Genomic DNA, 115,343 nt, shown 5'->3' on the forward strand with positions numbered 1-115,343 from the left:
AATGGCCCAGGCCTTCACAAAAACTATGGCGCGGAACATCTTTTACGGTGGTTCTGCGTTTTTCTTCCTCCTTTTCCTGGCTCTGACCTTTGATTCAGTTGGCCAACTGCCCAATCGCGACAATCGTGCCGCACTTGAAGGGGCTGTCGGCGAACAGGTAGCCAAAGGCAAGATACTCTGGGAAGAGAATAACTGTATCGGCTGTCACACGCTGCTCGGTGAGGGTGCCTACTTCGCACCGGAACTGGGCAATGTCTACAAACGCTTCGGCAATTCCAAAGACGGCATCATCGGCTTTATCAAGAGCCGTCCTGCCAACGGCATTCCCGGTCGCCGCAGCATGCCTCAGTTCAACTTCTCCGATGACGAGCTCGACGCCATCGCGGAGTTCCTGAAGTATGTCTCCGAGATCAATGCCGCCAACTGGCCGCCAAACATTCAGGGTTAAGGGGGAGTTTTAACCATGACATATCAATCTCAATCGGTCGCCAAGCTGTACTTTACGGCTGCCATCGCCCTGTTTGCCGCGCAGATCCTGTTTGGTCTGATCATCGGCTTGCAGTATGTGATCGGGGACTTCCTGTTCCCCTATATCCCGTTCAACGTGGCCCGCATGGTCCACACCAACGCCCTGATCGTCTGGCTGCTGATGGCCTTTATGGGCGCCGCCTACTATCTGATCCCGGAAGAGGCCGAGACGGAGCTGTTCAGCCCCATGCTCGCCACCCTGATGTTCTGGGTCTTCCTGGTGGCCGCGGCCCTGACGGTTGCCGGCTACCTGCTGGTGCCCTACTCCACCCTGGCCGCGCTGACCGGTAACGAGTTGTTGCCCACCATGGGACGCGAGTTCCTGGAGCAGCCGACCATTACCAAGCTCGGTATCGTGGTGGTGGCCCTGGTCTTCCTGTTCAATATCGGCATGACCATCCTCAAGGGTCGCAAGACCGTGATCAACCTGGTGCTGCTGCTGGGGCTGGTCGGTCTCGCCGTGTTCTTCCTGTTCGCCTTCTACAATCCCGTCAACGTGGTGCTGGACAAGATGTTCTGGTGGTGGACGGTGCATCTGTGGGTAGAGGGTGTTTGGGAGCTGATCATGGCCTCCATCCTGGCCTTCGTGCTGATCAAGGTGACCGGCGTGGACCGGGAGGTGATCGAGAAGTGGCTCTATATCATTATCGCCATGGCCCTGATCACCGGTCTGATCGGTACCGGCCATCACTACTTCTGGATCGGTACCCCCGAGTACTGGCAGTGGTGGGGTTCGGTGTTCTCCGCCCTGGAGCCGATTCCGTTCTTCATGATGACGGTGTTTGCCTTCAACATGGTCAACAAGCGGCGCCGCAACCACCCCAACAAGGTCGCCACCTTGTGGGCACTGGGTACCGCAGTGATGGCATTCCTGGGTGCCGGCGTGTGGGGCTTCCTGCACACCCTCGCCCCGGTGAACTACTTCACCCACGGTTCCCAGATCACCGCGGCGCATGGTCACATGGCCTTCTACGGTGCCTACGTGATGATCAGCCTGACCATCATCTCCTATGCCATGCCGCTGCTGCGCGGTCGCTCCGCGGCCAACAGCAACAAGCAGCAGGTGCTGGAGATGTGGGCATTCTGGTTGATGACCGTGGCGATTGTCTTCATCACCCTGTTCCTTACCGGCGCCGGTATCCTGCAGGTCTACCTGCAGCGGGTGGCGGAGAATGCGCAGCCGTTCATGGCGGTGCAGGATCAGATCTCGCTCTTCTACTGGTTGCGTGAGGTGGCCGGCCTGATGTTCTTCACCGGTCTGGTGGTCTATATCGCCAGCTTCTTCATCGGCCAGGATGAGCCCGAGGCGGTTGTCGCCGACGCTTAACCAACATCCTCCGGAGGGGTTCCCCCTCCCCCCTTAAGGCCGGCTCCTGGAGCCGGCCTTTTTTTTGTCCAGGGATGGAGGAGGTAGAGCGAAGCAGGAGCCTGGGCCGAGTGATGGCCGAGAGCGGATTTGTCCAGGGATGGATTTATACCGCGAGGGGTGGTGTCGCATCGCTTTTGGCAACAGCTTCTCAGCCCAAATAATGCATATTGACTGGACACCATCGCTTACTTGAGTAAAATAGTCGGATATTTTTTATCTTATTTAACATTTGTCAATTCGCCCCCCACTATCTTTCTGGTAACTTATTCGACGAATCGTATTAACTACCTGATTTAAAAGGTCTATTGAATATTTATTCAAACGATTGACAAATTACCCGCCGCTCCCGGCCAGCCTTGGCCTTCGCGGCATCAGTCCATCCCTGGACACAATGGAGCTTAACTGATGACACAGGCAGTAGATGCACTCGATCCTGATCAAGGAACATTCGATCCTGATCAGGCAAATCGCTATCCTCCCGGGGATCTGGCGATCTGGATATTCATCCTCGCCGAGCTTTTGGTATTCGCGGTCTTTTTTGGCGCGTATGCCTTCACCCGAATGGACAATGTCGAGCTGTTCAACGAATTCCAGCTTCACCTGGATCGCCAGGCAGCCTTGATCAATACCCTCGCCTTGATTACCAGCTCCTATTTTGTGGTGCGCGCGGTCTCGGCAATCAAGCAAAACCACAGCGCAGCCTGTACCCGCTGGCTGATTGCCGCGATGGGCATGGGAGCGGTCTTCCTTGCCGTCAAGACCGGTGAGTACAGTCACCATATAGAACAGGGCATCAATCTCAGCACCAACACCTTCTATATGTTTTACCTGTCTCTCACGTTCTTCCATTACATGCACGTGATCATGGGAATGGTGATACTCGCCGCAGTCGCTATCAAGGCAAAGAAAGGCGGCTACACCGCACAGGAGCATACCGGCGTCGAGACCGGCGCCTCCTACTGGCACATGGTGGACCTGGTGTGGCTGATCCTGTTTCCACTCGTTTACGTAATGCGCTGAGGTGATCCATGAGTAATAAACCTTTTCTCGGCATACTCCCCAGTACCTGGGTATACGGAATCCTGATTGCGTTGACCTTCGTTACCTACTCGATCGGTGAAGAGGGATTGGGCGGTCTTGAATTGTCCCTGCTTGTGCTTGGCATCGCCATAATCAAGGGCCACTTGGTGGGCGCCTATTTCATGGGCCTGGGCAAACTGCGTGGACCGTGGCGCTGGCCTGTGTCAGTCTGGCTGATTATCCCGGGCGGACTGATCGCCACGGCCTTTATTTTCTCCAACTGAACATTCATTGATAACGGAACTAACGGCATGAGCAACGCGCCCCAGACCGCGGAACAGACCGTGGCACTCGACACCCCTTTCTACAAGCCACAGGGTAATGAGGTGGAGCTGTTCCAGCACGCCTACAAACACCAGCTGCCGATGCTGATCAAGGGTCCGACCGGTTGCGGCAAAACCCGTTTTATCAACTACATGGCCGCCCGTCTGGGGAGGCCGGTATACACCGTCGCCTGCCATGACGATCTGACAGCCGCCGATCTGGTGGGCCGGCACCTGATCGGTGACAGCGGCACTTATTGGAGCGATGGCCCCCTGACCCGGGCCGTCCGGGAAGGCGCCATCTGTTATCTGGACGAGGTGGTTGAAGCACGTAAGGACACCACGGTGGTGTTGCATCCGTTGACCGATGACCGGCGCATCCTGCCAATCGAACGTACTGGCGAGACCCTGCATGCCCCCCCTGAGTTCATGCTGGTAGTCTCCTACAACCCGGGTTATCAGAACCTGCTCAAGGGCATGAAGCCAAGTACCCGGCAGCGCTTTGTTGCGGCACGCTTCGATTTTCCCAACGCCGAACTGGAGCAGGAGGTAATTATTGGCGAGACGGGGATCGATGCCATGATGGCCAGGCGGCTGGTCAACCTGGCCAACAGTCTGCGCGCCCTCAAGGACCATGACCTGGAAGAGGCCGCATCAACCCGTCTGCTGGTCTACACGGCAACACTTATTCTTGGTGGCTACGATCCCGTTGAGGCCTGTCGGGCGGCCATGGTGGAACCATTGACCGATGACGAAGAAACCACCCGGGCATTGATGGAAGTAGTCGATATCGCTTTCGGGAACTGATTTTTATGGATCTGGTCAAGAGCGCAACCAAGCAGCAAAAGAACCGGTTCTGGTTTCAGGCCGGATTCTTCACCCTGTTTGTGCTGGCCCCACCCCTGGATCTGTTCCGCTTTGACCTGACCCAGAACCATTTCTTCTTTCTGGGCCAACATTGGACATTGGGTCTGGACGCCTTCATCGCAGGCGAAATTGGCCCCGGACAAGCGGCCTTTAATCTGATCTTCCGTGGCTTCTTACCCATCGCCATGGTTGGCGGCGGCCTGATCTGGGCGGCCTGGCGCTTTGGCAGGCTCTATTGCGGCTGGCTCTGCCCCCACTTTTCGGTAGTCGAGACGATCAATAAACTGATGTATCGCGCCAGTGGCAAGCCGAGCATCTGGGAGAAGAATCCGTTACCGGAACTGCAACCCAACGGCTCGGTACAAAAACCGGACAGGCGCTTCTGGCCGGTAACGGTGCTGGCGGCACTGTTTTTCGCCTTTCTCTGGGCGTTGTCACTGCTGACTTATCTGTTGCCGCCATTTGAGATCTATCACAACCTGATCACCGCCTCCCTGACGCCCAATCAGATGCGCTTCCTCGGCATTGGCACGCTGCTACTGTTCATTGAGTTCATGTTTGCCCGCCACCTGTTCTGTCGTTTCGGCTGCGCGGTGGGCCTGTTCCAAAGCCTGGCCTGGATGGCCAACGACAAGGGCATGGTAGTGGGCTTTGACCGCAAGCGGGCCAACCTCTGTTCCGATTGTAATAACGCCTGTGACAACGCCTGTCCCATGCGGCTGAAGCCGCGCTCGATCAAGCGAAAAATGTTCACCTGCACCGAATGTGCCCAGTGCATATCGGCCTGCAACCAGGTGCAGGCACAGCAGACACGCCCCGGGCTGCTCAAATGGGTGGCCGATCTGGAAGCACTGCCGGTGGTCACGGGACGCGAGGCCAGTGGCAAAAAAGCATCACCGCCCACATCGATACCAGACAAACCACAGCACCAGGCCGATATTACAACAGGGTTCCAGGAACAGTAGGCATGGAAGAGAAAGTCGGCGAGCTCTGGCACCGCATGATTACCCGGATAGCCGATACCCGCTATCCGGAAGCCGCCGTTCACCTGGAGGAGATGGAACTAACCGTCGGTATCATGTTCCGTGCCCTGGGTGGAGATGGTGGCCTGGAGGTTTCCGCAGCCAATGCCACGGAACATGGTGCACGACGTGGTCTGTTGCAGCGTATCGCCGGCAGCAACAAACGGATCGAACTGGCCTGGCGGGATGAACAATCGCTACGGCTTCCCGCATCCATCGACTACTTTCCGGAAAAACAACTCAATCACTATCTCTATACCTGGCTGGCCGCCCTGGCCGTCGGGGATCACCAGGAGGAAGAGGCCTGGCTGACCAAGAACCAGCGCCTGACCGTAAAAACCCTGCATGATTACCCCGGGATAACCAGGCGCTACAAACTGCTGGTTGAAGCTCACCTGGCGGAACGCATGCCGGTGGACCAGCTACCCCCATCGGAGGCAGCCCAGGAATCCGCCATCCGTCAGGCCTTGCTGCATCCCGGCAGTATCGACCGTCTGCCGGTGGCTAAACGACCACCACAACCGGTCCCGCTCTGGCTGCACCCCTTCCCGCCGATTGCCACCCCCTCCTCCGGCAACGCGGGAGACCAAGAGGGTGAACGCGGTAGTGGCGAAACCAAGGAGATCGATGACCAACAGCGACACAAGGCGGAGCGAGCCAAAAAACCCGAGAAGGAGGACCAGGGCCTGATCACCATCCGCATGGAGAATATCTTTACCTGGGGTGAGTTCATGAATCTGGACCGCGGCTCCGAGGAGAACGAAGACCTGGACAGCGCCGCGGATGCCCTGAAGGATATGGATAATCTCAGCGTCAGTCGTGATGCCAAGGCATCGGCCGGCAAACTGCGCTTTGATCTGGATCTGCCCTCAGAAGCCAACGACGATCTGGTCCTCGGCGTAGGCATCCTGCTGCCGGAGTGGGACTTCAAGAAGCAGAAACTGATCCCGGATCACTGTCGCGTACTGCCGATGATGGCAGCCGATGCCCAGCCGCGGGACCTGCCTGACAGCCTGCGCAAGACCGCAAAAAAACTGCGCGCCCAGTTTCAGCACCTGACACCGGCCCGTATCTGGCACCGGGGCCAGCAGGATGGCTGCGAGATCGATCTCGATGCCTATCTGCGCTATGCCAGCGACCGCGCGGCCGGCCATACTTCCGCCAGTGACGGCCTGTACAAGGACTTGCGCGTAGGTGCCCGCGATCTTGCCTGCCTGCTATTGGCCGACCTTTCGCTATCTACCGATACCTGGGTAAACAACCACACCCGGGTTATCGATGTTATCCGTGACTCACTGTTCCTGTTTGCCGAGAGTCTCTCTGCCACGGGTGATCAGTTCGCCATGTATGGATTCTCTTCCCGCAAGCGGGATCCGGTACGGGTGCACCAGCTGAAAACCTTCGATGAACACTATTCCGGGACCGTCCGGGGTCGCATCGATGCCATCAAGCCTGGCTACTACACCCGTATGGGGGCGGCTATCAGACACTCCAGCGACCTCCTCAAGGAGCAGCCGGCCGGCCGCCGACTGCTATTGATCCTTACCGATGGCAAACCTAACGACCTGGATAAATATGAAGGACGCTATGGCATCGAGGATACCCGCCGTGCCATCCATGAAGCGCGTCAACTGGGACTACAACCCTTCTGTGTCACCATCGATGCACAGGCTAATGACTACCTCCCCCACCTGTTTGGTACCGGTAGCTACGTGGTTATCCACAAACCCTCACAGCTACCGCGCGAACTGCCACTGCTCTATGCCAAACTCACCGCCTGAGATACAGGCTGCCAGCCGAAAAACCTCCATTCAATTTTCTGATTGAAGCACAGCAAATATCAATACCCCATAAACTCCCAATATATCACTCAATAATCACCTGTTAAATCAATAAGATAACAATATTTTTACTGGTTTCCCCCAACTATCGAAAGCGACTTAGATCATATAGTGGAAAACCACCAGCTGCTTTGCAAAAACCCCGAATATCCCGTACCATCATTGTGAATAATAAAGAGAAATTCTGTGTTTAGAGGGGCATAAGAAGCGGGGATCAGGCACTAATCAGCGAGGCTTGGGGTATTTTCGTTAAATATTATTATCCTTCCCTGCCGCCCTTTTCCCAATATTCACGCAAAACCCACGCCTAAGTTCATGGATATATTTGAGGGTTGTGTATGACAGGCAGTTCCAACGGTGGAAACACCTCAAGGAAAAAATTCATCGTCATCCTTGTATTGGTATTTTCAGCGGGAATACTCTTTACCGGGCTATTCAATATAGGCCTCTCCTCGACTAATGAAATGGAGTTCTGCACGTCATGTCACTCCATGAAGGTCAACTTTGAGGAGTACAAGGAGACTGTTCATTACCTCAACACCTCAGGTGTCCGGGCGACTTGTTCTGATTGTCATGTTCCCAAGGAGTTTGGGCCCAAGATTGTGGCCAAAGTGCTGGCCTATAAAGACGTAGTGCATGAAATTCTGGGCACTATCGACACTAAAGAGAAATATGAAGCCCATCGCTGGAATATGGCCAGTCGGGTATGGGCCAAGATGAAGGCAACAGATTCGCGCGAATGCCGCAGCTGCCACAATTTTAATCAGATGGACCTTAGCACACAGAGCCGGATGGCCCGCAAACGGCATTCTGGCGCAGTCGATGAGGGTTTGACCTGTATTGACTGCCACAAGGGCATAGCCCACATGGAACCCGATGAACCTGAAGAGAATACAGATAACAAGGGTTGATCATTATTCACGGTTCAAATAAGGGAGACGGTTAAGATCATGAAGCAGAACTGGATCTTCGCCATACTGTTACACTTGGTTATTGTCGCTCCCGCTCTTGCGGGAGACAGTGCCAAAGAGGCTGAATATCGACTGGCCGCGAGTATCGGGGATATCGACACGGTAACGCGTCTCTTGAATGAGGGTGTGGATGTAAACAGTGGCAATCAGTTTGGCGTTACCGCCCTGATGATGGCCATACAGAATGACAATTTTGAGACTACGGCCTATCTATTAACCCGTGGTGCCGATGTCAACGCCGTAGCATCCGCTGGCTGTACCGCGCTCACCTTTGCCGCGGAGAATGGACATTCGGCCCTCACCGCCATGCTGCTGGAGCGCGGTGCCGACCTTAATGCACGAACCCGTGCCGGATGGGATTCACTCAGTATAGCGGCACGTTACGGCCTGACGGATATGGTCGAACAGTTGCTGTACAAGGGCGCAAACCCCAATCAGGGCGACAATGACGGACGCACTGCTCTGATGCATGCGGCGGAGAAAGGGCATACGGAAACCGCCACCAAGCTCATTGAACGGGGCGCCGACCCCGAAGCCCGTGACGCACATGGCAGTTCGGCACTGATTATTGCGGCTGACAAAGGACACCTGGAAGTGATGGAAGCACTTTTGGAAAAGGGCGCCAATGTGAACGCCAGGGACCATGACGGTGCCACTGCATTGATCTGGGCAGTCGGCCGGGGCCGACTGGAGGCCGTTGAACTGCTACTTCGGCGCAAGGCGGATGTGAATAGCGCCGACAATGACGGTGTCACCGCACTGATGGAGGCGGCCACCCTGCGGGACGAGCAGCTGGTCAAGCTACTGCTGATCAACGGCGCGGATACCGCCCTGACGGACAAAAGTGGACGTACCGCTGCCGATATTGCTAAAAAGAAACGGAATAAAAAAGTGATTTCACTGCTGGCCGGTGAATCCTGAACAAACAGGAAACGATAATAGATTTGTATCCGGCATGCCGGTACATCCGGACATGAAAACGCTATATTCATGTCGTAACAAGTGGTGCAAGAGAAGCCAGGTAACTGGTATATCATGCATTGTATAAAAGAGGCTCCTAAACCCTCTTGCCAAAGAAAAGCCTGAAAACCAAAGGAGGTATCATGGCGTATAAAACCTTAACTAGGGCCGCACTGGTCGCTGGTCTCGCGGTTGGCGCCGCGTTCTCAGCTACTGCAGCCGATGAGCCAAAAACAATGATGGGCGCGGATGCCGCCATGCTGTCCAACACCTGCGCCGGTTGCCACGGAACCAATGGCAACAGCATGGGACCCGCAGCACCCAGCATCGCCGGACTCTCTCCCACTTATTTTGAAGAGACCATGGTTGGCTTTGCCAGCGGTGATATCCCTTCAACCATCATGACCCGCATCGCCAAGGGTTACACCGAAGATGAAATCAAGGCCATGGCCAAGTTCTACGCCGGCCAATCTTTCGTCAAGGCAAAACAGTCCTTCGATGCCAACCTGGCTTCGAAAGGTGCCAAACTGCACGACAAGTATTGTGAAAAATGCCATGCCGATGGTGGACAGTCGGCTGAAGACGACGCGGGCGTTCTCGCTGGCCAGTGGACACCCTATGTAAACTGGACCCTCGCCGACTACAAGGCGGGCGATCGTGAAGCCACTAAGAAGATGAAGAAAAAACTATCAGAATTGCTGGAAAGAGAGGGCAGCGACGGTGTTATCGCCCTGCTCAACTTCTACGCAAGCCAGCAGAAATAAGATAGGGGACATATGAACATGAAGATTACACGTCGAGGATTTATTCAAACTGCTGGCGCGGCAACCGCTGCAGGTCTGATCGGTGTGCCCTATATCGCACTGGGCGCGTCAAAAAAAGTGGTTGTGGTCGGTGGTGGTACCGCCGGTGCCACCGCTGCAAAATATATTCGCATGGCGGACCCCAGCGCGGATGTCACCCTGATCGAGGCCAACAGCAACTACTACACCTGCTATATGAGTAACGAGGTGCTGGGTGGCGATCGTTCCCTGGACTCCATCAAGTTCGGCTACAGCGGCCTGGGCAAACATGGCGTCAAAGTGGTACACGCCAAGGTCACCGGTATCGATGCCAAGGCCCGTGTCGTCAAGGCTTCCGATGGCAACACTTATAACTATGATCGCTGCGTGGTCGCACCCGGTATTGATTTCCAGTGGGACAAGATAGAAGGATACGACGAAAAAGTCGCCGAAAAAATCCCCCACGCCTGGAAGGCCGGCCCGCAGACCGCCATGCTGCGTCAGCAGCTTGAGGCCATGAAGGATGGTGGCACCGTGGTCATCGCTGCGCCGCCGAACCCGTTCCGCTGTCCGCCGGGACCCTACGAACGCGCCAGCCAGATCGCCATGTATCTGAAGCAGCACAAGCCGAAATCAAAGGTAATGATCTTTGACCCGAAGCCGAAGTTCTCCAAACAGGGCCTGTTTGTCGGCGCCTGGAAAAAGATGTACGGCTACGAGAGCGACAATGCCATGATCGAGTGGCACGGCCAGCAGGAAGAGGCCGGTGTTGTGAAGGTGAACGCGGCCAACAATTCGGTCGTGACCGCCTTTGGTGACGAGATCAAAGCTGATGTACTGAACGTCATCCCGCCGCAGAAGGCAGGCGCCATCGCCTTTGCAGCCGGATTGACCAACGACAGCGGCTGGTGTCCGATTGACCTTGGAACCTTCGAATCAACAATTCACCCGAACATCCATGTCATCGGTGATGCCAGCATCGCCAGCAGCATGCCGAAATCAGGCTACTCCGCCAACTCCCAGGCCAAGGTCTGCGCCGCTGCCATCGTGGCCATGCTGAATGGCCAGGAGCCCGGCACTCCTTCCTATATCAACACCTGCTACTCCATTGCCGGTAAAGACTATGCCTTCTCCGTGGCAGCCGTCTACCGCCTGACGGAAGATCGCTCGAAGATCGCTTCGGTCTCCGGCGGGTTGACTCCAGGCGATGCCAGCCCAGAGGTGTTCAAGCGGGAGGTGGCCTACGCCCACAGTTGGTTCAACAACATCACGCACGACATCTTTGGCTGACATTCAGCTTGACGCATAAAAGAAACGGGGCCGATTGGCCCCGTTTCTTTTTCCTCAACCTGCCCCCTTGACTAGCGCGCCATCTGATATGCCGGCAAAGTCTGCCAGGGGTGGCGGGCATAATCGGGGAAATCGGGATTCTGCCATCCGGGCTGTGCCAGCTTATTCTCCGGCGGCCTGATTCTGGAAACGTAGTCCAGCACGGAATACTCTTCACGCGGAGTGAAACGCTGAATCTGCTTGACCATTTTTGAGTCCGCATTGCGACGCTTGCCGGAGCGTATCCAGTCAAACTGACGAATCAGATAGAAGTAGTTCTGCCCCTGGATCAGGGGAATATGGTCCTTCTTGTCACCCTCACCTGCGGGACCATGGCACTCGGCACACTCATCCTTATACAGGCGCTCACCCAGCTCAAGATCAAATCCGGGGCCAACCATATTGTTGGGATTCATCGGAAGGGCAGAAATATAAGCCGCCACATCAGCAATCTCCTGTGCCCCGCCCAGCAGCCGTGGTGAAGTGAAAGGCAACATGGTCGGATTATCACGGTTTCGCGCCCGAATATCCGCCAGTTGCTTGATCAGCACACTGGCCTGTTGGCCGGCAATCTGCGGATACATACCATCCGGGCTGGCCCAGCCTTCAGGACGATGACAGACGGTACAGACCATATATACCTTTCTGCCGTTTTCCGCATCGGGGGTCAAATGCAGCGCTTCCTCCACCTCCCTGGCAGCCTCTTCCAGCCCCTGGGCAGAAACCCCGGACGAAAGCAGCGCAAACACAACTCCTACTCCACCTCGTTTTAACATCATTACAGCCTCCCAGTCGGATTCCCTTCAGTACCGCTTAATATTGTTATTACCCAGCCTTGATGGGGTCAAGGTGGCCTTGCAGGGTAACTGGATAAAAGTTATCACTTCAATTGGGTATTTCCCTTAACAGGGGTTTCGATCTCAGGATCAATTAAGCTTATTAGTTCGCCAGAATCACCGGCTTCAAGCGCTTCTGTTGTACACTGTGACCTGGCTGACAAGGACCCGATATTCCCACACCATGAACATCCGTTGGAAGCTTTTCACCACGATCAGCACCGCGCTCGTCATCAACCTGGCGGTAGGCTATTACGCCTTCATGAGTCTCAGGCAGGCCACTGTTGATAGCAACAGGATAACCGAGCATACATTCAACGTTGTCACCCAGAGCCTCACTACCCAGGTCCATTTCAAAAAGCAGGTTCAGGAGTGGAAAAACATCCTGATTCGGGGACACCAGGCTGAACTTTATGCGCAGTACCTTGATCAGTTTCAGCGCGCAGAACAACTGACTCAGCAGAGCATCAACAATCTGCTCGAACTGCTGGAACCGGGAACAGTCTCCTGGAAAGCCGCCCGCGATTTTCAGCAGGCACACGAAACTCTCGGCGGGCAATACCGGAACGCGCTGAACACAAACCGCAATATCACCGGGGGCACCTATATCGATATTGACCGGGATGTAAGGGGCATTGATCGCCAGCCGACAAAACTGATGGATCAGGTGGTGGACGCCACTCTCGACTACAAGACGGCCAGACTGGAGCAGATTGCCCAACAACAGTCGGAGGTTGAACAGGGCATTCTGTTTGCGGTGATCGGACTCCTGACACTCACGGTGATAACGCTGGTCTGGTTTGCCGATCGCTTGATCGCCCGGCCCATCGCTGAGGCCACCCAAGTGGCCCGACGTATATCCCGGGGGGATCTCAATGGCGTCATACCGGCACGGGGAGACGATGAGGCCGGTGAACTGCTGCAGGCGCTGAAGTCCATGCAAGAGAGTGTTGCCATATCTCAGGGCAGACTCAAACAGGAGCAATCACGTCTGGCTGAGCGCGTGGAACGGCGCACCCGGGCACTCAACATTGCCAATGCGGAACTGGCACGCGCGGCCAAGACCAAGGACATGTTTCTGGCCACCATGAGTCATGAGTTGCGCACTCCGCTGACGACCATCATGGGACTGACAGAAATGTTGCAGGACCAACTCTACGGTCCAATAAATAGTGGACAGGGCCGTTCCCTGGCCACTATCCAGGAGAGCTCCCGCCACCTGCTCACCCTGATCAACGATATCCTGGATGTCGCCAAGGTGGAATCGGGAAAAATGGTGCTTAAATGGGACTATCTACCGGTCGACCAGCTCGCCGAAGCCAGCCTGCGAATGGTCCGGCAACCCGCTATCAGCAAAAAACACCACCTGATACAGCAGATCGACCCGGCGGTGAAACTGATCCACGGCGATGGCCGTCGACTGAAACAGCTCCTGGTCAACCTGCTTGGAAATGCGATCAAGTTCACCCCTGAAGGAGGAACGATCGGTCTTGAGATCACCACAGCTGGAGACAATGCCGGCATTGAATTAGCCGTCTGGGACAACGGTATCGGCATCGAGAAGGAACAGCAGCAGCACCTGTTTGAGCCCTTCGTGCAGCTGGACAATGACTCAACCAGGCGTTACAGCGGCACCGGACTCGGCCTGACCCTGGTCAAACGAATGGCAGAACTGCATGGTGGTGAGGTCAAGGTGGAGAGTACGCCCGGCACAGGTAGCCGGTTTACCGTAAGACTACCCTGGTGCAGCGATGACAACACGGCGCATCATCACAAGTTATCCCAGGAACATACCGATGAGTCCCCCATACAACCGCAATCGCTACAGGAAACCAAGCTTCTGTTAGTCGAAGACAACCCGGCCAATAGCGCCATGCTAAGTGATTTTCTGCGGCTGCAGGACTTCAATGTACTGAGCGCCAGTAGCGGTATGGACGCTCTCAGACTGGCCTATGAGCATCTGCCCGACATCATACTCATGGATATTCAGCTCAGTGACATGGATGGGCTGGAGGTGACACGACAACTGCGCAAACACCCGGTGCTGGCCAAGACGCCTATCATCGCACTGACCGCACTCGCCATGCCTGGTGATCGGGAGCGCTGCCTGGAAGCCGGCATGGATGACTACCTGAGCAAACCGGCCGGGTTGAAGGAGATCTACCAGCTGCTGGCGAACTACCTCTGACCGAATACCCGCCATCCAAAAAAAGCGCCGGCTGATGCCGGCGCTTTTTCTGTCCAACAAGCCTGCAGGTCTAGAAGCTGTAATTGACCCCGGCATACAGGGAACGTCCCATGCCCGGTACTGCAATACCCCAGGGCACACCGGTCCCGGACATGGTCTTGCCCTGGCCCACATAGGCGCCAGCCAGGGGATGGTTGTAGAACTTGTCGAACAGGTTCTCCACGCCCAGGTCCAGGCGCAGCTGTTTCCACTCGTAGCTGCTACGCAGATGCAGTAGAGCGTAGGAGTCGGTTTCCAGCTCGTTCCGGACACTGGAGACATCGGACTTGTTATCCACCAGTTCAGCCTCCAGGGAGTTGGTCCAGCCGCCATACTGCTGCTCAACCGCCAGCTTGAGATTCAACGGCATCATATTATAGAGATTGTCACCGGTATCCCGGTTTTCACCACGCACGTAGCTCAACGCACCGCGGGCAGTAAACCGGCCAAACCGGGTGCCCTTGGCAAGTGGATAGTGCCCGGAGATATCGAGACCGTACAACCTGGCCGACTGGTTAACAAACTGCAGGTAGACAAAGGCATCCGTCGCCGTCTGGTTGGCTGCTCCGCAGTTCGAATTGGCCGAGCTACAACGCTTCGCGTCAATATAGTCATCAACATAGGTGAAGTAGGGGGTCAGTTTCAGGCCCCAGTCCTCACCATCGGCTGCATGCCAGTCAAAGGTTGCACTCAGGGTGTGCGCTATCTCAGGTTCCAGGTCAAGATTGCCTACATAGCCATTGCCGTCACCAGCCATGTTGATCATGCGCATCGCCATACCACCGGTCGACCAGGCGTAGCGTTCATACAGGTTGGGTGAGCGGGTCTTGCGGGCATAACCGAATTCGATGGAGCGATTCCGGTCCGGTGTAAAGCGGGCAAGCGCCGTCAGGTCCAGGTTATTGTCGGTCTTGTCACGATCGGCCGTATTGAACGCTGCGGCTTCAGCAGCGTAGGTCGCGTTGTACCCCTGAACCTCACCGGTATCCATGCTCACCCGCTCTCCCCGCACGCCAAACTGGGTCAGCCACTGCGGATCCCACTGGGCCTCCCATTCTGCGAACAGTGCCAGGCGATCGCGTTGGCCATCGTTGATATTCAGGAAGGTATCGGGCCACATGCCCTTGCCGGAAGGTTCCCACCAGTCATCCAGTCGGTAACGTTGTACCTCACCACCGACCCGCAGCATATCCCGTAACGACAGGGCAATGTCCGTCTTTATAGTCAGCCCTCTGTTATCACCCTCGGTATCCATCGGCATACCAGCAGCGCAACCATTCATCCCTGGACTCGGCGTGCAGGGCACGCCATCGGGATTGGGGGCACCTGCATTGGATCCGTACCAGAAGAGTTTATCGTCACCAAACTGCATCTTGTGCCGGGTATGCTCGCGGTAGGCACGTGCATCAAGACTACCCCAGTCAAACTCCCCTTTGTAACCTAGATTAATCTGGGTACTGTCGTTGCCGGTCATATCCATGCGTTGATTGGGATATCCCTGGTCGGAGATATCCTGCAGACCCAGTGTCAGCTCAAACAGGTGATTTCCATTCCGAAGCCCAAGATCCAGCGCATGGTTGGTGGAGTCGTAGTAAGTAGAGCCGACCTCATCGGCATCCAGCCAGTCCCGGCCAGCCGCCGCGGGACCAGCCGGCTTGAAGGCGCCACCTGCCTTGTAGTCATCTGCCTTGATGGTGGAACCACGGTAAGTGAGGCTGATGCTCTCATTGGCCAGGGTGGCCTTCACATTGCCGCCCCGCACATTCCCGTTGCTGCGGAAGGTGGCACCCACCTCCCCTTTCTGCAGCAGGCCAGCCCCTGGTTGGGCAAATTCCGGTTCCGGTGAGTCGACCAGGATCGCACCACCGATACTGTCACCACCCACACTGACCGGAGTGATACCGGCAAATACCTGGGCATTGTTGACGCTGGTTGGATCGATATAGGAGAGCGGCGGGTTCATGTGGTTACCACAGGCCGAGATCAGATCCATACCGTCCACCTTGATACGCAGACGATCATCCGCCAGACCGTGGATCACCGGAAGACTGGAGACACCACCCGCGCCGTAGGTCGTCACACCGGGAACATTTTCCAACAGGCTGGCGGTATCGCTGGTGGCGGCTCGCGAGCGTTTCACCACGGCGGCATCAACAGCTGTTCGGTCGGGAGCTTCACCGTCCACAATGGGTTCCGCAGTGACCGTAATGCTTGGAGCTTCCGACTTTTCCTCAGCCAGGGCCCCACCCTGGATCAGACAGGCTGTTACTAGGACCAGTAAGCGTTTGGTATAGGGCGGAGCGTGAAGTATCCCGTGATTGTTGTTCATCCTGCTTATTCTCCCGATTCCGGTTTTTGTACAGCACCCTCATCGCCTGGCACTGCATTGATAGTTACGCGTGCGGCAGTTTATCGACTTCGATAATGGAGAGGTTGATGAATATCAACTTCAATCAGCCCATATATCAAAAACAAAATATGAACACCTCGAGTGTGCCATATGACATAGAGCTTCGAGTGATTTGCAGTATTTGGATGGGGATCAATCAGGCATCTAATATTGCCAAAAAGGATTCAGGCAGGCTCAACACAATCGACCACGACAAGTTGGACAAGAACCCTTGGCTCAGGGCTCGCATTTAGTTCCAATATTGATATGGTCCTACCCTGGTACTGATGCGGGTAAGGGGGGGCTACACCTTCAGCTTGACCTTCCAACAAGCGTGCCCCGTTCCGGGTGATGAAGATGCTCCGGGGTGGAGGTTATACCAAAGCCGTACAAATAAGCGGCAGCTAGCATTGCTGTATTGAAATACACTTGCCGACCCGTTCACTGTGCCGATTTGGTGGTGAGATACTCGGCCACCAGTTCTGTCAGCCCAATCACTTCAACATCCATTTCACGATCTTCGATCCCTTCCTCGAGTACGATTCGACAGTTCGCGCAGGCGGTGACCATAGTCTTGACGCCCAGCTCTTCAAGCTGTTTGCGTTTGCGATCAAACACCTTGAGGCGCAACTCCTCGGCACGCTCATTGGCGCTGACGCCGCCACCGCCTCCACAGCACCAGTTCATCGTCCCGTGGTCGGCCATCTCGACAAAACCGCTGGCGACCTTGCCCAGCAGATCCCTGGGTGGTCCGACCACGCCGCCACGCCGCACGATCTGGCAAGGATCATGGAAGGTCAGCGGGGTATCCGTGTGACCGGAGAGTTGCAGACGCCCATCCTTTTGCAACTGGTCCAGCAGCTCCAGGATATGAATTATCTCGAATTTATAGGGCCGCCCGATCAGGTTCGGCCCCTCCCAGCGAATCGCACTGTACGCATGCCCGCACTCGGGACTGATCACAAATTTCACACCCAGTGATTCGGCCGCGTTCACCACCCGGCTGACCAACTCCCCGGCCGCCTCGTGGCTACCAATCTGTATGCCGCTGTTGGTGGCCTCAAACGCCTCGCTGCTAATCGTCCAGGAGACACCGGCGGCATCAAAGATACGTGCCACACTCTCGATGTACTCCGGGAAGTTGACGATCTCCATGGACGAAAACAGGGTCATGTAGTCCGCACCCTGTTGATCCATCGGTATCTTCAGGCCGGTATCCTTCTCGACGTGGGCCAGTGCCGCCTTCAGCGTCTTCAGCGTCACGCCCATCGGGCTACCGATAGTCAGGGCGCGATGGGTCGCCTCCTGCATACCGACTGGCGAGTAGCCAGCCGTGGAGAAACCCTCCCGCTCCTTGCGAATCATGTAGGCGATATCGTTACCGACCGGACAGACCATGGAACAACGGCCACACATGGTGCAGCTGTCATACACCAGCTCCTCCCAGTCGGCGAAGTCCTGTTCGGTCAATGGCTTGCTCAAGCCCAGCTTGACGGCAAACTTGCCCCAGAAGGTGTGCTGCTCCTTCCACAGCCGGCGCATCGGCTCCAGCTTGTAGATCGGTGTGTAACGCGGGTCTCCGGTCTCGGTATAGAACAGGCACGCCTCGGCACAGAGTCCGCAGTGAACGCAGGAAGAGAAGTAGGAGGCAATTCTCGAATCGATCTGGCGACCCAGCTCTTCCACCCCTTTTGCAAAGTCATGTTCCATGATCTCTCCCGCTCTCAGGCGTTGACGCCCTTGCGTCCCATGATGGCGCCGGTATAACCGCGGCTGAACACAAAGGTGAAGGTGTGCATCAGGCTGCTGAACGGGAAATAGATCAACAGAAGTTCAGCCAGAAACAGGTGTAGCAGACGCAACGGTTCAAAAGATTGCGCCAGGGCCAGGCAACCGGTCAGCATGACCAGGAATACCAGGCCGGTACCAATGTGGTCATCGGCTGTTGAGAGCAACCGGGTTACCGGATGCAACAAACGGTGCAGCCAGAGCAGCAGCAGACCGATGAAGGCAATTTCCGCACTGATGATAAAGGCCCAGTAAGGCAGCGCCGGCCAGTCAAAGCCGGTAATCCGTTCGGCATAGAAATCCACATGGGGCCGGGCGAAAAACAGCAGCGCAAACAACCCCAGGTGAAACAGATAACCGGCAACCAGGGTCAGCCGGCCGCGCGTCGCCACATCCCGCCGGGGAACAAAGCGGGTGAACAGGTTACGCAGGGCGCCGGCCGCCCCACCTGCGCGGGGTATGGCGAGATCCGGCTTCAGACCGGCCCGCAGGATGGTGAAAAAACGAAATAACACACCCAGGCAGAACACCGCCAGGGAGAAGTACCAGAGCGGTCCGTCAATCAGCTGTCCGATCATTGCCCGGACTCCTGTGCCCCAGCCGGCGGGATATGACCGCCGGACGACTCTCCACGTAACCGGGATACCTCGGCCTCTGATACCACCTGTCCCTCCTGCTCACAGCGCTCGGCCCACTGGGCATGATGTTCACGCGCCCAGTTCAGATCACAATATCCGGTGGTCATGCCATCCAGTGCCCCTTCCATCCCCACCGAACCGATATAGATATGCCCCATGATCACCAGGATCATCAGCAGCGTGGTGATGGCATGGGAGAGATGAGCCAGTTCCATGGTCACTCGTGTCTGGCCAAAGAGCGGGAACACCAGTATCAGCCCGGAACCGATGATCACGATACCCAACAGCACCAGCAGCCAGAACATGCTCTTCTCACCCATGTTGAAGAAATTGGACGGCACGTGACCCTTGCCGATGATGCCACCGCCTTTCAGCAGCCAGGTGAGATCACCCCTCTGATAGATATTGCGCCGGACAAAGCGGATAAAGATCAGCAGCAGCGCCACCACGAATACCGGACCGAACAGGTTGTGCCCCTCCTTGCTGGCGGAGGCGAGCAGAGAGAACAGCTCCTGCCCCACCCAGGGAATCAGTAGTGAACGGCCGAACAGCAGTATCAGACCGGTCAGGGCGAGAAACAGGAACACCGAGGCGATGAACCAGTGGATCATCCGTTCATAGAGGCTGTAACGAAACAGCTTCTTGTCACTCATCCCGGCATTCACCTTCACCTTGCCCCGGATGGCGAAGAACAGCAATAACAGCAGCAGCATCCCCACCAGCAGATAACCGCTATAGGGGATCAGTTGCTGCATGCGGAAATTACGCCAGGTTTCACCATAAGGGTTGATCAGGGCCCCGCTGTCCACACCCGCCACCTGAGTCTTGCCCACCACGATTCCATCACGCTGGCGCACTTCCCGCCACAGATCGGCACTTGGATTGGGGACCGGTATGGCTTGTGCCTGTTCGGCTGTTTCCGCGCCTATGGCGGCGGTGGACGTCACAAGCAGCAATAACATCAACACGCAGAGCAGAAACAACCATCCGCCCTTCATTGCATCTGCCACATTTTGCGGGAACAAGACCCTGCCCATTATTCTCTCCTGCTGTCATGCTCCGGAACACCACGGAGTGATGCCGTGGTGGATGCGCTGTCACTTATCCCGATCTGACCTGGCTTGAAGAGCCCACCCGCAGGAGCGGCTTCAACTGCGAATTTCGCGGCTGGTGCCACTCCTGCGAAAAACACTCCAATGCGGCAGGTAATCTGGGATATAGCCTATTTTTTCATGCTGCTCTTGCCCTCCATGCCGCGTGAAGCTCGGAATGCGGCATTCTGGTAGGAAACCCCACGGTTCAGCACGCTGGCTCCCCGGTTGATGACCCGTTCGCGGTAAATATCCGCGATCACATTCGCATCACCGGCCAGCAGGGCCTTGGTGGAACACATCTCGGCACACAGCGGCAGCTTACCCTCGGCCAGTCGGTTGGAGCCATACTTGCGCCGCTCCTCGGCACTGAGGTCTTCCTCGGGACCACCGGCACAGAAGGTGCATTTATCCATTTTGCCACGCGACCCAAAGGCCCCTTCCTGGGGAAACTGCGGTGCCCCGAAGGGGCAGGCGTAGAAGCAGTAACCACAACCGATACAGATGTCCTTGTTATGCAGCACCACGCCGTCGAGGGTATCGTAGATACAATCCACCGGGCAGACCGCGATACAGGGCGCATCGGAGCAGTGCATGCAGGCGACGGAGAGCGAACGCTCACCCGGCTCGCCATCCTTGATAGTCACCACGCGGCGGCGATTCACCCCCCAGGGCACCTCGTTCTCGTTTTTACAGGCGGTGACACAGGCGTTGCACTCGATGCAGCGTTCAGCGTCACAATAGAATTTCATTCGAGCCATCGTCTTATCCTCTTGTCTACGCTTTGCTGATCTTGCACAGGCTACACTTGGTCTCCTGCATCTGGGTCACCGAGTCATAGCCGTAGGTCATGGCCGTGTTACATGCCTCACCCAACACATAGGGATCGGCACCCTCGGGATATTTCGAACGCAGATCCTTGCCTTCGAAATGTCCGCCGAAGTGGAATGGCATAAAGGCCACTCCGGAGGCGACGCGACGGGTAACCTGGGCCTTCACCTTCAGCCGGGCACCCTCGGCACCCTCCAGCCAGACGTCATCACCATCCTTGATCCCCGCGTTATTGGCATCGCGCGGATTGATCTCCACAAACATCTCCTGCTGCAACTCCGCCAGCCATGGATTGGAGCGGGTCTCATCGCCACCGCCCTCATACTCCACCAGACGGCCCGAGGTGAGAATCAGGGGATAATCCTTGGAATAATCCTTCGCCTGAATCGAAGCATAGCGAGTGGGCAGCCTGAAGAACGATTTGCGATCCTCGTAGGTGGGATACTTCTCCACCAGATCACGCCGACTGGTGTAGAGCGGCTCGCGGTGAATCGGCACCGGGTCGGGGAAGGTCCAGACCACGGTACGCGCCTTGGCATTACCGAACGGCGAACAGCCATGCTTGATGGCAACCCGCTGAATGCCTCCGGACAGGTCGGTCTTCCAGTTTTTGCCTTCCGCCTGTTTCTGCTCCTCCGGCGTCAGGTCATTCCACCAGCCCAGCTTCTGCAACAGTTCATCGGTAAACTCGGGATAACCGTCCTTGATTTCCGAGCCCTTGGAGTAGGAACCATTGGCCAGCAGGCTCTCGCCATTACGCTCCACGCCAAAGCGGGCGCGGAAGGTCAGTCCGCCCTCCGCCACCGTCTTGCTGGTGTCGTAGAGGTTCGGCGTTCCCGGGTGTCCCATCTCGGCAGTTCCCCAGCAAGGCCAGGGCAGCCCGTAATGTTCACCGTCGCAGGGGCCACCCTCTGCCAGCAGCGTATCGTAATCAAAAGTACCCCAGTTCTGCTGCTGTTTTTTCATCCGTTCCGGGCTCTGACCGGTATAGCCGATCGTCCACATGCCCCGGTTGTATTCACGGGTAATGTCCTCGATCAGTGGCTCTTCGCCATTGAGCTGGATGTTTTTCACCAACTGTTCGCCAAAACCGAGTTTTTTGGCGAACTTGTACATGATGGTCTGATCGGGCAGCGACTCGAACATGGGTTCAATCACCTTGTCCCGCCACTGCAGTGAACGGTTGGATGCGGTGACCGAGCCGGATGTCTCGAACTGGGTTGAGGCCGGCAACAGATAGACCCCATCCGTGCGGTCGTGCATCACTGCGGAAACCGTGGGATAGGGATCGACAATCACCAGCATGTCCAGTTTCTCCATGGCACTCTTCATCTCCTTGCCACGAGTCTGGCTGTTGGGAGCATGCCCCCAGAGCACCATCGCCTTCACGTTGTCTTTCTGTGCGATGTTCGCCTTGTCCTCCAGCACGCCGTCAATCCAGCGTGAAACCGGGATGCCGGCCGCGTTCATTTGACTCACTTCCTTGCCATTGCCCTGCGCATAAGTGCCGTCATCAAAGCGCCCCTTCAACCACTCGAAATCGAGATCCCAGACGCCGGCCCAGTGTTTCCAGGCACCCTCGGAGAGTCCGTAATAACCCGGCAGGGTATCCATAAGGACACCCAGATCGGTCGCCCCCTGCACATTGTCATGACCGCGGAAAATATTGGTGCCGCCACCGGCAACACCGACATTGCCCAATGCCAGCTGAAGGATGCAGTAGGCACGGGTGTTGTTGTTACCAATGCTGTGCTGAGTCCCTCCCATGCACCAGATCAGGGTTCCGGGTCGGTTATCCGCCATGGTCTTGATGGCGGCAAACACCTGGTGTTCCGGTATACCGGTCACCCGCTCCACCTCATCCGGCGTCCACTTGGCGACCTCTTTCCTCACCTCATCCAGGCCGTAGACACGCTGACTGATGTACTCCTTGTCTTCCCAGCCGTTCTGGAAGATGTGCCAGAGCATGCCCCAGATCAGCGGCACGTCCGTGCCGGGACGCAGCCGCAAATATTGATCGGCATGGGCGGCGGTGCGGGTGAACCGCGGATCAACCACGATCAGCGGCGCATTGTTGCGCTCTTTTGCCCGGAAGATGTGCTGTAACGAGACCGGGTGGGCCTCGGCCGGATTACCACCGATCAGCAGGATGGACCGGGAAAAATGGATGTCATTGTAAGAGTTGGTCATGGCCCCGTAGCCCCAGGTATTGGCGACGCCGGCTACGGTGGTGGAGTGACAGATTCTGGCCTGGTGGTCCACGTTGTTGGTACCCCACAGGGCGGCAAACTTGCGGAACAGGTAGGCCTGTTCATTGTTGTGCTTGGCGGAGCCGAGCCAGTAGACCGAGTCCGGCCCTGAACTCTCGCGGATCTGCAGCATCTTGTCGCCGACCTCGTTGATCGCCTCATCCCAACTGATGCGTTTCCACTTGCCATCCACCAGCTTGGTGGGATACTTCAAGCGCCGTTCGCCATGGCCATGCTCCCGTACCGAGGCGCCCTTGGCACAGTGGGCACCGTGACTGAAGGGATGATCAAAGGCCGGTTCCTGGCCGGTCCAGACGCCATTCTCGACTTCCGCGATAATGCCGCAGCCGACCGAGCAGTGGGTGCAGATGGTCTTTATCTGTTGCACCTCTCCGGCAGTTGCCGATTCGGCGGCCTGTACCCGCTTGATCATGCTGGGCGTGTAGCTACTGGCCAGTACCGCACCACCGGCCATCAGGCCGGAGTTGCGCAGGAATGCGCGACGACTGATGGCACTCCTGCCGGACGCCATACCGCTATTGCTGTCGTTGCCCGGCTGCGCGGGTATCTGGTCGGATCTCTTTGTCAGTTTCATTGCATTCCCCCTGCTGGGCGTTGGGTGCCGATCAGCTTGCCGTGGTTTTGTAGTATTCAAGGATATGCGGGGTCAGGCGATAGCCCTTCTGCTCCTTTGGCTGACCGGGAGAATCCTCTTCAGTCGCCACCACCACACCCGGCAACACCGTAGCGGTTGCCACGCCCACACCGGTCACCAGCGAACCCTTGATGAATTTCCGTCGTTCACTATCAAGGTGCTTTTTCTGATCCTGTTTCATTGCAACTCCTCCCGCAGGGGACAAAAAGATTAAGGGCTCCATCAGACCTGCATGGACAGGTAACGCCGCTCTACCTCCATGAAGGCAATACCGAAGCGGCCCACCGCGCGATAAAACACGGCGGATCGCGCCTCACTCAGATCAATAAAAAAACGCTTACACCAATCGGCCATATGGGTATTGAAGAAATCTGCCTGACGGTCGTGTGGTACGGCATCGCTGATCAGCAACTGCATCACCTCACACAAGGCCGCCGCATGATCTTCCGGCTCGTGTACCCCGGGATCGCGCTGAAATCCCAATGCCGCCAGGTCATCCCGCAGGCGTCCCAGTGGCCGCTCCATCAGAAACCCGGTGAGATACCAGGAGCCATAAGGCACCAGCTCGCCCCGGCCCAGGCCGATAAACAGCGCGTGATATTCATCATCAATGGCTTCGGGTCGACAGGTTGTGGCCGCCAGTCCCAGCATGGACATGGCCAGGGCCATCTCATCGCCGGTTTGTTCGACCGGGGCAAAACCGGACACCCAATCCAGCCGCTCCTGATCCGGTGGGCGGCTCAAGAGTGAAGCCAGCAATCCATAGGCACCGGCACGATAGCGCTGCTCCGGAGATTGCTCATTGTCACCCGCTGAGATCGTGGCGGTATTGGTTTGTGATTGTTGTTCCAATAACTCTGTCCGCATAGCTTCGACCTGATTCGCCATCACATCTTCCTCGTAGTAGCTATGAGCAATGGACGGGCCAACAGGCCCGGTAAAAAAGTGACCGATAAGGCGTAAAACAACCAAACCCGACCGCTCACTGGAGTGTTTCGCCCTTTACTCCCTGGGCCATGGCCTGGGGATCCTGCACGATATCCACCACGCGGCAATCCTCACACAGGGTCAGCCGGTGGCGAGCCTTGCTGTCCTGGAACATCCAGTGACCCTCCAGCTTCTTTAACATGTTTTCAATAACCGACCGGGTGGCAAAGGGCTTGCCGCATTCGCTGCAGCAGAAAGGGGGCTCCCGGTGCAGCAGGCGTATCCGGTTGCGTTCCTCCCGATCGAACAGCAGTCTTGGGGTGATCCAGATGGCATCCTCGGGACAGGTCCGGGTACAGATACCGCACTGCAGACAGTTGGCCTCGATAAAACGCAATTGAGGTTCATCCTCCCCCGCCAGCAGCGCCCTGCCGGGGCAGGCACCGACGCAGGCAAGACAGAGTGTGCAGGCATCCGCCTCCACCTGGGCGGTACCGAAGGGTGCACCCACCGTCAGATTGACCATCGGACGGGCCCGTGTGGACTGCTCGAACAGATGATCGATGGCCATGTAGGCGACCTGTCGTTTCCCGCCATTGGCAGAAAAATTGGCCGGAGTGATCGCTACCTGTGCGTTCTCGACATCAGCCGACAGACTCTGCTCATCGACCAGCCGAACAGCGCTGCCCGGATAACCCAGGGCCGCCAGTATCTCTCCAGCGCTCCCAATCTGCTGTTTAACCGCTTCCCCCACGCGCTCCGGCATCGCCCCCCGATCAAGCAGCAGCACCGATTCGGCGCCATAGGCCAACGCACTCAGCCAGGTCTCCAGTCCGACGCTGGCCAACTCCTCGACCTCAAGCGGGATCAGGTGGGGTTCAAGTGGCGGCGGCGCGCCGTCGGTATCCGCGCTGATCACCAGGACCGGATTCAGTCCACCCGCCTGCCGATAGGTCTTGAGTAACAGACGGACCTGCTCCAGGGTGTCCCTGGGTTGCGGGTAACTGTAGCGGATGGCGCCACTGGGACAGACGGTGGCGCAAACACCACCCCCCTGACAGCGATGAACATCCACGGTGACCTTTTCGATCAGCGAGCTGATCGCCTCGGCCGGACAGGCGTCAATACAGCGGGTACAGGCGATCTGCCCGGAACGCCCGTGGGCACAGATCGAGGCGTCGTAATTGAAGTAGCGTGGCTTGTCGAAAGTACCCACCAGGTCCCTGAGCTGTTCAGCCGCCTGCTCCAGACTGGGCTCATCGGTACCGCTGCAGAGATAACCCGGCGGCTTCATCGGCATGTCCAGCTGCGGTTCGGTTTCCAGATCCAGGATCAGATCCGCCGTGAGTAATTCGGCATTGGGTTTGCCCGGCTCGCCCAACTGTAGCCGGAACGCCCCCAGATGCCCGTCAATGCGCAATGTCCGCCCTGCCTGCGGGATTACCGGTACGCCGGGCAGCTCTTCACCTTCGGTCAACAGCACCTGCGCCCGTAACGGCGGTTGCAACCGGCTGGCAAACTCCAGCGCCTCGTTTCCGCCGATGATCACCACCCTGCCCCGGGACTGAAACTCGATCAGGTCGGTGGCCTCGACCTTGACGCCGGCAAGTGCGGCCAGGGCCGCTGCGCGGGCTCGCTCGTTGCGCACCCGGATGGTATCGGTTATCTGCTCACTCATGATGCCGTTCCATCGTCCGTTGTTAAGCCAGGTTGGCCATTGGCCGCAGAAATCGAATCATTCGCCCCGCTGCCACGGGGATGGGTATCGTCATGGGTCATGGCAGTCTGCCCCCTGGCCTCGGGTTCCGATTCCTGATCCGGGACCGGTGGCCGCTCTTCAGCAGCGGCAGTTGTCGGATCTGTCTGGTCCGACTCCATAGCCGCTTTCAGTCGCTCCTCCGCCATGGCCAGCTGATGCCGCATGTCCGCGGTGATGACGTCTCCCAGTTTGGTAAAACTGGTGTAATCGTCATCGTAATCATCCAGGCCGTCCCGGACATTGAAGGCCGCCTGATGAAACAGCTTACGCAACGCCTGCCGGCGCAACGATTCGCTCACCTTTTCCGACAGGAAACCGGTGTAATCGGATGTCTCGTCCAGAGATTCCAGGGGCGGCATATCCGCATCCGTGAGTGGCTGCTCCGAAACTTCCTCGGGAAGCGACGCCTCAGAGGACTCCGCGACCGCCTGGGGCGGTGATGCAGCAGCCCGCTTCAGGCGGGACCAGCGGGAAATAAAACCGCCGGGTGATTGACTATCCACGGCATCCTTCTCGCGTCCACTCATAACGCCGCACTCCCGCCAGTCTCCTTGCGCCAATCCGTCAAACGGCGCTTTTGCCTTTTTTCCGGCACAAAGTGATTCAGCACAAACAGCTCGCACCAGCGATAAAGCTCCGGCGGCATGGCAACCGCGTAGACGGTTTCGTCAACCTCCTCGCAGGCATTGGCCTGATCGAAACTGAGGCTGAGCAGAAAAGGGACCGGTGTGCCCTCCCCGTTCTCCCGGGCCATCACAAAACAGCGGGGCGTGGGGGAACAGAGGTTGTGGTAATAGCTCTCACACTCATCGGCATGCAGCTGCAGGCGGAATCCACTGTACAGGTAGTGGCATATTTCACCCTGCTGGTGCACCAGGCTTACCGCCTGCGGTGCCGCCTCCCACGGGGCGGCGGTGACGCCGACTGCCTCCCACAGATATGTTTGCCAGGGACTTGTCGCGGGTGATCGCTGCATCACTACCGACAGTGAGAAATCGGTTGGCGCCGGCCCATTCAGATCATCGACAGGTTTTTCGGACATCACACATCGCCTCGTATCCACTCTCCGTCAGAACTCCAACGCAAAGAACATACCAGCCGCTCTGCTAGCGCTCTTAATCAAGGACAGGTGGAACTGCCAGACCAGCCAAAGAACTAAATGCAATGAAAATTGCGGCAAAATGTCACAGCTAAACCTGGACATTGGGACAAATGGCACCAGTTGTCCCACCGGACAAACAAGCACCACCGGGACAACTTGACCGGCGGCCGCATGGAGCAATAACCCTAGTAATTAGGTATGGTATTTGCTCGGAGCTGACTCTACACTTTGTCTTGAGGAGTGGTTATGGATGAGTCAGAGTACATCAGCAGCAGTGCTACGACAGAGCGTCAGGGCCTGATCGACCGATTTGGCAGGGAGATTAAGTATCTGCGTATCTCGGTTACCGACCGGTGTGACCTGCGCTGTGTCTACTGTATGTCGGAGGAGATGCAGTTTGTACCCCGCTCCCAGCTGCTGACCCTGGAAGAACTCTACCGTATCGGCAAAACATTCGTCGAACTGGGGGTCAACAAGATCCGCATCACCGGTGGCGAACCCTTGACCCGCCGGAACATCATTCATCTGTTTCAGTCGCTGGGCCAACTGGATGGCCTGAACGATTTCACCCTTACCACCAACGGCACCCAGCTGCCGAAATATGCCAAAGCACTCAAGGCGGCCGGTGTCACCCGGATCAATATCAGCCTGGATACCCTGCAACCGGACCGTTTCCACGCCATCACCCGCACCGGTGAGCTGCAACGCACCCTGGATGGTATCGATGCCGCGCTGGATGCCGGTTTCGGGCGCATCAAGATCAATTCGGTTATTCTGAAACACCGTAATCACGACGAGGTGGTGGATCTGGTGCAGTTCTGCCAGGCGCGCGGCATGGATATAAGCTTCATCGAGGAGATGCCCCTGGGGATAATCAGCGAGCATGATCGCGCCGAGGCCTACTACTCCAGCGACCAGATTCTGCAGGATCTGCAACAGGTGTACTCCCTGCTGCCCACGACGGAAACCACTGGCGGTCCCTCACGCTACTACCGGATCAGCGACAGCGAGACCCGGGTGGGCTTTATCTCTCCCCACAGCCACAACTTCTGCGACAGTTGCAACCGGGTACGTATGACAGCCGAAGGCCGATTGCTGCTCTGCCTCGGTCAGGAACACTCCATGGATCTGCGCCGTGTACTGCGTGCACATCCGCTGGATGATGCACCGTTGCGCGCCGCCATACGAGAATCCATGAATATAAAACCCAAAGGTCACGATTTCGATCTCACCAGTCAACCTGTGCTATTCAGACACATGAACGCCACCGGCGGCTGATCGTAAAATCTGGTGATGTGAATCAACACACGTTCCTCCGTAACGTGCCATAGTTACACGTGAGAGTATCCAACCGGAGGAATCAACCCATGCTGACTTTTGAAGACTGTCTCGGCCTCTGTGAACTGGATGAAGATGAAATCATGGCCATTGCCGAGCATGAACATGTTCCGGAAATCGTCGCACTGGAGATGGCCCAGTATCTTATCCAACTACCGGACGGAACGGTGACCATCAAGCGCATGATAGTGGAGGATATCCAGCACGCCAGGGAGAACAACAACCTGGCCCATGCGGAACTGCTGCAAAGTGCGCTGAAGCATTTTATCGCCACTCACCCCGAGTTTGACGCATACCGCCGCTGATCCGTGCGCCCTGCTGACGAACGTCATTCCGGCGCTGGGACTGTTGCATGCTGAAATCTGAATCCCGCCTCATTTCATCGGATTTTGCCGGCCACAGGTTGAAGAAGGCCGGCGGAGTCTGTACTGGTTGTTACATATAGATCCTCTGTTGCTCTCCCGGATCAGCGAATAACGGTGCCTGAGGGTGCAACCCCGCACCCTTCAGGGGTATGGCACGAATTACGAAACGGCCCGTGCCTCCCGGCAACAGTGCATCAAAGGGGTAACAGGTGATCAGCGTGAGCAGGGATTGACCCTGATCCAGCAGCCAGAGATCGCCCTGGTCATGCACTTCCGCACTGACAACCGCATACATCAGCCTGGCACCACTTGCCGGTATCAGTTCAATCAGGTCACCCGGTTGCAGATCCCGGAGAAACCGGAAATGGGTGTCCCGGTGACCACTGAGCACACTGTTGCCATCCATACCGGGAGTGGCGGTTCCCGCAATATGTCCTGGTCCGAAAGCCAGAGTCCGGCCGCTGGCACCTGACAGGACAACTTGATCAACACCGAGCCGTGGCACCCTCAGCCGGGCCACCGGCCAGGTATCGGCCCAGGGCCAGGGGCGCACCCGCGCCTCACCCGCCTGGGTGGTCTCCCAGGCCGACTGCAGCAGATACTGGGCCAGCCAGGCTTTTGCCTTGATATATCCGCCCTCAGCAATCTGCCAGATACCGGCCAGTATCATCCCGACGACCAGCCAATGCATCAGGCGATCCCGGGACCGGTTCATAGAACATTCCCCCCATGCACCTTACCATCACTCACCGGTCCCACCCGCACCCCGAAGCCGACACCCGGCCAGCGGGAAAAGAGCACTCCGCAGGCCAGCAGCAACAGACCAACCAGGAGGTTCCATTCCGACGTCGTTGCCGTTTGCGGCAGGCTGCCGAACACCCTGGCCGCACTCCAGCCTTGCGGCAGGTTGGTCGGCACCGCCTTGTTTTCCAGCCCCTGATCCGCCGGTCGGGACGGCGTCTTGTCCACGGCCACCAGGCTGGTATAGCGACTCACCAGCCGGTGGGTCAAGGCAACGTCCAGCACCGCCTTGCGCACCTCGGGCTCGGCAACACCCTGCGCCCGCTGGTCCATCAGATCGGCGATCTTGCGACGGGCCCAGAGCTGATGCACCCCGGACCGTGCCGCCCCGCCCCGCAGGGTGACCTGCTGTTGCCAGGGGACGCCGGCGGCATCCCCCGTGAGGGTCAGCGGCAGGTTCGGTTGTTGCAGCTTCAGCGCCACCAGAACCGGCTCTCCCAGATAGAGATCGGGTATCCGCGCCGGCCACATCTCCACTGGCTGATCTTGCGGCCAGTGGATCTCGATATCGGTAAGTCGCGGCGTCTCCAGCTTGCTGAACAGGGCCGCCATCTTCTCACCCACTTCCGCCACCTTGCCGATGTAGGTGAAGGTGCCCCGACCAAACTGCGCCGCCCGGGTCATGAAAAAGCTGTTCGGTGCCGAGCCGATTCCCACGGTGAACAGACGACTGTCACCAAGTTGCTGATGAATCAGGCTGAACAGCGCCTGCTCGTTACCCACGCTGCCATCGGTGAGAAAGATAATCTGGCGCAACACCCCCTGCTCCGGCTGCTGGCCCAGGGCCAGTTGCAGCGCCGGCAACATCTCGGTCCCGCCATCCGCCACCAGTCGATCGACGTAAGAAAGGGCCCGCTGCAGGTTGTCCGCAGTAGCCGCCACGGCCCGGGAAAACAGCGCCGAGGTTTGATGATTGAACTGGATGACATTGAATCGATCGGCCGTTGTCAGCCGCTCCAGTGCCAGTTTGAGTGCGGCGCGGGCCTGGATGATGGAATCGCCATGCATCGACCCCGATGTGTCGATCACATAGATGACCTCCCTCGGCACACGCAGTGCCGTGGCCCCTGCCGGTGCCGGTGCTGGCGGCATCAACATCAGCAACGCATACTCATCACCCTGCCACTGTTCATTGAACAGTGCCGCCTGGGGCGCATTCCCTGGCGCGGGCACCCAGAGCAGCTCAAAATCCCGATTCGCCGGCACCTGCGCATCCTGCAGTGTCAACTGATAGATTCCCTGGGCATTTTTTTCTGTATTCACCGCATGATAGACGCTCTCCAGATGTGCCAGCGGCATACCCGGATCCAGCCGAATATGCATCGACACCGGATTGACCGGAGCTTCTGTCGGCGCCACCACCGGTGGCGTGATACGCGAGGCATCGGGCACTTCAGGGGTATCCCGCGCCCAGCCATTGCCCTGAAATGCCGTCACCTCAGGACTCCCCGATGGATATCCCGGAATATAGCGGGGTGCCACCACCAGTGGAAAACGGAGTCTGAACTGCCCCTGGCTGTAGGGAATCGCCTGCTGATACTCGATCTCCACCTGCACCGTCTCACCGGGTGCGATATTGGCCACGGCGGTGGTAAAGATATTCGGGCGCTCCTGGTCCAGCAGGCTGGCCTTTTTCCCTTCCCGCCTGGCCGCTTCGTAGGCTTTTCGCGCCTCGCCCTTTTCGCGGATCTCGCCCTCAATCAGGCGTTCACCGATACGCAACCGCATCCGGTCAACCGCCGCCTCCTCGGGCAGGGGAAACACGTAGCTGCCCTCCACCCATTCAGCGGCGGGATTCCTGAAGCGCTGACGCACCGTCACCCGCGCCAGCATGCCGCTGATATTCATCGCTACATCGGTATGCAGCACCGGCGCTTCCACGACCACACCGCCACTGGCCTGTTTCAGCAGCAGCGAACCACGCTGTACCAGGTCAGGCCGAATCCGTTCTGACTGCAGTGAGCCGACGTTGTCAGCCGCCTCCACCGGCCTGATGAAGATGAACACCAGTAACCCGAGCAACAGCGATGTAACAACACCCGCCAGCAGGGACGCCAGGGAGGTGAACCACATATCCCGTCCCAGATGATTAACCGGTTTTTGCTTTGGCATGACGATCCCCTTGGGTTTTTTTCGGTTTTTGGCTGAACCCGGCCCGCGGAGGCGGGGACAATCGGTAAAGTTCCCGGTTCATCGTCTCCGGGGAACAGTAGAGAAAGTGCTCACTCAGCGGTTGGATGAGCCGACTCATGAGGTGGCCCCCGACAGGAACCGGATCACCACCTGGCGGTCGTAGCCCAACCCCTCGCGGTCCTCGGCCGGATAACGCGCATCCGCCTCGCCATGCGCCTGCCGGACAATGCGCTCCGGGTCCACGCCATGCAGGATCAACTGCCGGCTGACCGCCTCCGCTCGCGCCACACTCAGATTCTGGTTGCCCCCCTCCCTGCCACGACGGTCTGCATGGGCATGAATCACTATCCGCAGCTCGCCGATAGTCCGCAGCGCCACTGCCAGATGTGTCAGCTCACGCAGATCATCCGGTTCCATGACGTTTTGCCCGGTTCGAAAATGGATGCGGTGGACAAAGCCGTTGGCTATGGCATCCAACTGCTGTTGATAGCTCGATTTTGCCGACTCCAGCCGTTGTGTCAGTTGCTGCACCTGCGATAGCTGTTGCTGTTCAAGCTGCTCCACCTCCTGCCGGGCACTGCGCAGATCGGATTCGAGCCCCGCACTTCTGCCTGCCAGCACACCCCCGGCGGCACCCAGGATAAGTCCCGGTGGACCAGCCAGGAGCGCACCGGCGATGGCACCGATTCCGGCACCTTGCCACTCACCCGCATAGTGAACGTAACCAGCCATCTGGTCGTCTTCACCAGCCTGCCACTGTTCCAACCCCAACGCCGTTCCCTGCCCCCGGGTCTGATAAGCATTGGCATTGCCAGCCAACATCACACCGACGATCAGGGAATTAACTACCAGTCTATTCATCACACGCTCCCGATTGGTCCAGCGCACCATCCCTGGTGAAGCAGTCATCCTGACTTGCGCCGGTTGCTTGTTATGTTGCGGACATTAAAAGGGAGTGGGATGGCAGGTGGATTTCCTTCTCCGGGCAATCTGCTGACGGATTCGGGCAAAATTGTGGCAATTTGTCCAAGCCGGCCAGCAGCATTGGTACAAATCTGACCACATTCGGGGAGCCGGTTTCGACAAACAGGCGGAAAAACCGACTAACTATCGGGAGAACGGATATAAAACCATCGCGGTATGAAATTTGCCTGAAGTATCAGGGCACATTCGAGCAAGACTAGAGAATCCACTGATGGCGGCCTTAATGTCACCCCACAGCGATGCGTTCATGAGTGTCAAGCAGGTGGCCGAATACCTCCACCTGAACGAAAAGAAAATCTACGCACTGGTCAATGAGGGCGGCATTCCGGCCACCAAGGTTACCGGCAAATGGATGTTTCCACGTGAGTTGGTTAACCGCTGGATGCTGGACTCGACTCACGGTGGCCTGCTGAGCGATCGGCTGGTGATCTCCGGCGGGGAAGACCCGCTGCTCTATCATCTGGTCCAGGAATTTGCCCGGGCGACGGGGGCGCATGCCCTGATCAGTTATACCCCTACCAGCACCCGTCTGGGGCTGGACCTACTGCAATCCAACCGGGTGGACACCTGCGGCATTCACTGGGGACCGGATACTGAAAGCCACATCCGTCACCCGGCACTGTTGAGCCAGTATCCCCAGCATCGTCAGTGGGTGCTGATTCGCGCCTTCAAACGGGAACAGGGACTGGTAATCACTCCGGCGATTACCGGGCGGGTCAAAGAGCCACAACCACTGTTTGATCCCCGGTATCGCTGGGTACTGCGGCAGACCGGATCGGGGGCACAGCGATTCCTGCTGGAGCTGCTGAGTCACTACGGCATCGACAAGGACCAATTAAACTGTTGCATCACCGCGCTGTCCGAACGGGAGGCAGCCGCCGCCATCGCCATGCAGCGGGCCGATATCGCACCCGGCACCCGAGCCACGGCAACCGCGTATGGCTTAGGTTTTATACCCTGTGGCTGGGTCTCATTCGATCTCGCCCTACCCCGGGCGATCTGGTTCAGAAAACTGTTTCAGGAACTCCTGACACGATTGAAATCCCAACCGTGCCAGGCAATGGCTGACCTGTTTACCGGCTACAACCTGGATGGTGCCGGAGAGTTGGTTTGGGGGGATGAATAACGGATGGAAACCCCGGCAGGCTCCTAGTCGAGATTTTTCAGACCTTTCAGGGCAATATCCAGCCGCTCTCCCTCCAGATACTGGAAGCAGCGGGCACTCCACTCATCGGGCGTCATACCGCCATCGGCAAGCATCGCCGAGACCACCTGCCCCCACTGGATCAGGTAGGCATTCGTTTCCAGCAGTTTGGTGTGCTGCTCGAGAATTTCCCGGCGTCTTTTATCCAGCTTCTCAAGCTCTCTTTCAACAAATAACCCATGCTCATCGGTCATGACAGTACCTTTAATTAATCGATCAATATCTTTGCGGTATTTGCATGGATAGTATCCTGACACCACAGCCTGCCTCAACTGACAGTCCATATAACTTTCGGAACCTGCAGCCGCAACGTCGACGGAATAACTTATTGATCACAGCCGACCAAAAACAGATTTCTGAACGGAAACACCAACAGCAAGAAAAAATCAACCGGGATACTCAGTCACCCCGTTTGCCGCGCTGCCCACTCATTTCCCAGGCCTGAACTTTTCTCTCCAGCGTCTTGCGCGATATACCCAACAGTCGCGCCGCGGCGGATTTGTTGCCCCCTTCGCGCTCCAGTACTCTGAGAATATGCCGCTTTTCCACACCTTCCAGCTGCAGATCGGCATCGCTATCCCGCGCTACAACTGCCACATCTGCGCTACTTGGCCGGGCCAGGCATTGACTGGGACTACTGTTGAGCAGCAGGCATCGTTCAATTACATTTTTTAGTTCGCGCACATTACCCGGCCAGTTGTAACTACTCAGGCAGGCCAGATCGCCAGCAGAAAATTCCGGCGGCTCAACCCCCAGTTCCGACGCCAGCGACTTGCTGAAGTAGTCGGTCAACACCGGAATATCGTCCAATCGTTCCCGCAACGAAGGCATACGGATGGAGAGTACATTCAAGCGGTAAAAGAGATCCTCACGAAACTCCCCGGAGCTCACCAGCTCACCCAGATCCTGGTTGGTTGCGGCGATAATCCGTACCACTACGGGAACCTCCTTGTTGGAACCGACCGGCCGCACCGTTCGATCCTCCAGCACGCGCAACAGATGAGCCTGCATGGAGAGCGGCATCTCGCCAATCTCATCCAGGAAAAGAGTCCCCTCATTGGCATAGGTAAACAACCCTTCACGCGCCTGATGGGCTCCGGTAAAGGCGCCCTTGATATGACCGAACAGCTCACTTTCCAGCAACTCGGCAGAAATAGCGCCGCAATTCACCGGCACAAAACTGCCGGAACGGCCACTCCACTGATGAATCGCCCGGGCGGCCAGCTCTTTCCCCGTGCCGGACTCGCCTTCAATCAGTACGGTCGAGGGCATGGGCGCAACCCGTTTGATCACCTGGCAGAGGCTTCGGATCAGCTCGCACTCCCCCACCATTCCCGACTTGTCAAAAATGTGCTCCACTTGGCGGCGTAGCACGAAATTCTCCCGCTGCATCTTTTGGCGATCCATGTAACGTTTCACCGAAGCCAGCATCTGCTCCATGCGAAAAGGTTTCATGATGAAATCCTCCGCACCGGCACGAAGTGCGGCGACGGCAGTCTCCAGATCGGCATAGGCGGTCATGAAAATCACCCCGGTTGCGGCTCCCTGCCCGCGCAATGCATTCACCCATTCAACGCCGGTGCGTCCCGGCAACCGGATATCCGCAATGATCAGGTCAAAATAGCAGCGATCATTCAGTACCTCGGCGGCGGCGGCACTGTCGGCAGTCTCCACCAAACCGAAATACTTCTGCAGCCCTCGCTGCAGAAAGCTGCGTATTTCCGGCTCGTGATCCACAATCAGTACCGAGGTCATGCGAGTGTTCGACTCAACCCGGTCTGGGTCCACTAGATGTTCTCCCACTATCATCACCTTGCTTCTGGAATCTGAGAATTAAAAAGCACAAGGAACCACGCGTCCCTGGGGACATATTGTTATTCTGATGCAAAAGGGTGACCGATCAGCCCATGCCTATCCGGACAGAAGGGTAAAATCTGCCCCTGCGCTCTCCAAGTATGGGACATTTTGTCACAATTGCCAGCAAGCACTCTTGGACAGTCTGACCTTACAGCGGGGGCATCTATCCCCCAGCCCGGGCGCAGAATAGCCAAACGGGTCCACCCACTCCGATAAACAGCCCGTTTTGTTGATTTTATTCTGACCAGCCAGAGGGAATACCAGGCAAGGTTGCATCAAATCCGACACTCTCGCCAATTGGCATTTTTATTGCTAAAACGTATAACAGACGATCAGTCTGAACACACTCTCGCGCCCTGAAGCCTGCCCAGGAGGCAAGACGTATGATTGAATTCCCGCTCCCGATCCTGGGATTCAGCGCCTTCAGTGGCACCGGAAAAACCACGTTATTAACCCGATTACTGCCGATACTGACAACGCAGGGCCTGCGTATCGGTGCGATCAAACATGCCCATCACCTGTTCGAGGTGGAGCATCAAAAAAAGGACAGTTATCAATTGCGCCAAACGGGAGCGGACCAGATGCTGGTGACGTCGCGTAACCGGATGGCCCTGATTACCGAACTGCAGACACGGCACCCGGAACCGACCCTGGCCGAACTGCTCAACGCCCTGAACCTCTCCACGCTGGATCTGGTACTGGTGGAGGGATTCAAAAAAGAGCGTTTTCCAAAGATTGAACTGCACCGACCCAGTCTGGGCAAGCGACTGCTGTATCCGGATGACCCCGATATCATCGCCATCGCGACTGATGGGCATCTCAGTACCCGGCCGTGCCATATTCCGGTGCTGAATCTCAATCAGCCTGACGAAATCGCCGGTTTTCTCCTCGACTACTGTTTTCAGCAACCGGGACAGCCATCTCATTTGCCGCCGCTGCTTGGGCAACGGCGACTGTAGCGATCTCCCGCATAGACTATACCGGCGCATCGTCCAAAACAGGGCGGAGCGTGCCGGCAGCCATAACCCCGGCACCCACGGGTGCCCAAACACTCATAAGTTGCAAACAGGCCGGCCAGGCCAATCTTTCGTGCCAGCTCGGCCACTTATTGCCGACCCGGATATGGTGTAGAGTGAGCGGCAAAAGCCACACACCGAGACTATGAAAAAACTGATTGCCATCGTTGAAGACGAACCCGCCATTCGGGAAAACTATGCCGACCTGCTGCGTCGCCACGGCTACGAGGTGCGGGGTTACGCCTCACGCCAGGAGGCCGATGAAGCTTTTCGCGAACGACTGCCCGATCTGGCGATTCTGGATATCGGACTGAATGACGAGATGGAGGGGGGCTTTACCCTGTGTCGTGAGTTGCGCGCCCGCTCCACCACCCTGCCGATCATTTTCCTCACCGCCCGGGACAGCGAGCTGGACACCGTCTCCGGCCTGCGTCTTGGAGCTGACGACTACCTGACCAAGGACATCAGCCTGGCCCACCTGGCGGCGCGTATCTCTGCCCTGTTCCGGCGTATGGAGGCGCTGCGCCAGCCGGTCCAGGAGGAGAAGGTGATGCTGCGTGGCCCATTGCGACTGGACCTGGACCGGCTGCAGGTGAGCTGGAACGACACCCCCATCGACCTGACCCTGACCGAGTTCTGGTTTGTACACGCCCTCTGCCAACGCCCCGGCCACGTGCGCAGCCGGGACCAGCTGATGGATGCCGCCAACATCCTGGTGGACGCCACCAGCATCAGCACCCACATCAAACGCATCCGGCGAAAATTCGAGGAGTGTGACAGTCAATTCAACGCCATCGAGACCGTTTACGGCATCGGCTATCGCTGGAACAACACCTCGCCCCCTGCCCCGGAATGACCCGCAAACGGCGTTTTTTTCAGAGCATTCGCTTCAAGCTGCTGCTGGTCTCCCTCGCACTGCTGGCTATTCCCTGGGCTGGCTACCGCTACCTGCAGGAGACCGAGCGGTTTTTGCGCCAGACCCAGGAGACCATGCTGCTGGGTACGGCACAGGCAGTGGCTGCCATCCTCCACAACAGTCCGGCCATGATCAACCCTACCCGACACACGACGGGGGACCTGTCCGGCGATCCGCTACAGTATGTCAATCAACTGGAGCGACCGATCCAGTTGGACGGTTACACCGAGGACTGGCTGCCCTATATGGGAAACCTGCAGCGTTTTCCAGAGCAGGGTGAATGGCTGTTCGACAGTATCCTGGGCGAGTACGGTGGTTATCTCTACCTGCTGCTGCGGGTGAATGACCGGCGGGTTCTGTATCACCCCCCAGGCAGCACCCGGCTGGACCAGGGGGATTACATCGACCTCAGGCTGGAATCACCCGATGGAAAGATTACCCGCTACCGTATCGCCACCACCTCACCCGGCTGGGTCAGCGCCCGCGAGATGCCGGACAGGTCTGAAAACCCAATGCCGATTGGCCGTGAAGACAGGATTCAGGGTGAATGGCAGACCTCGGAGAATGGTTACACCCTGGAACTGAGGATTCCCCGCTACCTGATCGGGGAGCGCATCGCAGTTACCGTGGCGGACCTGGATGATACGGCCGGAGCGCTGACCCGTCACCTGGTAAGTTCCACCGGAAACGGCCAACCCGCCCCGCTGGGACGTATCGTACGACCGGACCCGGAGATCGGCCGTCTGATCGGCGGACTGGAACATGAGAATGCCCGCATCTGGGTAGTGAACAACCAGCGACTGGTGCTGGCCAGACGCGGCCGTCTGCAACCACCGGAGACGGTAATCGAAAACGATGAGCCGGTTCAATTCTCCCCACTGCAACCGCTGATGCGACTGATCCTGGACCAGCCCAGCGCGCATTTCCAGGATGACTTCTCCCGCAGCGCCCGTCTGGGAGGTCGCGAGATCGATGCCGCCCTGGCAGGTCAACCGCAGTCGCGCCGCCGCAGCACGACCGATGGGCGGGCAGTGATCCTCTCTGCCGCGTGGCCGATCCAGTCATCCAGTGGCGTGGCCGGAGCCGTGCTGGTAGAGCAGACCACCAACCGGATTCTCAGTCTGCAAAACCAGGCACTGGAACAGATCACCGGCATTACCCTGGCACTGTTTCTGTTCATCGGACTGGCGATTCTTGGTTTTGCCAGTCTGCTGACAGCGCGCATCCGCCGGCTCAGCCAGCGCATTGAAAAGGCGGTAACCACCGATGGCCGGATTCTCGGTCCGCTGACGGCAGACAGATCCAATGATGAAATTGGCGATCTGAGCCACAGCTTCTCGGGCGTACTGAATCGACTCGCGGAGTACAACCGCTATCTGGAGGCGATGGCCTCGCGTCTCGCCCATGAGTTCCGAACCCCGTTGACCATTGTCCGCTCCTCCCTGGAAAATCTCCAGACTGACACCGCGGACGGGGATCAACAGCGCTACATCCTGCGGGCCCAGGAAGGGATCGAACGGCTCGGACTGATCCTGCATCGTATGCGCGAGGCGACCCGGCTGGAACAGCAGCTGGCGCAGACCGAGATGCTGTCGTTCGATCTCGGTGCGCTACTGGATATGGCCCTGGAAGGATATGGCAGCGCCTTCCCGCAGGTGATGTTCCAGCTCGATCGGTGCGAAAGCCCGGTTATGATCCATGGCGCCCCCGATCTGATCAGTCAGGCGCTGGATAAATTGATCAGCAACGCCGTCGACTTCCATCAGCCCGGCACCGCTATTCAACTGATATTGAAAAGAACCGACCGGCATCATGTCCGGCTAAGCGTCCGCAACAGCGGCCCGCCACTCCCGCAGGGCATGGAGCAGGAGCTGTTTTCATCCATGGTTTCCATCCGCAAAAACAGCGGCAACGAACCGCACCTGGGACTGGGACTCTATCTGGTGCGACTGATCAGCGAGTTTCACGGCGGGCGTGCCGAGGCGGATACCCTGGAATCACCGTCAGCCGTCGAGTTCAGCCTGCTGCTACCGGTCATTCCGCAATCCCGCTAAAAACCCGGGAGCCTGTCGGACTGTCAATTCTTGATACCGATGCCCCGGTTGAGCAGATAGAGACTGAAGCCGGTAAGCGCCACGATAAACAGGACGACAATGCCCAGCGCCACACCCATGGGAATATCCGACACACCGAGCAGGCCATAGCGGAAGGCGTTGACCATATAGAGTATGGGATTGGCCAATGAGACCTGCTGCCAGAACTCCGGCAGCATACTGATGGAGTAGAAGACGCCGCCCAGGTAGGTCAACGGGGTGAGAATAAAGGTCGGTACAATGGAAATGTCATCAAAGCTGTTGGCATAGACCGCATTGATGAAACCGGCGAGGGAGAAGAGGATCGCGGTGAGAATGAACACCGTCAGGGTCCAGCCATAGCTCTGCACCTGGATGTCGGTAAAAAACAGCGACACACTGGTGACGGCGATGCCCACCATCACGCCACGCGCCACGCCACCCGCCACGTAGCCGGCCAGGATCACCCAGTTGGGTACCGGCGATATGATCAACTCCTCCACATGGCGCTGGAACTTGCTGCTGAAGAATGACGAGACCACGTTGGAATAGGAATTGGTGATCACCGCCATCAGGATCAGTCCGGGTACGATGAAATCGATATAGCTGAAGCCATCCATTTCGCCGATACGCGAGCCTATCAGATTACCGAAAATAATGTAGTAGAGCACCGTGGTGATCACCGGCGGCAGGATGGTCTGCAGCCAGATGCGGGTAAAGCGCAGCAACTCCTTGGTGAAAATGGTCTGGAAGGCGGTCAGGTAGCGACTATAACGGGTCATTGCGCCGCTCCATTCCTGGCGCTCTCCACCATGTTCATGAACAGTTGCTCCAGGCGGTTCTGCTTATTGCGTAACGAGGTGACACCGATTTCGTGCAATGAGAGTTGCTCGAAGAGCTGGTTGATGCTCTGTTCGCTGTTGACCGCTACCTCGACCCGCTGTCCATCCAGCCGTTTCAGTTCAAAGCCCTGCAGCGACGGTAGTTCATTCAACGGATCCCGCAGATTCAGCACAAAGGTTTCGGTGTGCAACTGATGCAGCAACCGATCCATGCGCGAATGCTCCACAATGCGCCCCTGGTTGATAATGGCGATATTGCGGCAGAGACTCTCCGCCTCTTCCAGATAATGGGTGGTGAGGATAATGGTGGTCCCCTGACGGTTCAGCTCACTCATGAACTCCCACATGGAACGGCGGATCTCGATATCCACCCCGGCCGTCGGCTCATCCAGGATCAGCAGCTTCGGCCGGTGTACCAGCGCCCGGGCGATCATTAACCGACGCTTCATACCACCCGACAGGGTACGCGACATCTGCTGGCGTTTGTCCCACAAATCCAGCTGTCTCAGACTCGCCTCGGCGCGCCGCCACGCCTCTTTCCGGGGTATACCGTAGAAGCCGGCCTGATTGACCACAATCTCGCCGATCGGCTCCCACATGTTGAAATTGAACTCCTGCGGCACCAATCCGATGCAGGATTTGACCCCTTCGGGGTCGTTATCCAGATCGTGGCCGAACACCTCCACGTGACCAGAGGTTTTATTGACCAGAGAACTGATAATACCGATAGCCGTCGACTTGCCGGCCCCGTTGGGTCCCAGCAGGGCGAAGAAGTCGCCCTGCTGTACGGTGATATCCACCCCCTTGAGGGCCTCAAAACCGTTCTTGTAGACCTTTCTCAGGTCCCTGATATTCAGTGCATTCATGGGGTAACGATAAATCCGGATAACCGATCTGGGATGCAGGCGCACAATAGTTGAACTGTATCACCGGATCAACCACCCGGATGGATCCCGCACCTACTCTCAAGGCCATCCAGCCTATATGGTGTCGCCACCGGTGAAATCAACCGTGGGCAAAGCATACAACCCGAGCAATGTCGGGGAGACGATCCAGGCAAAACCGATATAATGGGGCAAAGCGTTTGGGACATCTCCCGGCCATAACAATATCCTTGAGGTATAGGCATGAACAGAATCACCCTCGTCGGGGCCGGCTTCGCGGCACTGACCGCCGTGCAGAAACTGCGCGCCGCCGATCCGACCGCCGAGATCACCCTGGTCGCACCGGCAGCCGAATTCACCTACCTTCCCGGCACCATCTGGATCCCGTCCGGACTGCGTCAGCCTGAGGATCTGAAGATCGATCTGGGCAACTTCTTCCGCCGCATGCGCGTGAACTACCATCAGGGATCGGCTAGCGGGCTCAAGGCAGGGGGGCGCATCCTGGTAACCGACCAGGGCGAGATCGAAAACGACGGGCTGATCATCTGTTCCGGCGGACGCTTCATCAAAAAACTTCCCGGTATCGAACACGCCATTACCCCCTGCGAGGGCATCCCGGCGGCAGTAAAAATAAAAGACCGGCTGCGGGCGTTGCAGGGCGGCACCATCGCCGTAGGTTTCTCGGGCAATCCGAAAGAGCCCTCGGCCATGCGCGGTGGCCCGATGTTTGAATTTCTCTTCGGTATCGACCGGCAACTGCGCCGCGAGGGCCGTCGGGACCGCTTCAAGCTGGTGTTCTTCACCCCGGCACCGGAACCGGGCAAGCGTCTCGGTCCCAAGGCGGTCGCGGGCCTGCTTCGGGAGATGCAAAAGCGCGGCATCGAGACCCATCTGGGGCACAAGATGAAACAGTTCACCGACAGCAAGGTGATTACCGAGGGAGGGGAGTTCGCCGCCGACCTGATCCTGTTCATGCCCGGAATGACCGGAAACCAGTGGTTTGATAACACGGATCTTCCCAGGTCGGAGGGCGGCCTGATCAGGGCGGATGCCCAGTGCCGGGTGGAGGGGATGGAGCGGGTTTATGTGGCGGGCGATTCCGGCAGCTATCCCGGCCCCGACTGGATGCCGAAACAGGCCCACATGGCCGACCTGCAGGCGGAGGCCGCGGCGGCCAACCTGCTGGCCGAGCTGAACGGCGAGCAGCCGACCCGGACCTTCAAGGTGGAGCTGTTCTGTATTGTTGACAGCCAGACCACCGGCAGCCTGGTGGCACGTACGCCGAAGTACAACATTGCACTACCACAGATGCGGGCATTCCACTGGATGAAGCGGTTGTTCGAGTGGTGGTATCTGCGGCAGTACCGCTAACCCCACTGCCTGTGGGAGGCTCGCCCTCGAGCCGATTGGTCGCAACACCGCTGCAGGGTCAAACATCGCGGCGGGGGCGCCGCTCCTACCGGTTCGGCGGCTATTTACCCGGACGTACCAGCCCGCCCAGGCCCATCTCATCGAGGGATTTCTCCATCAGTTCACGCACCTGACGCGCATCGGTCATGCGCAATGCCGCCTGCAGCAGGCTCTTCGCCCGGGCCCGGCTGTAGCTGCGGATCACCCACTTGATCTTGAGCAGGCTGCCGGCACTCATACTGAGACTATCCACCCCCATGCCGAGCAGCAGTACCGCGGCCAGCGGGTTGCCCGCCAGTTCGCCACAGACACTCACCGGCCGGCGATAGATCGCTGCCCCCTCGACTATCTGCACCAATGCCCGCAGCACGGCGGGATGCATATCATCAAAAATGGCGGCAACACGGGGATTGTTCCGGTCCACCGCCAGCAGATACTGGGTCAGATCATTGGTGCCGACAGAGAGAAAATCGACCCGGCGCGCAATCTCGTCAATCTGGTAGACCGCCGATGGCACCTCGATCATCACCCCCACCGGGGGCATCACCACGTCGTAGTTCTCTTCCAGCAGCTCATCATGGGCGCGTTGAATCAGCATCTGCAGCTCATCCACTTCCGAGACCTTACTGATCATGGGCAACATGATCTGCAGATTGTTCAGCCCGATATTGGCTCGTATCATGGCGCGAATCTGGGTCAGGAAGATCTCCGGATGATCAAGGGAGATGCGCACCCCGCGCCAGCCGAGGAACGGATTGGATTCCACAAAGGGGAAATAGGGCAGCGGCTTGTCGCCGCCGATATCCAGGGTACGCAGAATCACCGGACGCGGTGCGAACGAACTCAGCATCTGCTGATAGCTCTCGACCTGAACCTCCTCGCCCGGAAAACGATCCCGCACGATATAGAGCAGTTCGGTACGGTGCAAACCGACCCCTTCCGACTCCTCCAGCCCCACAGTCATGACATCGGATATCAGACCGGTATTCAGATAGAGCGGCACAGTCACACCATCGGTGGTCTCCGCCTTCAGGCCCTTCATGGCTTCCAGGTCCCGGGATATCTCGGACTCTTCCTTGGCCAGGCGGGCGTATTCATCACTAACAGACGGATCAGGCGAGACATAAACCCGGCCGCGGTACCCGTCTACGATAATCTCCAGACCTTCCAATCTGCCCACTGGCAGATCGGTCACGCCCATCACTGCCGGAGCACCCATGGCGCGCGCCAGGATCGCCACATGAGAGGAGCTGGAGCCCTTGGCAGAGACGATAGCCGCCAACCGTTCCGTCGGCACCTCGGCCAGTTGCACGGCGCTGATATCATCCCCAACCAGGATGGTCTTTTCCGGGTAATGGATCTCGCGGGGCTTATCCAGTTGCAGGTGCATCAGAATACGCCGGCCAAGATCACGGATATCCGAGGCTCGCTCGCGCAGATAGACATCATCCATGTTATCGAATACCCGGGCATGGATTTCGATGGTGTGGCGTAGCGCACTCTGCGCCCACTGCCCCTGCTCGATACGCTCCACGGTCTGACTCACCAGGGCGTCACTGCCGAGCATCAACAACAGTGCATCAAACAGCGCCTGCTCTTCAACCGGCAGTTCGGTTGAGAGACGCTCCTTGAGGGATTTCAGCTCCTGCCGGGTCATGGCAACAGCTTCCTTGAACGCGGTCACTTCCGACTGGATATTCTCTGTCGTGCGATCCGGTACCGCATCAAGATCCGCCAGTTGATAAGCCACCACAGCCTTTCCCGTGACCACCCCTGGAGCACTCGGCTGTCCACTGAGATAGCGATTCAGCGGACTACGCGTGGGCTGCAGTTGGGTCAGTTCACCACTGGCCCGGGCATAGGTAATCGCACCAGCCAGTTGTGCCGCCAGGGTGAACAGGAAGGTAACCTCGTTATCATCGAATTTACGCGACTGCACCTGCCGCACCACCAGCACCCCCAGCACCTTACGGTTCTGGATAATGGGTACACCGAGGAAACCCCGGTATTGGGTTTCACCCGTGGCGTGAATAAAGAGGTAGCGGGGATGCTCCGTCGCATCATCGAGATTGACCGGCTCGGCGCGCTCACAAACCAGACCTACCAGGCCACGGTGCATCGGCAGGCTGACCTTGCCGACCGCCTCCTGACGCAGACCCTCGGTAGCCAGCAGAACATGCTCGCGTCGATCAAAATCGGTCAAATAGACCGAACAGACATCGGCCTTAATCGCCTGCTTTACCCGCTGCACGATCAGCTTTAACGCCTCTCCCAGATCCGGAGCCGCATTAACCTCTTGTACAATCCGATGAAGTATTTCAAGCATGATTTTGTCTTTACAGATCGCGTTGCGAAATAGGTGGCCTGCCTCCGGGCATCAGCGAGAAGGCAGCGTTTCTCCCACTCTGAAATACCCGCATCAAGGAAAGCAGCCATTCAACCGTCCTCTCCAAGAGGCCAGCTGAATGGCTACGACTGGCTAGGAGCGCCGGTTCTGGCGAAGATAGTTGGTCTGCGTCCGGGCAGGGGCGCCCTCAGGAAACAGCAGTGGTGCCAGTTCCTCAAGTGCCTGCACATAGACCTTGCGCTTGAAATAGACCACCTCGCGTAACGGGTGCCAATACTTTACCCATCGCCAACTATCAAATTCCGGCTTGGGCGCATGATCCAGACAGAAATCTGTCTCTTCACACAGCACCCGCAACAGATACCAGAGCTGTTTCTGGCCAATGCAGAGCGGTTTGCAGTGGTGGCGCAGAAACCGCTTCGGCAAACGGTACCTGAGCCAGCCCGACGTCACACCGATGATCTCAACCTGGTGCTGTCGCAGTCCCACCTCTTCCTCAAGTTCGCGAAACATCGCCTGTTCCGGCGTCTCGCCCTTGTTGATCCCACCCTGGGGGAACTGCCAGGCATCCTGCCCTATCCGTCTTCCCCAGAATAGTTGCCGCTGATTATTGCAAAGTATGATGCCGACGTTAGGTCTATACCCTTCTGAATCAATCAAAGGAAAACCTATATAAGAATCAATAAACTGACTTGATTGTTCCACAATCCACCGTACTCCGGCAACCACTAGCATCCTGCTCCTCCTCCCAGCCACCCGCTTTTTCCACCTCCGCACCACGGCGGCTTATACCGACACTGAGTTCTGGGTTAGAATGGCCGCCCATTTCACCAGGAGCAGTGACCTTGCCTTTAGCCATATTTGATCTCGACAACACCTTGCTTAATGGTGATTCAGACCATCTCTGGGGCCAGTTTCTGGCCGAGCAGGGCATTGTTGATGGCGACTGGTACGAGCGCGAAAACGACCGTTTCTACCAGGAATATAAGGAGGGGACGCTGGATATACATGAGTTCCTGCGCTTCTCCCTGAAACCACTCAGCCAGCATTCACCGGAGCAGTTGCGCCAGTGGCACCAGGCATTTATGCATGAAAAGATCGAACCCATCCTGCTACCGGCCGCTCAAATACTGATCGACAAACACCGGGCCACGGGCGATACCCTGATGATCATTACCGCCACCAACGCCTTTGTGACCGCACCAATCGCCGCCGCCTTTGGCATTGAACACCTGATTGCCACCGACCCGGAGATGGTCGGTGGCCGCTATACCGGTGAAGTGGCTGGAACCCCCTGCTTTCAAGAGGGCAAGGTGACCCGATTGAAGCAATGGCTGGAACAGCATCGGCAGAATCTTGCCGGAAGCAGTTTTTACAGCGACTCTCACAACGACTTGCCGCTGTTAAGGCAGGTGGAACACCCGATTGCCGTTGATCCCGATGAAACCCTGGCACAACACGCCCGCAAGCACGGCTGGCCCATCATCACCCTGCGCGAATAAACCGCATGCTATAGTCGACCTATCTGGTGCGGATTGAGCAGGCAAAGAATATGAAGCAGAAACCCTTTCTTCTGATAGTCGCCGTCCTGATCGGTGTCATTATCTACGCCTACTACGCCCCGAAGGAGTCCCCGGAGCGGGCCACCACACTGACACCAAAACAGTACATCGAACTGGTGGAACAGAAAAAGCAGGAGCGGAAGGCAGAGGCGGCGGAAGAGGAAAAACAGCAGGATTCGGAGAAAGCACAGCAGTAGCATCCACGCTGCCAAATGCAGGTGAGACGTTCACCGACCTACGAACCACAAGGCTAATGGCAGAAAATCAGCAGGAAATCACAACCGCCGACAGACGGAGCGCTCATCCGGATGCTCCACCGCATCGACAATGGAATTGATGAACCGGCCCAGTTCATCTGTGCTCAGCACTTCGAGAATCCGGTTCAGCAGTGCCGGGTCCACCAGAGCCTGCACGGATCGCCCATCGCTGAGATTGACGCTGACACCGGCGGCATGCACATGCTCGGTTGCATCGGCCTGTTCCACAAACAGCGCCTCGTTCATATCCAGCATCTCATCATAAAAGGCCTCGATGTCATCCATCAGGCTGTCATCGGTATCATCCGGCAACCGCACCATAAAGCCCTGATCCTCGCTGGCAGAGAGAGGCTGCAGCCCCTTCTGTTCCAGAAAGGCGATGAATTGCTGCCAGGGGCGTTCGTCAAAAAAGATATATTCCAACATGGGGAGCGACCTTGATCCTGCCGATACAACTGAGTGGAAACATTTTCACATTCGCGACCTGAATGCAAGAATCAACTGATTGCGCAGGGTCTTGACCAGGTTCAACTGCTTGGCCGTCAGCACGATACCGTCCGCCTGGGGATGATCGGCATAGATCAGCCCCAAAGGACGTTGCTTGATAACCAACGGAAAGACCAGGAACGAGCCGGCGTTGGAGAGCTTTTTGTACCACTCCGGCAGGTTATCCTTGATCCGGGGATCGCTGGTATTGGAGACCGCCAGGTCCACGCCATTTTTCAGCGCGGCATGAAACACATCCGCGCTGTACTGTCTGGAAAAATGGAACCCGGTGATGAAGTTGTCGATATCGCTACCAAATCCCAGCTTCGCCTTAATCTTCTGTTTGCTCTGATCCTGCAGGCAGAGTACCACCCGGTGGAAGGCCAGGGCCCGGTAGATCGTCTCCAGTACCACATTGAACACCTGGATGATATTGCTGTTGTCATCCAGCAGCATATCGGTCACTTCCTGCAACCCCTCGGTCAGCACAATCTCTGCATTGATCGCCGGGTCATCCGGGGTAATCTCAGCAACCGGTTCTTCTGTGTAAGATGATTTCCCCGGTTCCAGTGCAAGCGTGGTAGTCATATCCTCCTTGCGCCCCTTGCCCCGGGTCACGTGGGATGTATCGGGATGGGCAGGCCGGGACAGCCGGCGCATAAACGGATCGTTGGCCGCCTTGGCTGACAGACTTCCGCTCAGTTCAATAAACTCCTTTCTCGCTTCGTCCAGCATGCCCTCAAAGCGCCGCTCACTGATCGCCAGGCCGCGGCGAAACCTTTTCAGCAGCTGCTTTATCTGCTGCTCTCCGCCATCGTCCGACTCGCCAATAATCCGCGTTGCCTCATTGGAAAAATTGGCAATCAGCCGCAGCTTTACATCCGTATCCTTGAGGTCACCGGGGGCGGCTGGATCAACCTTGACCATGCCCCGGGTAATGGTGGCGGGAAAATTCCACTGTTCGGCAATGGCAATCCCCATCTCCTGAAAGGTCATGCCCAGCACACGACGCTCCGCCTGCTCCTGAGACACCGATTCGGTTTTGACCAGACGCCGGATCTCCTCACTCTCGTCATTCAGGTAGTAGGTCACCAGGATCTTGCCCAGGGTGTGCAGCATGCCGCAGAGGAACCCCTCTTCAACATGCTCCATCTCCGCATCTTCCGCGGCCTGCCGCGCCAGGGTCGCGCTGAAAATGGCCGCCGCTATCTCATTTTTGAGTTTGACCGCCTGGGTCTTGTTGTGCAGATGTTCAAAAAAGATCAGCGAGGCGGCAATGGAACGGATGGTCTGGATACCAAGCACCACAATCGCCCGCGATATGGTGCCGATGCGCCCGGCAAAACGGCTGTAATAGGCCGAGTTCACCACCTTGAGAATTTTACTCGCCAGGGCAAAGTCACGAATGATTATGCGGGCCAGATGATCCATGCCCTTGTCATCCGACTCGGTCAGGCGGTTAAGGGTTCGAATCGATTCCGAAAGCACTGGAAAATCACTTTTATGCTGCATTCTCCGCAACAGAAAATCGACCGTCCCCTTGGCCGCCTGCCCGGTGATCTCGTCACGGCTTTTACGGTACTCAACAATCGCTCCCAGCATCTCTCCGGCATCCGCAAACCGCGCACCGGGCTCTTTTTCCAGGGATTTCTGCACGATCGCATCCAGCTGTTCACTGACTTCCGTATTGAAACAGGAGGGATTTTCCACGCCATTGGCGCGGATGTTCTTCAGCAGGGTCTGTTGATCCCGGGCGTCAAACGCCATCTTGCCGGTCAGTAGTTCGAACAGAATCGCCCCCAGGGCGAACACATCGGCCTGAGGGCTTACCTTTCCCTGGTCGATATATTCCGGTGCCATGTAGCGCGGGGTACCGGTCAGCTCCATATCCCGGCTCACCGCGCCACCGAGCAGCCGGGCAATACCGAAATCCATGACTTTTGGTGTGCCGTCACCATTAAGAATTATATTCGCTGGTTTCAGGTCGCGATGCACAATGCCTTTCCGGTGCACCTGATCAATCCCGGAAAGAATACCCGTAATAATCTCCAGCGCCTCATGCAGGCTCAGCGTTCCGCGTCGCAGGCGATCCGACAACAGTTCGCCCTCGACAAATTCGAATACCAGAAAAGGCCGTGCCCGCTCCTTGCCCACATCGAAAATCGACACGATATTGGGATGCTGAATCTGGCTGATGGTGCGCGCCTCACTCAGCAGAGTGTCCACGCTGGAGTTGGCACCCGGCATGACACGATCGAACAGTTTGATCGCTACCGGCCGGTGCAACTCGGAATCGACACATCGATAGACCGAGCCCTGGCTCCCGGCCCCCAATTTCTCCTTGATGTCAAACCGACCAATCTGTGGCATAACCTGGATACTTGTACTCTCAAATCAATATGTACAGAGGTTAGCGGCACGCCAGCGCAAATCTTTCCGATTTAAATCACCCGTCCCCGAAGCCAACCGAATTGCGCTATAGTGAACGGAGTTGAATGTGGCCGCCTGCACATTCGTATCAGTGAAATCCACGGATTCCAGAATGGCTGAGGATAATTCCAAGCTGACTCCAATATGCATACTGTCCAGGAAAACGATCCATCAAATCTGCTACAGCGACTGATTGGGCTGCAGCAAGCCTTTCGGCATATACCGAGTGATGCCATAGATCATCTCGCGGAATCACTCGGTCTGAGCCGGGCGTTCATTCTCGGTGTCATTCAGTTCTACAGCTTCCTGCACAGCTCACCCCGGGGCGAGTACGACATTCTGTTCAGCGACAATATCACGGACCAGATGCAGGGCAGCCGGCTGCTGGCGCAACGCCTCGCCAGCAAACTGGGTGTTGATATCGGTCGCACCCGTGACGACCAGCGCGTCACGCTGGATTACACATCCTGCACCGGCATGGGCGACCAGGGGCCTGCCGCACTGGTCAATGGACACCCCATCACCCGTTTAACCATGGAACGCGTAGACCAACTGGCTGCCCTGATCGAACAGGCAGTCCCGCTCGACAACTGGCCGGCTGAACTTTTTCAGGTCAGTGCCGGGGTTGAGCGCCGCGACATCGTACTCAACAGTGACTATAAACCGGGAACCGCCATCCTGCGCTGCCTGGAAGAGGGTGCAGAGGAGTTGCTGCGCCGACTGGAACAGGCCGGGCTCAGGGGCTGCGGGGGTGCCGGTTTCAGCACGGCGAAAAAATGGCGATTCTGTGCGTCCACCGAATCGGCAGAACGCTACGTGGTCTGTAATGCCGACGAGGGGGAGCCGGGCACCTTCAAGGATCGTTACCTGTTACAGGCCCACGCCGACCGGCTGTTCGAGGGCATGACCCTCTGTGCGGCCGTGATCGGTGCACGCCGCGGTTTCCTCTATCTGCGTGGTGAGTACCGTTATCTGCTGGGGCCGCTGCAACAGATCCTGCAACAGCGCCGAGAAAACGGTCTGCTGGGCCAGGCCATTCTCGGCCGGGACGGCTTTGACTTCGACATCGACATCCATCTGGGCGCCGGTGCCTACATCTGTGGTGAAGAGTCGGCGCTGATTGAATCACTGGAGGGAAAACGCGGTATTCCCCGTAACCGCCCCCCCTTCCCGGTGACCCGGGGCTATCTCGGCATGCCCACCGTGGTGAACAATGTGGAGACCCTCGCCAACGCCGCCCTGATCGCCCAGCAGGGTGTGGAGTGGTTCCGCTCCGTGGGCACGGCCCAGTCACCCGGCAGCAAGCTGCTGAGCATCTCGGGAGACTGCGAAAGGCCCGGCATCTACGAATTTCCCTTCGGCACACCCATTAGCGAGATACTGGCCGCCTGCCAGGCTCACCACACCCAGGCGGTTCAGATTGGCGGGGCGGCGGGACGCCTGATCCCACCGGCCGAGTTCAACCGCACCCTGGCCTTCGAGGATCTCGCCACCGGGGGGTCATTCATGGTGTTCAATCAGAGTCGTGAACTGCTCAATGCGATCGATAATTTCACCCGCTTTTTCCGCCATGAGAGCTGTGGTTTCTGCACCCCCTGCCGGGTCGGCACCGCCATGCTGACCAAACAGTTGGGCAAGGTGATGGTGGGACACGCCACCAGCAAGGACCTGGATGAACTCGGCACCCTCGGCAGCCTGATGCGACAGACCAGCCACTGTGGCTTGGGCCAGACGGCAGCCAATCCCATTCTCGACGGCCTGGAAAAGTTTCCCGACATTTTCCAGTCACGCCTGCGCTCCACCAGCTTTGAGCCGGCATTCGATCTGGACGCCTCACTGGAGGAGGCTCGTGCCATCACCGGCCGTAGCGACCCTGGTGCCCACCTGGAAGGAGGCGGTGTATGAGTGGCAGCTTCAGCATTGACGGCGTGACGGTGCCGTTTGAGACGGGACAGAGCATCATGGATGCCGCCCTGGCGGCGAAAATCTATATCCCGCATCTCTGCCACAATCCGGAGTTCCAGCCCCACGGCAGCTGTCGGCTCTGCTGCGTCACCGCCAACGGCCGCACAGTCGCAGCCTGCACCACCCTGGCAACCGACGGTCTGGAGGTGGCCAACGAAACCCATGAGATCACCACCCGCCGACGCCTGCTGCTGAAACTGCTGTTTGTCGAGGGCAATCACGTCTGTCCGGCCTGCGAGAAGAGCGGCGCCTGCCAGCTGCAGGCGGTGGCCTACCACTGCGGCATGCTGGCGCCGGAGTTTGTGCACTTCTACCCGAAGCGGGCGGTCGACGCCTCCCATCCCGAGACGATCATCGACTTCAACCGCTGCATCCTGTGCGAACTCTGCGTCAGGGCCAGCCGGGATCATGACGGCAAATCGGTGTTCAATATCAGCGGACGGGGCATTGATGCCCACCTGACCATCGACTCACCCAGCGGCAGGCTGGGTGACTCCCGCTTCAGCGCCAGTGACAAGGCAGCCCGGGTCTGCCCGGTGGGAGCGATACTGCCCAAACACCGGGGCTATGAGATCCCCATTGGCCGGCGGCTATACGACCAGGAGTCGATCAGCCAGGTCGGCGACGTGGCCAGCCATCGGGAGCAGGAAGATGGCTGACAAGATCAGGATTGCCACCGCCTCCCTGGCCGGCTGTTTCGGCTGTCACATGTCTCTGCTGGACATTGACGAGCGCCTGATCGATCTGGTGGCGCATATCGAGTTTGACCGCACCCCGCTGACCGACATCAAGCAGATCGGCCGTTGCGATGTGGGGTTGATCGAGGGTGGCGTCTGCAATGCGGAGAATGTGGAGGTACTGAAGGCGTTCCGCCGCCACTGCAACCTCCTGGTGGCAGTGGGTGCCTGTGCCATCAATGGCGGCATTCCCGCCATGCGCAATCAATATTCCCTGACTGAGTGCCTGGAAGAGGCCTATCTGCATGGCAGCGGTATCGACCAGCCCCAGATCCCCAGCGATCCGGAGCTGCCGCTGCTGCTGGACCAGGTGCATCCGATTCACGACGTGGTCTGGATAGACTATTTCCTGCCCGGCTGCCCGCCCTCCGCCGACACGATTTTTACTTTTCTGGATGAGCTGCTCTCGGGCAAGCCGATCCGGTTCGCCTACCGGCAGATTCATTATGACTGACAGCACGCCCACCGACATCAGCCGACTGGAGACGGCGGAGCATCCGGAAAACCTCCGGCGCATCGCCATTGAACCGCTCACCCGGGTGGAGGGCCATGGCAAGGTGACCCTGCTGCTGGACCATGACAACCGCATCCGGCAGGCGCGCCTGCACATCGTCGAGTTCAGGGGTTTCGAGAAATTCATCCAGGGCCGTCCCTACTGGGAGCTGCCGGTGCTGGTGCAGCGACTCTGCGGCATCTGTCCGGTCAGCCATCACCTGGCGGCCGGCAAGGCGATCGACCAACTGGCTGGTGTCGATCAACTGACGCCAACCGCGGAGAAGGTGCGCCGCTTGATGCACTATGGACAGATCCTGCAGTCCCACGCCCTGCACTTCTTCCATCTCTCCTCCCCTGACCTGCTGTTCGGGTTCGACAGCGACATCGGTCAGCGCAACGTGGTGGGGCTGATTGAGCGACATCCCGATCTGGCCAAGCAGGGCGTGCTGCTGCGCAAGTTTGGCCAGGAGGTGATCCGGGTCACCGCCGGTAAGCGGATACACGGCACCTGCGCCATCCCGGGCGGCGTCAACAAGTCGCTGGACAGCAGTGAACGGAACTACCTGCAACAAGATCTTCCGCAGATGATCAGATGGGGGCAGGAGGCGCTGAGCCTGGCCCAAAACCTGTTCCTGGAGGCGCGCGAACAGCACCGGCGGTTTGCCCGCATCGACACCCCGATGATGAGTCTCTGCCGTGATGACGGGGGGCTGGAGCTCTACCATGGCGGCCTGCGGGTAGTCACCGGCGATGGCCACAAACTGCTGGACCGGATCGACTCCCGGGAATACCACCGGCATATTCGGGAGCAGGTCAAGTCCTGGAGCTACATGAAGTTCCCCTATCTGCAGCAACTCGGTCCGGAACACGGCTCCTACCGGGTGGGCCCGCTGGCCCGCATCAACAGCTGCGACTATATCGATACTCCGCTGGCGGAACGGGCAAGGGTCGAATTTCGCGCCCTGGAACCGGATGGACTGGTCCAGTCCACCCTCGCCTACCACTGGGCACGCATGATCGAACTGCTGCACTGCGCCGAGAAGATCGAGCAGTTGCTGGACGACGCGGACCTGCTGGGCAGCGATCTGCAGCAAAGCGGTGAGATGCGGCCACGCGGCATCGGCGTCATCGAGGCACCCCGCGGCACCCTGATCCACGACTACGAAATCAATCCGGACGGCCTGGTGACCCGCGCCAACCTGATCGTCTCCACCACCCACAACAACCGCGCCATGAACGAGTCGGTCAGAACGGTAGCGGCCGATCTGTTCGACGGCCGGGAGATCAGCGAGGGCATGCTGAACAGCATCGAGGTGGCGGTGCGCGCCTACGACCCCTGCCTCTCCTGCGCCACCCATGCCCTGGGCAAGATGCCGCTGGTGGTTGAATTACAGGAGCCGGATGGACGCATCATCGACCGACTGATCAAGGATACCCGGGGTGAACTGAGCCGGTGAGCAGGGCACCGGTTGCAGTTATCGGTTACGGCAATCCTTCCCGGGGCGATGACGCCCTGGGGCCGCTGCTGCTGGAGCGATTGGGGCAATCTCAGGATATCGATCCAAGGCAGTATGAATCCGTTACCGATTTCCAACTGCAGATTGAGCACGTCACCGACCTGGAACAACGTGATTTACTGCTGTTTATCGATGCCTCGGTCTCGGCCCGGCCGCCGTTCGAGTTTTCCCGCCTGACCCCGCAACGGGACCACAGCTACAGCAGCCACAGCCTGAGTCCGGCCACCCTGCTGTCGGTGTACCAGGATGTCTACAAAATCGCACCGCCGCCCGCTTATCTGCTCACTATTCCAGGCTATCTGTTCGAACTGGGCCAGCCGTTGAGCCAGAGGGCAGCGGAGCATTTGGAGCAGGCCGTCAGTTTCGTTGAAGAGCTATTGCAGCACCCGCAGAGGAGATTCTGGGAGTCGAAAATTCGCAGCTAAAGCCGCGACCAACGCTGTAGCGTCGCATTAGCGCAGGGTAATCCGACAACCTATGCCCCCCTGAGCGCAAACCCTGTCGGGTTACGCCATCGGCTAACCCGACCTACCCGCCGCCAATAGAGGGCGGGAACGGGCCAACCGGGTGACCCGGCCGGCCCGTTCCACTTACGCCTTACTGAAACGCAATCCCTGGTCCGAAGCATCGACCCGGATGGTATCCCCCGGACCGAAGCGACCACCAAGGATCTCCTGGGCCAGCGGATTCTCCAGCTGCTGGCGGATTGCCCGCTGCAACGGCCGGGCGCCGTAGACCGGATCGAATCCGGCCTCGCCCAGCCGGTCCAGGGCGGCATCGCTGAGTTGCAGACCCATGTCGTGATCGGCCAGACGCTGCTCCAGATAGCGCACCTGGATCACCGTGATGGCGCGGATCTGTTCGCGCCCCAGCGGATGGAACACCACGATATCATCCACCCGGTTGATAAACTCGGGCCGGAAGTGCTGTCCCACCACCTCCATCACCGCCTGCTTCATATCTTCATAACGCTCCTCGCCCGCCATGGTCTGGATCAGGTCGGAGCCAAGATTTGAGGTCATGATGATCACGGTATTACGGAAATCAACCGTGCGGCCCTGGCCGTCGGTCAGACGCCCGTCATCCAGCACCTGCAGCAGCACGTTGAACACATCCGGATGGGCCTTCTCTACCTCATCCAGCAGGATCACCGAGTAGGGTCGGCGACGCACCGCCTCGGTCAGGTATCCGCCCTCCTCGTAGCCCACATAGCCGGGGGGCGCACCGATCAGACGCGCCACCGAGTGTTTCTCCATGAATTCGGACATATCGATCCGCACCATGGCGTCTTCGGTATCAAACAGGAAATCCGCCAGTGCCTTGGAGAGTTCGGTCTTGCCCACGCCGGTGGGCCCGAGAAACAGAAACGAGCCGTTCGGCTGGCGCGGGTCGGAGAGCCCGGCGCGGGAACGGCGAATGGCGTTGGCCACAGCGGAGATGCCCTCAGCCTGGCCGATCACCCGCTTACCCAGCTCCTCTTCCAAGCGCAGCAGTTTGTCCCGTTCGCCCTCCAGCATCTTGCTCACCGGGATGCCGGTCCACTTGGAGATCACGTCAGCAATCTCCTCATCGGTCACCTTGTTGCGCAGCAGCTTCATCTCCTGCATCTCGGCCTGGGAGGCCATATCCAGCTGTTTCTCCAGCTCCGGGATACGCCCGTACTGCAGCTCCGACATGCGGCCCAGGTCACCGGCGCGGCGCGCGGTCTCCATATCCAGCCGCGCCCGCTCCAGCTCCTCCTTGATATGGGCGGTACCCTGCAGGGCGGCTTTTTCGGATTTCCAGATCTCATCCAGATCGGAGAACTCCCGGTCGGCCTTTTCAATCTCCGCTTCCAGCTGCGCCAGGCGTTTTTTCGAGGCCTCATCCGACTCTTTCTTCAGCGCCTCACGCTCGATCTTGAGCTGGATCAGACGCCGCTCCAGACGGTCCATCTCCTCGGGCAGGGAGTCGATCTCCATGCGGATCTGCGAGGCCGCCTCGTCGATCAGGTCGATCGCCTTGTCCGGTAGCTGCCGGTCGGTGATATAGCGGGTGGAAAGAGTGGCAGCGGCGACAATCGCCGGATCGGTGATATCCACGCCATGATGCAGCTCATAGCGCTCTTTCAGTCCACGCAAGATGGCGATGGTGTCTTCCACCGTCGGTTCGTCAACCAGCACTTTCTGGAAGCGCCGTTCCAGTGCCGCGTCTTTTTCAATATACTGCCGGTACTCATCCAGGGTGGTGGCACCAACACAGTGCAGTTCACCGCGAGCCAGGGCCGGCTTCAGCATGTTTCCGGCGTCCATCGCACCCTCGGCCTTGCCGGCACCCACCATGGTGTGCAGTTCGTCGATAAACAGGATGATCTGCCCCTCCTGTTTCGAGAGATCGTTCAGTACCGCCTTCAGACGCTCCTCGAACTCACCGCGAAACTTGGCGCCGGCAATCAGCGAACCCATATCCAGCGACAGCAGACGTTTGTTTTTCAGGCCCTCCGGCACTTCGCCATTGACGATCCGCTGCGCCAGCCCTTCCACAATAGCGGTCTTGCCCACGCCGGGCTCACCGATCAGGACCGGGTTGTTTTTGGTGCGCCGCTGCAGTACCTGAATGGTGCGGCGAATCTCGCTGTCCCGGCCGATGACCGGGTCCAGCTTGCCCTGCTCCGCACGTTCGGTGAGATCAATGGTGTATTTCTCCAGCGCCTGGCGCTGGTCTTCCGCGTTGGGATCATTTACCTGCTGACCGCCGCGCAGGCTCTCGATCACCTTTTCAATCGGCGCCTTGGCGGCCCCCGCCTTGCGCAGCAGCTCGCCCACAGCCCCTTTGTCATCGAGCGCCGCCAACACAAACAGCTCGCTGGAGATGTACTGGTCCTTGCGCTTCTGCGCCAGCTTGTCGCACTGATTGAGGATCCGCCCCAGATCGTTGGAGATATGCATATCCCCGGACGCGCCCTCGATGCTTGGTAAACGGTCCAGGATATCGCCGAGGCCGGACCGCAACTGGTTGACGTTGACATCCGCCTGGGTCAACAGATGCCTTACCGTGCCCCCCTCCTGGTCAAGCAGGGCGGTCATCATGTGCACCGGCTCGATAAACTGGTGATCGCGGCCCACCGCCATACTCTGGGCATCCGCCAGGGCCATCTGAAACTTACTGGTTAGTCTGTCCATTCGCATGGAAATTACTCCGATATTTCTAAGGTTACCCAGGAGATGGGGCACCCGATATCGAAATTCAACTGGAAATTCAGATCGCTACAGAACTCTCTTGATCTTCGTCACCTTCCAGGATTCCCTGAACCAGGGTCTGCAACTGATCCCGGCCCCACTCCTCGGGATAGATCGCGGAACCCGCCTTGATACTGGCCCGGCCACGCAGCAGCACCCCGCCGATCACGCCACCCTCTCCACGAATACCGCAGATGCGATGGGGGAAGATTGGCGCGCCGGTGATCTGGGAGAGACGGATGGCACCAGCCTTGATGCGACGCGGCGGATCCGAGTCCAGATGGATCTTGCCATGGGGAAACAGCGCCACCACCTCGCCGCCACGCAGGCAGCGCAGCGCCTCCCGCAGCGCCTGCTCCGGGCGTTTTTCCCGGTCCACCGGGATACAGCCGATGGCTCGAAACAGCCAGGTGAGGCCAAAGCGCTGATACTCCTCGCGGGCGATGATAAAACGCAGGGGACGCCGGGCCGAGGCGACCAGCAGCAGCGGATCGAGTCCGGAGACATGGTTAGCCACCACAATCGCCGGCCCGGACTTCGGCAGGCGGATGCCGATCCGATTGAGCCGGTGATAGCGGTAGCAGAACAAGCGGTTGAGTCCATCCAGCAGGTTCACCCAACCACGCCCCCAGTCAACCCGGTTGGCACGGTGGCAGGCCCGGTAGAGCCGCAAGAGCTGCCACAGCAGCAGGGCGGCCAGCAGGGATGAAATGACTACGGCGGTGGATGGCACAACTCCCTCGTAAACTTAAGCCGCGAATGATCGCGAGTAGTATGCATTTCCACGCGGAGCGTGGGAACGAGAAACGAGAAAAGGCGGATGGCAGTTTAATCGCAGCGAAAGCAACTCCTACACCCGCCCTGATTACGGATAGATAATCCCGATCGTAGGAACGGCTAAAATCAATCCGGCTATTTTTTAGGCTTGCCGCCTTTCTGATACACCTTGCGCTGAAACAGGTCGGTACGCCGGCTCACCACCCGATCGATGAACAGCATGCCGTCGAGGTGGTCCAGCTCGTGCTGCACGGCGCGCGCTTCGTAGCCCTCCATCTCATACTCCAGCGGCTGCCCCCAGGGGTCCTGGGCACGGATCTTGATCTGGGTGGCGCGAATCACGTTACCGGTGTAATCGGGCACCGAAAGGCACCCCTCCCGACCCATCTCGAAACCGTCCCAGTGGGTGATCTCTGGGTTCACCAGGATCATGTAGCCGTGGTTGGGCACCGGCTTGCGGGTATTGGAGACATCGACAATCACCACCCGTTGAAACCGGCCCACTTGCGGAGCGGCAATGCCGACTGCGGCGGGACCGTCACGACGGGTCTGTTCCAGGTCATCGATAAAGGCGCGCAGTTCATCGTCGAACTGTTCCACCGGCTCCGATACCTGCTTCAGACGGTCGTCGGGGATTTTTAATATTTCCAGAACTGCCATTGTTATCCAATCAGTGTCTCAATGGGAGATACGCGCACATCGATATCACCCAGATTATCCAGCGCCGCCTCCAGCGACTCTAACGGCAGATCCGCATAACCCTGGATATGCATGATGTAGACCGGCCGCTCACTGGAGCCGGCCACGTCCGATTCCAGTTCCAGAATATTAAAGCCCTGCTCCGCCAGCACGGCGGTTACCTGTGCGACTATGCCGGCCCGGTCGGCTCCGGCTACCCGCACCTGGATATTGGGGACTACATGCTGATGCAGCGAGCCGGCAATATTATCCACATGCATGTGCAGTCCCAGGGCATCCACGACCGGCTGCAACACCGGCTCCACCACGCCCTCACCGGTCACCATCATCATGATGGTGAAGTTGCCCCCCAGGCGGATCATCGAGGCCTCGCCCAGGTTCCAGCCCGCCCGGTAGAGGGCATTCGTCACCTGCCCCACAATCCCGGGTTGATCGGCGCCGACCAGTGTCAGCATTTTCCAGTCATTCATCTTTTTCATCTCCCGTTATTAAACGGACCTTGGTATCAACCCATAGGTTGGGGTGAGGAACGAACCCCAACATCATGGCGCACACACATGCCCCCCGTTGGGGTTCGCAAGCTCACCCCAACCTACGAACTCGTATCGATTTTTCACTCGATCCAGATCAGCGACGCCATGCGTCCCGTCACCCCGTCCCGGCGATAGGAAAAAAAACGCTTAATATCGGTTACTGTACAGTAATCCCCACCACCGATAAAACCGACCCCTGCCCGCTCTAACCGCAAACGCGCCAGCCGGTAGATATCCGCCAGCCAGTGTCCCGGCCGGCCCGGATGGAACGCACTGGCAGCCTGCGGATCATCCTGTAAGAACCGTTCCCTGACCTCGGGACCCACCTCAAAGGCATCCGGACCAATCGCCGGACCCAGCCATGCCAGCAGTTGGTCGGCCGGGCCCTCAAAACCTGCCAGCGCCGCCTCGATGACGCCATCGGCCAGACCACGCCAGCCGGCATGCACGGCTGCCACCCGGCTGCCCGCCCGGTTACAGAACAGGACAGGCAGGCAGTCAGCGGTCATCACCACGCACACCTGGCCCGGCTGGCTGGTCACGCTCGCATCGGCCTCCCGGCTTGTTACTGATCCCGCACAATCCAGCACCCGAGTACCGTGTACCTGATTGAGCCAGATTGGAGTTGCCGGCAACCGTGCCACAACTTCCAGCCGCTTGCGGTTCTCCGCCACTGCCGCCGGATCATCACCCACATGGTCTGCCAGATTGAGACTGTCAAACGGGGGCAGGCTCACCCCACCGACCCGGGTGGAGATCACGGCATGCACGGCAGCTGGGGCAGGCCAGACCGGAATCAGCAGTTCGGGGATTGGCTCAGGCATGTTGCAGATCCATTCGCAGGGCCTCCAGCAACTGCCGCATATCCTCCGGCAAGGGCGCCTCCCATTCCATCCATTCACCCGATTGCGGATGGGTGAGCCCCAGCTTGAGAGCGTGCAGCGCCTGCCGATGGAATTGGCGAAGCGTCTCGCGCAGCTGTTCCGAGGCGCCCGCCGGCTGACGCAGCCGTCCGGCATAGACCGGATCACCCACCAGGGGATAGCGCAGATGGGCCATATGGACCCGAATCTGGTGGGTTCGGCCGGTCTCCAGCTTGACCTTCAGATAGGTATGGGCGCGAAAACGCTCCAGCACCCGATAGTGGGTGACGGCCTCCTTACCGGCATGGTGGACCGCCATCTTGACGCGCTGGGTCGGGTGACGGCCAATCGGCTCATCCACCGAACCACCTGCCGTCATCACCCCGGTGGCGATCGCCCGGTACTCACGCTCGAACTCGCGCGCCTGCAGTTGCTCCACCAGGAACTTGTGGGCGGCCGGCGTACGGGCGATCACCAGCAGGCCGGTGGTCTCCTTGTCGAGCCGGTGAATAATTCCTGCCCGAGGCAGCTGGATCAGTGACGGGTCGTGGTGCAACAGCGCGTTCTGCAAGGTGCCATCGGGATTTCCGGCAGCCGGGTGAACCACCAGACCGGCCGGTTTGTTGATCAGGATCAGGGCCTCATCCTCATGGACGATATCCAGCTCAATCGCCTGTGGCCGGCACTCAACCTGATCCTCCAGATGCGCTTCCAGCGCCACCCACTCGCCGCCCAACACCTTGTCCCGCGGTCGGCAGGTTACCCCGTCCAGGGTGACCAGCCCCTCTTTCACCCACTGTTGCAGGCGGCTTCGGGAGTAATCCGGAAACAACTGGGCCAGCGCCTGGTCCAGCCGTTTGCCCGCCAACTCAACTCCCACCCGTGCACTGAGATGCTCTACTCTTTCAGACAATGCCGCCGCTCCCGATCATTCTGTCCAGTCTCTGCCCAACTCCTCTGAGGGAGGGGAGTTTAACGCATTCCACCCCTCCGCTGCTCACCTTACCAACCTGCTGAACCTTATTTTTCCATAATCGCCCAACAGAAACCTTTCGGGTATACTTTTCGACTCTAATCATCATCCAGTTACGATCACAAATGGCCAGACATCGCATTTTCACCGCTGTACTTATTCTGTTCCTGCTCTCGGGCTGTTCCCTGCTCCCCAAAGAGAAGGACGAAACCATCGGCTGGAGCGCCCAGAAATTCTATTCCGAGGCCAGCTTCGCCATGTCTGACGGTGATTATGAAACCGCCATCAAATATTTCGAAGGCCTGGAATCCCGCTACCCCTTCGGACGCTATGCCATGCAGGCCCAGCTTGACGTGGCCTACGCCTATTACAAGGATGGCAATCATGAATCAGCCATCGCCGCGGCCGATCGCTTCATCCGGCTGCACCCGCGCGATCCCCATGTAGATTACGCCTACTATCTCAAGGGTATTGTCAACTTCAATCGTAACCTGAGTTTTATTACCCGGTTTATTCCAACCGACACCTCCCAGCGCGACCCCGGCTCGACCATTGACTCTTTTAATGATTTTGCCGAACTGGTGCGCCGCTTCCCGGAAAGCCAGTATGCCGAGGATGCCCGCAAGCGCATGTTCTATCTGCGCAATAATCTGGCCAGCCATGAAGTTCATGTGGCCCGTTACTACATGAAGCGCGGCGCCTACCTGGCAGCCGCCAATCGCTGCGTTACCGTGGTAGAGAAGTACCAGCGCACACCATCGGTCAAGGAGGCACTTGAAATCATGATCTCGGCCTATGACAAACTGGGACTGGAAGAACTCTCTGCCGACGCCCAACGGGTACTGGCGCTGAACCTGCAGAGCGGCGCCCTGGATGTGGCAGAGACCAGCTATGAAGAGAAAAAGTCGCTTGGCAAGGCGGTCTGGGATTATCTGGAGCTGGACAAGAACTGAGTGGATCGTCGGAACACGCTATCGCTAATCCGACCCACGAACCCCGCAACCGGGTTGAGCGGTAGGTCGCGTTAGCCCGAAGGGCGTAACCCGACAAATCAGCTGACGCATCGACCACAAAGAAGGGGTGCATGATGCACCCCTTCTTTGTGGCCCTAATAAAAATCAGATTGCGCTTTCGTCTTCCTCACCGGTGCGAATACGCACCACCTTTTCGACCGTCGAAACAAAGATCTTGCCATCGCCGATCTTGCCAGTCTTGGCCGCACTGGTGATGGCCTCAATGCAGTCATCCAGTTGATTGTCGTTGATCACCACCTCGATCTTCACCTTGGGAAGAAAATCAACCACGTATTCCGCCCCGCGATAGAGCTCAGTATGGCCTTTCTGTCGACCGAATCCCTTTACCTCACTGGCGGTCATGCCGGTGATACCGACAGCAGACAATGCTTCTCGGACATCATCCAGTTTAAAAGGCTTAATAATCGCGTCGACTTTTTTCATTGTTTCCAGGCTCCTGTTGTCACCTTACCGCATTGGCGGCGGAATTACTGTTTTATGGATGCTCATCTTACCGGAAATAACCACACCGGCAATATTGTGGAATGATTCTTCCTTTAACAGAGCAATCCGGTTAAAAACCATTGGTCAGGGGATAGCGCCTGTCCCTGCCGAAGGCGCGCTGGCTGATCTTGACACCCGGCGGCGCCTGGCGGCGCTTGTACTCGTTGCGGTCCACCAGACGGACCACCCGGCGCACATCCGCTTCATTGAACCCGGCCGCCACAATCTCCTTGATCCCTTTATCCTGTTCGATATACATCGCCAAAACCGGGTCCAGGATTTCGTAGGGTGGCAGCGAATCGGAGTCTTTCTGATCCGGGGCCAGTTCCGCCGACGGCGGTCGTTCGATCACCCGGCGCGGAATCACCTCCCCCTCCCGGTTGCGGTACTCCGCCAGTCGATAGACCAGCAGTTTCGGTACATCCTTGATCGGGGCGAACCCTCCGGCCATATCCCCGTACAGGGTGGCATAACCAACCGACATTTCGCTTTTGTTGCCGGTCGTCAGGAGGATTTTTCCCGTCTTGTTGCTAATGGCCATTAACAGTACGCCACGGCAACGGGCCTGGATATTCTCTTCAGTGGTATCCCGGGTGGTACCGGCAAAGGTCTGTTCCAATAAATCGAGAAACGCGTTGAAGGCCGGTTCAATAGGAATGGTTTGATGCTTCACACCGAGGGTTTCAGCCTCGCGAACGGCATCCTCGTTACTCATATCCGCGGTATAGCGGGAAGGCATCAGAACCACTTCAACCTGATCGGCACCGAGGGCATCGACCGCTATGGCCAATGTCAGCGCCGAATCAATACCTCCGGAAAGCCCCAGCACCGCCCCCTTGAAACCGTTTTTCAGGACATAACCCCTGACACCATTGACCAGGGCCGTATAAACCGCCTCCTCTTCAGAGAGCAGCGGCGTGATATGGGCCAATATGGGGACCATCTGCCCATCCCGCTCGGTAAACTCCACCAGCGGCTGATCCTCCCTGAAGAAGGCCGCCCGCTGGGTGATCTCTCCCTGTGGATTGACCACGAACGAGCCACCGTCGAACACCAGTTCATCCTGCCCCCCCACCAGATTGAGGTAGATAATGGAGAGTCCGGTCTCCTGTGCCCGCTTCTGCAGAAGGGTCTCACGCTCCGGTGCCTTGCCGGAATGGAACGGCGAGGCGTTCAGATTAAGCAGGATTTTCGCGCCCGCCTCAGCCGCCGAGGCAGCCGGGGTCTTGTACCAGATATCCTCGCAAATGGTGACGCCTACCGGAATCCCCTGCAACTCGAACACGCAGGGCCGATCGCCGGATTCAAAATAACGCTTTTCATCGAATACGCTGTAGTTGGGCAGCAGTGACTTGAAATATTCGGCGATGATTACGCCATCCCGGATCACGCCTGCCGCATTGTAAAGCTTGCCGTCCTGACATTTGGGGTAGCCCAGAATCAGGTCAATCCCGCTACATTCACTGCACAAACGTTCCAGCTCTGACTCCACCCGGGCAATCAGTTCCGGACGCAACAGCAGATCCTCGGGCGGATAGCCGGTGAGGGTCAGCTCCGGGAAGACCACCGCATGGGCCTGCTGCTGATCCCGGGCAACCCGCATCGCCGCCAGGACGCGATCGGCATTGCCCCTGATATCACCTACCATCAGGTCGATTTGCGCTAAAGATATTTTTAAACTCAAAGGACCACCAACCGATATGCCGGCACACTACCGGCCACCCCTCAATAAAAGACTCTATCCCGATTTCCGCTGCCTGAACGAAAGTGCTTTGTAGGAGCGGATTTATCCGCGAATTTCGCGGCTGAAGCCGCTCCTACGGGCCTACTTCCGGGTATAAGCCCTTCCCGGGGCAAATTTCAAAGCCGAATCGACATCAACACATAACTGGTACAAAGCCAAACAAAAGCCGCCACCGACCTGACGGCCGGGGCGGCATATGATACCCAAAATCAAAAAATTTGGCGCTATCAGCTCATCAGTTCCAGCATCTTGGCGCCAATATCCGACGGAGAGCGCACGGTAGCAACACCGGCCGCTTCCAGGGCAGCGAACTTGCTGTCCGCGGTGCCCTTGCCGCCGCTGACAATCGCGCCCGCATGGCCCATGCGCTTGCCCGGAGGAGCGGTTACACCGGCGATATAACCCACCACCGGCTTGGTCACATTGGCCTTGATAAAGGCTGCTGCATCTTCTTCAGCAGAACCACCGATCTCACCGACCATGACGATACCCTCGGTCTGGGGATCTTCCTGGAACAGTTCCAGACAGTCGATAAAGTTCATACCGTGGATCGGGTCACCGCCAATGCCGACGCAGGTGCTCTGACCCAGTCCGGTGGTGGTGGTCTGGAACACCGCCTCGTAGGTCAGGGTACCGGAGCGGGAGACAACACCGATCTTGCCGGGCTTGTGGATCATGCCGGGCATAATGCCGATCTTGCAGGCACCCGGGGTGATGATACCGGGGCAGTTGGGACCAATCAGGCGGCAATCGTAGTTGGCCAGGGCCGCCTTGACCTTGAGCATGTCCAGTACGGGGATGCCTTCGGTGATACAGGCGATCACCTTGATGCCCGCATCGGCCGCTTCCAGGATCGCGTCGGCGGCAAAGGCCGCCGGAACGTAGATCATGGTGGCGTCGGCGCCGGTCGCGTCAACCGCATCATGGACTGTGTTGAAAACCGGCAGATCCAGATGTTTCTGGCCGCCTTTGCCTGGGGTAACGCCACCCACCATGTTGGTGCCGTAGGCGATCGCCTGCTCGGTGTGGAAGGTTCCCTGTTTGCCAGTAAAGCCCTGGCAGATTACTCGGGTGTCTTTATCAATGAGAATACTCACAATTCTTTTCCTGTATCTGGTGATTCCAGCCCGGCGCCTGTCGGACGCCGCTTCCGGTTCAAACAATCAGCCTTTGGCGGCAGCGACAACTTTCTCCGCGCCTTCCGAGAGGTCAGCAGCGGTGGTAATTGCCAGACCGCTGTTGGCCAGAAGCTCCAGCCCCTCCGGCGCCTTGGTGCCTTCGAGCCGCACCACCACCGGCACTTTGACATCCACCTCTTTCACTGCCTCGATAATGCCCTCGGCAATCAGGTCACAGCGGACGATGCCACCGAAAATGTTGACCAGTACGGCCTGCACCTTGTCATCGGACAGGATCAGCTTGAACGCCTCTGCCACACGTTCGGCAGTAGTACCACCGCCCACATCCAGGAAGTTGGCAGGTGAACCACCTTTCAACTGCACCAGGTCCATGGTGGCCATGGCCAGTCCGGCACCGTTCACCATACAGCCGATATTGCCATCCAGGGTGATGTAGTTGAGGTCATGCTCGGCTGCCTTTGCCTCTCGCTCATCTTCCTGGCTGATATCACGCATTGCCAACAGATTGGGTTGGCGATAGAGCGCGTTGCTATCCAGGTTGATCTTGGCGTCCAACGCAATCAGATTGCCAGCCTTGGTAACCACCAGCGGATTGATCTCCACCAGACTGGCATCGCTCTCGATAAACAGGTTGTAGAGGGCGAACATGAACTTCTGGAATTCACGGATCTGGGTACCTTCAAGGGCTAGGGCAAACGCCAGTTTGCGGCACTGATAGCCCTGCAGACCCGCCGCCGGATCGATGCGGATAATGTGAAGTTGTTCCGGGGTCTCTTCTGCAACCTCTTCGATATTCATGCCGCCCGCCTGAGAGGCCATGAACAGAATCTTCTTCGATTCCCGGTCCACCAGCACACTCAGATAGAGCTCACGCTCGATATCGGTGATGGCCTCAACCAACAGAGTATTGATGGGCAGACCAGGTTCGCCCGTCTGCTTGGTCACCAGCATGCTGCCCAGCAGACGCTGTGCCTCGGTCTCAACCTGGTCAAGGCTGTCCACCAGCACCACACCACCGACTTTGCCACGGCCACCGGCGTGAACCTGAGCCTTGACTACCCAGCGGTCGCCACCCAGGGCTTCCGCCGCCCGACGCGCCTCCTTGACGGAGGTGACTGGACTACCCTCCGGGACAGGAATACCCTGTTTTGCAAACAACTGTTTTGATTGATATTCGTGTAGATTCATTCTCGCAACCGGTCAACGTGATAAAAAAAGAGTGCTATTCTGGTCGAAATCGACAAAATAAGCAAAACTAGGAAATACCCTAATAAACTGAGATTATGGGCATAAGGCTACTATTGATTCTTCTCACCCTGTGGGCGCTGTTCATTATAGTACGGGCTTACATCAGGCGCTTACCAAAAACGGGGGTCAAAAAGAATAATAAAATTGCAGCCGACATGGTTCAGTGCAAAGTTTGTGGCACCTATCTACCCGAAGCCGAGGCATTGCAGCACCAGGGGAGCTTTTTCTGTTCCCGGGAGCACCTGATGCAGCAGAAAGACGAGAAGTAGTCACATGATGCAACCCGCCCTACCGTCCAGGACCTCCCCAAAATATGGCACTCGCTGACCCCAGACAACACAACCTGGCACTGGACAACATTCAGCAGACAGGAACACCACCCCTGCGGCCGCTGGCGATCTTTTTCTATTACCGACTGATGCTGGCGACCCTGCTCGGCATACTCTATTTCAGCAAGACCGGCCCTACATTGCTGGGGCATACCAACCCCAAGCTTTTCGCCCTGGTGGTCATTGTCTATTTTGGTCTGGTGATCGCCAGCGGACTGCTGCTGTATGCCGCCCGCCCCCTGTCTATCAACCAGCAGACGTTTTTGATGGTACTCGTGGATATCTGTGCCATCACGCTGTTAATGCATGCCAGTGGGGGTATCAGTTCCGGCCTTGGCATGCTGCTGGCCGTCTCCATCGCCACCGGCAGCCTCATCACCCGGGGGGTCTATGCCAGCCTGGAAGCGGCAATGGCATCCATATTTATTTTGTCGGAACAGGTTTATGCCCATCTGAACCAGACCTTCGAGACCACCTCCTACACCCAGGCGGGGCTGCTCGGCACCCTGTTCTTTGCCATTGCCATTCTTGCCCAGGTCATGGCACGCCAACTGAAGTCCAGTGAAGCCCTGGCAACCCAGCGCCAACTGGATCTGGCCAATATGGAACAGCTTAATGACTACGTCATCCAGCACATGCTCACCGGGATTATCGTGGTCGACACCCACAGCACCATCCGCCTAATGAACGAGTCGGCCTGGTATCTGCTCGGCATGCCTGAGGTCGGCACCGGCAGCCCACTGGAGCAGGCGTGTCATAAACTGGCGGCTCAACTTTCGGAGTGGGATCAGGCTACTCACCCCACACCCGAACCATTCCGCCCGATCACAGGAGGCCGGGAGCTGACCGCAGGATTCTCCATGCTGGGCGAGAACAACAAGGGCGGCGCGGTGATTTTTCTGGAGGATACCGCCACCGTCACCCAGCAGGCGCAGCAGATGAAACTGGCCTCACTGGGTCGGCTGACCGCCAGTATCGCCCATGAGATTCGCAACCCGTTGGGTGCCATCAGCCATGCCGAGCAACTGCTCAAAGAGTCGCCCGATATTCCAACGGCAGACAGACGACTGATCGACATTATCAGCACCAATACCCGGCGGGTGAATGAGATTATCGAAAATATCTTGCAACTGTCGCGCCGCGGACGCTCACTGCCCAAGGAATTTCTGTTAAAACCTTGGCTGGAGCAATTCATCAGCGAGCTGGCCCGAACCCTGAATTTACCAGAAGGGGTGTTAACGCTGCAGATCGATCCGGACAGCACATTGATTCGCACTGACCCGAGCCAATTCCGCCAGGTTTTTGTTATCCTGTGCGAAAATTCCATCAAACACTTCGACAGGGAGCGCGAAGCCTTGAGCATACAGATCAGCGGCGGCATTACCCGGGAGTCGGGCGGCCCCTTCGTGGATATTATCGATAACGGCCCGGGGATTGCCCCCGAGCATGTACGGCAGATGTTCGAACCTTTCTTCACCACCCGAAATGCGGGAACAGGCCTGGGCCTGTATATTGCCAAAGAACTGTGCGAGGCCAATCGCCTTGGGCTGGACTATATTGCCGTTCCCGGTGGCGGCAGTTGTTTCCGCATCACCTTCCCCGGCAGGGGCAACCAACCGGTTCGATAATGAATAATCCACTGGCACTCATTGTTGATGACGAACCCGATATCCGGGAACTCCTGGAGATCACCCTGGGACGGATGAATATCGACTCCCGTTCGGCGGAAGATCTGCGAGCAGCCAAGCGACTGCTGGAGTCGGAACGCTTCGATCTCTGCCTGACCGACATGCGCCTGCCGGACGGCAACGGCATCGATCTGGTGGAGACCATCAGCCGGCGCCACCCGGACCTCCCAGTGGCGGTAATCACCGCGCACGGCAATATGGACTCGGCCGTCCAGGCATTGAAAGCGGGGGCCTTTGATTTCGTCTCCAAGCCGGTGGACCTCGGTATGCTGCGCAACCTGGTCAACACCGCACTGAAACTGGAGCGGGGCTTAGCCACAGAGGCGAAGATGGAGAAGCCCGGCGGTAAATCGGAACTGCTGGGGAAATCCCCCGCTGCCGAGCAGATTCGTACCCTGATCCGCAAACTGGCGAGAAGCCAGGCGCCGGTATTCATCAGTGGAGAATCCGGCACCGGCAAGGAGCTGGCGGCCCGGCAAATCCACCAGCAGAGCCCGCGCGCCGATCACAACTTCATCGCCGTCAACTGCGGCGCCATCCCCCAGGAGCTGATGGAAAGCGAATTCTTCGGCCATATGAAGGGCAGCTTTACCGGCGCCATCAGTGACAAACAGGGGCTGTTCCAGGCGGCTAACGGTGGCACCCTGTTCCTCGATGAGGTAGCCGATCTGCCGCTCAACATGCAGGTAAAACTGCTGCGCGCCATCCAGGAGAAATCAATCCGACCAGTAGGCGCCCAAAAAGAGATACCCGTGGATGTCCGCATCACCAGCGCCACCCACAAGGATCTGGCCGGTCTGGTGGAGAACGGAAATTTCCGACAGGACCTGTTCTATCGAATCAACGTCATTGAACTGGCGATCCCCACACTGCGGGAACGCAAGGATGACATCCCGTTACTGGCAGACATGATGCTGGGCCGCATCGCCGCCCACTCCAGTTGCGCGAAACCACGCATCGACAGGGATGCCCTGAAGACGCTGCTCAAATACAGCTTTCCCGGCAATATCCGTGAACTGGAGAATATCCTGGAGCGGGCGGTGGCGCTCTGTGAGAATGAGACCATCACCCTGGAGGATCTGCTGATCCCTGCCGACACCGCAGCAGAGTCCCCAACCACCCACGGTGTCAATCCAGACCTGCCGCTTGAGGCACATCTGGAGCAGGTGGAACGGAAACTGATCACCACCGCGCTGGAAGAGACCCACTGGAACAAAACCGCCGCCGCGAAGAGACTGGGCATCTCATTCAGGGCACTGCGATACAAACTGGAGAAGCTGGGTCTGGAGTAACCAATGACGAGTGGGCCCACAATAAATGCCGGATGCGGAAGGCAGGCGACAGACAACCGCACAACCGGGGTCAGGTCTTTCATCTTGCCTTCCCTGCGCGGCTAATGATTCGACTGACGTACGAATAGTGGAGGCCGAAGTGATCTCCAATCTCTTTCATGCTGTATCCACCACTTGCGTATGCCGCCACAATTGCCGAATCACGCCCTTCATTGCTGGCGGCGTAATGTTCCAAGGGCTTAGGTGGGGCACGCCGCTGCCTCACCGGAATCTCGCTCAAGTCCTTACCCACATCCAATTGGGCCTGCATGTTCGTGACGAACTGCTCCGTTCCCAGAAACACCTGGTTTTTAAGTTGCTCCCAGGGGCCAGACTGGTTCTTGCCCTCAACCACAAAATCCCGATAGCGCTTCATGGCCCGCCCTTTCTGTCCTCCAAAGGCCGAGAGTATCCATTCGGTTTGTAGCCACTTTGCCCCTTCATCATGGCCTGCAGTCGCCCGATAACTGCTCCACGCCCAATCCATCGCCCGTCTAACCATGCGCGCCCGCACAGGATTGAGCACAATATAGCGCGCCAGTTCCAACAAATATGTTTCTTTCTGTACCAGAATGGCCTTATATCGCCCTTGGAAGACGTGGCCCACCCGGCCATGCTCGCGATTAAACGCTTGCGTATAGACCCCGTTCAGATGCCGCATGCCTTTGGCCAGGTTTCCGTTCGGTGTCTCCACCAGCAGGTGATAATGGTTGTCCATCAGACAATAGGCATGTATCACCCAATCAAAGCGCTCACACACAGCCTCTATTACGCCAAGGAACAGGCGCCGGTCACCATCACTCCGATAGATCTCTTCCCGACCATCTCCTCGCGACGTCACGTGGTACAAAGCACCGGCGAATTCAATACGTAACGGTCTTGCCATGCGCCAACTCTATCAAAAAAGGGTAATGATGCAAGATGAAAGACCTGACCCCATATATGTTGTCTTGCCATGCGCCAACTCTATCAAAAAAGGCTAATGATGCAAGATGAAAGACCTGACCCCATATGTTTGTTTTCCGCCCGTAGCGCTTTCTGTCTATTTGAAAGTGACAATTTACGTCACTTTCTGACATTCCCCGTAAGGTCCGCACCAGGATAAGGCTCAACCACACCAACCACAGAACCACCGGAATAATGGAAACATTCAATTGATAATCAACCTGTTACAGGCCGCTCAAAAACAGCACTAAAAAACTGGCACAGCTGTTGCTCAATAACAGGCAAGTAGTCTGAGGCTGGCATCTGCCGGGCCGCATGATGAAAGGGATGACGCATTACACCAGGCATTTGCCACAGAATATTTGATATTTAAAGGGAGAGACCCATGAAAAAAGCACAAGCTGGTTTTACATTGATCGAACTGATGATCGTGGTGGCGATTATCGGTATTTTGGCAGCTATAGCTCTGCCTGCTTATCAGGATTACACGATCAGAACAAGGGTATCGGAAGCCTTGGTTCAAGCGGCTCCAGCGAAGCTGGCTGTGGCGGAAACTGCAGCTGCATTGGGCGGACTTGATCAGGTTACTGCCGCCAATAGTGGTTTTGCGTTTACCGCAAATGCGACCGACAACGTCGCCTCAATCGCAATCACTGACGTCACCGGTGTTATTACAGTAACAACAAGAGCGACGGGCGCGGCTACCGACCCTGCTTTCACGCTGACTCCGACGCCGGGCGCCACCACTGATGATCCGCTTACTTGGACCTGCGCCCTGACGGCTGGACTTGCGAAGCATCTGCCCGCATCTTGCCGATAAGCAAAAAAACGGGTCAGAGAGTAGTATTTACTAACAGACAAAAAGGCCCGACGCTTACCGCATCGGGCCTTTTTTCATGTGGATACTGCCACCAGCTAAAGCCGGTGGCAGTATTTTCCAATTCATAAATGAGTCTGCAGTACAACTGGCATCAGGTCTTTCGTTTTGTCTACCTAAAACAAGCGATACCACCCCTCTTACCCGGTAGAGTTAGGGTAATATCAAGGCGAGATAGTCCGTTGTCCTTCCCGTACCTCAGAATCCCTGCAGTAGAAAATCAATAGCGGCTACGATCCCATCGTGCTGGGACTGAAGATTCGTAACCGGCATGTGTAAGATGCTGGCAGGAACAGCGGTCATGAACTGCGTGGCCATCACAAGGGCCTCATCCCCGATCTCAAAGCATGGATTGAGAGTCCGCGTGGGCTTTGGCGCCATCGACAACAAGAGAATAGCCAACCGCGTGTAGAGCTGACTGAGCAAGTCGGCCTGCAACGTCAAGCAGACAACCCTCACCCACCGGTTTTTTGTATACATCGAAGTGTGTCATCAGAACTCCCGGTATTGCGCCAGCGGTAAGCCGTGATACTCGACAAAGGCATTAGAGCTTATCAGCGAATCCCGGTTTTCCTCCAGCCACAAGGCCACCTGCCGTTCAGCGATGGCTTGTGCCACCCCCTGTTCGACAGCACTTGAAACATTGACCTCAAGCGCCCGGGCCTCCGTCAATAAATACGCGTTGAGTGACACATTGGTAGCGCGACGTGTATCGCTAGTTTATGGTTGGCCACTTTTCAGCATGCTGGTGCCCAGTCCATGTCGAATCAGATAGGCGCATCACATGATCCATGTGATGTGTACATATCAATCTCATATAACCGTTATGGATCGGCGCAAACTTGAACTAATAGTGATTTTTATTAAAAACAATAACTTATTATAAAAACAATACAATCAACTTGAAAAACAATCTATAATCGATTATTAGATTCGATTAAGGTATAGTTTTCCGGCATCAGGGTAAAAAATTATTAGAAACTGCCGATAGACCTCCCACAGGGTAGCGCTTCGACGTTAAACTTACCCTGACCCGAGAAAAATCATTTTCCAGAAATCCCGGAACAGATGGCAACAGCAACCCAGAAAGTAGCATTAAGCGGCCTGCCTCGACGTCTCGTTGAGGACAAACTGCTGTCTGAAGAGATTGCACAAAAATCAATTCTTGAATCCACCAAGAAACGCCAGCAGTTCGTATCCTACCTGGTCGAAAACAAGTTGCTCGACAGCAACAGCATCGCCCTCTCCGCCTCACAGGAGTTTGGCGTACCCCTGTTACAGCTCGAAGCCCTGGATATGGCCGTCGCGCCAATCGGGCTGGTGGACGAGAAACTGATCCGAATTCATCACGCCCTGCCGATCTTTCGCCGCGGCAACCGACTCTTCCTGGCGGTCTCTGACCCAACCAATATCCAGGGTCTGGATGAGATCAAGTTTCACACCGGTCTGGCGATTGAAGCCATTGTGGTTGAAGAAGAGAAACTGGTTCGGGCGATTCAATTGGCAATGGAGGCCAAGGACTCCAGCATGTCGGATCTGCTGGATGCCGACCTGGACAATCTGGATATCGGTTCTGAAAACCAGGATGGCGAGAAAAAAGAGGGGGATCTGGATGTCGATGACGCCCCGGTGGTGCGCTTTGTCAACAAGATGTTGCTGGATGCCATCAACAGCGGCGCATCGGATATCCACTTTGAACCTTATGAGAAGACTTTTCGGGTAAGGCTCCGACAAGATGGCATCCTGCATGAGGTCTCTTCACCGCCGGTCAATATTGCCTCACGCCTGACCGCGCGCATCAAGGTGATGTCCCGTATGAACATTGCCGAGCGGCGGGTCCCCCAGGATGGCCGCATCAAGATGAAGCTGTCGCGCAACCGGGCCATCGATTTCCGTGTCAATACCTGCCCCACGCTGTACGGTGAGAAGGTGGTGTTGCGTATCCTGGATCCGGCCAGCGCCCAACTGGGTATCGAGGCACTCGGCTTTGAACCGGAACAGCAGCAGTTGTTCGAGACCGCGATCAGGAAGCCCTACGGCATGATCCTGGTGACCGGGCCGACCGGCAGCGGTAAAACGGTATCCCTCTATACCGCGCTGAACATGCTGAACAGCGAGGGTGTGAACATCTCAACCGCGGAAGACCCGGTGGAAATCCAGGTGGCCGGCATCAATCAGGTCAATGTGAATGTCAGAACCGGCCTGACCTTTGCGGAGGCACTCCGCGCCTTCCTGCGACAAGACCCGGATATCGTGATGGTGGGCGAGATCCGCGACCTGGAGACGGCCGAGATCGCCGTCAAAGCGGCCCAGACAGGGCACTTGGTGCTTTCAACATTGCACACCAATGATGCCCCCCAGACATTGACTCGACTGGCCAACATGGGCATTCCCCCCTTTAATATTGCCTCGTCTGTGATCCTGATCATGGCCCAGCGACTCGCCCGGCGGCTCTGTGAACACTGTAAGGTGGCCGACCATCTTCCTAAAGAAGCACTTATTGAAGAGGGTTTCAGAGAAGATGAATTGGCAAATCTGACAGTATATAAAGCTGTAGGGTGTGACCTCTGCACTATGGGTTACAAGGGGCGTGTTGGTATATTTCAAATCATGCCTATCTCCTCCGCCATGGAAAAGCTGGTGATGGAGGGGGGCAACTCATTGCAACTGGAACAACAATCCAGGGATGAGGGCATCCTCACGTTGAGGGAAGCCGGATTGAACAAGATCAGGGCGGGCGTTACCAGCCTGGAAGAGATTAACAGGGTTACCAAGGATTAACCGATATGGCCACTGCAACTGCCGCAAAAAAAGCCCCCAAGGCCGAAAAGGCCTATGTCTACACCTGGGAGGGCGCTGACAGGAAGGGCAAGCGAATCAAGGGGGAATCCCGTGCAGCTTCTCTGGCCCTGGTACGGGCCGATCTCAGGCGGCAGGGAATCAATCCGTTAAAGGTAAAGAAAAAAGCTACGGCGCTTTTTAACACCAAGAAAAAAATTACCGCGGGAGATATCGCGGTCTTTTCGCGACAACTGGCGACCATGATGGAATCGGGTGTCCCCCTGGTCCAGGCTTTTGATATTGTTGGTCGGGGTCATAGTAATCCGGCCATGCAGGATCTGATCCTCGCCGTCAAGGCCGATGTGGAAGGGGGTACGGCGCTGGCAGAGGCGTTGGCAAAGCATCCGCTCTATTTTGATGACCTGTTCTGCAACCTGGTGCGCGCCGGTGAAGCGGCAGGTGTGCTGGAAGATCTGCTGGACAAGATTGCAACTTATAAAGAAAAAACTGAATCTATCAAGGGCAAGATCAAGAAGGCCCTCTTTTATCCGGCTGCCGTAGTCATTGTCGCGATACTGGTCACCGTCCTGATTATGCTTTTCGTGATACCTCAATTCGAGAATCTTTTTTCCAGCTTTGGCGGTGATCTCCCCGCATTCACCAAGATGGTCATTGCAATCTCACAATGGATGACCAGCTACTGGTGGCTGCTATTGATCGGTGTTGTCGGGGCAGTTTATTCGTTTGGTTTTTCCTACAAACGATCGAGAAAAATGCGTCAACGAATAGATAAAATCGTTTTACAGATACCCATTATCGGAGCCATCATACATAAGGCTACCATCGCCCGCTTTTCCCGCACGCTTGCAACCATGTTTGCGGCTGGTGTCCCTTTGGTTGAAGCTCTGGAATCTGTGGCCGGTGCAACCGGCAATATCATCTACAGCGACGCCGTGATGCGCATGCGTGAAGATGTAGCTACAGGGCAATCTCTTCAGCTAACAATGAAACAGCAGCAGCTCTTTCCTCACATGGTGGTTCAAATGGTCGCCATTGGCGAGGAGTCCGGCGCACTCGATCATATGCTCTCCAAAGTGGCCGACTTTTATGAAGAGGAGGTTGATAACGCAGTGGATGCCCTCAGCAGCTTGATGGAGCCCTTGATCATGGTGGTTATCGGCACCCTGGTGGGCGGCCTGGTGGTCGCCATGTATCTGCCGATCTTCAAGATGGCATCGGTTGTTTAATATTTTAATAAGCGGTTATCTGCCATATTAATGGCTCTGTCCCAGTTACCTGTTGCATGAGAAGTGGTCTTTTTGTAGGAACAGATTGATCCGCGAAATTCTCGGCTGAAGCCACTCCTACCGCTACGCTTGGCCGCNGGAGAGGGGTTTGACCTGTAGGAGGTCCGCCTCGGGCCGAATTCGCGGCGAGGCGCCGCTCCTACCGGGCGAATAGCCAAGCTAGGCCAAAACAAGACCAATAACTAATTGGGACATAGCCATATTAATGAGTTACCTATCAATTTTTCAGCAAAACCCGCTGTTCTTTGCCGTCGCCTGTATGCTCCTCGGCCTGTTCGTCGGCAGTTTTCTGAATGTGGTGGCATACCGCCTTCCTAAGATGATGGAGATCGACTGGCGGAATCAGTGTCATGATTTTCTGGATATCAAGAACACATCCGAAGCATCCAGCCCGCCCCTGACCCTGAGTCACCCCGGCTCAAGCTGCCCCCATTGCGGGCACAAAATCAGAGCGTGGGAGAATATCCCTGTCATCAGCTGGCTGCTGCTGCGGGGCCGCTGCTCCGAATGTAAAAAACCCATCTCCTTGCGTTATCCAGTCATCGAACTGGCGACCGGTCTGCTCTCCCTGGCGGTAGCACTCCATTTCGGTTTTAGTTGGCAGGCCGCTACGGCCCTTCCGCTGACCTGGGCCCTGATCGCCCTCACCCTGATCGATTTTGATGAGCAGTTGCTGCCGGATTCCATAGTACTCCCCATGCTCTGGCTGGGCCTGCTGCTGAGTATTTTTGGCATCTTCACCGACAGCCACTCGGCCATTATCGGTGCGGTGGCAGGTTATCTCTCGTTATGGATCGTCTTCCAACTGTTCAAGCTGCTGACCGGCAAGGAAGGCATGGGCTACGGCGATTTCAAGCTGTTTGCCCTGTTCGGTGCCTGGTTTGGCTGGCAGTCCCTGATCCAGATTATTCTGCTCTCTTCCGTGGTTGGCGCGGTAGTAGGAATTTTGTTAATTCTGATTCGGGGGCGTGATTGCAATATCCCCATTCCCTTCGGGCCCTACCTCGCGGCAGCCGGCTGGATCAGCCTGATCTGGGGTGACCTGATCAACGCGGCCTACCTCCAGTGGGCAGGCTTGGCCTGATCCATGTTCATTGTCGGACTCACCGGTGGAATAGGCTGCGGCAAGAGCGCGGTTACAGATTGCTTCGCCACATTGGGCGTGCCGATTATCGATGCCGATGTGGTGGCAAGGGCAGTGGTTGAACCCGGCCAACCCGCCCTGCGGGAGATTGTCGAGCAGTTTGGCACCGACGCACTGCTCCCCGACGGGACACTCAACCGGGCCTGGCTTCGGGGACATATTTTCTCCAACCCGGACGCAAAATCCACACTGGAGGGGATTCTGCATCCCAGGATACGCTCTGAAATGCATCGCAGGCTGGATGAATTCGATACCCCCTATGCCATCTTCTCCATTCCACTGCTGTTTGAAACCGGGCAGGACAAGGGCGTCGACCGCATACTGGTGGTGGACTGCGCGCCTGAACTGCAGATCAGCCGTGTCGCTCGGCGTGACCAGGCAAACGAAGCACAGACAAAGTCCATCATCGCCTCCCAGATTGACCGAAAAAGCCGCCTGGCTAAAGCCGATGATATTATTGACAATTCAGGGACTCTGGATGATCTCCGTCCAATGGTCGAACACCTCCACCAGAAATATCTTAAACTTGCCCCCTGACAAGCTTATAGTTGCCAGAATCGGTATAATGTAAAAAGTTGTCGGTTCCAGGCACCGGGTCAGGTGCGATTATTAACAGACATTGATTCATGCAACCAGCCGTTTCAGACAAGATCATCTACGAGCACCCGCTCAATGAGAAAACCAGAACCTTTCTTCGTCTGGAGTATCTGTTTCGCCAGGTGGATTTTCACATCCCGCAATCCAGCACCTGGGACAGCCGGGCCGCCATCTCCAGCCTGATGGACATGGTGGCCATATTTTCCCGCGCCGACATAAAGACCGACCTGATCAAGGAGTTAAAACGGCACCAGGAGAAGCTGGCCAGCATCCGCGCCGTTCCAGATATCAATGAAGAGCGCCTGGACCAGATTTTGCGCGAGCTGAATGGAGTGTCCGGCAAACTCCAGCAGCACAGCGGGCAGTTGGGACAGGAGCTAAGAGAGAATGAATTTCTCAAAAGCATCACCCAACGCAGCAGCATCCCTGGGGGGAGTTGTGCCTTTGATCTACCTCTGTATCATTTCTGGCTGCAGCAGCCTTTCGAACAACGTCACCAGGAGATTGTTGTCTGGAGGCAGACGCTGGAACCGGTATTTACCGCGGTCAGCCTGCTGCTCTCGCTCGTCCGGGGCAGTACCACACCCACCCGTGAGCTTGCTTCCAACGGTTTTTTTCAACAGAGTCTGGATGCCCAGTCACCCGCCCAACTGATCCGCGTCGGGCTGCCCCGGGAAAGCCATCTGTTTGCCGAGATCAGCGGCGGCAAGCATCGCTTCACCATCCGCTTCATGGAGCAATCGAAGGAAGAGCGCGCCACCCAGACCAAGCTGGACACCACTTTTTTCCTCAACTGCTGTATCCTTTAAAGATCATGTCTGATGCGCTGAAAAACGTACACTGCCCGATCTGTAAAAAAGCCTTTGACTGGCACAGCAATCCGGAATCCCGCCCCTTTTGCAGCGAGCGCTGCCGACTTATCGACCTGGGGGACTGGCTGGAAGAGAAACACCGTATTCCGGACACGACCCCGGCAAACCCGTTCCTGCCGCCTGAGGATGATTACAGTTAGCCTTTCCTGATCCAGAAATGTAGACATGAGGATGGGGGACTCCTGTGCAATGCACCGGATTCGCCCCTCCCACGCTGTCGAGTTACGCCTTCGGCTGACGTGACCTTCTGTGTGGATTGCCGGTTCCTAATATAGGTCGAATTAGCGATTACGTAATCCGACAATCAAGCTACTCAATTGAATTCTCATCCGCCCAGAGCGCACTGATGGCGGCTATGCCCTGGCCGCCATTTTCCAGAGCTACCTCGACATGATTCGGGCCCAAACCACCCAGGGCATACACCGGGATATTCGCCATCGCGACGATTTGGGAGAATTTGCCCCACCCCATGGGCACGGCATTCGGATGGGAAGTGGTGGGCAACACCGGGGAGAGCACACAGAAATCCACATCAATTGCCATTGCCTGCTGCAGCTCTTCCGTATTGTGACAGGAGGCGGCAACCCATTTATCGTGAGTAAGTGGTCGCTCACTCAACTCAGCCAACTGACTGCTGCTAAGATGAACACCGTCCGCATTCAGCTCCACCGCCAATTCCACCGGACAGTTGCAGAGCAGCTTCGCACCGTATTGCTGGCACAGTGCCAGCGCATCGGTGGCCAGCATTGAATATTCGGCCCGTCCAAGCCGGGGCGCTCTCAGCTGAACCAGCCGCACGCCGCGAAGTAAAGATGCCTCAAGACGCCGCAAAAATTGGCCGGGAATCGCCGGATCGGGACCGGTAATCAGATACCGGGGGGGCAGTTTCAACGCAGTGCAGATGGGCCGGTCAGCTGCCGGCATGGCGTACTGGTGCAGATTTTCAGGTAATACCCACTCAAGGGGTTGCCCTTCCAGGCCGGTAGGATTACCGCTGTACCGGAGTATTCTGTGCACGTCCAGCCGGACACTCTTATCCGGGTAGTGATAGGTGAGGTCAATCAGAGGTTGGTGAGTACTGACTTCAATACCCAGCTCTTCCCGAATCTCCCGGTGCAGCGCCAGGGAAAGGCTCTCCCCATTCTCCACCTTGCCACCTGGAAACTCCCACAGACCACCCTGATGCACACCTTCGGCGCGGCGCGTCAGCAACACACGACCGGCAGCGTCCTGGATGACGGCTACAGCGACGTGAACCGGCAGCATAAATTAAATCTTCTCAATATCGGCATTTGGCTCGTTTGCTTCGCGGCTGAAGCCGCTCCTACGATTCCATGCAACTTCACTTACGAGCGGTACTCCGCATTGATCTTCACGTAATCGTAGGAGAGATCGCAGGTCAGCACCCGCGTCATCGACTCGCCCCGCCCCAGCGCCACCCGGATAGTCAGTTCGCTCTGATCCATCACCCGCTTGCCGGCGGCTTCGGTGTAGTCATCCGCACGGCCGCCATCTCTGACAATGCAAACGTCATCCAGCCAGATCTTGATCCGGTCGATATCCAGATTTTCGATCCCGGCGCGCCCCACGGCGGCAAGTATGCGCCCCCAGTTGGGATCAGAGGCAAACAGCGCTGTTTTGACCAGCGGTGAATGGGCGATGGTGTAGGCTACGTCACGGGCCTCCTGCTCACTCCCGGCCGCCTCAACCCGTACCTCAACCAGCTTGGTGGCACCTTCACCATCCAGCACAATAGCCCTGGCCAGCTGCATACAGACCTCTTCCACCACGGCGCACAACTTGAGGAAGTCAGGCGAAGTCTCGTCGGTGATGGGTGAGCACCCACTAACGCCGGACGCCATCAGCACACAGGCGTCATTCGTGGAGGTATCGCCATCAACGGTGATTGAGTTGAACGAGGGTTTGACCGCCAGTTCAAGACAGCGCTGAAGCAGGTGCCGGTCGACCAGCGCATCGGTAGCAATATAAGCCAGCATGGTCGCCATATCCGGGCGGATCATACCCGACCCCTTGGCCATGCCGGTGACCGTGATGGTCTTGCCGGCGAGTTCCAGCTGCCGGGAAACCAGTTTGGGGACCGTATCGGTGGTCATGATGGCGCGAGCCGTCCTGGCCCAGCCCTGTTCAGACAAGGCGGTGAGCGCATCGGGCACCGCCACGGCAATCCGGTCCACCGGAAGCGGTTCACCGATCACCCCGGTGGAGAAAGGCAATACCTGATTAATGGCGCAGGCTCTTGCCGCCGCGACCGCCTTACAGGACTCTCTGGAGGCGCGCAGACCGGCATCGCCGGTACCTGCATTGGCATTGCCGGAATTGATCAGCAGATAGCGTGGCATCGTGGCCGAGAGGTGCTCCCGGGCAACCACCACCGGCGCTGCACAGAAGGCGTTGCGGGTAAAGACCGCCGCGCAAGTGCTGCCCTCGGCCAGTTCAATAATCACCAGATCATCGCGATCCCGATACTTGATCCCCGCGCCTGTTGCGCCGAGGCGAATACCCGGAACCGGCTGAAACTCCAACTCTTCGTTCATTGACTCGATTCCGCCAATTCTCGTTTTTGCTTAAACCACATACACCACCCTGATCAGCCGATTGATGGGCACGCTACGCTTTGCCCATCCTACTGCCCTACCTATCCTATCCGCAGGTATCTCTGGTGTGGATGCTGGCCCTGCTATTGAATACGCCCGTGGCACTGCTTGTATTTTTTACCGGAACCACAGGGGCAGGGCTCATTACGCCCCACCTTGCGATCAGACCGGACAAACGGCTGCTGCGACTCCTCGTCCGCCCCGCTTGCCGCTGCATCCTCTTCATCGCCAAAACCGCCAAAGGTTTCATGCTTGAACTGGAAATCGGCTTCATTCTGCTCATGAGCCGGAATTTCCATCATCTCCTGCGGCTGAATCCTCACCTTGGTAAGGACGACTATGATCTCCGCCTTGATGCTGTCCAACATGTTGGAGAACAGCTCATAGGCCTCCCGCTTGTACTCCTGCTTGGGGTTCTTCTGCGCATAGCCGCGCAGATGGATACCCTGCCGCAGATAATCCATTGCGGCAAGATGCTCTTTCCAGCTGGCATCCAGGATCTGCAGCATGATCGCCTTCTCATACATGCGCAGATTCTCGCTTCCCGCCAACGCCTCTTTTTCGGCGTACTCCTGCTCCATCTGATCGATAATCCGCTGCCGCAGGGTCTCCTCGTGCAGGCTATCATCCGTGTCGAGCCACTCCTGTATCGGATAATCCAGCTCATATTCCGCCTTCAAGGCCTCGGTGAGACCGGGAATATCCCACTGCTCATCGAGACTCTCCGGCGGAATGTAGCGGTCGATCAGCGCGTTCACCACATCATGCCGGATAGAGGTGATAGAGTCGGACACATCCCCGGTATCCATCAATTCATCACGCTGCTGGTAAATCACCTTGCGCTGATCATTGGCCACATCATCGTATTCCAACAACTGCTTACGGATATCGAAGTTGCGCCCTTCCACTTTCTTCTGAGCGTTGGCAATCGCCTTGGTTACCCAGGGGTGTTCGATCGCCTCACCCTCCTCCATGCCCAGTTTCTGCATGATGGCCGACACCCGGTCGGAGGCGAAGATACGCATCAGGTTGTCTTCAAGTGAAAGATAGAATCGGGTTGAACCGGGATCACCCTGCCGTCCGGAACGGCCGCGCAACTGATTGTCCACACGTCGCGACTCGTGCCGCTCGGTGCCCACCACGTGCAGTCCGCCCGCATCCAGCACCTGCTGGTGACGCTCCTTCCAGTCAGCCCTGATCTTCTCGATAGCCTCCGGGGTGGCCGCGTCACCCAGATCGGCGATCTCCATATCCGGATTGCCACCCAGCACGATATCGGTACCGCGTCCCGCCATATTGGTGGCGATGGTCACCGCACCGGGCCGCCCGGCCTCGGCAACGATATTGGCCTCGCGCTCATGATGCTTGGCATTCAGGACCTGATGCGTGACCTTGGCCTTATCCAGCAATTCCGAGATCAGTTCGGATGTTTCAATGGAGGCTGTACCCACCAGCACCGGCTGACCCCGTTTGACACAGTCCTGAATGTCTTCAGTAATGGCCCGGTACTTTTCCGCTGCGGTCAGATACACCAGATCGCCCATGTCATCACGCACCATATCCCGGTTAGTGGGTATCACCACGACTTCCAGACCGTAGATCTGCAGGAACTCCGGCGCCTCGGTATCGGCAGTGCCGGTCATACCGGAAAGCTTGTTATACAGACGGAAATAATTCTGGAAGGTGATCGACGCCAGGGTCTGATTCTCCTTCTGGATTTCAACCCCCTCCTTGGCCTCTACGGCCTGATGCAGGCCCTCTGACCAGCGTCGCCCCGGCATGGTGCGGCCGGTGAACTCATCGACGATGACAATCTGACCGTCGCGCACGATGTAATCGACATTTTTCTGGAACAGCGCATGGGCGCGCAACGCGGAAGTGACATGATGCATCAGGCTGATGTTGGCGGTGTCATAAAGGCTGGTCTCGGGATCGAGCAGACCCATCTCAAGCAGCATCTCTTCCACATGCTCATGCCCATCTTCACTCAGGTATACCTGCCGGGCCTTTTCGTCCACCGAGTAGTCGCCGGGACCAAAGGCCGGTTTGCCATCTTCATCCGCTTCGATAGGTTCCTGTCGGGTCAGGCGCGGAATCACCTGATCGATGCGTGTATAGAGGTCCGAACTCCCCTCGGCCGGCCCGGAGATGATCAGCGGGGTACGCGCCTCATCAATGAGGATTGAATCCACCTCATCCACCACTGCGAAGAACTTCTCCCGCTGGACGCGCTGATCGGCGCTGAAGGCCATGTTATCGCGCAGATAGTCGAAACCGTATTCGTTGTTGGTGCCGTAGGTGATATCACAGGCATAGGCTTCACGACGACTTATCGGACGCAGATGAGGATAACCGCCGCTTTTGCCATCGTAGTCGTAATCACAGGCAAAGGAAGAGTCCTCGAGTCCGGCGCCGGACGACTGAATCACCCCGACGCTCAGGCCGAGAAAGGTATAGATTTTCCCCATCCACTCCGCGTCGCGTCGGGCCAGATAATCATTGACCGTCACTACATGCACACCCTTGCCCGGCAAAGCATTGAGATAGACCGCCAGGGTTGCCACCAGAGTCTTACCTTCACCGGTGCGCATCTCGGCGATCTTGCCGTCGTTGAGGACCATACCGCCGATCATCTGCACATCGAAATGGCGCATATTCAGCACCCGACTGCCGACCTCGCGCACGACCGCGAAAGCTTCCGGCATCAGTGTATTCAGCTCCGCACCCTGTTCAAGCCGCGCCCTGAATTCTCCGGTTTTGGCTTTCAGCTCATCATCCGTAAGGGCCTGGAGCTCCGGCTCCAGTGCGTTGATCTGATCAACCACCTTCGACATCCGCTTGACGAGGCGGTCATTGCGACTGCCGAAGACCTTCCTGAGAATCTTACTGACCATGGAAAAACTCTTGCTGATATGAATTTAGGCCCACACCGGCAGAGGCCGATGCGAACAGAAAATAAAACGGTGATGATACCGTAAAAAGACTGCGATAGCAGGCATTACATACAATCAGGACGCTATCCAGTGCGGATCGTGGCGGCATGGCAGAAGCACCTGCCGTGTGGGTCAGCGTTTGGCGCTGAGATACTTGGAAGGATTGATTGTCTTGCCGTTGCGGGCTATCTCAAAGTGCACGTGGGGTCCGGTTGAACGGCCGGTAGACCCCATCAGTGCGATCGGCTGACCCTGGGTAACCAGGTCTCCCGGGGCCACCAGAATTTTGCCATTATGACCATAGCGGGTCACATAGCCACCTGAGTGCCTCACCTCGATCAGGTTCCCATAGCCACTCTTGGTCCCGGTCCAGGTAACAATACCCGAAGCAACTGCAACGACGTTCGAATTCTTTTTTCCCGCTACATCCACACCATGATGAAACGCTTTCTTGCCACTGAACGGGTCATTACGGTAACCATAGCGGGAGGATATCCAACCCTTTTCCACCGGACGCCCGGCGGGGACCAATTCTTCATTCAGCAGGTTATTGCGCATCAGACCTTCCATAAGATCCAGTTTATGCTCACGATCAGTAATAACCAGCGAGAGCTGCTCCATATCGGCTACCAGCTCAGACACACTGACCGACTGTGCCGCCTCCAATGCCTCGATTCCGCCACGGGCAGGCTCTTCATCGAAATTAAACTCGCCCTCATCCAGCTTGCCGATCTTGGCCAGATGTTCACCCAACGCGTCAATCCTCAGAATATGTGACTGCAACTGGCCAAGTCGGAGCGCCAGCGCATCCAGGTGTTCCTGGGTCCGCCCCTTGGCCTCCTGCAGTTCATCACGTTGTGCCTGTAACAGATTGCGCACCACTTCCGTGGTGTTGTCAGTTGCGGCCTGCGGTAACGACGCATCCATTCCCAACTGGTAGCCAGCCCACAGGGATCCTCCCATCAGCAGTGCAAGCACTGGCACAAGGGTAAGCATTAATTTGTACGGAGAGATCGGACGGCTGCCTTTTTTATGGCAGAACCTGGAGAGGAGTATAATCTTCATGGTAGCGTATTAGACTCACAAGTGCCTGTTTGAAAGATAAATCACCAAGACAGCAACTTCCGTGACACAATTCATCCATGAACAAACGACCGCGTCTCATCAAAGACTATTTTCAACGCAAAAATACACTCCGTGGATTACTGGAACAATCCAAAGTGCAATCGTTGTTGCTGCAGCGTATTCGCGCCCTGATTCCGCCGCCCCTGAATACACACTGCGCCGCAGTGGTACAGAAGGGTTCCCAACTGGTGCTCTACGTCGACTCGTCCACCTGGGCCAGTCGACTGCGCTTCACCACCCGGGAACTCGCCCGGCAACTGAATGCCAACGGTATAGCAACCGAGCGCATTACAGTGCGTGTACTGGTCACCAGCAAACCGCCTAAGCCGGAGCACGAGAGGACCAGGCGCCTAAGCCTGGAAAACGCGTCCCTGATTAATCAAACAGCCGCCGGGATCGAGGACAGCAATCTGAGTGAAGCCCTGATTCGCCTCGGCAAACACGCCGTTAAATCACCCGAATAACCGTCAGCTTGCCTGAACCGGTTTCATATAGGAGATGGGCACACTATCTCCCTCTTCGAAGGTCACCTCTTCCCAGGCGGACTCATCCGCTATCAGCGCCTTGAGCAGTTTGTTGTTCAGGGCGTGCCCTGATTTATAACCGCTGAACGCGCCGATCAGACTGTGTCCGAGCAAATAGAGATCACCGATGGCGTCCAGAATCTTGTGCTTGACGAACTCATCCTCGTAACGCAAGCCATCCTCGTTCAACACCCGGTAATCATCCACCACAATGGCGTTGCTCATGCTTCCGCCAAGCGCCAACTCCCGCTCGCGCAGCATTTCAATGTCACGCAGGAAACCAAACGTCCTCGCGCGACTCACCTCTTTAACGAAAGAGGTGGAGGAAAAATCGATAGTGGCGGACTTGGTACGCTCGGCAAATGCCGGATGATTGAAATCAATACCAAAGGAGACCTTGAAACCGTCAAACGGTTCGAACGCCGCGAATTTGTCATCCTCCTTGACCATCACCTTGCGCTTGATGCGAATAAAGCGTTTAGCTGCATTCTGCTCTTCCACGCCCGCCGACTGGATCAGAAACACAAAGGGTCCCGCACTGCCGTCCATGATGGGAACCTCAGGGGCACTCACATCCACATAGGCATTATCAATCCCCAGGCCGGCAAAAGCGGAAAGCAGATGCTCCACGGTGGAAATCTTCAGGCCGTCCTGTTCCAGTGTGGTGGAGAGCCGGGTATCGCCGACGTTATCCGGCCGCGCCGCGATCTCGACCGGTTCATCCAGGTCAACCCGACGGAACACCACTCCGGTGTCTATCGCCGCGGGACGCAGGGTAAGGTATACCTTTCCCCCCGTGTGCAGACCCACTCCTGTAGCACGAATAACGTTCTTGAGCGTACGTTGCCGTATCATGTTTCCTGTATTCCCCATCTCCCGGCTACTAAACGGCCGGATGGTATCACACATTTCGCTTATTGAGCTAAACAGAAACCCACTAACCGCGAACTGCGCCCTATAAAAATAGTGCCAGGCTCAAACATCTGCCAGATGAATACCTGCCCCCCGAACACCCATTAGGGTATTCCCTCGTTAAGTACCAGTTTCACCCTTCTATTGCAAGTTTATTTCGCCCGCAGGAACGGGCACTGGCCGCTCCGGGAGCCGGTTAGCGGGTAATCCGCCACACCTGCCTTATCAAGGTGTCTGGCACTCACGCCTCAATCTGCCTGGCGCCGCAGGAATGCCGGGATATCCAGATAGTCCATGTTGTGTTCCTGTGCAGCGGCAACATAGGATTTAGCCGCCTTCCTGACTACGGTCGGGCTATCCATTTCACGATAATCAGTCGGCCCCGGTGCCACCACATCGGAATTGACCAGGCGCACCGGGGGAGCTTCTTCAATCACCGACGGCTTGATTTCCACCGTACCCACAGAGCCGAGACCGGTGGCCACAACGGTAACCCGCAATTCATCGCTCATATCGGGATCGATCACGGTACCCACAACCACAGTAGCGTCATCGCAGGCAAACTCCTTGACCGTGCTGCCCACCTCGTCGAACTCACCAATCGAGAGATCCAGACCTGCGGTGATATTCACCAGAATACCCTTGGCGCCCGCCAGATTGACATCTTCCAAAAGCGGGCTGTTGATCGCCTGTTCCGCTGCATCACGCGCCCTGTTTTCACCCTTCGCCGAGCCGGACCCCATCATCGCGGTACCCATTTCGGACATCACGGTACGGACATCTGCAAAGTCGACATTGATCAGGCCCGGACGGGTAATCAGCTCGGCAATACCCTGTACCGCACCCTGCAGCACATCGTTGGCCGACTTGAAGGCGTTCAGCAGGCTCATGTCGCGCCCCAGTACCGCCAACAGCTTTTCGTTGGGAATAGTGATCAATGAATCCACATACTGGCTCAACGCCTCGATGCCCTGATCGGCAATCTGCATTCGTTTCACGCCCTCGAACGGAAACGGCTTGGTCACCACCGCCACTGTCAGAATACCCATTTCACGGGCCACTTCGGCAACCACCGGCGCCGCTCCGGTACCCGTTCCGCCCCCCATACCGGCGGTAATAAAGACCATGTCACTGCCCTGCAGGGCCTCATGGATGCGCTCCCTGTCCTCCATGGCCGCGTCGCGCCCCACATCGGGATTGGCACCGGCGCCGAGTCCCTTGGTGATATTGGAGCCCAACTGAAGCAGCGTGCGCACCTGACTATTCTTCAGTGCCTGAGCATCGGTATTGGCACAGATAAAGTCCACCCCTTCGATGCTCGCATTCAGCATGTGGTTGACCGCATTGCCACCGCCGCCGCCGACACCAATGACTTTGATCACTGCGTTCTGACTGTATGCATCCATTAATTCGAACATGTCACTCTCTCCTCATGATCCAGGCCCTGCTACACGGCCACCTGAAAAAACCCAAAAAATGTTTAAAAACAAAACTTAAAAATTGCCCTGAAACCAGCTCTTCATGCGAGTCCAGATCGCTTTGAAATTGTTACTCCTCGGGAGATCCTGCAATCGTCCCGTCTGGTTCTGCCGCCCGAACAGCAGCAGACCGACCCCTGTCGCGTAGATCGGATTACGTACTACATCCACCAACCCCGTTACATACTGCGGAACACCCAACCTCACCGGCATATGAAATACCTCTTCCGCCAGCTCAATCAGCCCCTCCATCTTGGAACTGCCGCCGGTCAACACAACACCTCCGGCGATCAGATCCTCAAACCCGCTGCGTCTCAGCTCCGCCTGGACCAGGCTCAGCAACTCCTCATATCTTGGTTCCACCACTTCGGCCAGAGTCTGGCGGGACAACCTCCTGGGCGGCCTCTCACCGATGCTCGGCACCTCAATGGTCTCGTCACTGGCCGCCAACTGGGTCAGTGCACAGGCATAGCGGATCTTGATCTCTTCCGCATGCTGTGTCGGCGTGCGCAAGGCCACCGCAATATCGTTGGTCACCTGGTCACCGGCAATGGGAATCACCGCGGTGTGGCGTATCGAGCCCTCGGTAAAGACCGCGATATCGGTGGTGCCGCCGCCGATATCCACCAGGCAGACACCCAGCTCCTTTTCATCATCGCTGAGTACGGCATAGCTTGAGCTCAGCTGTTCAAGGATCAGGTCATCCACTTCAAGCCCGCAGCGCCGGACACACTTGACGATATTCTGCGCTGCGCTGACCGCCCCGGTGACCATGTGCACCCGGGCCTCCAGGCGCACGCCGGACATACCCACCGGCTCGCGGATTCCCTCCTGCTCATCGATAATGAATTCCTGTGGCAGGATGTGCAGGATCTTCTGGTCGGCGGGAATGGCCACGGCTCGTGCCGCATCAATCACCCGCTCGACATCGCCATGGGTCACTTCCCGGTCCTTGATCGCCACGATGCCGTGGGAGTTGAGGCTGCGAACATGATTTCCCGCAATGCCGGCATGCACAGAATGAATCTCGCAACCAGCCATCAGTTCGGCCTCTTCCAGGGCCCGCTGAATCGACTGAACAGTGGATTCGATATTCACCACCACACCCTTCTTCATCCCGCGCGACGGATGTGAACCGATGCCAATAATCTCAATCTGATTATCCGGCTTGATCTCACCCACGATGGCCACCACCTTTGAGGTGCCGACATCGAGCCCGACAATCAGGTTTTTTTCTGTCTTTTTGGTCATTAAAACCGTTCCTCTGCAACCGGGCACATCCCCACCCTGTGACTGGTCGAGACGTTTATTTTCATTACCTTCAACTTGCTTCTCCCCAGAGCACCGCCACCCCATTGGCATAGCGCATGTCCACTCGCTTCACCCTGCGCTTCTCCGCCTGTTCAAGCATTGGATAGAGCCGCACAAACCGGTCCACCCTCGCCTCGGTATCCGTATGACCCAGCTTGAGTTCCATCCCCTGTTTAAACCCCACGGTCCAGGCGCCTCGCCCGTCCATAACCAGTCGATCGATATCCAGCTTCAGGGCGACAAACCGACTGCCCATGCGCTGGTAGCGGGCAACGATTTCCGTCGCACTGTCCGCAGGGCCTGCCAAACTGGGCAGCTCCGTCTTCAGCGCCTCGGACTCGGGGGTAAACACACCCCCACGTCCATTCACCAGTTGTGAATCACCCCAGCGCGCCAACGGCTGCTGCTCTTCCACCCACATATTCAGGGTATCCGGCCAGATACGCCTGACGGTTACCTGATCGACCCAGGCCAACTTCAGCGCCGCCGCCCTGACCGCATCCAGATCGACGGTAAAAAAGTTGCCATCCACCACCGCACCGACGGCCTGTTCCAACTCTCGACGATCGAGATTTCTGAGCTCACCATCGATCCGCACAAGCTTGAGCGGCAGTACCGCCGGATCACGCAGGGTTATCACGCCCCAGACTCCACCACCTGCAAACAGCAGCAGCACACCGAGGACGGTCAGCCAGTGCAACAACCGCTGCAACATGCCGGCACCGGCTGCCGCCTCGGCCTTCTGTGTGGTTTTGCGGGGCTCCATCGCCATTAGCCGCTTACCCGACTGGCCGACAAAATCCGCCAGACCAACTCATCAAAATCGATACCCGCCGCCCGGGCCGCCATCGGCACCAGACTGTGGCTGGTCATGCCCGGCACGGTATTCACTTCCAGCAGATAAGGGCTCCCCGCTTCATCCAGCATGATGTCGACACGGCCCCAGCCTTGCGCTCCAACCGCACGGAACGCCTGCTCCGCCAGTCGCTTCAGCGCCTGCTCTTGTTCTGTATCGAGGCCACAGGGGCAGTGATAGGCCGTGCTGTCGGCCTGATATTTAGCTTCATAGTCATAGAAGGTATTGGGCGTCTCGATGCGGATCAACGGCAACACCTGGTCGTCCAGAACCGATGCCGTATACTCGGCGCCGCTGATCCAGCGCTCCGCCATCACCTCGATGTCGTAACCGGCCGCCTGCCGCCACGCCTCTTCCAGCTGCTGGCGACTCTCCACCTTGGCCATACCAATGCTGGACCCCTCGTGGGAGGGCTTGATCATCAGCGGGAAACCGAGCGCCTCAGCGCGATCCAGATCAGCCGCCTGTTCCAGCATGACAAAATCCGCTGTGGGCAAAGCCAGTCCATTCCATAGCAGTTTGCAGCGATACTTATCCATGCCCAGCGCGGAACCTGCGACGCCGCTGCCGGTATAGGGCATACCGATACTCTCCAGCGCGCCCTGGATCACCCCGTCCTCACCGCCGCGACCATGCAGCATGATGAATACCCGGTCGTAATGCTCCTGTTGCAGCAGGCTGAGCACATCCCGTCCAGCATCCACGCCATGGGCATCCACACCCCGGCGAACCAGTGCCTCCAGCACCGCCCGACCGCCCTGAAGCGACACCTCCCGCTCAGCCGAAAGCCCGCCCATCAGCACCGCCACCTTGCCGAAATCTGCTGCCAACTCTGTCATAGCCGCTCCTCCGCCTCACCGACGATATGTACCTCGGTAATCAGTTCCACACCGCTGGCCGCCTGCACCTGTTTCCTGACCTGTTGAATCATTGCTTCAATATCCATGGCCGTGGCATCACCCCGGTTGATGATGAAATTGGCATGCTTCTCCGAGACCTGGGCCCCGCCAATTACCGTCCCCTTCAAGCCGGCCGCCTCGATCAGGCGCGCGGCATGATCACCGGGCGGATTCCTGAACACGGAGCCGCAACTTGGCTGGCCGATCGGCTGACTGCTGTTGCGCCGTTCCAGCAACGCCCGTATCTGCCGCTGGCTTTCACTGACATCACCCGCTTCCAGGCGCAGGGTTGCGGCCAGGAACCACTCCTCCGCCGGTCGCTCCACCTGCCGATAGCCCACCTTGAACTCAGTCGGCAGGCGCTTGTGCAATTTTCCTGTTCTGTCCACCGTCTCCACGGCCGTCACATGAGTCCAGGTCTCGCCGCCGAAGGCGCCGGCATTCATTGCCAGGGCGCCGCCGAAGGTGCCGGGAATACCGGTCAGAAACTCCACCCCACAGAGTCCCTGCCGCGCCGCAAACCGTGCCACCTGGGCGCAACTGACGCCGGCTTCGACCCGCAATTCGGTAGCGGAAACCAACTCCATCCCATCCAGCCGGCCCTGGGTGGCAATCACCGTGCCGCTGAAACCACCGTCCCGGATCAGCAGATTGCTGCCCAGACCCAGCCACAACAGGGGTTCGCCCGCCGGCAGGGTGGCGAGAAACTGCAGCAAATCGGCGCTGTCGGCCGGCCGGTAGAGCTGGCGCGCCGGACCACCCACCCGCCAGGTGGTGTAGCGAGCCAGCGGTTCGTTGAACCGCATCTCACCACGCAGAGAAGGTTTGTCCTGTGCCGCCATCACGCGCCCTTGCCTCCACATGGCCGCGGCCGCTCCGGCCGTTTCCCAGGCGCAGCCGGGGGACGGATCAGCGCCCGCGACTTGTCACGCAAGGAAAAAATCCCTGAGAGTGGCTCACCACAACCCATATGCAATCGTCGATTCACCTCGTCTGTCACGACTCACCTCCCTGCTGTTGAAACCAGCCCGGTAACAGGGCGGCAACCTGCCCGATATCCCCGGCCCCCAGGGTCAATACAATGTCACCATCCAGAATCATCCCTTCCAGCAGCTCCGGCAGTTCGCCGATCGGATCGACAAACACCGGGTCGACCTGTCCCCGCGCCCGGATGGCACGACTCAGGGAACGACCATCCGCCCCGGCTATCGGGACCTCACCCGCGGCATAGACCTCTCCCAGCACCAGTACGTCGGGCCGCGAAAGCACCTGGGTAAAGTCATCAAACTGCTCCTGGGTGCGACTGTAACGATGCGGCTGGAACACCAGCACCAGCCGTCGCTCCGGCCATCCCGCGCGCACGGCGTCCAGGGTTGCCGCAACCTCGCGCGGGTGATGTCCATAATCATCCACCAGCATGAACCGCCGACCATCGGTCAGCGCGCATTCGGTGGCGTTGAAACGCCGCCCGATGCCCTCGAATCGCTCCAGGCCGCGCTGGATCGCAGCCACATCCACACCCACCTCATGTGCCACCACGATAGCCGCCAGGGCATTGAGCACGTTGTGTCGCCCCGGCATGTTCAGGGTCACATCGAACGACTGCTCACCGCTGAAGGCGACGCTGAAATGAGTGCGCAGCCCCTCTTGCCGAATCCCGCTGACGCGGCAATCCGCATCCGCCGATTCGCCATAGGTGATCACCTGCCGCGTGACTTGGGGCAGCAGCCCGCGCACTTCCTCGTCATCGATACAAAGTATCGCCAGGCCGTAGAACGGCAGATGATGCAGAAATTCGATGAAGGTCTGGCGCAGGCGATTGAAATCACCGCCATAGGTGGTCATGTGATCCGCGTCCACATTGGTGACGATGGCCATCATCGGCTGGAGATAGAGGAAGGAGGCGTCACTCTCATCGGCCTCGGCCACCAGATACTCTCCACCGCCCAGCCGGGCATGGGTGCCGGCGGAATTGAGCCGGCCGCCGATCACGAAAGTCGGATCCAGGTCACCCTCCGCCAGCAGACTGGCCACCAGACTGGTGGTGGTGGTCTTGCCATGGGTACCCGCCACCGCGATACCGAAATGGAAGCGCATCAGCTCCGCCAGCATCTCCGCCCGGGGTACCACCGGGATACGCTGCTCCCGGGCCATGCGCACTTCCGGATTATCCTCTTTGACCGCGGTAGAGATCACCACCGCGTCGGCACCGGCGATATTTGACGCCGCATGGCCGATATGGATGCTCGCACCCTGTTTGGTCAGTCGGGTGATAGCGGGGTTACTCTTCAGGTCAGACCCGGAGATCCGGTAACCGAGATTGAGCATCACCTGGGCGATACCGTTCATTCCAGCGCCACCGATACCGACAAAGTGCAAGTGACGGATGCGGCCCATGGTGGTTGCCGCCAGGCGACGCTGTGTAGCTTCACTCTTTTTCATCGGCTCGCAATCTCCTCACAATAATCCGCCACGGCATTGGTGGCGCCGGGCATCGCCAGGGCGCGAGCCTTTACCGCCATCTCCATCAGTGCCGCACGATCCACCAACAGCGTCCTCATACTCTCGGAAAAGCCGCTCTGTTCCAGTTCGGCCTGGGGCAGCAGTCGGGCCGCACCCGCAGCCACCAGGTAGTCGGCATTGCGGGTCTGGTGATCATCAACCGCATGGGGATAGGGCACCAGGATGGCGGCAACCCCGGCCGTCGCCAGTTCACTCACCGTCAGCGCACCGGCCCGGCACACCACCAGGTCCGCCCAGGCATAGGCATCGGCCATATCCTGAATAAAATCGCTCACCTCTGCGTCCACACCGAGCCGCTGGTATGCCTCACGGGTTGACTCACTTTTTCCGCGCCCAGCCTGATGTCGTACCAGCGGGCGCTCACTGCCGCCCAAGGTTGCCAGTACCTCCGGTATCGACTGATTCAGCGCCTGCGCCCCCAGCGATCCGCCGACCACCAGCAGCCGCACCGGACCGCTGCGTCCCTGCATGCGCACGGCCGGGCCCGGCAGTGCGGCGATCTCCCGGCGCACCGGGTTGCCGCAGGCTATCGCGCCGACACGCTCACCGAAGCTGCCGGGAAAAGCCTCAAATACCCGCGTGGCCATCCGCGACAACCAGCCATTGGTCATGCCGGGCACCGCGTTCTGTTCATGAATCACCAGCGGTATTCCGAGCAGACGCGCCGCCAGGCCGCCAGGGCCGGTAACAAAGCCCCCCATCCCCAACACCACCCGGGGCCGGCGTTGCCGCAAAATACGTGCTGACTGAAGCATGGCGCGACCGATCTTGAACGGCGCCGATAACCAGCGCTTCAGCCCGTTCCCGCGCAGCCCCTTGATATCCACCAGCTGGATATCGAACCCGTGCTCCGGCACCAGCCGCGATTCAAAACTGTCCGGACTGCCGAGCCAGGAGACCGCTATACCGCGATTGCGCAGCTCCTGGGCGACCGCCAGGGCCGGGAATACATGTCCACCGGTGCCGCCTGCCATCAGCATTACGCTCCCTGCCATGCCGCCCCCCCCTGCTCGACCGGTTCCGGCCGCAGCAGTTCGTAGTCGATGCGCAGCAGTATCGCCACCACCAGGATGGCAACGATGATGCTGTTACCGCCATAGCTCATGAACGGCAGGGTCAAGCCCTTGGTCGGCAGCAGTCCAACATTGACGCCAATATTGATGAACGCCTGCATGCCGATCCAGAGTCCGAAACCATAGGCCACATAGGCAGAAAACCGCCGGCTGTGCGCCTCTGCCCGGGCACCGATGCGGAAGGCACGCCAGACAATCAGGGCAAACAGGGTGATCACCACCAGGGTGCCCAGCAACCCGAACTCTTCACCGATAACCGCCATAAGGAAATCGGTATGGGCCTCCGGCAGATAAAACTGTTTCTGGATACCATTGCCCAATCCGACACCGAACCACTCGCCGCGGCCGAAGGCGATCAGCGCCTGGGCGAGTTGATAGCCGCTGTTTTCCACATCGGCCCAGGGATCGAGAAAGGCGGTCACCCGCTGCAGCCGATAGGGTGAGACCAGTACCAACCCCACCAGCGCCGAGCCGGCAAGACCGATCAGGATGGCGAACTGCCACACCGGGACGCCACCCAAAAACAGCATACCCATGGCCGTGGCCAGCAACACGGTGGTGGTGCCGAAATCGGGCTGCACCATGATTAGCGAACAGGCGATCACCAGCAGCAGCATCGGTTTAATGAATCCCCAGATACTGTGCGCGACCTCCAGCTGCCGGCGCACCAGATATCCGGCGATATAGATCACCATGAACAGCTTCATGAATTCCGAGCTTTGCAGGTTGAATGCGCCCAATGGTATCCAGCGCGTGGCACCGTTCGCCTCGCGACCAACACCGGGCACCAGCACCAGCACCAGCAGCAGCAGCCCGATAAAATAGAGCAGAGTTCCGGAGCGCTCCCACAGCGTCACCGGCACCCGGGAGATGATCAACGCCCCCAGCAACCCCAACCCGATAGCCACCAGATGACGGTTCACATAATAGAAAGGCGCCTCGCCGATCCGGTGCAGTGAAGCGGAGGCAACCATCACCAACCCGAGACCCAACAGCACCAGCGCAGCAAACAGCAGCGGATAATCCAGCGCCGGCAACAGCTTGCGCCCCTCTCCGATGGTAGCCTGGCGATGAGCGGTCAGGTTCATGGGATCAACCTCGCTACCGCATCCACGAACATTTCGCCCCGCTGCTGATAGTTTTTGTACATATCGAAACTGGCGCAGGCGGGCGACAGCAGCACCCGATCCCCCGGCTCGGCGTAACTGGCCGCCAGCAGCACCGCATCATCCATATTCTTGGCATGCATCAACGGCACCGTGTCGCTCAGGGCTTTGGCGATGCGGGGCGCATCCTTTCCCAGCAGGATCACGGCGCGGGCGTGTCTGACCACTGCCGGAGTCAGCGGGGAAAAGTCGGCCCCCTTGCCGTCGCCGCCAGCTATCAATACCGTGCGCGCCGCATCCCCGGTGGACAAGCCCTCCAGCGCCGCGGCGCAGGCCCCGACGTTGGTGCCCTTGGAGTCGTTGTACCAGCGTACCCCGGCGGACTCCTTGATAAACTGGGTGCGGTGCGGCAGACCGGAAAAGCCCACCAGGCTCTTCAGCATGGTGTCGCGAGACAACCCCAACAGGCTACCGATAGCCAGCGTCGCCAGCGCATTGGCGAGGTTGTGTGTGCCGGGTATTTTCAACGCCGAGGTACGGATCAGCCGCTCGGCGCCGTGACAGAGCCAACGCCCCCCCTGGTCTTCGCAAACCCCAAACACCCCTTCATCGGGCTGGCCCAAGGTAAAGAACAAGTCACCCGTTGCGTGCCGATTCATGGCCATCACCTGGGGGTCGTCCAGATTGAACACCGCGGCCTCGGCATCCCGGTAAATGGTCGCCTTGGTATCCATATAGGACTGCAGGTCCGCATAGCGATCCAGGTGATCCGGCGAGATATTCAGAACAACTGCCACCTTCGGCTTTAGGCTGAAGGTGGTCTCGAGCTGGAAACTGGAGAGCTCCAGCACATAGAGCTCCACATCATCATGCAGCAACGACAGAGCCGGATCGCCCAGATTTCCGCCAACAGCGGCCTTCAACCCGGCATCCCGCAACATGACGCCCAGCAGGGTGGTGACGGTACTTTTGCCATTGGAACCGGTAATTGCCACCACCGGCGCCTTTGCCTCCCGGGCAAACAGCTCGATATCGCCGACCACCGGCACTCCCCTGGCCACCGCCTGCTGGATCAGCGGCTCACTCATCGGTACCCCGGGACTGACCACCAACTGCTCCGCCACCGCAAAGGCATCCGGATCAAAGCCGCCCAGAAACAGGGCAATATCGGGTAGCTCCTGGCGCAGCTCACTGAGCCCCGGCGGGGTGTCCCGGCTATCGGTAATCGCCACCGGCACACCGCGGGCCGACAAATAACGGGCACAGGAGAGCCCGGTCTTGCCCAGACCAACAATCAGACTCTTTCTGTTACCCGCCAGTTGCTGTTTCATATACCTTTAAACGCTTCGATGCGTGGTTCCATTAACGAATTTTCAGACTCGCCAGCCCAACCAGGACCAGAATCACCGTGACGATCCAGAAGCGCACAATCACCCGGGGTTCCGGCCAACCTTTCAATTCAAAATGGTGATGCAGCGGCGCCATGCGGAAGATGCGCCGTCCGGTGAGCTTGAATGAAGCCACCTGCAGCATCACTGATACGGTTTCCATTACGAACACGCCGCCCATGATCAACAGCACCAGTTCCTGGCGAACGACCACTGCCACCACGCCAAGTGCGGCGCCCAGTGCGAGAGCGCCCACATCGCCCATAAATACCTGGGCCGGATAGGCGTTGAACCAGAGAAATCCGAGCCCTGCACCCACCAGGGCGCCGCAGAAGATGACCATTTCACCAACCCCGGGCAGATGAGGGATCAGCAGGTAATTGGCGATCTGGGCATGACCCGATGCATAAGCAAAAATACCCAGCGCGCCAGCCACCAGTACGGTCGGCATGATCGCCAGTCCATCCAGACCGTCTGTCAGGTTGACCGCGTTGCTAGTGCCAACAATCACGAAATAGCTGAGCAGAACAAACCAGGGCCCCATGTCGATCACCACGCTTTTCACAAACGGGATAATGAGTTGAGTTTCGGCCGGTAGCGACGAGGTGCTGTAGAGCGCATAGGCGGCGCCGGCACCCACCAGCGACTGCCACAAGTACTTGTAACGGGCCGAAAGTCCCCGGGAATCCTTCAATACCAGTTTTTTATAGTCGTCGTAGAAGCCGATCAGCCCGAACAGCAGGGTTACCAGAATCACGATCCAGACATAGCGGTTGTCCAGGTTGGCCCATAGCAGGGTGCTGACCGCCACCGCCACCAGCAGCAGGGTACCGCCCATGGTCGGCGTACCTGCCTTGGAGAGATGACTCTGGGGCCCATCGCTGCGTACGGTCTGACCAATCTGGTGATGGGTCAGGCGGCGGATCATCACCGGTCCCACGATAAACGAGATCGCCAGGGCCGTGAGTATGCCCAGGATGGCGCGCAGGGTGAGATACTGGAATACACTGAAGCCACTGTTGAACTGGGTCAGGTAATCGGTTAGGTAAACGAGCATCTCAGTCTGTCTCCCGGTCGACGAGTGCGTTGATGACTTTTTCCATTCCGGCTCGACGGGAGCCTTTGACCAGCACCCTGTCACCTGAGCGCAGCTCCTGCTGCAGCCTCTCAATCAAAGACTCGCGATGCTCGAAAACCGCGCCGCCCCGGGTCATCTGTTGGGCCGCCTCACCCGCCTCACCGACGGCGTAGAGATGGTCGATCCCGGCCGCCTGTGCCTGCTGGCCCAGCTCCCGGTAGAACCCCAGGGTGCCCTGCCCCAATTCGCCCAGTTCACCCAGTACCAGAAAACGACGGCCCGGCGCCTGGGCAAGAACATTGATGGCAGCACCTACAGAATCGGGATTAGCGTTATAGCTGTCATCGATCAACCAGACACCCTGCCGACCCTGTAGCGGTTGCAGCCGCCCCTTGACCGGGCGGATTGACGCCAAGCCGTCAACGATATTCTGTTCGCTCGCTCCGACCTGTAGCGACGCGGCAATAGCCGCCAGGGCGTTCATGCGGTTGTGCTCCCCCGCCAGCGGCAGATCAATGGTCAAACTGCCGTTCGGTATATTCACCGCAAAGCGACTGCTGAAGCCCTGCGCATGCCATTGCAGCTCCAGGCTACCCGGACTGCTGATATCGGCCGGCTGACGAATGCCGAATGTGCAGAGACGCCGTCCCGCGGCGACGCCACCCCAGAACGGCGCGAAATTGTCATCGGCGTTGAATACGAAGCAGCCGGTCTCGGCGAGCCCGGAAACAATCTCGCTCTTCGCCTTGGCCACCCCTTCCAGGGTGCCGAACCCTTCCAGGTGCGAGCGGCAGGCATTATTCAGCAACGCTACATCCGGCCGGGTGATTTTGCTCAGATACGCAATTTCACCCGGATGATTGGCGCCCATTTCAATGACCGCAAACTTCTCATCCTGCAGTTTCATCAGGGTCAGCGGCAGACCGATGTCGTTGTTCAGATTCCCCTGGGTGGCCAGCACCGTGCCGTTGCGGCTCAGGATGGCGGCGATCATCTCCTTGACCGTGGTCTTGCCGTTACTGCCGGTCACCGCGATCACCTGTGCCGTGCTTTTCTGACGCCACTCCGCCGCCATCAGCCCGAGCGCGATTCGTGTGTCAGGCACCACCAGCTGCGGGCACTCCAGGGGCATTTCATGATCCACCACGGCCGCGACCGCACCCTGCGCCAGCGCCTGATCGAGGTAGTCATGGCCATCGAAATTGGGGCCTTTCAGGGCCACAAACAGATCGCCGTTAACCAGTGTCCTGGTATCGGTGCTGACGGCGGCAAAACGACTATCACTGCCCAGGTGCCGGGCGTGGATGGCTGGCGCCATTTCAGCAAGCGTGAATGCGATCATCGCCTCACCTCCTGCAATACCTTTTCCACCTGCTCCCGGTCACTGAAATGAAGCACCTGGTCACCCACCAGCTGATAGCTCTCGTGCCCCTTTCCGGCAATCAGAATCAGATCGCCCGGCAGCGCTTCACGGATACTCATGGCAATGGCCTCGGCGCGGTCACGCACGATCTGGATAGGATCCGTATGATCCATACCGGACACGATCTCCGCGACGATGCGATCACCCGATTCACTGCGTGGATTGTCATCAGTAACGATCACCCGGTCCGCCAGCCGCTCGGCAATAGCCCCCATCAACGGCCGTTTTCCCCGGTCCCGGTCACCACCGCAACCGAACACGCACACCAACCGGCCTCCCACATGTTCACGCAGGGCGGTCAGGGCGTGCTCCAGGGCATCCGGGGTATGGGCGTAATCCACCACCACCAGCGGCAACTCGCCACCGCCGAAGCGCTCCATGCGCCCGGCCACTGTCTCCACCCGCGCCAGCTTCTCAAGCGCCGCGGCGAACGGAATACCGCGATAGAGCAGCACAGCCAACACGGCCAGCAGATTGCTCGCATTGAACCGACCCAGCAGCCGGCTGGCGAACTGACCCCGCCCCCAACTGCTATCGATGGTCAGGGACATGCCTTCAACCTCCGGCACGATGCGGGTCGCCTTCACCCAATATTCCGTCTCCGGAACATTGGCCGCATCCGTGCTGTAACCGATTTTTCGCACGCTCTCGGGCAGCACGGAGAGCACCCGGCCGGCAAACGGGTCATCCATGTTGAGCACCGCGCAATTGATCTCACAGGCCGTGAACAGGCGCAGCTTGGCGTCGGCGTACCCTTCCATACTGGCGTGATAATCGAGATGATCCTGGGTCAGGTTGGTCAACAGGGCGACATCAAAACGCACGGCGGCGGCTCGCCCCTGATCCAGGGCGTGGGAGGAGACCTCCATGGCCACCATGTCGGCGCCGCGGTTTTCCAGATCCCACAGCTGGGCCTGCAGATTGACCGCATCAGGCGTGGTATGGCTGGCATTTTCCAGCGCACCCGGCAAACCGTTACCGATGGTCCCGATCAATCCGCAGAGATGCTCCGGGCTGAACACCTGGGCCAGGAAATGGCTGCAGCTGGTCTTCCCGTTGGTGCCGGTGATGCCGAACACCACCAGGCGGTGACTGGGATCGGCATAAAAACGTCCGGCGATGGCGCTAACCTGTTGGCTCAATCCGCTGATCGCATACAGCGGTATCCGCGCCGTCCGCGCCAGCTCCCGGATATCGTCCAGGGTCCAACGCGCATCTGGCTCACAAGCCACCGCGGCTGCTCCGCGATCCACCGCCTGCTGGAGAAATTCAAGCCCATGATGGGCGATCCCCGCACAGGCCAGAAACAGCGATCCCTCACGGATTTGCCGACTGTCCAGGGTAATATCGCTGATTTCCCGATCCGCCAGTGCGGCGGCATCGACCCAGCCGTCAAGCAGCCGGGATAACCGGCAACTGTGGTTATGTGACATGGCCACCATCACCCGCCACCTCCGCTGCCGGCCAGTTTGACCACTGAGTCATCCAGGGCATCGGGGGCAATGTTGAGCAGCCGCAAGGCGCCGGTCATCACTTGCGAAAACACCGGTGCGGCCACGGAACCGCCGTAATATTTTCCAGCTGTCGGTTCATCGATCATCACCACCATCACCAGGCGTGGATCGCTGGCCGGCGCAATGCCGGCGAACACCGAGATATAACGGTCGTCGGCATAACCACCGCTAATGCTCTTTTTTGCTGTTCCTGTCTTACCGGCCACCCGGTAACCGGTAACGGCCGCGGCCGGTGCCGTGCCCTCATCAGTCACCACCGCCTCCATCATTTTGCGCACCGCCCGGGCCGTGGATGCACGCATGACCCGCTCACCCTTAACCGGCGCATCCTGGCGCAGCAGGGACACCGGGTAGCGGATACCATCGCTGGCCAGCACGCCATAGGCGCGTGCCAGTTGCAGGGCGGTTACCGAGAGACCATAACCGAACGCCAGGGTTGCCTGATCGATCTCCGCCCAGCGGCGGTAGGGCGCCAGCTGGCCGGTCACTTCGCCGGGAAACCCGGTACTGGTGGGATCACCAAAACCAACCCGTGAGAAAAAGCCCCAGAACTTGTCCTTGGGCAGATCCAGGGCGATCTTGCTGACCCCCACATTGCTGGACTTCAGGATCACCCGGGCCAGATCGATACGACCGTAGTCGCGATGATCCCGCACCAGATTCCGGCCGACCCGAAAGGTACCCGGGGTGGTATCGATCACCGTACCGGGGGTGTAACGGCCCGACTCCAGCGCGGCGGCAATGGTAAAGGGCTTTACCGTGGATCCGGGCTCGAACACGTCGGTAACCGCACGGTTGCGAAAACGACCGGCCTTGCCGGACTTGGTGCCGTTCGGGTTATAGGCCGGCTGGTTCACCATGGCCAGAATCTCGCCATTGCGGGCGTCTAGAATAACTGCGGAGCCGGACTTTGCCTTGTTCCGCTGCACCGCGCCCTTCAGTTCGCGATAGGCAAGAAACTGCAGACGCCGGTCGATCGATGTCACCAACTCCTTGCCGGCCTGTGGCTCCAGGATGTTCTCCACATCCTTCACGGCCCGGGCACGCCCGTCCTGAATCACCCGCTTGCGGCCGGCAGTTCCCTGCAACCACTCGTCGTAGGCCAGCTCCAGCCCCTCCTGACCCTGATCGTCTATATTGGTAAAGCCAACCACATGGGCGAACACCTCACCGTCAGGATAATAACGGCGATATTCGCGCTGCAGGCCAATGCCCGAGATATCGTTTTCCGCCACATAGTCCATCAAACGTTTGGCTCTGTCGGGATTGACCCGTCGCTTCAGATAGACAAACGAGCGATCACTGCGACGCGCCAGCAACTGGCGCAGATGATCCAGATCCATCTCGAGTATTTGTGCCACCGGCACCAACACCCGACGATCCGGCGACAGGGTGCGGGGATTGGCCCAGATGGAATCGACCGGGGTACTGATGGCCACGGGGGCACCGAAACGGTCCTTGATCATGCCGCGATGGGCCGGCATCTCCACCACCCGGAGATAGCGGCGCTGCCCCTCATTCTGCAGAAAGTCGGTTTCAAAGATCTGCTGGTCAACCGCACGCCAGACCAACAGGGAGGCGGAGAGCGACAACAGGCCCAGCAGGGTCCAGCGCCGGGCGCGATAGCTCGGCAGGGCCAGCTCAACCCGGCGGGCATTCTTCTGACGCCTGTTTCTGGTTTTCCCACTCATGTCTATGGTTTCACCACCACGACCTCCTCGGCCGTCGGTATGTGCATTTTTAACCGCTTGCGGGCAATCTTCTCGACCCGTGCATGGGTAGCCCAGGTACTCTGTTCCAATTGCAACCGCCCCCACTCCACCTCTATCGCGTCACGCTCGGCGCGCAACATCTGCAACGCCACAAACTGTTTACGGGTGGCGTATTTCGAATACACCACTCCGGTCGAAGTCAACAGCAGACTAAAGGCCAGAAACAGCAATATGATCAACTGACCCCGGTTCACTGCTTTCGCTCTGCTACCCGCAACACGGCACTGCGTGCGCGCGGATTCTCTTCCACCTCCCGAAGCGAGGGCTTGATCGCTTTGCCAATCAGGGCAAGACGTGAATTGCGCTGCTGCTCAGTCACCGGAATACCGGCGGGAAAACGATCACCCCGTTCCGCATCGCGCATGAAGCGCTTGACTATCCGGTCCTCCAGCGAATGAAAACTGATCACCGCCAGACGCCCACCCGGCGCCAGAACCCGCAAGGACTGATCAAGACAGGTCTTCAGGTCATCAAGCTCCCGGTTAATATGGATACGGATGGCCTGAAAACAGCGGGTCGCGGGATGCTTGCCCTTTTCCCAGGAGGGATTGGCCGCCGAGACAATTTCAGCCAAGCGCCGAGTCGTCACGATAGGCTGCTCGATCCGTGCCTCGACGATGGCACGGGCAATCCGCCGGGCGAAACGCTCTTCGCCATATGTCTTGAATATCTGCGCCATCTCATCGGCCTCAGCCACCTTCAACCAATCAGCCGCACTGACACCGGTACTGTTATCCATGCGCATGTCCAATGGCCCATCATTAAGAAAGCTGAAACCCCGCTCGGCCCGATCCAACTGAGGCGAAGAGACTCCCAGATCCAGCAACACACCGTTGACCTGCCCATCAACCCCCGCCGCATCGGAAAAACGCTGCAGATCGGCAAAAGAGCCCTGCTGTATTTCAAACCGCGCATCATCCCCAAACATACTCCGGGCGTATGTAACCGCATCCGGATCCTTGTCAATTGCCAGCAAACGCCCCGCCCTACCCAGCCTCTCCAATATGGCCGCGCTGTGACCGCCACGCCCGAAGGTGCCGTCGATATAAATGCCGCCCGGTATAATATTCAGCGCCTCCAGCGTCTCGTGGAAGAGCACCGGCAGATGTGTGTCCGTGTTGGCCATGACTATATCGAGAGCGTTTCTAAGTCGGCTGGTAAATCGAGGTCTTCCAGATTCACCTCATCCAGCCAATCAGCTCGTTGGCTGTTCCAGCGATCCTCATCCCACAACTCAAACTTGTTGCCCTGCCCGATCAGCACGACGTGCTTCTCCAAACGAGCAAAATCCCGTAGGGCGGGGGGCAGCAAAACGCGCCCCTGACCATCCATCTCAACCTCGGTGGCATGCCCCACCAGCAGACGCTGCAGATTGCGAGCCGCCTTGTTAAAGGAGGGAAGTTTCATCAGCTTTCGTTCAATCTCCTGCCATTCAGGCAGCGGGTAGATTAATAGACAATGATCACGGTCTATCGTCACTACCAATTCCGAGGCACAACCCTCCTGCAGCCGCTCGCGATAACGCGTCGGCACAGCCAAACGCCCTTTGGCATCCAGGTTGAGTCTGTTAACACCCCGAAACAATGAACGAGTCCCCCTTTTTTGGAATTCCGATTTCCAGAAAAATCCACTTTTACCCACTTATCCCCATAATAGGTACTCAAATTAGGTATTGTCAAGGAAACCATCCCACCAAAACAGGAGAAAGTTCCTTTAAAGACAGAGGGTTAGGGGCGTCGCTTAAAGAAAAAACAGGCGCACAAGACAATAAAAAACAGCGCGATAAAATGCGGAGTTAAAGTAACTTATAAAGATATATTGAATTTAAGCCCTGTTTTACGCATAAGCTCCACTTTTCCAGGTAAAACGGATCGACGGAGATATGGCAATCGGCCATCAGCAGCATTAACGAGAGAGGGAGGAGGAAAATCACTAACGCAGGAGCAGATACCTCTGCCCTGCCAGGGAATTGGTTGGGAGTCGGCCTGTAAGCCGGGTTCTGTCTTGAATGGTCATTCATCTGGGATGCGCGTCACCGCGCACCTCAAGCGACCTACCCGGGGACCGTGCGGGCCACACGTGGCGATCGAATCGCCTGCCCCCCTATTTGGTCTTGCTCCGGGTGGGGTTTACCCTGCCACTGCTGTTACCAGCAGCGCGGTGCGCTCTTACCGCACCATTTCACCCTTACCAACCGATCCGTGGATCGGTGGCGGTATATTTTCTGTGGCACTTTCCGTAGGCTCGCGCCCCCCAGGCGTTACCTGGCACCCTGCCCGTCGGAGCCCGGACTTTCCTCCGCCTTTTTCAAGGCAGCGACCATCCGGCCGACTCCCGGCGTGGAGGGTAGTCCTATCATCCCGCTTGTGCAAGCCAATTCGGCGGTCCGTCTCTCTTGCCATCCACGACCAATACTCATAGTATTGACGGTTTTCTTGGCTATTTGCGCCTCGCCTGAGGCGACTGAATACTGCTCTTCCCGGTTTGGAGACCTTAAGGATAACGACCATGTCCAACGCTTTGATGGCCACATATAACAGGCTTCCCGTGAGTTTTGAACGGGGTGATGGGGTTTGGCTCTGGGACACCGAGGGGAAACGCTATCTGGACGCCCTTTCCGGCATCGCCGTATGCGGTCTCGGGCATGCCCATCCCGCCATCCAGAAGGCCATCTGCGATCAGGCCGGCACACTGTTACACACGTCCAACCTTTACCAGATCCCGCTACAGGAGAAACTGGGTGAAAAACTGACCGCCCTTGCGGGCATGCAGCAGGTGTTTTTTGCCAACTCCGGCGCCGAAGCCAACGAGGCAGCGATCAAGATCGCCCGCTTCTACGGCAATCAGAAGGGGATTCAGAACCCGGCCATCGTGGTCATGGAAAAAAGCTTCCATGGTCGCACCCTGGCCACCCTGACCGCTACCGGCAATCGCAAGGTGCAGGCCGGCTTTGAGCCACTGGTTCAGGGCTTCGTGCGCATCCCGTTTGGTGATATTGACAGCCTGAAAAATGTCGCGGAGAACAGCCCGAACGTGGTCGCCGTACTGGTGGAACCGGTGCAGGGCGAGGGCGGCATCAATATCCCCGCCGATGACTACCTGCCCCAGATCCGCCAGATATGCAATGAGCACGAATGGCTGATGATGCTGGACGAGATCCAGACCGGTATCGGCCGCAGCGGCAAATTCTTTTCTCATCAGCATCAGGGGATCGTGCCCGACGTCATGACCCTGGCCAAGGCGCTTGGAAACGGTATGCCGATCGGTGCCTGCCTGGTGAACGGCCGGGCCGCCAACCTCCTGGGACCGGGCAACCACGGCACCACCTTTGGCGGTAGCCCGCTGGCCTGTCGGGTTGGACTGGCAGTGGTCGAGACGGTCGAGCAGTTCAATCTTACCGCCCGGGCCGAAGTACTGGGGGCAAAGCTGCTGGCCGACTTTGCCGATGCCCTGACGGATGTTGCCGGCGTGGAGGAGATCCGCGGGCAGGGCCTGTTGATCGGTATCGAACTGGAGCGCCCCTGCGGCGAACTGGTCAAACAAGCCCTGGAGCAGGGCCTGCTGATCAATGTCACCGCGGACACCGTCATCCGCTTGCTGCCACCACTGATCATGAGTGACAAAGAGGCTGCCAAACTGGTGCAAACCCTCTCCACCCTGATCCGGGATTTCCTGACTGAGCAGAGCGATTGAGGCGTAACACCTGCGCAAGGTAGACGATTATGACAGCCCAAGCCAATAAACCCGTCAGACATTTTCTGTCGCTGCTGGATCTCTCGCCCGATGAGCTGCGCGCACTGGTGCGCCGGGCCACCGAGCTTAAACGGATTCTGCGCGCCGGCGAGTTGCACGAGCCGCTGAAAAACCAGACTCTGGGGATGATTTTCGAGAAATCCTCGACCCGTACCCGGATCTCCTTCGAGGCGGGCATTACCCAGCTCGGCGGGCATGCCCTGTTTCTGTCGTCACGGGATACCCAACTGGGACGCGGTGAACCAATCGAGGACAGCGCCCGGGTGATCTCCCGCATGGTGGACTGTGTCATGATCCGCACCTTCGAGCACGACAAGGTGGAGCTGTTTGCGGCCCACTCCCGGGTGCCGGTGATCAACGCCCTGACCGACCTGCTGCATCCTTGTCAGTTGCTGGCCGACATGCAGACTTATTTCGAACATCGCGGCGACATCGCCGGCAAGTCCGTCGTCTGGGTAGGAGACGGCAACAACATGTGCCACTCCTACATCAACGCCGCCCGACAGTTTGATTTCAAGCTGAATATCGCTTGTCCCGAAGGGCATGAACCTGACCCGGAGATTCTGCAGGCGGCGGGAGACCGCTGCCAGGTGATCCGCAACCCGATGGACGCGGCCAGCGGCGCAGATCTGGTGGTAACGGACGTGTGGGCCAGCATGGGCCAGGAAGAGGAGCAAAGACAGCGCGAAATCACCTTCGCCAATTACCAGGTGAACGACCAGCTGATGGCACAGGCCCAGCCGGATGCACTGTTCATGCACTGCCTGCCAGCGCATCGGGGCGAAGAGGTGACCGCCTCAGTGATCGACCGCGCGGACAGCGTGGTCTGGGACGAGGCGGAAAACCGCATGCACTCCCAGAAGGCCCTGCTGGAGATGCTGCTCAGTCGCTGATCTGATCATAGGGGGTGTGCCGCGCGCGATACCCCGGCTAACCTTCCAGCCGGAACCCCACCTTGATTACCACCTGCCAGTGGGCGACCTTGCCGTCCACCACATGGCCGCGCGTCTCCACCACCTCGAACCAGTCCATGTTACGTATGCTTTTGGCCGCGTGCTCCAGGGCATTTTCAACCGCCTTGTCGGAACTCTCGCTGGATGTACCCACCAGCTCGACTTTCTTGTAGATATGTGAACCCATGCCGAATCTCCTTAAAGTGTTTCTTTAACTACTATAGCCAAAGGATACGGAAACAAACTGATTCCCGCATGCCTTGAAAATCCATCCAATAATAAAAACTGCTCAGTAACCCCAATAGCGTTTATACACAAAAATTACCGGGTCAATAGCACCTTGCCCGACCCGGCCATACATGGCAAAGTCCACCGCCTGACGTAAGGCAACCCGTGAGCTGAAATCGTGAAACTCTCCTATCAAGACCTGGGACAGGGCATTTTCTGCATCGACACCTTCTATTATCGCCCCAATCTGGATGGCTGTTATCTGATCCAGCAGGGTGACGAGGCGGCATTGATCGACACCGGCACTTCACACGTCGCACCGGCGGTGATGGAACTGCTCGACCTGCGTGGCATCCGTCCCGAACAGGTGAAGTACGTCATCCCCACCCACGTTCACCTGGACCACGCCGGCGGAACCGGACAGCTGATGGCCCTGTTACCCAATGCGCAGATGATTATCCACCCCATGGGCGCCCGCCACATGAACCATCCGGAAAAGATCATCGCCGGCACCATCGCCGTCTACGGCGAGGAGGTATTCAAGGAGCGCTACGGTACCATCCTGCCGGTGCCGGAAGAACGCACCATTGAGGCGGAGGATGGTTTCGAGGTCTCCCTTGCCGGGCGCAAGCTGCGCTGCATTCACACCCTGGGGCATGCGCGGCACCATTTTTGCGTCTGGGACGAGCAGAGCCGTGGCCTGTTCACCGGCGACACCTTCGGCATCTCCTACCGGGAGCTGGATACCGACCAGGGCCCCTTCATGTTCCTCCCCTCGACTCCCATCGACTTTGACCCGGAGGCGTGGCACGACTCACTGAACCGACTCACCCATCTCAATCCGACGCAACTGTTTCTGACCCATTTCTGCCGGGTGGACCAGCCCGCGCTGCGGGCGGTGGCGCTGCATGAAGAGATTGACGACTATGTCGCCATCGCGCTCAATGCCGGCGGCGAGCAGCGGGAACAACAGATTCGTGAAGGGTTGACGCACTACTATCGTGACCGACTCAGGCAGCATGGATCGCAGCTGAGTGATGTCGAGATCGACGAAGTCCTCGGCATGGACATCGCCCTCTGCGCCCAGGGCCTTGAGGTCTGGCTGAAACGCCGGGAAAAGCAGCAGTAAGTCCGGCATGGAGTTTTACCGGCAACTCAAGAGTGAACTCGGGACGACCCGGCTGCAGGATCTGATTGTTCTGGATCGACTGCCGCAGCTATGCGCCTCGATCGACACCCTGCTGGAACAGCAGGGAGAGCAGGGGCGGATCTATTGCGTCTGGGGCACCTTCACGGTGAACCGTGAGGAGATCCGGGATGGCGTTCGCTTCACGCTGCCCGGGTGCCCCAACGCGCTGGCATGGACCATCACCGCGGAACCGGAAAACATCACCATCCACTGCACCATCAACCGCAGCGAACACGACCCCGACTTTGTGGCATCGATCGATCAGTTTGTGGAAGATTGGCGCATCGGCCTGTCAAAGGCACTCAACCCGGACAACTGACAGTCACGAGGGCCGGGTGCTGTTCTGTTCCCAGCAGAAGGTGCAATCCAGCTCCGCCAGTACCTGCTCCAGACCGCCCTCACCCTGCTCCAGGATCAGTGACAGCGGCGCCCGACCAAGGCGACGGTGGGTCTGGCGCAGCCAGCGCCCACCCATGGTGGGATTGGTGGGATAACTGGTGTGCAGCGCCTGGGCGATGCGTCGCACATAGGCGGCACGGCGCTGAATCTCCGGATCATCGGGAAACGCCTCACTCTGTCCCAACCGGTTGAGTTTTCTTAACCGGGTCTCCGGCAGACCCAGGACAAAACAGACCTGCTCGACACCCAATCGCCAGACCCGCAGGACCTCCATGGTCTCTTGTGTTTTGTATATCGCTTGATTCATGGATACCGCACTCATGAAACATGCCTCCCGTTACTTTAATTTCATAGTTATTTACTAGGTTTTCTAGTCTAGCACTTTTAGAATGGATTTACCTTAGCCAAATAGCTGCCGCCACCAGCGCTTGCGATTGTTCGGCAGGACACGGGTCGAAGGGAGATCACAGGGAGGGATTTTACTCAATACCCAACCCGGCAACGGCGGGTTGTCACTGTAGCCGCAGGAGACGCCCAGATTGTGCGGATCATAAATCTTGATAAAGGTCGGCTGCTGCAGATTATCGGCATAGACAATTCCGCAGTAATCTTCATCGTGTTCCCGGTGCAGGAACCGGTCCATCTCATCGATAAAACGCAGCAGCTCCTCCGGGGTTGCGGGAACTTCCGGTGGAGACTCGCCCACTGCATAGATAAACCAGTCAGCGCCACTGTCCGTGCGCAACAGATCCCAGAGCGCATCCAGCTGCGGCCAGCGCAGCGCCGAGGTGAAGCTTCCGCGAAAGGCGGACATGAATTCGCTATCTTCTACAGTCATAGTACCCAGGTTCCCGCTTCCGTCAGCACTGCTGCAGTCTCCCACAGCAATCGGACAATTTGTAATCAAAATGTATTAAGGGATTATAAAGAGCCGCAGGTTCAGGGTATAATCGCTCCCCCTTTTCAGTCACCAAGTTTCACTACTATGAGCCAAGCTGACGCACTGTTTGAGACCGATCTGCCCCACCTGAAGCTGCTGAACCGCGGCAAGGTGAGGGATATTTTTGATATCGACGAGGGGCACATGCTGATCGTCGCCAGCGACCGCTTGTCGGCCTTCGATGTGGTGCTGCCACAACCGATCCCCGGCAAGGGCGAGGTGCTGACCCGGGTAGCCAACTTCTGGTTCGAGCGCACCCGCTCCATACTGCCCAATCACCTGTCTGATCTGCCGTTGGAGCAGGTGGTACCGGACCCCGCCCAGCGGGCCATGCTGGGTGACCGGGCCATCGTGGTACGCAAGCTGAAACCCCTGCCGGTGGAAGCGATTGTGCGCGGCTATATCATCGGTTCAGGCTGGAAGGATTATCAGAAAACCGGCGAAGTTTGCGGTATCCGCCTGCCGGAGGGACTGCGCCAGGCCGACAAGTTGCCGGAACCGATCTTTACCCCTTCGTCCAAGGCCGAAGTGGGCGATCATGATGAGAACATCAGCTTCGACCAGATGGTGGAGCTGATTGGCGAAGAGATGGCCAATCGGGTGCGCGAGGCGAGCCTGCGCATTTACAGCGAGTGCGCCGACTACGCGCTGCAGAAAGGCATTATCATCGCCGACACCAAATTCGAATTCGGCCTGGATGACCAGGGCCAGCTTTATCTGATCGATGAGGTGCTGACCCCCGACTCCTCCCGTTTCTGGCCAGCCGACCAGTACCAGCCAGGCATCAGCCCGCCGAGTTTCGACAAGCAGTTTGTACGCGATTACCTGGAGACACTGGACTGGGACAAAACCCCGCCGGGACCGGTACTGCCGGACGAGGTAATCAGCAGGACTGCCGAAAAATACCGCGAGGCCGAAAGCATCCTGACTGGCCGTTGATCCCTGGGTCAGAACCACGCAGGGTGGGTACGCCTACCGGCTTATCCACCCCGCGAAATCGAATGGAGTGACACCGGCCCACATTCACCGGGTGATTTGAACCATGAAAAAGCGACAGACACGCATCACCCTCTACAGCAGCCGCAACTGCAGCCACTGCCGGCGCGCCAAGGCATATCTGCAGGAGCACCATATCCCTTTTACAGAGCAGGACGTGGAGCGTAACCGACGCGCCCAGCTCGACTTCATGCGCGCCGGCGGGCGCGGCGTGCCGCTGATCACGGTCGGCGAACAACAGATCCAGGGCTTCGAACCGCGCCAGCTGCAGCGGGCGCTGCGCCAGGCGGGATTCGATGTCTGAGGCGCAAACACCCTACGCCGACCTGACACCCGAAACCATCCTCTGCGCACTGGAATCCGTCGGCTATCAGCCGAGCGGGGGCATGCTGGCGCTGAACAGTTACGAAAACCGGGTCTATCAGATCGGCATGGACGAGGCACCGCCCCTGGTGGCCAAATTCTATCGGCCAGAGCGTTGGAGTGATGCCAGCATCCAGGAGGAGCATAACTTCACCCTGGCACTGGCCGCCGATGAGATCCCGGTGGTAGCACCCCTGACGGATGCCCAGGGCAACACCCTGCACCGCTTCCAGGGTTACCGTTTTGCCCTGTTCCCCCGTCGTGGCGGGCGCTGGCCGGAGCTGGAAAACCCCGACAACCTGGAGTGGATCGGCCGCTTCATCGCCCGCATCCACCTGCTCGGCGCGGCCCAGCCGTTCAAGCATCGCCCCATCATCGACCCGGACCAGATGGGCCGGGCATCTGCTGACTACCTGTTGGCCGAGGGCTGTATACCACTCGAGCTGGAATCGGGCTACCGGCGAATCACCGAAGCGCTGCAGCAGCGCATCGACGAGGCGTTTGCCGCCACCCGGGATTGCCGGGTGATCCGCCTGCATGGTGACTGCCATCCGGGCAACATTCTCTGGACCGAGCAGGGTCCGCACTTCGTGGACATGGATGACTGCCGCAGTGGCCCGGCGATTCAGGACCTGTGGATGCTGTTGTCCGGTGACCGCCAGGAGATGGCGCTGCAATTAAGTTATATCCGCGAGGGCTATGAAACCTTCCGGGAACTGGATGGACGGGAGGTCGCACTGATCGAACCACTGCGCACCCTGCGCATGATCCACTATGCCGCCTGGCTGGCACGACGCTGGTGCGATCCGGCCTTTCCCCAAGCCTTTCCCTGGTTTCATACCCATCAATACTGGCAAGCTCATCTGGGCGAGCTGGAGCAGCAGCTCAGGTTGCTGGATGAGCCGCCGCTGCCGCTCTATTAAGACACACCGCTATGGCGCCCCGGATTTCGTCCGAATGGCTCAGCGTACCTGGCCGGGATTCCGGCAACGGTGCGATTCGCAAGCCAACCGGCACCGGATGACCAAGAATCATAGGGCGGGCGGTGTGCCCTATGCTTAGCAGCGCTGGAGGCGGGCCTGGATCGAGTCGCCGAATATGCAGATTATCGCCCGTCCTGCTTGGCATCCGCCTCTACCCGGTCGAGCATTTCAAACACCTTCTGGCTGTTCTCCTCCATCACGTGAAACGCCTGCAACAGGGCCGGATAATCACGCTGTTCCCCGCCCAGCAGTTCAAACACCCCTTTGGTTCCCTGATGAACTACCGAGTGAGGCTGCTCAATCTGCTTATAGTGATTTGAATGGGAGAAATACTCCTTGCCGTCCCCTTCGTAATACCACTTGCCCAGACGACAGTTGTGATGATCCACGAAATTAAAGGCCGGTTCGTTCATATTGACCGAGAGGTAGGTATTGACCTTCCAGAGCACATGATCCAGCTTGGCCAGACTGAGAAAAACGTTGTCAGTCATCAGGGTGACATCATCAAAATAGGACTGCACCCCACTCCCCATCTTGCCCAGATCCTGCTGAAAACCACTGACCGCCACCGTGACCTTGCCCACCTTCTCGATCACCTGTACCGATGCCTGGGAGACCGACTTGACGTTGTCCTGCATCGTCTGAATCACATCATTGATTTCGGTAATCGCCGCCTGGGTCTTGTCGGCCAGTCCACGTACTTCATCGGCAACCACGGCAAAGCCACGCCCCTGTTCACCGGCACGTGCCGCCTCAATAGCCGCATTGAGCGCCAGCAGGTTGGTCTGCTCGGCAATCCCCTTGATCAGGGCCAGAATAGAGCTGATCTCACCGGCCCGGGAAGACATATCCGACACCGATTCACCAGACCGCTCTGACACCTCAGAAAGATTGCCAAGATCCGCGGTGATCTGCTGAATATGACTGGAAAGTGTCTTGAATTCCCGGTTGATTTCACCGAATCCGGCCAGTGAGTGTTTGGCGGCACCAACCGATCCTGCCAGGTTTCCCTGGATATCCACCAGCCCCAGTTTCAGGTTTTCATTCTCATAGCGCATCAGGCTATCCAGTTGCGCCTCCATACCAGCGCTAACCCGCAGGCGCTCCAGCTCTTCATTCCGAGCCGCCAGTTCAGCCCTGTATCGCTCCATCTCCTGGCAGAGTCGCTTGTTCTCCTCTTCCAGCTCAATCAACCGCCTCTTTTGTTCACCCATGCCAAACAGTGCCATCACTACCTCCTGCACAACCACTCTCTGTCCTGTTGTATTCCCCCATCCCTGTTAACTGCTATAGCGTCATCTGGCC

At 57.9% G+C, this 115,343-nt stretch carries 106 protein-coding genes, 1 other RNA gene and 2 pseudogenes; 46 read left to right on the plus strand and 63 right to left on the minus strand.

Translation table 11 applies throughout. The features are described from left to right. The 11 genes from A3GO_RS0109890 to A3GO_RS0109940 all read left to right on the plus strand — a co-directional run. A partial coding sequence (locus A3GO_RS0109890; protein WP_029133258.1) for a c-type cytochrome occupies positions 1 to 448 on the plus strand: 448 nt, incomplete at its 5' end. Between the two features lie 15 nt (positions 449 to 463). Further along, a complete protein-coding gene (locus A3GO_RS0109895) occupies positions 464 to 1,855 on the plus strand; it encodes a cbb3-type cytochrome c oxidase subunit I (protein WP_029133259.1) in 1,392 nt (463 codons plus the stop codon). A 447-nt stretch (positions 1,856 to 2,302) separates the two neighbouring features. Continuing rightward, positions 2,303 to 2,917, plus strand: a complete 615-nt coding sequence (locus A3GO_RS0109900; protein WP_037375108.1) for a cytochrome c oxidase subunit 3 family protein — start codon at positions 2,303 to 2,305, stop codon at positions 2,915 to 2,917. Between the two features lie 8 nt (positions 2,918 to 2,925). After that, a complete protein-coding gene (locus A3GO_RS0109905; protein ID WP_029133261.1) occupies positions 2,926 to 3,201 on the plus strand; it encodes a cytochrome C oxidase subunit IV family protein in 276 nt (91 codons plus the stop codon). 27 nt (positions 3,202 to 3,228) lie between these two features. Further along, a complete protein-coding gene (locus A3GO_RS0109910) occupies positions 3,229 to 4,047 on the plus strand; it encodes a CbbQ/NirQ/NorQ/GpvN family protein (protein ID WP_051302125.1) in 819 nt (272 codons plus the stop codon). Positions 4,048 to 4,052: 5 nt separating this feature from the next. After that, the gene (locus A3GO_RS23430; RefSeq protein WP_084609987.1) at positions 4,053 to 5,072 is read left to right on the plus strand and encodes a 4Fe-4S binding protein; all 1,020 of its coding nucleotides are present in this window, start codon (positions 4,053 to 4,055) and stop codon (positions 5,070 to 5,072) included. A gap of 2 nt (positions 5,073 to 5,074) precedes the next feature. Then, positions 5,075 to 6,910, plus strand: coding sequence for a nitric oxide reductase activation protein NorD (locus A3GO_RS0109920; protein ID WP_029133263.1), 1,836 nt, complete (start codon positions 5,075 to 5,077; stop codon positions 6,908 to 6,910). 398 nt (positions 6,911 to 7,308) lie between these two features. Next, positions 7,309 to 7,881 carry a NapC/NirT family cytochrome c gene (locus A3GO_RS0109925; protein ID WP_029133264.1) on the plus strand — a complete coding sequence of 191 codons (573 nt, stop codon included), beginning with the start codon at positions 7,309 to 7,311 and terminating at the stop codon, positions 7,879 to 7,881. Between the two features lie 39 nt (positions 7,882 to 7,920). Beyond that, the gene (locus A3GO_RS0109930; RefSeq protein WP_037375111.1) at positions 7,921 to 8,862 is read left to right on the plus strand and encodes an ankyrin repeat domain-containing protein; all 942 of its coding nucleotides are present in this window, start codon (positions 7,921 to 7,923) and stop codon (positions 8,860 to 8,862) included. A gap of 182 nt (positions 8,863 to 9,044) precedes the next feature. After that, entirely contained in the window at positions 9,045 to 9,665 is a 621-nt protein-coding gene (locus A3GO_RS0109935) for a c-type cytochrome (protein ID WP_029133266.1), read from the plus strand. Positions 9,666 to 9,683: 18 nt separating this feature from the next. Continuing rightward, positions 9,684 to 10,973 carry an NAD(P)/FAD-dependent oxidoreductase gene (locus tag A3GO_RS0109940; RefSeq protein WP_029133267.1) on the plus strand — a complete coding sequence of 430 codons (1,290 nt, stop codon included), beginning with the start codon at positions 9,684 to 9,686 and terminating at the stop codon, positions 10,971 to 10,973. Positions 10,974 to 11,044: 71 nt separating this feature from the next. Here the strand turns inward: A3GO_RS0109940 and A3GO_RS23435 are convergent, their stop codons facing one another. After that, positions 11,045 to 11,791, minus strand: a complete 747-nt coding sequence (locus A3GO_RS23435) for a c-type cytochrome (RefSeq protein WP_051302127.1) — start codon at positions 11,789 to 11,791, stop codon at positions 11,045 to 11,047. Between the two features lie 241 nt (positions 11,792 to 12,032). Here A3GO_RS23435 and A3GO_RS0109950 point away from each other — a divergent pair, with 241 nt between their 5' ends. Continuing rightward, positions 12,033 to 14,036: an ATP-binding protein gene (locus A3GO_RS0109950; protein WP_029133268.1), complete on the plus strand. Its 2,004-nt coding sequence runs from the start codon at positions 12,033 to 12,035 to the stop codon at positions 14,034 to 14,036. Between the two features lie 70 nt (positions 14,037 to 14,106). Here A3GO_RS0109950 and A3GO_RS0109955 read toward each other — a convergent pair whose 3' ends face one another. Further along, entirely contained in the window at positions 14,107 to 16,404 is a 2,298-nt protein-coding gene (locus tag A3GO_RS0109955) for a TonB-dependent receptor (RefSeq protein WP_051302128.1), read from the minus strand. A 107-nt stretch (positions 16,405 to 16,511) separates the two neighbouring features. Here A3GO_RS0109955 and A3GO_RS0109960 point away from each other — a divergent pair, with 107 nt between their 5' ends. Then, positions 16,512 to 16,718, plus strand: coding sequence for a hypothetical protein (locus tag A3GO_RS0109960; protein WP_029133270.1), 207 nt, complete (start codon positions 16,512 to 16,514; stop codon positions 16,716 to 16,718). 187 nt (positions 16,719 to 16,905) lie between these two features. On the opposite strand, the gene A3GO_RS0109965 is transcribed toward A3GO_RS0109960, so the two are convergent. From A3GO_RS0109965 to A3GO_RS0110010, 10 genes are all read right to left on the minus strand, one after another. Further along, positions 16,906 to 18,174 (minus strand): (Fe-S)-binding protein, encoded by a 1,269-nt coding sequence (locus A3GO_RS0109965; protein ID WP_037375112.1) that lies wholly within the window; start codon positions 18,172 to 18,174, stop codon positions 16,906 to 16,908. Between the two features lie 14 nt (positions 18,175 to 18,188). Further along, positions 18,189 to 18,830 carry a hypothetical protein gene (locus A3GO_RS0109970; RefSeq protein ID WP_029133272.1) on the minus strand — a complete coding sequence of 214 codons (642 nt, stop codon included), beginning with the start codon at positions 18,828 to 18,830 and terminating at the stop codon, positions 18,189 to 18,191. Beyond that, positions 18,827 to 19,927: a formate dehydrogenase subunit gamma gene (locus A3GO_RS23440; RefSeq protein ID WP_051302130.1), complete on the minus strand. Its 1,101-nt coding sequence runs from the start codon at positions 19,925 to 19,927 to the stop codon at positions 18,827 to 18,829. The genes A3GO_RS0109970 and A3GO_RS23440 overlap by 4 nt, the downstream gene beginning before the upstream one ends. Before the next feature lie 185 nt (positions 19,928 to 20,112). Beyond that, positions 20,113 to 20,742: a formate dehydrogenase FDH3 subunit beta gene (fdh3B, locus tag A3GO_RS0109980; RefSeq protein ID WP_029133273.1), complete on the minus strand. Its 630-nt coding sequence runs from the start codon at positions 20,740 to 20,742 to the stop codon at positions 20,113 to 20,115. A 16-nt stretch (positions 20,743 to 20,758) separates the two neighbouring features. Beyond that, entirely contained in the window at positions 20,759 to 23,656 is a 2,898-nt protein-coding gene (locus A3GO_RS0109985; RefSeq protein WP_029133274.1) for a formate dehydrogenase subunit alpha, read from the minus strand. A gap of 31 nt (positions 23,657 to 23,687) precedes the next feature. Further along, a complete protein-coding gene (locus tag A3GO_RS23445) occupies positions 23,688 to 23,897 on the minus strand; it encodes a twin-arginine translocation signal domain-containing protein (RefSeq protein WP_037375114.1) in 210 nt (69 codons plus the stop codon). Positions 23,898 to 23,938: 41 nt separating this feature from the next. Then, a complete protein-coding gene (locus A3GO_RS0109995) occupies positions 23,939 to 24,604 on the minus strand; it encodes a TorD/DmsD family molecular chaperone (protein WP_245621711.1) in 666 nt (221 codons plus the stop codon). Between the two features lie 94 nt (positions 24,605 to 24,698). Then, on the minus strand, positions 24,699 to 26,321 hold the full coding sequence (locus A3GO_RS23450) for a 4Fe-4S binding protein (RefSeq protein ID WP_051302131.1): 1,623 nt from the start codon (positions 26,319 to 26,321) through the stop codon (positions 24,699 to 24,701). After that, positions 26,318 to 26,929 carry a DUF3306 domain-containing protein gene (locus A3GO_RS25330; protein WP_051302133.1) on the minus strand — a complete coding sequence of 204 codons (612 nt, stop codon included), beginning with the start codon at positions 26,927 to 26,929 and terminating at the stop codon, positions 26,318 to 26,320. Before A3GO_RS25330 ends, A3GO_RS23450 begins: the two co-directional genes overlap by 4 nt. Next, positions 26,926 to 27,444, minus strand: a complete 519-nt coding sequence (locus A3GO_RS0110010) for a DUF3305 domain-containing protein (RefSeq protein WP_029133276.1) — start codon at positions 27,442 to 27,444, stop codon at positions 26,926 to 26,928. Before A3GO_RS0110010 ends, A3GO_RS25330 begins: the two co-directional genes overlap by 4 nt. Before the next feature lie 306 nt (positions 27,445 to 27,750). On the opposite strand from A3GO_RS0110010, the gene moaA reads away from it, so the two are divergent. Together moaA and A3GO_RS0110020 are read left to right on the plus strand one after the other, a co-directional pair. Next, positions 27,751 to 28,782: a GTP 3',8-cyclase MoaA gene (moaA, locus tag A3GO_RS0110015; RefSeq protein WP_037375115.1), complete on the plus strand. Its 1,032-nt coding sequence runs from the start codon at positions 27,751 to 27,753 to the stop codon at positions 28,780 to 28,782. 89 nt (positions 28,783 to 28,871) lie between these two features. Continuing rightward, on the plus strand, positions 28,872 to 29,147 hold the full coding sequence (locus tag A3GO_RS0110020) for a hypothetical protein (protein WP_029133278.1): 276 nt from the start codon (positions 28,872 to 28,874) through the stop codon (positions 29,145 to 29,147). Positions 29,148 to 29,277: 130 nt separating this feature from the next. On the opposite strand, the gene A3GO_RS23460 is transcribed toward A3GO_RS0110020, so the two are convergent. The 3 genes from A3GO_RS23460 to A3GO_RS0110035 form a co-directional block, all read right to left on the minus strand. After that, positions 29,278 to 29,922: a class GN sortase gene (locus tag A3GO_RS23460; protein WP_084609991.1), complete on the minus strand. Its 645-nt coding sequence runs from the start codon at positions 29,920 to 29,922 to the stop codon at positions 29,278 to 29,280. After that, on the minus strand, positions 29,919 to 32,120 hold the full coding sequence (locus A3GO_RS23465; RefSeq protein ID WP_051302138.1) for a marine proteobacterial sortase target protein: 2,202 nt from the start codon (positions 32,118 to 32,120) through the stop codon (positions 29,919 to 29,921). Before A3GO_RS23465 ends, A3GO_RS23460 begins: the two co-directional genes overlap by 4 nt. 135 nt (positions 32,121 to 32,255) lie before the next feature. Then, positions 32,256 to 33,002 carry an OmpA family protein gene (locus tag A3GO_RS0110035; RefSeq protein ID WP_157606779.1) on the minus strand — a complete coding sequence of 249 codons (747 nt, stop codon included), beginning with the start codon at positions 33,000 to 33,002 and terminating at the stop codon, positions 32,256 to 32,258. A 346-nt stretch (positions 33,003 to 33,348) separates the two neighbouring features. Here A3GO_RS0110035 and A3GO_RS0110040 point away from each other — a divergent pair, with 346 nt between their 5' ends. After that, the gene (locus tag A3GO_RS0110040) at positions 33,349 to 34,251 is read left to right on the plus strand and encodes a helix-turn-helix transcriptional regulator (RefSeq protein WP_029133280.1); all 903 of its coding nucleotides are present in this window, start codon (positions 33,349 to 33,351) and stop codon (positions 34,249 to 34,251) included. A 23-nt stretch (positions 34,252 to 34,274) separates the two neighbouring features. Here the strand turns inward: A3GO_RS0110040 and A3GO_RS0110045 are convergent, their stop codons facing one another. Beyond that, positions 34,275 to 34,523, minus strand: coding sequence for a hypothetical protein (locus A3GO_RS0110045; protein ID WP_029133281.1), 249 nt, complete (start codon positions 34,521 to 34,523; stop codon positions 34,275 to 34,277). A gap of 205 nt (positions 34,524 to 34,728) precedes the next feature. After that, a complete protein-coding gene (locus A3GO_RS0110050) occupies positions 34,729 to 36,132 on the minus strand; it encodes a sigma-54-dependent transcriptional regulator (RefSeq protein WP_335340032.1) in 1,404 nt (467 codons plus the stop codon). Positions 36,133 to 36,569: 437 nt separating this feature from the next. On the opposite strand from A3GO_RS0110050, the gene mobB reads away from it, so the two are divergent. From mobB to pdsS, 3 genes are all read left to right on the plus strand, one after another. Beyond that, the gene (mobB, locus tag A3GO_RS23470; protein WP_051302140.1) at positions 36,570 to 37,145 is read left to right on the plus strand and encodes a molybdopterin-guanine dinucleotide biosynthesis protein B; all 576 of its coding nucleotides are present in this window, start codon (positions 36,570 to 36,572) and stop codon (positions 37,143 to 37,145) included. Between the two features lie 202 nt (positions 37,146 to 37,347). Then, complete coding sequence (gene pdsR, locus A3GO_RS0110060; protein ID WP_029133283.1) at positions 37,348 to 38,058, plus strand: proteobacterial dedicated sortase system response regulator; 711 nt, start codon at positions 37,348 to 37,350, stop codon at positions 38,056 to 38,058. Continuing rightward, a complete protein-coding gene (gene pdsS / locus A3GO_RS23475; RefSeq protein WP_051302141.1) occupies positions 38,055 to 40,172 on the plus strand; it encodes a proteobacterial dedicated sortase system histidine kinase in 2,118 nt (705 codons plus the stop codon). The genes pdsR and pdsS overlap by 4 nt, the downstream gene beginning before the upstream one ends. A 23-nt stretch (positions 40,173 to 40,195) precedes the next feature. On the opposite strand, the gene A3GO_RS0110070 is transcribed toward pdsS, so the two are convergent. Then, positions 40,196 to 40,972 carry an ABC transporter permease gene (locus A3GO_RS0110070; RefSeq protein WP_029133284.1) on the minus strand — a complete coding sequence of 259 codons (777 nt, stop codon included), beginning with the start codon at positions 40,970 to 40,972 and terminating at the stop codon, positions 40,196 to 40,198. Next, entirely contained in the window at positions 40,969 to 41,898 is a 930-nt protein-coding gene (locus tag A3GO_RS0110075) for an ABC transporter ATP-binding protein (protein WP_037375117.1), read from the minus strand. Before A3GO_RS0110075 ends, A3GO_RS0110070 begins: the two co-directional genes overlap by 4 nt. A 261-nt stretch (positions 41,899 to 42,159) precedes the next feature. Between A3GO_RS0110075 and A3GO_RS0110080 the strand changes: the two genes are divergently transcribed. Beyond that, positions 42,160 to 43,287, plus strand: coding sequence for an NAD(P)/FAD-dependent oxidoreductase (locus A3GO_RS0110080; protein WP_029133286.1), 1,128 nt, complete (start codon positions 42,160 to 42,162; stop codon positions 43,285 to 43,287). A gap of 100 nt (positions 43,288 to 43,387) precedes the next feature. Here A3GO_RS0110080 and ptsP read toward each other — a convergent pair whose 3' ends face one another. Then, positions 43,388 to 45,652, minus strand: coding sequence for a phosphoenolpyruvate--protein phosphotransferase (ptsP, locus tag A3GO_RS0110085; protein WP_029133287.1), 2,265 nt, complete (start codon positions 45,650 to 45,652; stop codon positions 43,388 to 43,390). Positions 45,653 to 45,805: 153 nt separating this feature from the next. Continuing rightward, positions 45,806 to 46,333, minus strand: a complete 528-nt coding sequence (locus tag A3GO_RS0110090) for an RNA pyrophosphohydrolase (RefSeq protein WP_037375165.1) — start codon at positions 46,331 to 46,333, stop codon at positions 45,806 to 45,808. 185 nt (positions 46,334 to 46,518) lie between these two features. Here A3GO_RS0110090 and A3GO_RS0110095 point away from each other — a divergent pair, with 185 nt between their 5' ends. Together A3GO_RS0110095 and A3GO_RS0110100 are read left to right on the plus strand one after the other, a co-directional pair. Continuing rightward, a complete protein-coding gene (locus tag A3GO_RS0110095) occupies positions 46,519 to 47,175 on the plus strand; it encodes a histidinol-phosphatase (RefSeq protein ID WP_029133289.1) in 657 nt (218 codons plus the stop codon). A 50-nt stretch (positions 47,176 to 47,225) separates the two neighbouring features. Further along, positions 47,226 to 47,432, plus strand: coding sequence for a hypothetical protein (locus A3GO_RS0110100; protein WP_029133290.1), 207 nt, complete (start codon positions 47,226 to 47,228; stop codon positions 47,430 to 47,432). Between the two features lie 78 nt (positions 47,433 to 47,510). Here A3GO_RS0110100 and A3GO_RS0110105 read toward each other — a convergent pair whose 3' ends face one another. Beyond that, positions 47,511 to 47,918 carry a hypothetical protein gene (locus tag A3GO_RS0110105; RefSeq protein WP_029133291.1) on the minus strand — a complete coding sequence of 136 codons (408 nt, stop codon included), beginning with the start codon at positions 47,916 to 47,918 and terminating at the stop codon, positions 47,511 to 47,513. A 45-nt stretch (positions 47,919 to 47,963) separates the two neighbouring features. Then, positions 47,964 to 50,348, minus strand: a complete 2,385-nt coding sequence (locus A3GO_RS23480) for a protein kinase domain-containing protein (RefSeq protein WP_029133292.1) — start codon at positions 50,346 to 50,348, stop codon at positions 47,964 to 47,966. Between the two features lie 204 nt (positions 50,349 to 50,552). Here A3GO_RS23480 and A3GO_RS0110115 point away from each other — a divergent pair, with 204 nt between their 5' ends. The 5 genes from A3GO_RS0110115 to A3GO_RS23490 are packed head-to-tail and all read left to right on the plus strand — an operon-like array spanning position 50,553 to position 55,547. After that, a complete protein-coding gene (locus A3GO_RS0110115; RefSeq protein WP_029133293.1) occupies positions 50,553 to 52,313 on the plus strand; it encodes an NAD(P)H-dependent oxidoreductase subunit E in 1,761 nt (586 codons plus the stop codon). Next, entirely contained in the window at positions 52,310 to 53,032 is a 723-nt protein-coding gene (locus A3GO_RS0110120; RefSeq protein WP_029133294.1) for a 2Fe-2S iron-sulfur cluster-binding protein, read from the plus strand. The genes A3GO_RS0110115 and A3GO_RS0110120 overlap by 4 nt, the downstream gene beginning before the upstream one ends. Continuing rightward, positions 53,025 to 53,564 carry an NADH-quinone oxidoreductase subunit B family protein gene (locus A3GO_RS0110125; RefSeq protein ID WP_029133295.1) on the plus strand — a complete coding sequence of 180 codons (540 nt, stop codon included), beginning with the start codon at positions 53,025 to 53,027 and terminating at the stop codon, positions 53,562 to 53,564. The genes A3GO_RS0110120 and A3GO_RS0110125 overlap by 8 nt, the downstream gene beginning before the upstream one ends. Continuing rightward, on the plus strand, positions 53,557 to 55,062 hold the full coding sequence (locus A3GO_RS0110130; protein WP_037375121.1) for a Ni/Fe hydrogenase subunit alpha: 1,506 nt from the start codon (positions 53,557 to 53,559) through the stop codon (positions 55,060 to 55,062). The genes A3GO_RS0110125 and A3GO_RS0110130 overlap by 8 nt, the downstream gene beginning before the upstream one ends. Then, on the plus strand, positions 55,059 to 55,547 hold the full coding sequence (locus A3GO_RS23490) for a hydrogenase maturation protease (RefSeq protein WP_037375122.1): 489 nt from the start codon (positions 55,059 to 55,061) through the stop codon (positions 55,545 to 55,547). The genes A3GO_RS0110130 and A3GO_RS23490 overlap by 4 nt, the downstream gene beginning before the upstream one ends. 165 nt (positions 55,548 to 55,712) lie before the next feature. On the opposite strand, the gene clpB is transcribed toward A3GO_RS23490, so the two are convergent. From clpB to rluD, 6 genes are all read right to left on the minus strand, one after another. Continuing rightward, entirely contained in the window at positions 55,713 to 58,289 is a 2,577-nt protein-coding gene (gene clpB / locus A3GO_RS0110140; protein WP_037375123.1) for an ATP-dependent chaperone ClpB, read from the minus strand. A 70-nt stretch (positions 58,290 to 58,359) separates the two neighbouring features. After that, positions 58,360 to 59,073, minus strand: a complete 714-nt coding sequence (locus A3GO_RS23495; protein WP_051302143.1) for a lysophospholipid acyltransferase family protein — start codon at positions 59,071 to 59,073, stop codon at positions 58,360 to 58,362. A gap of 179 nt (positions 59,074 to 59,252) precedes the next feature. Beyond that, the gene (def, locus tag A3GO_RS0110150; RefSeq protein WP_029133298.1) at positions 59,253 to 59,777 is read right to left on the minus strand and encodes a peptide deformylase; all 525 of its coding nucleotides are present in this window, start codon (positions 59,775 to 59,777) and stop codon (positions 59,253 to 59,255) included. Positions 59,778 to 59,779: 2 nt separating this feature from the next. Beyond that, positions 59,780 to 60,286 (minus strand): glycine cleavage system transcriptional repressor, encoded by a 507-nt coding sequence (locus A3GO_RS0110155; RefSeq protein WP_029133299.1) that lies wholly within the window; start codon positions 60,284 to 60,286, stop codon positions 59,780 to 59,782. 143 nt (positions 60,287 to 60,429) lie between these two features. Next, positions 60,430 to 61,173, minus strand: coding sequence for a peptidoglycan editing factor PgeF (gene pgeF, locus A3GO_RS0110160; RefSeq protein WP_029133300.1), 744 nt, complete (start codon positions 61,171 to 61,173; stop codon positions 60,430 to 60,432). Next, positions 61,166 to 62,125, minus strand: a complete 960-nt coding sequence (rluD, locus tag A3GO_RS0110165) for a 23S rRNA pseudouridine(1911/1915/1917) synthase RluD (RefSeq protein ID WP_029133301.1) — start codon at positions 62,123 to 62,125, stop codon at positions 61,166 to 61,168. The genes pgeF and rluD overlap by 8 nt, the downstream gene beginning before the upstream one ends. 185 nt (positions 62,126 to 62,310) lie before the next feature. Here rluD and A3GO_RS0110175 point away from each other — a divergent pair, with 185 nt between their 5' ends. Then, positions 62,311 to 63,138, plus strand: coding sequence for an outer membrane protein assembly factor BamD (locus A3GO_RS0110175; RefSeq protein WP_029133303.1), 828 nt, complete (start codon positions 62,311 to 62,313; stop codon positions 63,136 to 63,138). 165 nt (positions 63,139 to 63,303) lie between these two features. Here the strand turns inward: A3GO_RS0110175 and A3GO_RS0110180 are convergent, their stop codons facing one another. The 4 genes from A3GO_RS0110180 to sucC form a co-directional block, all read right to left on the minus strand. Further along, on the minus strand, positions 63,304 to 63,642 hold the full coding sequence (locus A3GO_RS0110180) for a P-II family nitrogen regulator (protein WP_029133304.1): 339 nt from the start codon (positions 63,640 to 63,642) through the stop codon (positions 63,304 to 63,306). A 130-nt stretch (positions 63,643 to 63,772) separates the two neighbouring features. Next, positions 63,773 to 65,350, minus strand: a complete 1,578-nt coding sequence (locus A3GO_RS0110185; protein ID WP_418064556.1) for an NAD+ synthase — start codon at positions 65,348 to 65,350, stop codon at positions 63,773 to 63,775. A 323-nt stretch (positions 65,351 to 65,673) separates the two neighbouring features. After that, positions 65,674 to 66,543: a succinate--CoA ligase subunit alpha gene (gene sucD, locus A3GO_RS0110190; RefSeq protein WP_029133306.1), complete on the minus strand. Its 870-nt coding sequence runs from the start codon at positions 66,541 to 66,543 to the stop codon at positions 65,674 to 65,676. A gap of 66 nt (positions 66,544 to 66,609) precedes the next feature. Then, complete coding sequence (gene sucC, locus A3GO_RS0110195) at positions 66,610 to 67,773, minus strand: ADP-forming succinate--CoA ligase subunit beta (RefSeq protein ID WP_029133307.1); 1,164 nt, start codon at positions 67,771 to 67,773, stop codon at positions 66,610 to 66,612. Between the two features lie 95 nt (positions 67,774 to 67,868). Between sucC and A3GO_RS26700 the strand changes: the two genes are divergently transcribed. Genes A3GO_RS26700 through A3GO_RS0110210 form a run of 3 tightly spaced genes read left to right on the plus strand, consistent with a single transcriptional unit; the run spans position 67,869 to position 71,142 of the window. Beyond that, complete coding sequence (locus A3GO_RS26700) at positions 67,869 to 68,102, plus strand: PP0621 family protein (RefSeq protein WP_037375125.1); 234 nt, start codon at positions 67,869 to 67,871, stop codon at positions 68,100 to 68,102. 44 nt (positions 68,103 to 68,146) lie between these two features. Further along, the gene (locus A3GO_RS23505; protein WP_211245089.1) at positions 68,147 to 69,790 is read left to right on the plus strand and encodes a sensor histidine kinase; all 1,644 of its coding nucleotides are present in this window, start codon (positions 68,147 to 68,149) and stop codon (positions 69,788 to 69,790) included. Further along, a complete protein-coding gene (locus tag A3GO_RS0110210; RefSeq protein WP_029133308.1) occupies positions 69,790 to 71,142 on the plus strand; it encodes a sigma-54-dependent transcriptional regulator in 1,353 nt (450 codons plus the stop codon). The genes A3GO_RS23505 and A3GO_RS0110210 overlap by 1 nt, the downstream gene beginning before the upstream one ends. Positions 71,143 to 71,221: 79 nt before the next feature. Here the strand turns inward: A3GO_RS0110210 and A3GO_RS0110215 are convergent, their stop codons facing one another. Then, positions 71,222 to 72,067: an REP-associated tyrosine transposase gene (locus A3GO_RS0110215; RefSeq protein ID WP_029133309.1), complete on the minus strand. Its 846-nt coding sequence runs from the start codon at positions 72,065 to 72,067 to the stop codon at positions 71,222 to 71,224. Between the two features lie 444 nt (positions 72,068 to 72,511). Between A3GO_RS0110215 and A3GO_RS0110220 the strand changes: the two genes are divergently transcribed. Next, complete coding sequence (locus A3GO_RS0110220; RefSeq protein WP_029133310.1) at positions 72,512 to 72,946, plus strand: pilin; 435 nt, start codon at positions 72,512 to 72,514, stop codon at positions 72,944 to 72,946. Positions 72,947 to 73,201: 255 nt separating this feature from the next. On the opposite strand, the gene A3GO_RS26825 is transcribed toward A3GO_RS0110220, so the two are convergent. Continuing rightward, positions 73,202 to 73,483 (minus strand): CcdB family protein, encoded by a 282-nt coding sequence (locus tag A3GO_RS26825; protein ID WP_157606780.1) that lies wholly within the window; start codon positions 73,481 to 73,483, stop codon positions 73,202 to 73,204. Positions 73,484 to 73,495: 12 nt separating this feature from the next. Next, positions 73,496 to 73,699, minus strand: a pseudogene (locus A3GO_RS23515) (type II toxin-antitoxin system CcdA family antitoxin); the annotation flags it as partial. A 372-nt stretch (positions 73,700 to 74,071) separates the two neighbouring features. Between A3GO_RS23515 and pilB the strand changes: the two are divergent. The 6 genes from pilB (at position 74,072) to A3GO_RS0110260 (ending at position 79,844) form a co-directional block, all read left to right on the plus strand. Then, a complete protein-coding gene (gene pilB / locus A3GO_RS0110235) occupies positions 74,072 to 75,784 on the plus strand; it encodes a type IV-A pilus assembly ATPase PilB (protein ID WP_029133311.1) in 1,713 nt (570 codons plus the stop codon). 5 nt (positions 75,785 to 75,789) lie between these two features. Next, a complete protein-coding gene (locus tag A3GO_RS0110240) occupies positions 75,790 to 77,031 on the plus strand; it encodes a type II secretion system F family protein (RefSeq protein ID WP_029133312.1) in 1,242 nt (413 codons plus the stop codon). Positions 77,032 to 77,296: 265 nt separating this feature from the next. After that, entirely contained in the window at positions 77,297 to 78,175 is an 879-nt protein-coding gene (locus tag A3GO_RS0110245) for a prepilin peptidase (protein ID WP_029133313.1), read from the plus strand. A gap of 3 nt (positions 78,176 to 78,178) precedes the next feature. Beyond that, positions 78,179 to 78,772, plus strand: coding sequence for a dephospho-CoA kinase (gene coaE, locus A3GO_RS0110250; RefSeq protein WP_029133314.1), 594 nt, complete (start codon positions 78,179 to 78,181; stop codon positions 78,770 to 78,772). Positions 78,773 to 78,861: 89 nt separating this feature from the next. Then, the gene (gene zapD, locus A3GO_RS0110255; protein ID WP_029133315.1) at positions 78,862 to 79,641 is read left to right on the plus strand and encodes a cell division protein ZapD; all 780 of its coding nucleotides are present in this window, start codon (positions 78,862 to 78,864) and stop codon (positions 79,639 to 79,641) included. Positions 79,642 to 79,646: 5 nt separating this feature from the next. After that, positions 79,647 to 79,844: a DNA gyrase inhibitor YacG gene (locus A3GO_RS0110260; RefSeq protein ID WP_029133316.1), complete on the plus strand. Its 198-nt coding sequence runs from the start codon at positions 79,647 to 79,649 to the stop codon at positions 79,842 to 79,844. 169 nt (positions 79,845 to 80,013) lie between these two features. Here A3GO_RS0110260 and A3GO_RS0110265 read toward each other — a convergent pair whose 3' ends face one another. From A3GO_RS0110265 to A3GO_RS0110285, 4 genes are all read right to left on the minus strand, one after another. Continuing rightward, positions 80,014 to 80,970: a Nudix family hydrolase gene (locus A3GO_RS0110265; protein ID WP_029133317.1), complete on the minus strand. Its 957-nt coding sequence runs from the start codon at positions 80,968 to 80,970 to the stop codon at positions 80,014 to 80,016. A gap of 80 nt (positions 80,971 to 81,050) precedes the next feature. Continuing rightward, positions 81,051 to 82,259: a bifunctional glutamate N-acetyltransferase/amino-acid acetyltransferase ArgJ gene (gene argJ, locus A3GO_RS0110270; RefSeq protein WP_029133318.1), complete on the minus strand. Its 1,209-nt coding sequence runs from the start codon at positions 82,257 to 82,259 to the stop codon at positions 81,051 to 81,053. A gap of 143 nt (positions 82,260 to 82,402) precedes the next feature. Then, positions 82,403 to 85,213 carry a preprotein translocase subunit SecA gene (gene secA, locus A3GO_RS0110275; RefSeq protein ID WP_029133319.1) on the minus strand — a complete coding sequence of 937 codons (2,811 nt, stop codon included), beginning with the start codon at positions 85,211 to 85,213 and terminating at the stop codon, positions 82,403 to 82,405. Between the two features lie 171 nt (positions 85,214 to 85,384). Then, complete coding sequence (locus A3GO_RS0110285; RefSeq protein ID WP_029133320.1) at positions 85,385 to 86,317, minus strand: M23 family metallopeptidase; 933 nt, start codon at positions 86,315 to 86,317, stop codon at positions 85,385 to 85,387. A gap of 77 nt (positions 86,318 to 86,394) precedes the next feature. Between A3GO_RS0110285 and A3GO_RS0110290 the strand changes: the two genes are divergently transcribed. Then, positions 86,395 to 86,841, plus strand: coding sequence for a DciA family protein (locus tag A3GO_RS0110290; RefSeq protein ID WP_029133321.1), 447 nt, complete (start codon positions 86,395 to 86,397; stop codon positions 86,839 to 86,841). A gap of 3 nt (positions 86,842 to 86,844) precedes the next feature. On the opposite strand, the gene lpxC is transcribed toward A3GO_RS0110290, so the two are convergent. From lpxC to rnpB, 18 genes are all read right to left on the minus strand, one after another. After that, positions 86,845 to 87,756 (minus strand): UDP-3-O-acyl-N-acetylglucosamine deacetylase, encoded by a 912-nt coding sequence (gene lpxC / locus A3GO_RS0110295; RefSeq protein WP_029133322.1) that lies wholly within the window; start codon positions 87,754 to 87,756, stop codon positions 86,845 to 86,847. Positions 87,757 to 88,061: 305 nt separating this feature from the next. Beyond that, on the minus strand, positions 88,062 to 89,231 hold the full coding sequence (ftsZ, locus tag A3GO_RS0110300) for a cell division protein FtsZ (RefSeq protein WP_029133323.1): 1,170 nt from the start codon (positions 89,229 to 89,231) through the stop codon (positions 88,062 to 88,064). 75 nt (positions 89,232 to 89,306) lie between these two features. After that, positions 89,307 to 90,542: a cell division protein FtsA gene (gene ftsA, locus A3GO_RS0110305; protein ID WP_029133324.1), complete on the minus strand. Its 1,236-nt coding sequence runs from the start codon at positions 90,540 to 90,542 to the stop codon at positions 89,307 to 89,309. 70 nt (positions 90,543 to 90,612) lie between these two features. Then, on the minus strand, positions 90,613 to 91,374 hold the full coding sequence (locus A3GO_RS23520; protein ID WP_051302147.1) for a cell division protein FtsQ/DivIB: 762 nt from the start codon (positions 91,372 to 91,374) through the stop codon (positions 90,613 to 90,615). Continuing rightward, positions 91,374 to 92,297 carry a D-alanine--D-alanine ligase gene (locus tag A3GO_RS0110315; protein WP_029133325.1) on the minus strand — a complete coding sequence of 308 codons (924 nt, stop codon included), beginning with the start codon at positions 92,295 to 92,297 and terminating at the stop codon, positions 91,374 to 91,376. Before A3GO_RS0110315 ends, A3GO_RS23520 begins: the two co-directional genes overlap by 1 nt. Further along, positions 92,294 to 93,199, minus strand: a complete 906-nt coding sequence (gene murB, locus A3GO_RS0110320) for a UDP-N-acetylmuramate dehydrogenase (RefSeq protein WP_029133326.1) — start codon at positions 93,197 to 93,199, stop codon at positions 92,294 to 92,296. Before murB ends, A3GO_RS0110315 begins: the two co-directional genes overlap by 4 nt. Before the next feature lie 154 nt (positions 93,200 to 93,353). Then, entirely contained in the window at positions 93,354 to 94,799 is a 1,446-nt protein-coding gene (gene murC, locus A3GO_RS0110325) for a UDP-N-acetylmuramate--L-alanine ligase (protein ID WP_037375127.1), read from the minus strand. Beyond that, entirely contained in the window at positions 94,796 to 95,875 is a 1,080-nt protein-coding gene (murG, locus tag A3GO_RS0110330) for an undecaprenyldiphospho-muramoylpentapeptide beta-N-acetylglucosaminyltransferase (RefSeq protein WP_029133328.1), read from the minus strand. The genes murC and murG overlap by 4 nt, the downstream gene beginning before the upstream one ends. Next, positions 95,860 to 97,041, minus strand: a complete 1,182-nt coding sequence (gene ftsW, locus A3GO_RS23525; RefSeq protein WP_051302149.1) for a putative lipid II flippase FtsW — start codon at positions 97,039 to 97,041, stop codon at positions 95,860 to 95,862. Before ftsW ends, murG begins: the two co-directional genes overlap by 16 nt. Further along, positions 97,038 to 98,390, minus strand: a complete 1,353-nt coding sequence (gene murD, locus A3GO_RS0110340) for a UDP-N-acetylmuramoyl-L-alanine--D-glutamate ligase (protein ID WP_029133329.1) — start codon at positions 98,388 to 98,390, stop codon at positions 97,038 to 97,040. Before murD ends, ftsW begins: the two co-directional genes overlap by 4 nt. Positions 98,391 to 98,421: 31 nt before the next feature. Next, positions 98,422 to 99,504, minus strand: coding sequence for a phospho-N-acetylmuramoyl-pentapeptide-transferase (gene mraY, locus A3GO_RS0110345; protein ID WP_029133330.1), 1,083 nt, complete (start codon positions 99,502 to 99,504; stop codon positions 98,422 to 98,424). Position 99,505: 1 nt separating this feature from the next. Then, positions 99,506 to 100,867 (minus strand): UDP-N-acetylmuramoyl-tripeptide--D-alanyl-D-alanine ligase, encoded by a 1,362-nt coding sequence (locus A3GO_RS0110350; RefSeq protein WP_037375129.1) that lies wholly within the window; start codon positions 100,865 to 100,867, stop codon positions 99,506 to 99,508. After that, positions 100,864 to 102,381 (minus strand): UDP-N-acetylmuramoyl-L-alanyl-D-glutamate--2,6-diaminopimelate ligase, encoded by a 1,518-nt coding sequence (locus tag A3GO_RS0110355; protein ID WP_051302178.1) that lies wholly within the window; start codon positions 102,379 to 102,381, stop codon positions 100,864 to 100,866. The genes A3GO_RS0110350 and A3GO_RS0110355 overlap by 4 nt, the downstream gene beginning before the upstream one ends. 8 nt (positions 102,382 to 102,389) lie before the next feature. Beyond that, a complete protein-coding gene (locus A3GO_RS0110360; protein ID WP_037375130.1) occupies positions 102,390 to 104,153 on the minus strand; it encodes a peptidoglycan D,D-transpeptidase FtsI family protein in 1,764 nt (587 codons plus the stop codon). A 2-nt stretch (positions 104,154 to 104,155) separates the two neighbouring features. Beyond that, the gene (gene ftsL / locus A3GO_RS0110365) at positions 104,156 to 104,428 is read right to left on the minus strand and encodes a cell division protein FtsL (protein WP_029133334.1); all 273 of its coding nucleotides are present in this window, start codon (positions 104,426 to 104,428) and stop codon (positions 104,156 to 104,158) included. Further along, positions 104,425 to 105,360, minus strand: a complete 936-nt coding sequence (rsmH, locus tag A3GO_RS0110370; protein WP_029133335.1) for a 16S rRNA (cytosine(1402)-N(4))-methyltransferase RsmH — start codon at positions 105,358 to 105,360, stop codon at positions 104,425 to 104,427. The genes ftsL and rsmH overlap by 4 nt, the downstream gene beginning before the upstream one ends. 2 nt (positions 105,361 to 105,362) lie before the next feature. Then, entirely contained in the window at positions 105,363 to 105,818 is a 456-nt protein-coding gene (gene mraZ, locus A3GO_RS0110375; protein WP_029133336.1) for a division/cell wall cluster transcriptional repressor MraZ, read from the minus strand. A 388-nt stretch (positions 105,819 to 106,206) separates the two neighbouring features. Next, positions 106,207 to 106,569, minus strand: an RNA gene (gene rnpB / locus A3GO_RS25350) — RNase P RNA component class A. Positions 106,570 to 106,742: 173 nt separating this feature from the next. Here rnpB and A3GO_RS0110380 point away from each other — a divergent pair. Continuing rightward, positions 106,743 to 107,927 carry an aspartate aminotransferase family protein gene (locus A3GO_RS0110380; protein ID WP_029133337.1) on the plus strand — a complete coding sequence of 395 codons (1,185 nt, stop codon included), beginning with the start codon at positions 106,743 to 106,745 and terminating at the stop codon, positions 107,925 to 107,927. A gap of 29 nt (positions 107,928 to 107,956) precedes the next feature. Then, positions 107,957 to 108,880, plus strand: a complete 924-nt coding sequence (gene argF, locus A3GO_RS0110385) for an ornithine carbamoyltransferase (protein ID WP_037375132.1) — start codon at positions 107,957 to 107,959, stop codon at positions 108,878 to 108,880. A 37-nt stretch (positions 108,881 to 108,917) separates the two neighbouring features. Here the strand turns inward: argF and A3GO_RS0110390 are convergent, their stop codons facing one another. Beyond that, complete coding sequence (locus A3GO_RS0110390) at positions 108,918 to 109,127, minus strand: dodecin (protein ID WP_029133339.1); 210 nt, start codon at positions 109,125 to 109,127, stop codon at positions 108,918 to 108,920. Positions 109,128 to 109,346: 219 nt separating this feature from the next. On the opposite strand from A3GO_RS0110390, the gene A3GO_RS0110395 reads away from it, so the two are divergent. Continuing rightward, positions 109,347 to 110,297, plus strand: coding sequence for an MBL fold metallo-hydrolase (locus tag A3GO_RS0110395; RefSeq protein ID WP_029133340.1), 951 nt, complete (start codon positions 109,347 to 109,349; stop codon positions 110,295 to 110,297). A 7-nt stretch (positions 110,298 to 110,304) separates the two neighbouring features. Continuing rightward, the gene (locus A3GO_RS0110400; protein ID WP_029133341.1) at positions 110,305 to 110,676 is read left to right on the plus strand and encodes a hypothetical protein; all 372 of its coding nucleotides are present in this window, start codon (positions 110,305 to 110,307) and stop codon (positions 110,674 to 110,676) included. 3 nt (positions 110,677 to 110,679) lie between these two features. Here A3GO_RS0110400 and A3GO_RS0110405 read toward each other — a convergent pair whose 3' ends face one another. Next, the gene (locus A3GO_RS0110405) at positions 110,680 to 111,063 is read right to left on the minus strand and encodes an antitoxin Xre/MbcA/ParS toxin-binding domain-containing protein (RefSeq protein WP_169720398.1); all 384 of its coding nucleotides are present in this window, start codon (positions 111,061 to 111,063) and stop codon (positions 110,680 to 110,682) included. A gap of 93 nt (positions 111,064 to 111,156) precedes the next feature. Further along, the gene (locus tag A3GO_RS0110410) at positions 111,157 to 111,594 is read right to left on the minus strand and encodes a hypothetical protein (protein WP_029133343.1); all 438 of its coding nucleotides are present in this window, start codon (positions 111,592 to 111,594) and stop codon (positions 111,157 to 111,159) included. Between the two features lie 147 nt (positions 111,595 to 111,741). Here A3GO_RS0110410 and A3GO_RS0110415 point away from each other — a divergent pair, with 147 nt between their 5' ends. The 3 genes from A3GO_RS0110415 to A3GO_RS0110425 all read left to right on the plus strand — a co-directional run bounded on the left by A3GO_RS0110415 (position 111,742) and on the right by A3GO_RS0110425 (position 113,978). Beyond that, the gene (locus tag A3GO_RS0110415; RefSeq protein WP_029133344.1) at positions 111,742 to 112,635 is read left to right on the plus strand and encodes a phosphoribosylaminoimidazolesuccinocarboxamide synthase; all 894 of its coding nucleotides are present in this window, start codon (positions 111,742 to 111,744) and stop codon (positions 112,633 to 112,635) included. A 103-nt stretch (positions 112,636 to 112,738) separates the two neighbouring features. Further along, positions 112,739 to 112,996: a glutaredoxin family protein gene (locus A3GO_RS23530; RefSeq protein WP_051302151.1), complete on the plus strand. Its 258-nt coding sequence runs from the start codon at positions 112,739 to 112,741 to the stop codon at positions 112,994 to 112,996. Further along, positions 112,989 to 113,978: a serine/threonine protein kinase gene (locus A3GO_RS0110425; protein ID WP_029133345.1), complete on the plus strand. Its 990-nt coding sequence runs from the start codon at positions 112,989 to 112,991 to the stop codon at positions 113,976 to 113,978. Before A3GO_RS23530 ends, A3GO_RS0110425 begins: the two co-directional genes overlap by 8 nt. A gap of 182 nt (positions 113,979 to 114,160) precedes the next feature. Here the strand turns inward: A3GO_RS0110425 and A3GO_RS26830 are convergent, their stop codons facing one another. Together A3GO_RS26830 and A3GO_RS26835 are read right to left on the minus strand one after the other, a co-directional pair. Next, entirely contained in the window at positions 114,161 to 114,571 is a 411-nt protein-coding gene (locus tag A3GO_RS26830) for a CZB domain-containing protein (protein ID WP_418064557.1), read from the minus strand. A gap of 54 nt (positions 114,572 to 114,625) precedes the next feature. Next, positions 114,626 to 114,844 (minus strand): annotated as a pseudogene (locus A3GO_RS26835) (methyl-accepting chemotaxis protein); the annotation flags it as partial. Positions 114,845 to 115,343 lie beyond the last annotated feature (499 nt).

It is taken from the genome of Sedimenticola selenatireducens DSM 17993 (assembly GCF_000428045.1).
GTDB classification, from domain to species: domain Bacteria; phylum Pseudomonadota; class Gammaproteobacteria; order Chromatiales; family Chromatiaceae; genus Sedimenticola; species Sedimenticola selenatireducens.

Excerpts from the sequence above, each read along its gene's own strand:
- A3GO_RS0109895 (WP_029133259.1), top strand. The coding sequence starts at position 464 with ATGACATATCAATCTCAATCGGTCGCCAAGCTGTACTTTACGGCTGCC.
- A3GO_RS0109900 (WP_037375108.1), top strand. The coding sequence starts at position 2,303 with ATGACACAGGCAGTAGATGCACTCGATCCTGATCAAGGAACATTCGAT.
- A3GO_RS0109905 (WP_029133261.1), top strand. The coding sequence starts at position 2,926 with ATGAGTAATAAACCTTTTCTCGGCATACTCCCCAGTACCTGGGTATAC.
- A3GO_RS0109910 (WP_051302125.1), top strand. The coding sequence starts at position 3,229 with ATGAGCAACGCGCCCCAGACCGCGGAACAGACCGTGGCACTCGACACC.
- A3GO_RS23430 (WP_084609987.1), top strand. The coding sequence starts at position 4,053 with ATGGATCTGGTCAAGAGCGCAACCAAGCAGCAAAAGAACCGGTTCTGG.
- A3GO_RS0109920 (WP_029133263.1), top strand. The coding sequence starts at position 5,075 with ATGGAAGAGAAAGTCGGCGAGCTCTGGCACCGCATGATTACCCGGATA.
- A3GO_RS0109925 (WP_029133264.1), top strand. The coding sequence starts at position 7,309 with ATGACAGGCAGTTCCAACGGTGGAAACACCTCAAGGAAAAAATTCATC.
- A3GO_RS0109930 (WP_037375111.1), top strand. The coding sequence starts at position 7,921 with ATGAAGCAGAACTGGATCTTCGCCATACTGTTACACTTGGTTATTGTC.
- A3GO_RS0109935 (WP_029133266.1), top strand. The coding sequence starts at position 9,045 with ATGGCGTATAAAACCTTAACTAGGGCCGCACTGGTCGCTGGTCTCGCG.
- A3GO_RS0109940 (WP_029133267.1), top strand. The coding sequence starts at position 9,684 with ATGAAGATTACACGTCGAGGATTTATTCAAACTGCTGGCGCGGCAACC.
- A3GO_RS23435 (WP_051302127.1), bottom strand. The coding sequence starts at position 11,791 with ATGATGTTAAAACGAGGTGGAGTAGGAGTTGTGTTTGCGCTGCTTTCG.
- A3GO_RS0109950 (WP_029133268.1), top strand. The coding sequence starts at position 12,033 with ATGAACATCCGTTGGAAGCTTTTCACCACGATCAGCACCGCGCTCGTC.
- A3GO_RS0109955 (WP_051302128.1), bottom strand. The coding sequence starts at position 16,404 with ATGAACAACAATCACGGGATACTTCACGCTCCGCCCTATACCAAACGC.
- A3GO_RS0109960 (WP_029133270.1), top strand. The coding sequence starts at position 16,512 with ATGAATATCAACTTCAATCAGCCCATATATCAAAAACAAAATATGAAC.
- A3GO_RS0109965 (WP_037375112.1), bottom strand. The coding sequence starts at position 18,174 with ATGGAACATGACTTTGCAAAAGGGGTGGAAGAGCTGGGTCGCCAGATC.
- A3GO_RS0109970 (WP_029133272.1), bottom strand. The coding sequence starts at position 18,830 with ATGATCGGACAGCTGATTGACGGACCGCTCTGGTACTTCTCCCTGGCG.
- A3GO_RS23440 (WP_051302130.1), bottom strand. The coding sequence starts at position 19,927 with ATGGGCAGGGTCTTGTTCCCGCAAAATGTGGCAGATGCAATGAAGGGC.
- fdh3B (WP_029133273.1), bottom strand. The coding sequence starts at position 20,742 with ATGGCTCGAATGAAATTCTATTGTGACGCTGAACGCTGCATCGAGTGC.
- A3GO_RS0109985 (WP_029133274.1), bottom strand. The coding sequence starts at position 23,656 with ATGAAACTGACAAAGAGATCCGACCAGATACCCGCGCAGCCGGGCAAC.
- A3GO_RS23445 (WP_037375114.1), bottom strand. The coding sequence starts at position 23,897 with ATGAAACAGGATCAGAAAAAGCACCTTGATAGTGAACGACGGAAATTC.
- A3GO_RS0109995 (WP_245621711.1), bottom strand. The coding sequence starts at position 24,604 with ATGGCGAATCAGGTCGAAGCTATGCGGACAGAGTTATTGGAACAACAA.
- A3GO_RS23450 (WP_051302131.1), bottom strand. The coding sequence starts at position 26,321 with ATGAGTGAGCAGATAACCGATACCATCCGGGTGCGCAACGAGCGAGCC.
- A3GO_RS25330 (WP_051302133.1), bottom strand. The coding sequence starts at position 26,929 with ATGAGTGGACGCGAGAAGGATGCCGTGGATAGTCAATCACCCGGCGGT.
- A3GO_RS0110010 (WP_029133276.1), bottom strand. The coding sequence starts at position 27,444 with ATGTCCGAAAAACCTGTCGATGATCTGAATGGGCCGGCGCCAACCGAT.
- moaA (WP_037375115.1), top strand. The coding sequence starts at position 27,751 with ATGGATGAGTCAGAGTACATCAGCAGCAGTGCTACGACAGAGCGTCAG.
- A3GO_RS0110020 (WP_029133278.1), top strand. The coding sequence starts at position 28,872 with ATGCTGACTTTTGAAGACTGTCTCGGCCTCTGTGAACTGGATGAAGAT.
- A3GO_RS23460 (WP_084609991.1), bottom strand. The coding sequence starts at position 29,922 with ATGAACCGGTCCCGGGATCGCCTGATGCATTGGCTGGTCGTCGGGATG.
- A3GO_RS23465 (WP_051302138.1), bottom strand. The coding sequence starts at position 32,120 with ATGCCAAAGCAAAAACCGGTTAATCATCTGGGACGGGATATGTGGTTC.
- A3GO_RS0110035 (WP_157606779.1), bottom strand. The coding sequence starts at position 33,002 with ATGAATAGACTGGTAGTTAATTCCCTGATCGTCGGTGTGATGTTGGCT.
- A3GO_RS0110040 (WP_029133280.1), top strand. The coding sequence starts at position 33,349 with ATGTCACCCCACAGCGATGCGTTCATGAGTGTCAAGCAGGTGGCCGAA.
- A3GO_RS0110045 (WP_029133281.1), bottom strand. The coding sequence starts at position 34,523 with ATGACCGATGAGCATGGGTTATTTGTTGAAAGAGAGCTTGAGAAGCTG.
- mobB (WP_051302140.1), top strand. The coding sequence starts at position 36,570 with ATGATTGAATTCCCGCTCCCGATCCTGGGATTCAGCGCCTTCAGTGGC.
- pdsR (WP_029133283.1), top strand. The coding sequence starts at position 37,348 with ATGAAAAAACTGATTGCCATCGTTGAAGACGAACCCGCCATTCGGGAA.
- pdsS (WP_051302141.1), top strand. The coding sequence starts at position 38,055 with ATGACCCGCAAACGGCGTTTTTTTCAGAGCATTCGCTTCAAGCTGCTG.
- A3GO_RS0110070 (WP_029133284.1), bottom strand. The coding sequence starts at position 40,972 with ATGACCCGTTATAGTCGCTACCTGACCGCCTTCCAGACCATTTTCACC.
- A3GO_RS0110075 (WP_037375117.1), bottom strand. The coding sequence starts at position 41,898 with ATGAATGCACTGAATATCAGGGACCTGAGAAAGGTCTACAAGAACGGT.
- A3GO_RS0110080 (WP_029133286.1), top strand. The coding sequence starts at position 42,160 with ATGAACAGAATCACCCTCGTCGGGGCCGGCTTCGCGGCACTGACCGCC.
- ptsP (WP_029133287.1), bottom strand. The coding sequence starts at position 45,652 with ATGCTTGAAATACTTCATCGGATTGTACAAGAGGTTAATGCGGCTCCG.
- A3GO_RS0110100 (WP_029133290.1), top strand. The coding sequence starts at position 47,226 with ATGAAGCAGAAACCCTTTCTTCTGATAGTCGCCGTCCTGATCGGTGTC.
- A3GO_RS0110105 (WP_029133291.1), bottom strand. The coding sequence starts at position 47,918 with ATGTTGGAATATATCTTTTTTGACGAACGCCCCTGGCAGCAATTCATC.
- A3GO_RS23480 (WP_029133292.1), bottom strand. The coding sequence starts at position 50,348 with ATGCCACAGATTGGTCGGTTTGACATCAAGGAGAAATTGGGGGCCGGG.
- A3GO_RS0110115 (WP_029133293.1), top strand. The coding sequence starts at position 50,553 with ATGCATACTGTCCAGGAAAACGATCCATCAAATCTGCTACAGCGACTG.
- A3GO_RS0110120 (WP_029133294.1), top strand. The coding sequence starts at position 52,310 with ATGAGTGGCAGCTTCAGCATTGACGGCGTGACGGTGCCGTTTGAGACG.
- A3GO_RS0110125 (WP_029133295.1), top strand. The coding sequence starts at position 53,025 with ATGGCTGACAAGATCAGGATTGCCACCGCCTCCCTGGCCGGCTGTTTC.
- A3GO_RS0110130 (WP_037375121.1), top strand. The coding sequence starts at position 53,557 with ATGACTGACAGCACGCCCACCGACATCAGCCGACTGGAGACGGCGGAG.
- clpB (WP_037375123.1), bottom strand. The coding sequence starts at position 58,289 with ATGCGAATGGACAGACTAACCAGTAAGTTTCAGATGGCCCTGGCGGAT.
- def (WP_029133298.1), bottom strand. The coding sequence starts at position 59,777 with ATGGCAGTTCTGGAAATATTAAAAATCCCCGACGACCGTCTGAAGCAG.
- A3GO_RS0110155 (WP_029133299.1), bottom strand. The coding sequence starts at position 60,286 with ATGAATGACTGGAAAATGCTGACACTGGTCGGCGCCGATCAACCCGGG.
- pgeF (WP_029133300.1), bottom strand. The coding sequence starts at position 61,173 with ATGCCTGAGCCAATCCCCGAACTGCTGATTCCGGTCTGGCCTGCCCCA.
- A3GO_RS0110175 (WP_029133303.1), top strand. The coding sequence starts at position 62,311 with ATGGCCAGACATCGCATTTTCACCGCTGTACTTATTCTGTTCCTGCTC.
- A3GO_RS0110180 (WP_029133304.1), bottom strand. The coding sequence starts at position 63,642 with ATGAAAAAAGTCGACGCGATTATTAAGCCTTTTAAACTGGATGATGTC.
- A3GO_RS0110185 (WP_418064556.1), bottom strand. The coding sequence starts at position 65,350 with ATGGTAGGTGATATCAGGGGCAATGCCGATCGCGTCCTGGCGGCGATG.
- sucC (WP_029133307.1), bottom strand. The coding sequence starts at position 67,773 with ATGAATCTACACGAATATCAATCAAAACAGTTGTTTGCAAAACAGGGT.
- A3GO_RS26700 (WP_037375125.1), top strand. The coding sequence starts at position 67,869 with ATGGGCATAAGGCTACTATTGATTCTTCTCACCCTGTGGGCGCTGTTC.
- A3GO_RS23505 (WP_211245089.1), top strand. The coding sequence starts at position 68,147 with ATGGCACTCGCTGACCCCAGACAACACAACCTGGCACTGGACAACATT.
- A3GO_RS0110210 (WP_029133308.1), top strand. The coding sequence starts at position 69,790 with ATGAATAATCCACTGGCACTCATTGTTGATGACGAACCCGATATCCGG.
- A3GO_RS0110215 (WP_029133309.1), bottom strand. The coding sequence starts at position 72,067 with ATGGCAAGACCGTTACGTATTGAATTCGCCGGTGCTTTGTACCACGTG.
- A3GO_RS0110220 (WP_029133310.1), top strand. The coding sequence starts at position 72,512 with ATGAAAAAAGCACAAGCTGGTTTTACATTGATCGAACTGATGATCGTG.
- A3GO_RS26825 (WP_157606780.1), bottom strand. The coding sequence starts at position 73,483 with ATGTATACAAAAAACCGGTGGGTGAGGGTTGTCTGCTTGACGTTGCAG.
- pilB (WP_029133311.1), top strand. The coding sequence starts at position 74,072 with ATGGCAACAGCAACCCAGAAAGTAGCATTAAGCGGCCTGCCTCGACGT.
- A3GO_RS0110240 (WP_029133312.1), top strand. The coding sequence starts at position 75,790 with ATGGCCACTGCAACTGCCGCAAAAAAAGCCCCCAAGGCCGAAAAGGCC.
- A3GO_RS0110245 (WP_029133313.1), top strand. The coding sequence starts at position 77,297 with ATGAGTTACCTATCAATTTTTCAGCAAAACCCGCTGTTCTTTGCCGTC.
- coaE (WP_029133314.1), top strand. The coding sequence starts at position 78,179 with ATGTTCATTGTCGGACTCACCGGTGGAATAGGCTGCGGCAAGAGCGCG.
- zapD (WP_029133315.1), top strand. The coding sequence starts at position 78,862 with ATGCAACCAGCCGTTTCAGACAAGATCATCTACGAGCACCCGCTCAAT.
- A3GO_RS0110260 (WP_029133316.1), top strand. The coding sequence starts at position 79,647 with ATGTCTGATGCGCTGAAAAACGTACACTGCCCGATCTGTAAAAAAGCC.
- A3GO_RS0110265 (WP_029133317.1), bottom strand. The coding sequence starts at position 80,970 with ATGCTGCCGGTTCACGTCGCTGTAGCCGTCATCCAGGACGCTGCCGGT.
- argJ (WP_029133318.1), bottom strand. The coding sequence starts at position 82,259 with ATGAACGAAGAGTTGGAGTTTCAGCCGGTTCCGGGTATTCGCCTCGGC.
- secA (WP_029133319.1), bottom strand. The coding sequence starts at position 85,213 with ATGGTCAGTAAGATTCTCAGGAAGGTCTTCGGCAGTCGCAATGACCGC.
- A3GO_RS0110285 (WP_029133320.1), bottom strand. The coding sequence starts at position 86,317 with ATGAAGATTATACTCCTCTCCAGGTTCTGCCATAAAAAAGGCAGCCGT.
- A3GO_RS0110290 (WP_029133321.1), top strand. The coding sequence starts at position 86,395 with ATGAACAAACGACCGCGTCTCATCAAAGACTATTTTCAACGCAAAAAT.
- lpxC (WP_029133322.1), bottom strand. The coding sequence starts at position 87,756 with ATGATACGGCAACGTACGCTCAAGAACGTTATTCGTGCTACAGGAGTG.
- ftsZ (WP_029133323.1), bottom strand. The coding sequence starts at position 89,231 with ATGTTCGAATTAATGGATGCATACAGTCAGAACGCAGTGATCAAAGTC.
- ftsA (WP_029133324.1), bottom strand. The coding sequence starts at position 90,542 with ATGACCAAAAAGACAGAAAAAAACCTGATTGTCGGGCTCGATGTCGGC.
- A3GO_RS23520 (WP_051302147.1), bottom strand. The coding sequence starts at position 91,374 with ATGGCGATGGAGCCCCGCAAAACCACACAGAAGGCCGAGGCGGCAGCC.
- A3GO_RS0110315 (WP_029133325.1), bottom strand. The coding sequence starts at position 92,297 with ATGACAGAGTTGGCAGCAGATTTCGGCAAGGTGGCGGTGCTGATGGGC.
- murB (WP_029133326.1), bottom strand. The coding sequence starts at position 93,199 with ATGGCGGCACAGGACAAACCTTCTCTGCGTGGTGAGATGCGGTTCAAC.
- murC (WP_037375127.1), bottom strand. The coding sequence starts at position 94,799 with ATGAAAAAGAGTGAAGCTACACAGCGTCGCCTGGCGGCAACCACCATG.
- murG (WP_029133328.1), bottom strand. The coding sequence starts at position 95,875 with ATGGCAGGGAGCGTAATGCTGATGGCAGGCGGCACCGGTGGACATGTA.
- ftsW (WP_051302149.1), bottom strand. The coding sequence starts at position 97,041 with ATGAACCTGACCGCTCATCGCCAGGCTACCATCGGAGAGGGGCGCAAG.
- murD (WP_029133329.1), bottom strand. The coding sequence starts at position 98,390 with ATGAAACAGCAACTGGCGGGTAACAGAAAGAGTCTGATTGTTGGTCTG.
- mraY (WP_029133330.1), bottom strand. The coding sequence starts at position 99,504 with ATGCTCGTTTACCTAACCGATTACCTGACCCAGTTCAACAGTGGCTTC.
- A3GO_RS0110350 (WP_037375129.1), bottom strand. The coding sequence starts at position 100,867 with ATGATCGCATTCACGCTTGCTGAAATGGCGCCAGCCATCCACGCCCGG.
- A3GO_RS0110355 (WP_051302178.1), bottom strand. The coding sequence starts at position 102,381 with ATGTCACATAACCACAGTTGCCGGTTATCCCGGCTGCTTGACGGCTGG.
- A3GO_RS0110360 (WP_037375130.1), bottom strand. The coding sequence starts at position 104,153 with ATGAGTGGGAAAACCAGAAACAGGCGTCAGAAGAATGCCCGCCGGGTT.
- rsmH (WP_029133335.1), bottom strand. The coding sequence starts at position 105,360 with ATGGCCAACACGGACACACATCTGCCGGTGCTCTTCCACGAGACGCTG.
- A3GO_RS0110380 (WP_029133337.1), top strand. The coding sequence starts at position 106,743 with ATGTCCAACGCTTTGATGGCCACATATAACAGGCTTCCCGTGAGTTTT.
- argF (WP_037375132.1), top strand. The coding sequence starts at position 107,957 with ATGACAGCCCAAGCCAATAAACCCGTCAGACATTTTCTGTCGCTGCTG.
- A3GO_RS0110390 (WP_029133339.1), bottom strand. The coding sequence starts at position 109,127 with ATGGGTTCACATATCTACAAGAAAGTCGAGCTGGTGGGTACATCCAGC.
- A3GO_RS0110400 (WP_029133341.1), top strand. The coding sequence starts at position 110,305 with ATGGAGTTTTACCGGCAACTCAAGAGTGAACTCGGGACGACCCGGCTG.
- A3GO_RS0110405 (WP_169720398.1), bottom strand. The coding sequence starts at position 111,063 with ATGAATCAAGCGATATACAAAACACAAGAGACCATGGAGGTCCTGCGG.
- A3GO_RS0110410 (WP_029133343.1), bottom strand. The coding sequence starts at position 111,594 with ATGACTGTAGAAGATAGCGAATTCATGTCCGCCTTTCGCGGAAGCTTC.
- A3GO_RS0110415 (WP_029133344.1), top strand. The coding sequence starts at position 111,742 with ATGAGCCAAGCTGACGCACTGTTTGAGACCGATCTGCCCCACCTGAAG.
- A3GO_RS23530 (WP_051302151.1), top strand. The coding sequence starts at position 112,739 with ATGAAAAAGCGACAGACACGCATCACCCTCTACAGCAGCCGCAACTGC.
- A3GO_RS0110425 (WP_029133345.1), top strand. The coding sequence starts at position 112,989 with ATGTCTGAGGCGCAAACACCCTACGCCGACCTGACACCCGAAACCATC.
- A3GO_RS26830 (WP_418064557.1), bottom strand. The coding sequence starts at position 114,571 with ATGGGGAGTGGGGTGCAGTCCTATTTTGATGATGTCACCCTGATGACT.